We start from the raw sequence: 113304 nt of genomic DNA on the forward strand, positions 1-113304 counted from the left end.
CTCGACGATTATCGCGCGCTCGCCGACAGCGCGAAGAGCTTCCTGGCGGGCAAGTCGAACGCCGTGAAGGACCGCATGCGCGAGGAGATGCAGGACGCCTCGGAGAAGATGGAATTCGAGCGGGCGGCGCGGTTCCGCGACCGCATCGCGGCCCTGTCGGCGATCCAGGGGACGCAAGGGGTGAACACCCAGGGCGTCGAGGAGGCCGACGTCTTCGCCCTAGACGAGCAGGCGGGCCAGTTCTGCATCGAGGTGTTCTTCTTCCGCAACTTCCAGAACTGGGGCAACCGCGCCTACTTCCCCAAGGCCGACCGCACCATGACGCCGGACGAGGTCCTGGCCTCGTTCATCGGGCAGTTCTACGACGACAAGCCGGCGCCGCGCAGCGTCCTGGTCTCGCACGCCATCGAGGATGCGGAGCTCCTGGCCGCCGCCCTGTCGAGCCGCACGGATTACCGGGTCGAGATCCACCAGCCCCAGCGGGGCGAGCGCAAGAACCTCGTCGAATACGCGCAGCGCAATGCCAAGGAGGCCCTGGGCCGGCGCCTCGCCGACACCGCATCCCAGGGCAAGCTGCTCGCCGCCCTCGGGCAGTCGTTCGGGCTTTCCGGCACGCCCCGGCGGATCGAGGTCTACGACAACTCGCACATCATGGGCACGAACGCCGTCGGCGGCATGATCGTGGCCGGGCCGACGGGCTTCGCCAAGCAGCATTACCGCACCTTCAACATCAAGTCGGAGGAACTGACCCCGGGCGACGATTACGGGATGATGCGCGAGGTGCTGCAGCGGCGCTTCAAGCGCCTCGTCAAGGAGAACCCGCGCACCGCCCGGGAGGCCGCGATCGCCGCCAGCGAAGGCGGCGCCGAGGTCCCCGTCCCGGAGGCGCCCCCGGAGAGCGACACCCTGCCGGCCTGGCCCGACCTCGTGCTCATCGACGGCGGCAAGGGGCAGCTGGACGCCGCCCGCACCGCCCTGGAGGAGATCGGCGTCACCGAGGTCGCCCTGGTGGGCATCGCCAAGGGCCGGGACCGCGACGCGGGGCGCGAGACGTTCTTCGTGCCCGGCCGCCCCCCCTTCAAGCTGCCGCCGCGCGACCCGACCCTCTACTTCGTCCAGCGCCTGCGCGACGAGGCGCACCGCTTCGCCATCGGCAGCCACCGGGCCAAGCGCAAGCGCGAGATGGTGAAGAACCCCCTCGACGAGATCGCGGGAATCGGCCCCAGCCGCAAGCGCGCGCTGCTGCACCACTTCGGCACCGTGAAGGCGATCCAGCGCGCGGCGTTCGAGGACCTGGCGAAGACCCCGGGGGTCAACGCCGCTACGGCCCGCGCCGTCTACGACTTCTTTCACACCCATGCGTGACGAGATCGGCGCGTCCGGGCGGTTGACCCCCACCGCCGCACATGGTTTCACGCCTGCGATGAATCCCGTCCTCACCCGCCGCCGGTCGCCAGCCTGGACGCTCGCGAACTGCCTGACCTACGGGCGGCTCGTGGCGGTGCCGGTCGTCGTCGCGCTGCTGTACTGGCCCACCGAGCCGGGCGCGCGCTTCGGCGCCCTGGCGGTCTACATCCTGGCGGCGATCACCGATTATCTTGACGGCTACGTGGCGCGGACCTACGACCAGAGTTCGGCCCTCGGGCGGATGCTCGATCCCATCGCCGACAAGCTCCTGGTGGCCGCCTGCCTCCTCATGCTGGCCGCGGACAACACCATCGTGGGCTGGACCCTCTGGGCCGCCATCGTGATCCTGTGTCGGGAGATTCTGGTCTCGGGCCTGCGCGAGTACCTGGCCGAGCTGAAGGTCGGCGTTCCGGTGAGCAAGGTCGCCAAGTGGAAGACGACCGTACAGCTGATCGCCATCGGCTTCCTCGTCGCCGGCCCGGCCGGGGAAACGATCCTGCCCGGCACGATCCGAGCGGGAACCGTCCTCCTCTGGATCGCTGCCGCGCTGACGCTCTATACCGGCTGGGACTACCTGCGCGCCGGCATCAAGCACGTCATCGACGACCCACGCTGAGGGACACCACGCGATGAAGCTCGTGTATTTCGCCTGGGTGCGCGAGCGCGTCGGCAAGGCCGAGGAGAATGTCGACCTCCCCAAAGGAATCGTCACGGTCGCGGACCTCGTCGACTGGCTGCGTGGCCGGGGCGAGGAATACGCCTACGCCTTCGAGACCACCGGCATCGTCCGCGCGGCGATCGACCGAGTCCACGCAAAGCCGGACGCACCGATCGCCGGCGCCTCCGAGATCGCGTTCTTTCCCCCCATGACAGGGGGCTGAGGCTCGGGCCTCAGCCCTTACGGCCGATGACCGGCGGCTGGGGCGCCCTGCTCAGCGCCTGCCCAGGGCCGCCGTGAAAGCCGTGAGGTTGTGGCGCATCATCGCCACGTAGGTCGGCGCCGGCCCGTCCGGCCCCGACAGGGCGTCGGAGAAGACCTTGCCCCCGATCACGGCGCCGCTCTCGCGGGCGATCTGCTGCATCAGGCGCGGATCGCTGATGTTCTCAAGGAAGACGGCCGGGATCTTCTCCTGGCGGATCTGGCGAATGATCCGGGCGACGTCCCGGGGGCTCGCCTCGCTGTCGGTGGACACGCCCTGCGGGGCGATGAAGGTCAGGCCGTAGGCGGCGGTGAAGTAGCCGAAGGCGTCATGGGTCGTGATGATCCGGCGTTGGGCCTTCGGGATCGCGGCGATCCCCGTCCGGACCTCGGCCTCCAGGGCGTCGAGGCTGGCGAGATACGCCTTGGCGTTGTCGGTATAGGCCGCGGCATGGTCCGGGTCGATCCGCACCAGGGCATCCCGGATGTTGCCGACGTAGATTCGCGCGTTGGCGATGCTCTGCCAGGCATGGGGATCGTCGTGGTGGCCATGCGCCTGCCCAGGTCCGCCATGCCCGTGTCCGTCATCCTCGGCCTCGATCGGCTTGACCCCGGCGGAGGCGACGACGACGGGCGCCTTGGTGCCGGAGGCCTTGATCAGCCGGTCGATCCATCCCTCCAGCCCGAGGCCGTTGACCACGACGAGGTTGGCATCCGCCAGGGTCCGGGCGTCGCTCGGCGCCGGCGCGTAGCCGTGGGCGTCGGCGTTCGGCTGCACCAGGGAGGTCACGGCGACATGGTCCCCGCCGACCTGGGCCACCAGGTCGGCCAGGATCGAGAAGGTCGCGACGGCCCGCAGCTTCGTCTCCGCCGCCGAGACCGGACCGAGCAGGCCGAGCAGGAACACGAGGGCGGCAGGTAGACGGAAGCGCAGGCGCGAGGACAGGAGCCGGAACGGCATCGGGGACGATCCTTTCGGTAAGCTCCCCCGCTCTACTGTAACATTATCACATTTCCTAGCCGGACGGCGGAGCGCGCCCCCAATGGCTTTCGCTTGATCTCGCCGGCGGGCGGACGCAAACACCCCCGCAGTCGCGGCCCGCGTGCCGGCGGACGGGCACGACACGGAAAGAGCGGATCAGATGGCGCGACGGGCGCTTCCCAAGGGCGACATCCTGCCCCTCCTCGGCCGGGTCTGGCGGGAATGGCTGCGTCCGCACCGGGCGACCCTCGCGGTGGTTCTGGTGCTCATCGCCATCGTGGGCGCGGCGACCGGCCTGTACCCGACCCTGATCAAGCTCGCCTTCGACGCCTTCGACCGCAAGGACATGGCCGCTCTCGCCTACGGCCCGGTGATCGTCATCGCCATCACGTCGATCCGCGGCTTCGCGCTGTTCGGCCAGAACGTCTTGACCAACCGGGTCGTCACCCGGGTCGAGGCCGACATGCAGGCCGCCCTCTACGGGCACCTCATCGAATCCGACCTCGCCCAGCTCGGCCGCGAGAGCCCGGCGGCCTTCACGCAGCGCTTCACCACGGATTTCGCCTTCATCAAGGAGGCTCTGACCCGCATCTCCACGGTGCTCCTGCGCGACATCGCCATGCTGATCGCCCTGGTGGCGGCCCTGGTCTGGATGGATCCGGTCCTCACCCTGGTGGCGGGCGTGGTGGTGCCCTTCGTCGCCGGCCCAATCGGCCGGGTCGGCAGGAAGCTGCGCCGCGTCTCCACCGCGACGCAGGAGCGGATGGGCCTCACGGCGAGCCTCATCACCGAGAGCCTGCAGGGCGCCCGCATCGCCAAGACCTACGCGCTCGAAGGCTACCTGAAGGGCCGGGCGAAGGGGGCCTTCGACGAGGTGCGCCGCCTCAAGATGAAGGCCGCCAATGCCCGCGGGCGCCTCGACCCGCTCCTCGAGATCGGCGGCGGCTTCGCGGTGGCGGCGGTGCTGGCCCTGGTCGGCCAGCGCGTGACCTCGGGCGACCGCACGGTCGGCGACTTCACCGGCTACGTCACTGCGCTGCTCCTGGCCTCGCAGCCGATCCGCACGCTGGGCACCCTCAACGCGATCCTTCAGGAAGCCGGGGCCGCGCTCCAGCGCTACTTCGCCCTCATGGACGAGGCGCCGCAGATCCGCGACGTGCCGGGGGCGCGCCCGCTCCAGGTGGCGGGGGGCGGGATTCGCTTCAGCGACGTGCAGTTCCGTTACCGCGCCGACGCGCCGGCCCTGGAGGGGATCGACCTCACCGTTCCGGCCGGGGCGACGGTGGCCCTGGTCGGGCGTTCGGGCTCGGGCAAGTCCTCCCTGCTCAACCTCGTGCCGCGCCTCTACGACGTGACCGAGGGCGCGGTGTGCATCGACGGGCAGGACATCCGCACCGTCTCCCTCGCCTCCCTGCGCGCGGCGGTGGCCGTGGTCTCGCAGGACGTGGTCCTGTTCGACGACACCATCGCGGTCAATATCGGCTTCGGCCGGCCGGGGGCGACCCGCGCCGAGATCGAGGCGGCGGCCGAGGCGGCGGCGGCGCACGGCTTTATCAGCCGCCTGCCGGAGGGCTACGATTTCCCCGTCGGTCCCGCGGGCGGACGGCTCTCGGGGGGCGAGCGCCAGCGCATCTCGCTCGCCCGCGCCTTCCTCAAGGACGCCCCGATCCTGCTCCTCGACGAGGCGACGAGCGCCCTCGATTCCGAGTCCGAGCGCCTCGTCCAGGACGCGCTCCTGCGCCTGATGCGGGGCCGCACCACCCTGGTCATCGCGCACCGGCTCTCCACCGTGCGCGATGCCGACTGCATCGTCGTCATGGAGGCCGGGCGGATCGTCGAGACCGGGCGCCACGAGGCGCTGGTGGCGGCGGGCGATGCCTATGCCCGGCTCCATCGGATGCAGCTCTCCGGCGACGTCGAGGACGCGGCCGTGCCGGCCTGACGGGACCGATCCGCCCGCCGCGCGTTGAGCCGGCCGGAGCGGGACTCGGACGTCGATGCGGACAGAGCCATTCGGAACCACGGCGGACGGCGCGGCCGTGATGCGCCACAGCCTCGCGCGGGGCGACCTGCGGGTGCAGGTGCTCGATTACGGCGGCATCGTCAGCCGGATCGACGTGCCGGACCGAAGGGGCCGCGTGGCGAACGTCGTCCTCGGGGCCGCCGACCTCGCGGGCTACGCGGCGAGCGACGCGCATTTCGGCGCGATCATCGGACGCTACGCCAACCGCATCGCCGGCGGCCGCTTCCGCCTCGACGGAGCGGCGTACCAGCTGCCCCGGAACGCGGGCCGCAACACCATGCATGGCGGGCCGGAGGGTTTCGACCGGCGGATCTGGCGGGTCGAAGCCGCCGACGCGGCCAGCCTGACCCTGGCCTACCGATCCCCCGATGGCGAGCAGGGCTTCCCGGGCAATCTCGACGTCGTCGTGACCTACCGCCTGGACGACGACGGCACGCTGGCGATCGACTACGTCGCCGTCACCGACCGGCCGACGATCCTCAACCTGACCAACCACAGCTACGTCAACCTTGCCGGCGAGGGCGCGGGCAGCGCCCTCGGGCACGTCGTCACCCTCGCGGCGGACGCGGTGCTGGAGACCGATGCCGAGCAGATTCCCACGGGCGCGATCCTGCCCGTGGCCGGGACGCCCTTCGACTTCCGGACACCGACGGCCCTCGGAGCCCGCATCCGGACGGCGCACCCGCAGCTCGCCCTGGCCCACGGCTACGACCACACCTACGTGCTCGGCGGCGAAGGGACTCTTCGCGTGGTGGCGCAGGCGGTCGATCCGGAGAGCGGACGCTGCCTCACCGTGGCGACGACGCGGCCGGGGCTGCAGCTCTACACCGCCAACATGCTCGACGGGACGGTGACGGGTTCGGGCGGCGGCCTCTACCGCGCGGGCGACGCCGTCTGCTTCGAGGCGCAAGGGTTTCCCGACGCGCCGAACCACCCGGCCTTTCCCAGCACCGTCCTGCGGCCGGACGCGCCCTTCCGGGCGACCACGACCTACCGGTTCGGGAGCGTGCCGTAGGTCGGGCGCCGCCGAGCGCCTCAGCCGTGGTGGGAATCCGCCTCGATCAGGATCTCGCGCTTGCCGGCATGGTTGGCCGGACCGACGATGCCCTCGATCTCCATCTTCTCCATCAGGGAGGCGGCGCGGTTGTAGCCGATCTGCAGCCGACGCTGGATGTAGGAGGTCGAGGCCTTCTTGTCCCGCAGCACCACCTGCACGGCCTGGTCATACAGGTCGCCGCCGGCCTCGCCGAAGCTGCCCTGGTCGAAGACCGCGCCGTCCACCTCGATCTCGTCCGCGCCGCCCTTTCCGCCCGACGCTCCGTCCTCCTCCGCCGTGACGGCCTCGAGGTAGGAGGGTCGGCCCTGGCGCTTGAGGTGGGCGACCACGCTCTCGACCTCCGCATCCGAGCAGAACGGCCCGTGCACGCGNGGCAACCTGACCGGCGGTCCCGCGCCGCGGGCGGCTCCCCGCATCCCTTTCCGCCCGACGCTCCGTCCTCCTCCGCCGTGACGGCCTCGAGGTAGGAGGGTCGGCCCTGGCGCTTGAGGTGGGCGACCACGCTCTCGACCTCCGCATCCGAGCAGAACGGCCCGTGCACGCGCGTCGTGCGCCCGCCGCCGGCCATGAAGAGCATGTCGCCCTGGCCCAGCAGCTGCTCGGCGCCCATCTCGCCCAGGATCGTGCGGCTGTCGATCTTGCTCGTCACCTGGAAGGAGATCCGGGTCGGGAAGTTGGCCTTGATCGTGCCCGTGATCACGTCGACCGAGGGACGCTGGGTCGCCATGATCAGGTGGATGCCCGCCGCCCGCGCCATCTGCGCCAGGCGCTGGATCGCCCCCTCGATGTCCTTGCCCGCCACCATCATCAGGTCGGCCATCTCGTCGACCACGATCACGATGTAGGGCAGCGCCGACAGGTCCATCTCCTCCGTCTCGTAGACGGCCTNCCTTGCCCGCCACCATCATCAGGTCGGCCATCTCGTCGACCACGATCACGATGTAGGGCAGCGCCGACAGGTCCATCTCCTCCGTCTCGTAGACGGCCTCTCCGGTCTGCCGGTCGAAGCCCGTCTGCACGGTCCGGGTCAGGATCTCGCCGCGCCCGCGCGCCTCGGCGAGGCGTGCGTTGAAGCCGTCGATGTTGCGCACACCGACCTTCGACATCTTCTTGTAGCGCTCCTCCATCTCGCGCACGGCCCATTTGAGGGCGATCACCGCCTTCTTCGGGTCCGTGACGACGGGGGAGAGCAGGTGCGGGATGCCGTCGTAGACGGAGAGCTCCAGCATCTTCGGGTCGACCATGATCAGGCGGCACTCCTCCGGCTTCATCCGGTAGAGGAGCGACAGGATCATGGTGTTGATGGCCACGGACTTGCCCGAGCCCGTGGTGCCGGCCACCAGCAGGTGGGGCATCTTGGCCAGATCCGCGATGATCGGCTCCCCNCATGAAGAGCGGACCGTCGAGCGTCATGATCAGGCGGCACTCCTCCGGCTTCATCCGGTAGAGGAGCGACAGGATCATGGTGTTGATGGCCACGGACTTGCCCGAGCCCGTGGTGCCGGCCACCAGCAGGTGGGGCATCTTGGCCAGATCCGCGATGATCGGCTCGCCGCCGATGTTCTTGCCCAGGCACAGGGCAAGGCTCTGCTTGGTCTCGGCGAAATCGGCGGAGGCCAGCAATTCGCGCAAGTACACCGTCTCGCGCCGGGCGTTCGGCAGCTCGATGCCGATGGCGTTGCGGCCGGGGACCACGGCGACGCGGGCGGAGACCGCCGACATCGAGCGGGCGATGTCGTCGGCGAGCGAGATCACGCGGCTCGACTTGGTGCCGGGCGCCGGCTCCAGCTCGTAGAGGGTGACGACGGGTCCGGGACGCACGGCTAGGATGTCGCCGCGCACGCCGAAGTCGCTGAGGGTCGCCTCCAGCAGGGTGGCGTTCTGCTCCAGGGCCTCCGACGAGATCTGGCTCGAGGCGGGCAGGCGCGGCGCGTCGGCGAGGAGCTCCAGGGCGGGATGCCGGTAGTTCTCGGCATTCAGGGGTTGGGGCGGAGCCGCGCGACGGGCGGCGGCCGGGACGGGCGGCGGGGCCGCGGGCGCCACCCGGGAGCGCGCCGGCGCGGCGGCCTCGACGGGCGCGGCCTCGACCTCGTCCGTGTTGTCGGCCTCCTCGTCGCCGTGATGCACGGGCACCGGAGGGCGCCGCGACGCGGACGGCGCCTGCGGCGGCGCGTCGAAGACCGGCTCGCGCCGGCCGTCCGACGAGGCCACCCGGGCATCGGGGGCGTGGGTCGCCCAGGGGGCGTCCTCAGGGGCCGCGAAGGCGCGCTGCGCGGCGAGGGCCGGCGAGGCGCCCGCATAGGCGAGCGCTGTGGCGGCGGCCGCGCGCTCGGCGCGCCAATCGGCGATGCGCGCCGCCAGGGCCGTGCGCCCGCCCATCAGGGCCTGCGCCATCGCCCCGAGGGAGACGATGCCCAGGCTCGGCTCGTCGTCCTCGTAGCGTCCGTCCTGGCTGGCGTCGGGCCGGCCGCGCGCGGGCTGGCGCACGGGGGCCGGCGGCGCGTCGTAGGCGTCGAGATCCTCCGCATCGAGCTCGCCGACCCGGCAGGCCCCCGTGAGGCACAGGATCGCGACGCCGGCGAAGAGGAAGCCCGCGAAGGCGCGGAACGGGGTCGCCACGATCCCGAGCATCGTGCGGGCGGCATGCATCAGCCCGTCGCCGGCGACGCCGCCGAGGCCGGTGGGCAGGGGCCAGCGCGCCGTCGAGGGCAGCGCGCTCGCCACCGCGCTCGCGGCGAAGAATCCGATGATCCACAGGGTCAGGCGCAGGCCGCCCCGGGGCAGCGCCCGCGTGCGCATCAACTGGATGCCCCAGAGCGCCGGGGGCAGCACGAAGGCCAGGGAGCCGAGCCCCAGGAGCTGCATCGCCAGGTCCGAGACCACGGCGCCGCCGGTGCCCAGGACGTTGTGGGCCGGGTGGTCGGTGGCGTGGTTGAGGCTCGGATCGTCGATCGACCACGTCGCCAGGGCGACCGTCAGCGCGGTGGCACCGGCAAACAGCACGAGACCGCCCAACTCCGTCATTCGCTTGGCCAGGAACGGGCGAAAGCTGTCGACGAAAGTATCGTAGGGCGATGCGGAACGGCGAAGCGAGCGCATGCGGTACCAGACACGATGGGGAACTGTCCGGCGACGGTAGCGTCGCCGGAGTTAACGGCTGGCTAAGGTTGAGACTTCCCTGCGCGCACCGTTGCAATGCCGTCCTTCCCTGGGTCGCTCCGGCATCGAGTCATTCCGGTGCGGTGGGCGCTTCGCGGGCAGGTGGCGCGCGACCGGGCAGGTCCCGTCTCACGGCCCCGTGAGGCCGCGGGACGCCTGCGCAGAGCGCGCTCGACCGGGGGGGGGCCGGAACGAGAAAGGCCCCGGTCGCGGGGACCGGGGCCTTTCCGTCCGACGCCCGGGGGCGTCGTATGGCTCAGTAGTTGTAGGCGCGCTCGCCGTGATCGGCGATGTCGAGGCCCTCGCGCTCCTCGTCCTGGGTGACGCGCAGGCCGATGGTGAGATCGACGAGCTTGTACAGGATGGCGGAGCCGACACCCGACCAGACGATGGTGAAGCCGACGGCCTTGATCTGGCTCATCAGGGCGGCGCTGGTCTCGTAGGCGCCGACCGCGAGTTCACCGGGCTTGGAGGTGTAGTCGGGCAGGCCGACGCCGCCGAAGTCCGGGTTCACGAGCAGGCCCGTGGCGATGGCGCCTAGGATGCCGCCGATGCAGTGGACGCCGAACACGTCGAGGGAGTCGTCGTAGCCGAGGGCGTTCTTCACCGTGGAGCACATGATGAAGCAGACCGCGCCGGCGACGAGGCCGAGGATGATCGAGCCCATCGGGCCGGCGAAGCCGGCGGCCGGGGTGACGGCCACGAGGCCGGCGATGGCGCCCGACAGCATGCCGAGGAGGGACGGCTTGCCCTTCAGCATCCACTCCACGAACAGCCAGGAGAGGGCTGCGGCGGCGGTGGCCACGAAGGTGTTGAGCATGGCCATGGCGGCGGTGCCGTTGGACTCGAGGTTCGAGCCGGCGTTGAAGCCGAACCAACCCACCCAGAGGAGCGACGCGCCGATCGCCGTCATGGTCAGGGAGTGCGGGGCGAGCAGGTCACGGCCGTAGCCGATGCGCTTGCCGAGCATGAGGCAGCCGACGAATCCCGCGATCCCGGCGTTGATGTGCACCACGGTGCCGCCGGCGAAGTCGAGGGCGCCCCACTTGAAGAGCAGGCCGGCATCGGCGTTCACCGCGTCGAGGGCCGCCTGGGCGGTCGCCTTCGAGGCGTCGTCGGTGGCGGCGGCCAGCGCCTTGGCGGCGTTGCCGACCGCGTCCGGGCCACCCCAGTACCAGACCATGTGCGCCATCGGGAAGTAGATCAGCGTGGTCCAGAGGATCATGAACACGACCAGGGCCGAGAACTTCATCCGCTCGGCGAAGGCGCCGACGATGAGGGCCGGGGTGATCATCGCGAACGTCATCTGGAAGCAGATGTAGACGTATTCGGGGATCACGACGCCGTTCGAGAAGGTGGCGACGGTGGAGTTCGCGTCGATACCCTTCAGGAAGGCCTTGGACAGGCCGCCGACGAAGTCGTTGAGGCCGCCGCCGTTGGTGAAGGCGAGGCTGTAGCCGAAGATCACGAACAGCAGGCAGGAGATGCAGGCGATGGCGAAGACCTGCGTCAGGACGGAGAGCATGTTCTTGGTGCGAACGAGGCCGCCGTAGAACAGGGCGAGGCCGGGCACAACCATCAGCAGCACCAGGGCGCTGGAGATGAGCATCCAGGCGGTGTCGCCCTTGTTCGGGACGGGCGCGGCGCTCGCGGCGGCCGTCACGGCCTCCGCCGTGGGCGTCTGCGCAAGGGATGGCTCGATGAACAGGAGTGCCAGCGCGGCACCCCCCAGCCCGAGCGCCAGGGCATTGCGAAGCTTCATGGAAACGAGACTCCCGATCGCGGTGCGATGTTGATGTGAAGGGGACGTGTCAGGGGCGCCCGGACGCGATCGTCCGGACAGGCGGTCGCCTCAGAGGGCGTCGACGTCGGTCTCGCCGGTGCGGATGCGGACGGCCTTCTCGAGGGGCACGACGAAGATCTTGCCGTCGCCGATCTGGCCCGTGCGGGCGGCGGCCGCGATCGCGTCGATCACGCTCGCGACCAGATCGGAGGCCACGGCCACCTCGATCTTGAGCTTGGGCAGGAAGCTCACGGCGTACTCGGCGCCCCGGTAGATCTCGGTGTGGCCCTTTTGGCGTCCGTAGCCTTTCACCTCGGTCACGGTCAGGCCGTGGACGCCGATGCCGGTCAGAGCGTCGCGGACCTCCTCCAGCTTGAACGGCTTGATGATGGCCATCACGATTTTCATGGGCGACGCCCCCTTAAGCTACGAGTTGAGTTCGACGAGGTGAACCGAGTGGACAGACACATGCGCGCGTGGAGGCCACCGGCCGGCGCACGCAAGCGTCGCGACACGATCGGACCGGCCGGTGCGCCCGGGCCGCTTCCGACCCGTTCACCCGCACCCATATTCAAGGACTATGCCAACGGAACTTTTTTGCCGAACCCACATCTGCCCAAGAAGTATCCGGTCACTGACTCATGACGCGGCGTTTCGACGGCCAAGTTTGCCCGCAGATTAGGCACAGAGCCGATCAGGCAGGCAATTCGTGCACGGCGCAGGCGTTTTTCGCCGGTTGCGCCGAGCCTGTCAGGCCTCGGCGCGGCGCGGCCGGATCATGCCTTCCTGGGCCACGGACGCCACGAGGGTGCCGTCGCGCGTGAAGATCTGACCGCGTGCGAAGCCCCGGGCCCCGTCGGCGCTCGGGCTGTCCTGGGCGTAGAGCAGCCAGTCGTCGGCCCGGAACGGCCGGTGGAACCAGAGGGCGTGGTCGAGGCTCGCCGACTGGATCTCCGGGTCGAACACGGTCTGGCCGTGCGGGATCAGGGTGGCGTCGAGGAGCGTCATGTCAGAGGCGTAGGCGAGGACGGCGCGGTGGATCGCCGGATCGTCGGGCAGGCGGTCGACGGCGCGCATCCAGACGTGGAAGCGCGGCTCCCGCGGAGCCCGGCGCAGGTAGCGCTCGATCTCGACGGGCCGCAGCTCGATGGGCCGGCGCCGGCCGAAATAGGAGAGGATCGGCGCCGGGATCGCGAGCCCGCGCCGGGCGGCGTCGGCGGTGGCGGCAGGCGCCTCCGGCACCTCCTCCGGGGGAGCCACGTCCGGCATGGTCGCCTGATGGGTCGCGCCCGCCTCCGCGTCATGGAAGGAGACCGACATCGCGAAGATCGCCCGGCCGTGCTGGTGCGCGACGACGCGGCGGGTGGTGAAGCTGCGGCCGTCGCGGATGCGCTCCACCGCGTAGTCGATGGGGGCCTTCGGATCGCCGCCGAGGAGGAAGTAGGCGTGGAGCGAGTGCGGCGGCCGGGTCTCCGGCACCGTACGGGTCGCCGCCACCAGCGCCTGCGCCACGACCTGCCCGCCGAATACCCGGAACCAGCCCGTCTGCAGGCTCTCGCCCCGGTAGAGATCCGGCTCCAGGCTCTTCAGGTCGAGGATGTCGAGGAGTTCGGTGACGATGCCGGTCATGCCGCTTCCCTGGTCGCCCGGCGATCTCCGGGCTGGGTGGGCGCCGCGGCGCCACGGGCGATCCTTCACATGTGAACCATTCCGATGGCAAGGATCGGATCGCGAGGATCGGATGGCACGGCTTCGGGCCAATTTCGGCGACCGGCCCCAGCGACGATGGCGCGGGCCCGATCCCTGACGCCGCGCGTTGCCCCCGGCGCCGGGGAATGGCACTCCCTCCCTGGCAGCGAGGGCGGCGGGGATCGGCATGGACGGATCGGAGAAGCGCGGAAACCGGCGCAGCGTGGTCATCGCCGGCGCCGGCATTCCCGGCCTGACGCTCGCCCTTGCGCTGGCCCAGGCCAACGGCCCGGCCTTGACGGTCACGGTCTGCGATCCCGCTCTGAGCGCCGGGGCGGCGCGCCATGCCGGGCGAGCCTACGCGGTGGCGGCCGGCGGCCGGCGCATGTTCGCGCGCCTCGGCATCTGGGATGCGGTGCAGGGGGCGGCGCAGCCGATCCACGACATGGTGGTGAGCGACAGCCGCCTGTCGGACCCGGTGCGCCCGGTCTTCCTCACCTTCGCGCAGGAGGCGGAGGCCGGCGCGCCCTTCGCCCATATGGTCGAGGCCGAGCCCCTCGTGGCCGCGTTGCTCGCGGCGGCCGAGGCGGCCGGGGTGCTCTTCGAACCCACCGGCCTTCTCGAGGCCACGCCCGCCGGCGGCACCACCCGCATCGCGCTTGCCGACGGACGCGTGCTGGAGGCTGCGCTCCTGGTCGCCGCGGACGGGGCGCGCTCGCGCCTGCGCGAGGCCGCGAAGATCGGCTGGGTCGGCTGGTCCTATCCGCAGATGGGGCTCGTCGCCACGATCGGGCACGAGCGCGACCATGCGGGCCGGGCCTACGAGCACTTCCTGCCCAGCGGCCCCTTCGCCATCCTGCCCCTGGTGGACGGGGGCGCCCTCGGGCACCGCTCGTCCATCGTGTGGACGGAGCGATCGGCCGACGTGCCGGCCCTGACCGGAGGCGGCCCCGACGAGACCCTGGCGGAGATCGAGCGCCGATTCGGCCTCAACCTCGGGCGCCTGGCACTGGAGCGGGGCCCGAGCGCGCATCCCCTCGCCTTCGGCATGGCCCGCAGCTTCCGGGGCGAGCGCCTGGCGCTCCTGGGCGATGCCGCGCACGTCATCCACCCGATCGCCGGCCAGGGCCTGAACCTGGGCCTCGCCGGCGCGGCGGTGCTGGCGGAGGCGGTGACCGACGCCCTCCGCCTCGGTCTCGATCCGGGAAGCCCGGACGTGCTCAAGCGCTACGAGCGGGCGCGCCGCTTCGACACCGTGGCGATGGGGGCGGTGACGGACGGGCTCAACCGCCTCTTCTCCAACGACGTGACGCCGCTGCGCCTCGCCCGCGATGTCGGCCTCGGCCTGGTCGATCGGCTTCCCGGCTTGAAGCGGCTGTTCATCGGCGAGGCGGCCGCTGCGCGCGGACCGCAGCCCCGGCTGATGCGCGGCGAGGCGCTCTGAGACGCGAAACGGCGGCCCCTTCCGCCAGGAAGGGACCGCCGTGCTGCGAATTGCCGGTCTCCGAGGATCGACGTGCCGGGGGCCGTTACTTGCCCTTGGCGGCCTTGCTGGCCTTCTCGCGCTCGATGCCCTCGAGGATCAGGCGGTGCGCCTCGTCCTTGCCGCCCCAGCGCTTGATCTTGACCCACTTGCCGGGCTCGAGATCCTTGTAGTGCTCGAAGAAGTGCTGGATCTGGTGGATCGTGATGTCGGGAAGGTCGGTGTAGTTCTCGATCCGATCGTAGCGCATGGTCAGGTGGCGCGACGGCACGGCGATGATCTTCTCGTCCTCGCCGGAATTATCCTCCATCACGAGGACGCCGATCGGACGGGCGCTGATGATGGCGCCGGGGGCGATGGCGCGGGTGTTGGCCACCAGCACGTCGCAGGGATCGCCGTCGCCCGACAGGGTGTGCGGAATGAAGCCGTAATTGCCCGGGTAGTGCATCGCCGTATAGAGGAAGCGGTCGACCACCAGGGCGCCGGCCTCCTTGTCCATCTCGTACTTGATCGGGTCGCCACCGATCGGTACCTCGATGATGACGTTCACGTCGTCAGGCGGATTCTTGCCGATCGAGACCGCGTCGATGATCATATGTGTGCTCCCGCAAGCAGGGGCATTCCGGCCCCGTTGCCGGGTGTCTTAAGGCCCTTCCGCCGCGAAGGAAATCGTACCGTGCGGCGGGCGGCGACGTTTGCACGAAATTGTCGGGCGCGTTTCAGGGCCGGTCCGAGGGACCGAAGCGCCGGCGCCAGGCCGCGGCGAGGCGCTGGACCATGCGCTCGATCCAGCGGGCCGCGTGCTCCAGGGGAACCTTCAGGGCGGGCACGTCCTGACTCAAGAGGGCGAGACCCAGAGGCAGCATCCACAGGCCGAGGATCGGCAGGATCGAGAAGATGCCGCCGAGGATGAAGAGGATCGCCGCCAGGAGACGGACCCAGATCCGCGACGGCTCGCGCAGCCAGTCCACGGCGCGGCGCATGCGGTCCGGCAGCTTCGCGCTGAGGTCCGTGACCCGCCTGTCCCAATCCGCCGCCGTCACGCTCATCCGTCGTCCCGCTCGCTCGCCCGAGGATCCGACTTGCCGAGCCGGACCGCAGGAGCGGCGCAGGCTTCGGTGAAGTCAGCTGAATCGGAAACCGACCTTGGGCAGAACCGTTCCGGCCATCCGGTCGACGGCCTGGCCGATCGCGATGCCGCCGAGCCCGGCATAGAAGGCGCAGGCCCGCTCGTTCCCTTCGAGCGCCCAGACCCCGACCCGGGTCAGGCCGTGGTCGGCCAGGTCGTTGGAAACCGCCCGGAACAGGCGGCGGCCGAGCCCGAGACCCTGGTAGGCCGGGCGGATGTAGAGCTCATCGATCTCGCCGGGTGCCTGCAGGATGCGGCCCCGCGCCGGTCCGTAGACCGCGTAGCCGACGATGGTGCTCGCCTGCTCGACCACCACGAGGGGTCGACTGCGCTGGGTGGCCCCGAGCCACCACTGCGAACTGCGCTGCGCGATCATCCGCTCCAGGGCGACCCCGGGGATGATCCCCCGGTAGGCCTCGCGCCAGGTCTCGTCGAACAGGTCCGCCAGGGGGTCGGCGTCGGCCGGACGGGCGCGGCGGATGCTGGTGGTGCTCGTTCGCATGACGGATCCCCGCGCTCGATGAAGACGATGGACGGTTCGCAATCGGTGTCGACTACCGCATCGGAGGCGACGATCCGGGCGAAGACAAGGCGACGGGGACCAACGCAAGGTCGATGCCGGTTGCTCCCCGCTCTCCACAGCGCGTTTGCCGCGGCCGCCGCGCACTGGTAGATCAGCCCCTCCCCGTCCCCGACAGAGCGGTCCCACCGTCCCCGTGTTCAACCGTTTCCTCTCGTACGAGACCCGCTACGCCCGGCGCATGGCGCGGATCGCGCGCTTCGAGCGCCCGATCGCCGGCCCGGTCTCGCGGGCCAAGGCCTGGGCGAACATGCTGCTGGTGGATCACGGGGTGTTCCGCCTCGCCTACCTGAATCGCCACCGGATCGGCGCGGGCAAGCTGTGGCGCTCCGCCCAACCGACGCCGCACCAGTTGGCCTGGTTCAAGCGCCAGGGGGTCCGCACCGTGATCTCCCTGCGCGGCGGGCGCGAGCACGGCTCCTGGCCGCTCCAGCGCGAGGCCTGCGAGCGGCAGGGCCTGACCCTGGTGGAGTTCGTGCTGCGCTCGCGGGAGGCGCCCTCGCGGGAGACCATCCTGGCCGCCAAGGCGTTCTTCGACGGGGTCGCGTACCCGGCGATGATGCACTGCAAGTCGGGCGCGGACCGCGCCGGCCTCGCGGCGGCGCTCTACCTCATCCTGCACGAGGGCCTGCCGGTATCGGAGGCCATGGGCCAGCTCTCGGCCCGCTACGGCCATTTCCGGTTCGCCAAGACCGGGATCCTCGACGCGTTCTTCGCGCTCTACCGCCGGGAGGGCGAGCCCAAGGGCCTGGATTTCCTGACCTGGGTCGAGACCGAATACGATCCCGAGGCGCTGAAGCGCTCGTTCCGCCCCGGCTTCTGGTCCGACCTCGTGGTGGACCGGATCATCAAACGCGAATAGCCGGGCACGAAAAACCCGCCGCGGCCGGGCCGGGCGGGCTTTTCATGGACCGTTCCCCAGGGCGTGGACGCCCGGCGGGATCGCCTCAGGCGGCGAGGCGGATCGTCGACGGGGCGTTCTCGTTGCTGGCGATGAAGCGGCCGGAATTGGAAAGCGGGCCGTTGTTCGGCGTCAGGAGGTTCGCGGCCACGAAGACCAGCGAGACGTTGAGAGCGACGGCGGCGAGGACGAGAAGAGCGATCATCGGTGGTGTTCCAGGGCGATTGCGTTGCACCTGATATGGCACCGCACCATTTCCGTTGGTATACTGAATTCTACACACCACTTATGCCGTCGACGCAGGGCTGGGACCGCCCCTCCGTCTCAAGGACCGTCGCCCCGCGACGTCCGCATCGCTCAATCGTCCATCCTACAGGGCTGACCGGATTCCCGTGCGAAGACGCTTGTCTCGGTCGCGATGGATTTCGCGACGCAGCAATCAGTTGACGGACAGGCTTTCGAGATCCGTGGCGAAGGACGAGACGTCGCTCGGACTTTCGCCGGTGAGGATGATCAGCGTCAGGATCAGGCCCACCGCACCGAGATACACGACTGCAAAGAGATATTGGTCGTCGCGACCGGCCAGGACGATGCCGGCGAACGGGAGCGTCTGGAGGGTGAGTGCCGCCGCAATGTTCATGGACAACCTCGGTTCCAGGACGGCCTCGACCTCGATCCGACCGTCGGTTCGATCCATCGCCCGATCGGCACGCATTCGGCCGATCGGACGTCGACGCCCGCGGGACGCGGGACGGCCCGCGCGTCAGGCGGCCTGGGCAGGCCGGGCCGCGACGGGAATCGGGACGGTCTCGTCGTTCAGGTAGCGCAGGCGCAGGGGCTTGAGCACGAACATCGCCAGGATCGCCGCCACGACGTTGAGGCCGATGATGATCGAAAACACCGCCGACCAGCCGTACTTGGCCGAGATGACGCTGGCGATCGGCACCAGGAACGCGGCGGAGCCCTTCGCGGTGTAGAGCAGGCCGGCATTCGTCGTGGCGAACTTCGAACCGAAGGTGTCGCCGCAGGTCGCCGGGAACAGCGAGTAGATCTCGCCGAAGACGCCGAAATACACCGCCGTGGCGAACACGAAGACCAGCGGATACGTGCCATAGGTCAGGAGGGTGATGATCGCCAGGGCGGCGATCGAGAAGGCGATGAACATGGTGTTCTCGCGCCCGAGATTGTCGGAGACGAAGCCGAAGAACGGGCGTCCGAAGCCGTCAAAGATGCGGTCGAGGGAGATCGCGAAGGTGAGCGCTGCCATCTGCAGTCCGAACAGGCTGACGGGGACGTCCGCGACCTTGAAGTCGTGGGCGATCGGCGCGATCTGCGCGGCCGCCATCAGCCCGCCGGAGGCGACCATCACGAAGATCACGTACATCAGCCAGAAGACGGGGGTGCGCACCACCTCGCGCGGCGTGCGATCGACCTTGGCCTGCGGCAGGCGCAGGGTCTTGCGCTGGACCGGCACGGCCTGGGACGGCTTGCGCAGGAAGAACGAGAGGAGGACCACGATGGCCCCCTGACCCAGTCCGAAGAACAGGAACGCATCTTGGTAGCCGTTGGTGGCGATCATCTTGGCGATCGGGACCACCGTGACGGCCGCGCCCGCACCGAAGCCGGCCGCGGTGGCGCCGGCGGCGAGGCCGCGGCGATGAGGGAACCACTTCAGGGCGTTGCCGACGCAGGTGCCGTAGACGGACCCCGCGCCGATGCCGCCGATGACGGCCGCCGCATAGAGCAGAAAGAGGGAATCGGCGTGGGCGTTCAGGAACCACGCCAGGGCGATCATGATGCCGCCGAAGCAGACCACGATGCGGGGGCCGTAGCGGTCGACGAACCAGGCTTCGACCGGCACCAGCCAGGTTTCGGTGGCCACGAAGATGGTGAATGCGAATTGGATCGCCGCCCGGCCCCAGTGAAACTTGGTGTCGATGGGGTCGACGAACAGAGTCCACCCGTACTGGAGGTTGGCGATCATCGCCATGCAGAGCACGCCGAAGGCGAGTTGCCACCACTTGGCGGACGGTGAGTCCTGACGTTCCATCCCGAATTCCTTCTCGATCGGATTGTTCGCCCCGATCCTGCCAGGATGCATCAAATTTCTTTGTATGCAATATACCAGGGAATAAAATGTCGGTTCGGACGTGCGACGGTGACCGGACCTCGCGCGGCGGCTGGCGCCGTGTATCATCGTGCCGGTTGTGGGAGGATGCCCATGGGTTGGCTGCCGCACACCGAACGCGCGGCCCCGGCCCGCGGAACGGCCACGAGGGTCATCCGCCGCGGCATAGCGGCGGCCGGCCCCGGTGCGATCCTGCCCTTGCCAAGGGAGCGACGGGGCGGAGCCCCTATTCCGCGGCGATGCGGCTCGCCTCACGGTAGGGATGCGCCGGGTAGGTCCCGATGATCCGCAATTCGCGCGAGAAGTATCCGAGTTCGGCCAGCGCCCGCGACAGGCCCGGCTCCTCCGGATGGCCATCCACCTCGGCGTAGAACTGGGTCGCGACGAACTGGCCGTCGACCATGTAGCTCTCGAGTTTCGACATGTTCACGCCGTTCGTCGCGAAGCCGCCCAGCGCCTTGTAGAGGGCCGCCGGAATGTTGCGGACCCGGAACACGAAGCTCGTGACCATCGGGCCGGCCTCGGGCGAGACCGGCTCGGGCTCGGGCGAGAACACGACGAAGCGGGTGGTGTTGTGGCTCTCGTCCTCGACGTCGTGCTCCAGGATGTCGAGGCCGTAGACCTCGGCCGCCAGCGCGGGGGCGAGAGCGCCGCGCGTGGGATCGCCCGCCTCCGCCACCTCGCGGGCGGCGCCCGCCGTGTCCCCGGCCACGATGGGGCGGACGCCGAGACGCCGGATGATCTTGCGGCACTGCCCGAGGGCGTGGACGTGGCTGTGCACCGTCCGAATCTGCGCCACGGACGTGCCGGGCAAGACCATCAGCTGGAAATGGATCGGCAGGAAGTGCTCGGCGACGATATGCAGGCCCGAGGTCGGGATCAGGTGGTGGATGTCCGCCACCCGGCCGGCGATCGAGTTCTCGATGGGTATCATCGCCCGCGTCGCGCGGCCCTCCTTCACGGCCGCGAAGGCGTCCTCGAAGGTCGGGCACGGCAGCGGGGTCCAGTCCGGATAGGCCTGGGCGCAGATGATGTGGGAGTTCGCGCCGGGCTCGCCCTGGTAGGAGACGATGTGCTGGGGCATGCGGGCTGGTCTTTCCGGGGCGCTTCAGTTCAGGCGGCGGGCCGACAGGATGGCGCGGGCGCGCGCAAGGTCGGCGGGGGTGTCGACACCCAGAGGCAGGTCGTCGACGACGATGGCGTCGATGCGCATCCCGGCCTCGAGGGCGCGGAGCTGCTCCAGCCTCTCGCGGGTCTCGAGCTCGCCGGGCGGCAGGGCCATGAAGCGGGCGAGCGCCTTCCGGCGATATGCGTAGAGTCCGATGTGATGGTAGAGCGGCCCCTCCCCCCAGGGCGCCTCGGCGCGGGTGAAGTAGAGCGCGCGCAGGCGGCGGGTGCCCACCGTGTGGCCGACGAGCTTGACCACGTTGGGATCACGCCGCTCGGAATCCTCGGTGATGATGGCGCAGAGCGTGGCGATGTCGACGGAGCGGTCGGCCAGCGGCAGGATCGCCGCGCCGATGATGCCCGGGTCGATGGTCGGTAAGTCGCCCTGGACATTGACCACCACGTCGTGGTTGCCCTGCGGATCGATGATTTCCAGGGCCTCGGCCAGACGATCCGATCCGGAGGGATGGTCGGCCCGAGTCAGGACCGCAAGGCCGCCCACGGCCTCGATGGTCTCGACGATGGCGGGCGTGTCGGTGGCCACCACCACGGGGCCGATGCCGGCCTCCACGGCGCGGCGCCAGACATGCACGATCATCGGCTCTCCGGCGAGATCGGCCATCGGCTTGTTGGGCAGGCGGGTCGCGGCCATGCGCGCGGGAATGAGGACGATGGGATCGGACATCGGTCTGGGCCCTGCTCCGGCTGGGGCCGGTGCTTACCAGCGGCGCCTCGGGTTGTCATGCTGGCGATGTGGCGCCGGGCCGGGAAAGCCCCGTCGGGCGAGGCGGGAACCGGATGCGCCCGCCCGCGTCTGAAGAAGTGAGGGATGGCGGCGACACCTGCCCGTCTGCGACTACGCGAAGCGTGACTCGGCCATTGTCAAGGTCGGGCTTCAGCGGCTAAGCACCCTCGACCGTTTCCAAAGTCCGGCACAGGTACGCGCTGGACTTCGCCCTGAATTCTCCCCCTCAGGCCGGCCGCACCGGAGTTGTCGAGAATGGACTCTTTCGAGCTGAACAAGGTCGCGGGTGCCGCGCTCGGCGCGCTGCTGTTCGCCGTGGGGTCGGGCTTCGTCGCCGAGCTGATCTATCATCCCAAGCCCGCGGGCAATGCGGGCTATGCCCTGCCCGAGCCGCAGCCGAAGGCTGCCGGTGGCGCCGCGCCCGAGGCGAAGGCCGAGCCCCTGCCGATCCGTTTGGCCAGCGCCACCGTCGAGAAGGGCCAGGCCGCGGCCAAGAAGTGCGCCTCCTGCCACAGCTTCGAGAAGGGCGGCCCGAACAAGGTCGGCCCCCATCTCTGGGGCGTCGTCGACCGCCAGCGCGCCCACGAGCCCGGCTTCGAGTACTCGGCCGCGCTCAAGGAAAAGGGCGGCACCTGGACCTACGACGAGCTCGACCACTTCCTGACCAACCCGAAGGGCTACGTCCCCGGGACCAAGATGGCCTTCGCGGGCATCACCTCGCCGACCGAGCGCGCCGACGTGATCCTTTACCTGCACAGCCTTGCCGATACCCCGGCGCCGCTGCCGGCCGTGGAGAAGAAGGCCGAGGGCGACAAGCCGGCCGAGGCCAAACCGGCCGCCGCAAAGACCGGGGATGCCAAGCCGGCCGAGGCCAAGCCCGATCCCGAGTCGAAGCCCGCGGCGGAAGTGCGGCGCGAGCAGGCGCCGAAACCTGCGGACGCCTCCAAGTCGACCGAGGACCAGAAGCCGGAGGTCGCCAACCCGGCGACGGCCGCCAAGCCCACCGTCGCGGGCGAAGAGGCGAACAAGCCGGCATCCGTGAAGCCCGCCGACGATACGCCGGTCGGGGCAGCCCCCGCCGCGCCTCCCGCTCCGGCCGCAACCGTGCCGGCTGAGAAGCCGGCCGGGCAGTAAGACGCCTGTCTTCGCCGCGGACCGAGATGCTCTGAGCGAGATATCTGGAGAGTGACCAAGGTCGGGCCAGAGCCCGGCCTCTTCGTTCGAGGTAACCCTGCGTCAGCGGTCGAGGTCGAGGAATTCTTGCACGGCTTCTTCGAGGCGGCGCATCTAGGCGTCCTCCAGACGCCCGACGATGCTCCCGACCTTCACGCGCGGGACCGTGACGATCTTGTCGACCTGGATCTGGGAGGATTCGCGAAGTCCGTTGGCTGGGCTCGGCTCAACGTCGATCCGGAGCATCGGCCCCCCAGCACACGCGCGCTCGTCATCAGGTACAGCGTGAGGCTGTCCGTGTGGAGAAAGCTGTCCGCCTGGAAGACCACGCACGGTCGCGGTTTGCTCGTATAGCTTCCCTTTGTGGCGAGGATCACGATCGCCTGCCCTCCGGTCACGACCGAGATTCCGCATCCCCGAGATCTTGTACGTCGGCGATCAGAGCCTCCGTCTCATCCGCGTCCGGCGCGGCGGCGACCAGCCGGCTCTGCCGCCGCGCCTCCTTCCGGCGGCTCTCGCGCACGTAGGCTTGAACGAGGGCGCGCAGCGCCCCGGACGGGGTGGTGCTGTCCCGCCACGCCGCATCCGCGAAGGCCTGCTTCAAGCGCTCATCGAGCCGTACCTGCAAAACCGCGCTGTCCTGGGCCATGATGGCTCCTTCATGACGCTTCTGTCGTACATGGGAAGCATACCACCGGGCCTATGGCTTGAGGCGCCGCGCCGCGGTCGCTCGCTCGCAAATCGGAACGGGGCCGTGCGCGCACGCGCCGGCTTGGCGTTCGCGGCCGGTCCGTCCTAGAACACCCGCCTGCCGTCGCCGGTGCGGCGGCGGACCCGCGCACCCGGAATCCGGAGACCGCCTGCCCGTGATGCGAATTGCCCTGATCGGACGCCTCGTCGCCACCCTCGCCTTCCTGGCCTGTGGCCTGCCCGCCCGGGCCGCCCCCGATCCGGATCCCGCCGCGCCGAAGGGCGCCTGGATGCCCGCGATCACGCTGATGGGCGAACCGAAATACGGCCCCGACTTCAAGCATTTCGATTATGCCGACCCGAGCGCGCCGAAGGGCGGCCTCGTGCGGCTGGGGGCTCAGGGGGGCTTCGACAACTTCAACTACGTGGTCTCGGGTCTGAAGGGCGATCTCGAGGGCGGGATCGTCCAGATCTACGATACCCTGATGACGGAATCGGCCGACGAACCGTTCACGTCCTACGGCCTCCTGGCGGACGGCGTGCGCCTCGCCGACGACCTGTCCGCCGTTTCCTACCGCCTGCGCGAAGGGGGCCGCTGGCATGACGGCCAGCCGATCACACCGGAGGACGTGGTCTGGTCCTTCGACGTCCTGAAGGCGAACAGCCCCTTCTATTCGGCCTATTACCAGACCGTGACCAAGGCCGTCGTCACCGGCCCGCGCGAGGTGACCTTCACCTTCTCGGAAGCCGGCAACCGCGAGCTGCCGCAGGTACTCGGCCAGCTGCGGGTGCTGCCCAGGCACTGGTGGACCGGTACCGACGCGCAGGGGCGGTCGCGCGACGTCACCCAGACCACCCTCGAGATCCCCCTGGGCTCGGGACCCTACCGGTTGGCGAAGTTCGAGGCTGGGCGCAGCGCCACCTACGAGCGGGTGGCGGATTACTGGGGCAAGGACCTGCCGGTGAATGTCGGTCGCAACAATTTCGGCACGATGCGCAACGAATATTTTCGCGACGCGACGGTGCTGATCGAGGCGCTGAAGGGCGACCTGTTCGACTTCCGGGCCGAGAACGTGGCGCGCAACTGGGCCACCGCCTACGACACTTTCCCCGCCGTGAAGGAGGGCCGCCTGATCAAGGAGGAGTTCCCGGATCGCGGCAACGGCAACATGCAGGCCTTCGTGTTGAACACCCGCCGGGCGAAGTTCGCCGATCCGCGGGTGCGCCGAGCCTTCAATCTCGCGATGAACTTCGAGGAGATGAACCGGTCGCTGTTCTTCGGCCTCTACAAGCGGATCGACTCCTATTATTTCGGCTCGGAGTTGGCTTCGTCCGGCCTGCCCCAGGGCGACGAGCTGGCGATCCTTGACGGCGTGAAGGACAAGGTCCCTCCTTCCGTCTTCACCACGCCCTACACGAACCCCGTCAACGGCACGCCGGACGCGGTGCGCGCCAATCTGCGCGAGGCCGTCGGCCTCCTGAAGCAGGCCGGCTACGAGCTGCGAAACGGCCAGATGACCGACGTCAAGAGCGGCGAGCCGCTCACCGTCGAGTTCCTAGAATTCCAGAGCGTGTTCGAGCGGGTCGTGCTGCCCTACGCGGCGCAGTTGAAGCTCATCGGCATCAACAGCACCCTGCGGGTCATCGACCAGGCCCAGTACCAGAACCGCCTGCGCGCCTTCGATTTCGACATCACCACGAGTTCGTGGCCGGAATCCCTCTCCCCGGGCAACGAGCAGCGCGAGTACTGGGGTTCGGCCTCCGCCGACAAGGCCGGCTCGCGCAACCTCATCGGCATCAAGGACGCAGGCGTCGACGCCCTGGTGGAGAAGGTAATTTTCGCGAAGGATCGCCCGGGCGTGCTGGCGGCGACTCACGCCCTCGACCGGGTGCTGCTGGCCCACAACTTCGTCGTGCCGCAATGGGGCTCGAACGTCTCGCGCACCCTGCGCTGGAACCGCTTCGGGCACCCGGCGGTGCTTCCGAAATACGGCAGCTCAGGCTTCCCCGCGACCTGGTGGTACGACGAAGCCCTGGCGGCCAAGACCGGGGCCCCGCGTTGAGCGCCGGCCCGACCCGGCGTGCGGTCGTCGCAGGCGCCGGTGCCCTCGGGGCGACTCTGGTGCTGCCGCCCCCCGTCCGGGCGGCGGCCCGCACCAGCCACGGCCTGTCGAGCTTCGGCGACCTGAAATACCCGGCCGACTTCCCGAACTTCGACTACGTCAACCCGGACGCGCCGCGGGGGGGGCGCTTCTCGGCGCAGCTCGCCGCCACCCTGGGCAACCAGGCCTCCGACACCTTCAACACCCTGAACATCTACGTCCTGCGCGGCGACGGCGCCGCCGGCATGAACCTGACCTTCGACTCGCTGATGGTCCGCGCCCTCGACGAGCCGGACGCCCTCTACGGGCTCCTCGCCCGCTCGGTGGAGATTTCCGAGGATGGGTTGACCTACCGCTTCAGCTTGCGGCCGCAGGCCCGCTTCCACGATGGCGCGCGCCTCACCGCCCATGACGTGGCGGCGTCGATGCGCCTCCTGAAGGAGAAGGGCCACCCCGAGATCTCGCAGGTGATCCGCGACCTCGCCGAGGCCGTCGCCGAGGACGACGCCACGGTGACCCTGCGCTTCGCGCCCGGCCGCAGCCGCGATCTGCCCCTCTTCGTCGCCACCCTGCCGGTGTTCTCCGCCACCTACTACGCCAAGCGCGATTTCGAGGCCTCCTCCCTGGAGCCACCCCTGGGCTCGGGGCCCTACCAGGTGGGCCGCGTGGAGGCGGGCCGCTTCATCGAGCTGGAGCGGGTGAAGGATTACTGGGGCGCCGAGCTGCCGGTGAATGTGGGCCAGAATAATTTCGACGCCATCCGGTACGAGTATTTCCGCGATCGCCAAGTCGCGTTCGAGGCCTTCAAGGGCGGCGCCTTCACCTTCCGCGAGGAGTTCACCGCCCGGGTCTGGGCCACGGGCTACGACTTCCCCGCCGTGCAGGAGGGCCGCGTCCGCAAGGAGACGGTGCCCGATGCCCGTCCCTCGGGCACGCAGGGCTGGTGGATGAACACCCGCCGCGAGGCCTTTCGCGATCCCCGGGTACGCGAGGCGATCGGCCTGTGCTTCGACTTCAACTGGTCGAACGCCAACCTGATGTACGGCGCCTATCTCCGCACGGCCTCCTACTTCGAGAATTCGGACCTGAAGGCCACCGGCCGCCCGGCGCCGGAGGAGCTGGCCCTCCTCGACCCGATGCGGGGCGACCTGCCGGCGGAGGTCTTCGGCGAGGCCTGGAGCCTGCCGAGTTCAGACGGTTCGGGCCAGGACCGCGCCCTGCTCAGCCGCGCCGTGGCCCTGCTGCGGGAAGCCGGCTGCACCCGCGACGGCGGCGTGATCCGCTTGGCCTCAGGCAAGCCGCTGGAAATTGAGTTCCTCGACAACGACCCGGTGTTCCAGCCGGTGACGCAGCCCTTCATCCGCAACCTCGGCCTGATCGGCATCCGCGCCAGCATCCGGCTGGTCGATCCGTCGCAGTACCAGGCCCGGGTCAAGGATTTCGACTTCGACCTCACCGCCCGCCGCTTCGCCAGCGGGCTCACGCCGGGGCCCGAACTCCGAGAGGCCTACGGGTCGCGCGCCGCCGGCACGCCCGGCTCGAGCAACCTGGCGGGCATCGCGAACCCTGCCATCGACGCCCTGATCGAGCGGGTGACGGAGGCGACCTCTCGCACCGACATGATCCACGCCGCGCGCGCCCTCGACCGGGTGCTGCGGGCCGGCCGCTACTGGGTACCCATGTGGTACAAGGCCGATCACCGGCTGGCCCTCTGGGACGTCTACGGCCGCCCGGCCAAGGGGCCGACCTACGATCTCGGCGCGCCGAGCGTCTGGTGGTACGATGCCGCCAAGGCCCGGCGCATCGGCCGAACCTGAGGGACACCCGTGCTCGGCTACATTCTGCGCCGCATCGCGCTCATGGTCCCGACCATCTTCGGGATCATGCTCATCACCTTCGTCATCGTGCAGTTCGCCCCCGGCGGCCCGGTGGAGCGGGTGCTGGCCCAGCTCCAGGGTCAGAACGAGGGAAGCCTGTCGCGGGTAACCGGCGGGGCCGGCGACCTCGGCGGCGCCGCCCGCAGCGGCGGCGGAGGCGAGGCGAATGCCCGCTACCGCGGCGCGCAGGGGCTCGATCCGGCCTTCATCAAGAAGCTCGAGCAGCAATTCGGCTTCGACAAGCCGGCGCCCGAACGCTTCGCCAAGATGATCTGGGATTACGTCCGGTTCGATTTCGGTAACAGCTATTTCCGCGACGTATCGGTGCTGCAGTTGATCCGCGAGCGCCTGCCGGTGTCGATCTCGCTGGGCCTCTGGATGACCCTGATCTCCTACGCGATCTCGATTCCGCTGGGCATCCGCAAGGCGGTGCACGACGGTTCGCGCTTCGACCTCTGGACCTCGACCGTTGTCATCATCGGCTACGCGATCCCGAGCTTCCTGTTCGGCATCGCGCTGATCATCCTGTTCGCGGGTGGGTCCTTCGTGCAGATCTTCCCGATCCGGGGCCTGACCAGCGAGAACTTCGAATCCCTGAGCCTTTGGGGCAAGGTGGTCGACTACGCCTGGCACATGACGTTGCCCCTGGCGGCCCTGGTGCTCGGCGCCTTCGCGACCTCGACCCTGCTGACCAAGAACTCGTTCCTCGACGAGATCCGCAAGCAGTACGTGCTCACGGCCCGGATGAAGGGCCTGTCCGAGCGGCGGGTGCTGTACGGGCACGTCTTCCGCAACGCCATGCTGATCGTCATCGCGGGCTTTCCGGCGGCCTTCATCTCGGCCTTCTTCACGGGCTCGCTGCTGATCGAGACGATCTTTTCCCTCGACGGGCTCGGGCTCCTGTCCTTCACCTCGATCGTCGGGCGCGACTATCCGGTGGTGTTCGCCACCCTGTACATCTTCTCCCTGCTCGGGCTGGCGGTGAACCTGCTCTCCGACCTGATCTACACCTGGATCGACCCGCGCATCGATTTCTCGGCTCGGGCGACGTGACCACCCTCCCCCTCGTCATCCGGCACGAGCACGCGAGCGACGCCGAGGCGATCGAACGGCTCCATGCCCGCGCGTTCGGTCCGGGCCGCTTCGCCCGCACGGCCTACCGCCTGCGCGAGGGGACCGCACCGGTCGCCGAGCTCTGCTTCACCGCCCTGGTGGCGACCTACCTCGTCGGCTCGGTGCGGGTGGGTCCGGCCGAGGCGGGCGATCCGCTCCTCGTGCTCGGGCCGCTCACCGTCGATCCCAGCTTCGAGGGGCGCGGCATCGGCGCCGCCCTGATGACGGCCTGCCTCGACGCGGCGACCTCCGCCGGCCACGGCCTCGTCATCCTGATCGGCGACGCGCCCTACTACCGGCGCTTCGGCTTCGCGCCGATCCCGTCCGGGCGTCTCATTCCGCCCTCCCCCGTCGACCCGGCCCGCTTCCTCTGGCGCGAACTGCGCGCGGGCGCGGCCACAACGGTCTCGGGGAACGTCACCGCCCTCCGCCGGCGTTGACTCCGCCGAGGGCGCCGACCCGGCGCCGGCAGGGATGGAAACGATGGACGCGACGGCAATCCGGCACGACACGATCACGGCGAACGGCGTCGCCCTCCACGTGGCGCGGCTCGGGCACGGCCGCGCGCTGGTGCTGCTGCACGGCTGGCCGGAATTCTGGCTGACCTGGGAGCCGGTGATGCGGCGCCTCGCTGGCCGCTTCGAGCTCATCGCACCGGATCTGCGCGGCTTCGGCGCCAGCGAGAAGCCGGATGCGCTGCCGTCCGCCAAGGCCGGCGCGGAGGTGCACGCCGACGATGTCGTGGCGCTGCTCGATGCCCTCGGCCTCGACCGCGTCGGCGTCGTCGGCCACGATGTCGGGGCCTACGTGGTGCAGGCCCTCGGCCGGGCGGCCCCGCAACGGCTCACGGGGCTCTTCACCTTCAATTGCCCCTATCCGGGCATTGGCCCACGCCTCGCCGCACCCGAAATGCTCGCCGAAATCTGGTATCAATCCTACCACGTGAAGCCGTTCGCGGCGGCGCAGGTCGGGGCCTCGCGCGAGGGCTGCCGGCTCTATATCGGTCACTTCCTGCACCACTGGGCCGGCGGGAATCCGGCCGCGTTCGACGATGTGCTCGACGCCTTCACCGACAACTTCCTCGCCCCCGGTAACCTTCAGGGCGGATTCAACTGGTACGTCAGTTCACAGGCCGGCCGCTTGGCGATGATTCGTGGCGAGGCGCCCGTGCTGCCCCCGATCGCCGTGCCGACCTGCGTCCGCTGGGGCGTTTCCGACCCGCTCTTCCCATACGCCTGGACGGATCGCCTCGGCGAGACATTCTCGGACCTCGACCTCGCGCCGATGCCCGGCGTGGGCCACTTCCCTCACCGGGAGGACCCCGACCGGGCTGCGGCCGAGATCGCGCGATTCTTCGAGCGGCTGCCGGCGTGACGCGTCACACGGCTTGGCCGCGCCGGCCCTCCACCAGCCACATCGCCAACACGGCACCGGCCAGGGCGACGAGCGCCCAGAGGCCGAGGGCGAGGGGATAGACCTCGACGCCGCGGATGTTGGCACTGTCGCTGGGGCGGAAACCGATCCAGTCGGAGCCGCCGAGACGGCCGCTGCGGACGGACTGCAGGCGTGGCACCACCGTGCCTCCGGCGGCGTCCGCGATGCGGCGGATCGAGCCGCCGGTGCCTTCGGCGAGCGCCTTCAGGCGCTCGGTGTCGCTGAAGACGTCGGCGAGTTCACGCGGGTTCGGCGGACCGACGCTGACGAAGGCGACGAGGCTGCCGGACCGCAGGGTGTGGAGGCCGAGCTCGGTCGCCTCGAAGGTCGTCGAGAACAGGCCCGGCTCACCCTGGGTCAGCGTCAGGGTGCGCTGGCGACCGGTCGGACCCGTTACGTAAACGGGCTCGGCCGTGTCGGCCATGGTCTGGCGCTCCACGCGGACCTCGCGCCCGTGCCCCGTGGTCTGGGCCCGCAGGGCCTCCTCCTCCAGGGCCGGCTCCTTCATCAGCCAGTGACCGAGCCGCCGCAGCAGATCCAGATAGGGCCCGCCCTCCTGGTATCCGCGCGCCCACAGCCAGGCATGGTCCGAGGTGAGCAGGGCGACCCGGCCCTTCTCCTCGCGCGACAGGGCCAGCAGCGGCAGGGCGTTCGGACCCTGCAGGATGGGCTGGATGCCGGGCCTCACCTGCGTCGAGACGATGCGGAGCCAGTCCCCCCAGGCCGGCGGCGAGGCCTCCGAGCCCGGCAGGGCGCGGGTCACCGGATGGCGGTTGCCGATGTTCGTGAGGGCCGCCTTATACGGCTGCTCGAGCACCCGCCCGTTCGGCTCGCCGGGCAGGATCGCGGCCAGCCGCGTACGCGACAGGCTGGAGGGCGAGGCGAATTCGGGTCCGGCCGCGATCAGCAGGGCGCCGCCCTCGCGAACGTAGCGGACGATGTTGTCGAAATACGCCGAGGGCAGCACGCTCTGGTTCGCGTAGCGGTCGAAGATGATGAGGTCGAAATCCTTGATCTTCTGGACGAACAATTCGCGCGTCGGGAAGGCGATCAACGAGAGCTCGGAGATCGGCGTCCCGTCCTGCTTCTCCGGCGGGCGCAGGATGGTGAAGTGGACGAGGTCGACGTTGGCGTCGGACTTCAGGAGGTTGCGCCAGGTGCGCTCGCCCTGATGCGGCTCGCCGGACACGAGGAGCACCCGCAGCTTTTCGCGGATGCCCTCGATCGGCAGGACCGCGCGGTTGTTGATCGTGGTGAGCTCGCCGGGAAGCGGCTCGACCTCGATCTCCACGACGTTCGGACCGCCATGCTCGATCCGCATGGTCAGGGAAAAGGGCTGGCCGGTGGGGAAGGTCCGGCGGCCGACCTCCTCGCCGTCGCGGCGGACGGTCACGGTGGCGCTGCCGGTTCCACCCCGCTCCATCACCTCGGCCCGGATGGTGAGGTCGCGCCCGACGATGCCGAAACGCGGCGCCTCGATCAGTTTGATCTGCCGGTCGCGCTCGTCCGGATGGCCGGTGACGAGGACGTGGAGGGGCCCTTTGAGGCCCAGGGCCGCCGCCGAGGCCGGGATGTCGTGGACCACGCCGTCGGTGAGCATGACGACGCCCGCCAGGCGCTCGGCCGGCACGTCGGCCAGCGCCTGCGACAGGGCGGTGAACAGCCGGGTGCCCTCGTCGCCCTCCTTGGCGTCGGGCACGTCGATGAAGCGCGGCTCGATGGTGGTCAGGGCCCCGAAGCGACGCTGCAACTCGGCGCGGACCGCATCAGTCATCGCCGGCCGGTCGCCGAGGGCCTGCGAGCCCGAGCGATCGACCACGATGGCGGCGATGTCCTTCACCGGTTCGCGATCCTCGCGCACCAGGGACGGGTTGGCGATCGCGAGAAGCACCAGGGCCAGGGCGAGCGCCCGCAGGATCGCGGTGCGACCCCGGGCCAGGAAGGCCAGCACCGCGAAGACCACGACGAGCACGCCGAAGGCGATCAGCACCGGCCAGGGCACCAGGGGGCTGAAGCTGAGGCTCAGCATGGGCGGATGGCCTCCGGTGAAAGGGTCATCACTGGCCCAGGCGCTCCAGCAGCGCCGGGACGTGGACCTGGTCGGCCTTGTAGTTGCCGGTGAGAGTGTAGATCACGAAATTGATGCCGCCGCGGAAGGCCATCTCGCGCTGGCGCTGGTCGCCGCCGACGATGGGGTAGAGCGACTCGCCGCGCTTGCCCACCGCCCAGGCGGCCGCGAGATCGTTGCTCGTGATCACGATCGGCGAGACGCCGTCGCCGGCCCGCGCGGGCCGGCGCTCGGAGCCTTCGCCCGCCGGCGGAAGGGTCTCGACCCAGGTCTGGCCAGTGGCGTAGCGGCCCGGAAAGGTGTCGACGAGGTAGAAGGCCTTGGTCAGGACGTGGTCGGGCGGCACGGGCTCGAGTTCGGGGACCTCCAGGGTCGCCAGCATTGTGCGGAGATAGGCGCCTTCCGGCGTCGGCGGGCCGCCCGGCCGCGCGGTGAGCGCGTCGCGGGTGTCGAAGATCACGGTGCCGCCGTTGCGCATGAAGGCGTCGATGCGCCGGATCGCGGTCTCGCTCGGCTGCGGCCGCCCGGCGACGATGGGCCAGTAGATCAGAGGATAGAAAGCGAGTTCGTCCTTGGCGGGGTCGATCCCGATCGGGTCGCCGGGCTCCAGGGCGGTGCGGCTCGCCAGCATCTGCGTCAGGCCCGTAAGTCCGGCCCGGCTCGCGGTGTCCGCCGCCTCGTCTCCGGTGATCACGTAGGCGAGCCGGGTGGCCAGGGCCGAGTCGAAGGTGCCCGCGCGCACCGGCGGGGCCGGCTGGGCCTGAACCGGCACGGGCGTGCCGATCAGCGTGCCGAGCGCCAGGCCGGCGACGAGGAGCGCGGCCGGGCGCGAGACGAAAGCCCGGCCACGCCGCAGGAAGCCGCCGAGCCAGAGGCCCGCGAGGGTGTCGAGGATGAGGAGCATCAGGGCCAGGGTGAAGAGAGTGGCGCGCAGGTCGAGGGTCTCGGCACCGGCGAGCGAGCCGAGGCGGGCGCCGGAGAGGGCCGCGAAATCGAGAGGCTTCAACCGATCCGCCGCCGCGAGGGCGTTGACCGCGATGCCGCCGTCGGCCGGGCCGTAGAAGCCCGGCGGGTGTTCCAGCGTCGCGCGATCGGTATCGTCGGCGGAGACCGCGGTGGCGCCGGCCGGCGGCGCCCCGAGTGCGCCGAACCCGTCGAGGGTGAGGCGCGGCGCCAGCACGGCGGTCGCCCGGGCGGCGGCATCGCCCTCCGGCAGGGCCTTGGCCCCCGCGAGATTCACTACCCGGCGCAGCATGTCGATGAACAGGCCCGACAGGGGCAGGTTCGACCAGGTGGTATCGGCGGTGACGTGGAAGAGCACGACGAGGCCCTGGCCACGCTTCTGCGCCGTGACGATGGGCGTGCCGTCCTGGAGCGAGGCCCAGGTCCGACCCGGCAGGTCGCCGTCGGGCTCGGCCAGGATCTGCCGGCGCACGCCGATATCGGCGGGTGGGCTCAGACCGGCGAAGGGACTCTCGGGCGCGAAGGGCGCCAGGGTCTTGGGGCTGTCCCACGAGAGGGTGCCGCCGAGGGTGCGGCCGCCGCGGCGCAGGCGCACCGGCACCAGGGGGTCGTTGCCGGCGGCGAGGCGCGGTCCGGCGAAGCGCAGGAGGAGGCCGCCCGCGTCGACGAACTGCTCGACACGGGCCAGGGTCGGACCGTCGAGGGCGCCGACATCGGCGAGGACGAGGACCGAGACCTGGTTGTCGAGGAGCTGCCCGATGGATTCCGCGATGCCCTTCGCACCCCGGGGCTCCTGCACGTCGGCGTAGGGACCGAGCGCGCGCGACAGGTAGTAGGTCGGCGCCAGCAGCGGCTGGGCCTGGTCGCTGGTTCCGCCGAAGACGAGGCCGACGCGGCGGCGCTTGCCGCGCTCGTCCACCAGGGTGACGGCGCCGGCCGAGCGCTCGGCCGCGACCTCGATCCGGCTGATGCTGTTGCGCAGCTCCACCGGCAGGTCGAACCCGACCTCGGCCTCGGTGGTGTTCGCCCCGAAGGTGAAGGCGTGCTCGGCCAGGGGCAGGCCCTTCTGGTCGACGGCGCGCACGAGGCCGGTGTCGCGGCCGTTCGGGGCCGCTCGCAGGACATGCGCGGTGAGCTGCCCGCTGGCTTCTGCGGCCGATAGCGCGAGCGCCGGCGGCTGATCGGCCTTCAGGATGGTGAGCGCGGCCCCGGTCCGGCCGACGAGGTCGGCGAAACGCTTGCCGAACGTCTCCTCGCCTGGGCCCGCGACGCCGTCGCTGATCCAGAGGATCGCCGTGCTCGGGCTGCGCTCGAGGAAAACAGTGAGCGATGCCAGGTGCGCGCCGCGATCGGCCAGATGCGGACGCGGTGCAATGGCACGCAGGCGCTCCAGGGCCGCGGACGGGACCTTGGCTTCCAGGGCCGCCGCCGGCTCGGCCAGGGCCGTCACCGACACCGAGCGGCCGTCGCGGGCCGCGCTCTCGATCGCGTCCGTGGCCACCCGCAGGCGGTCGCGCCAATCGTGGGCGGCGGTGAAGCCGTTGTCGAGGACGACGAGGAGCGGCGTGCGCCCAGAGGCGGCGCCCGTGCCGGAGGGGTTCCAGACAGGGCCGGACACCGCCAGGATCAGGCAGGCGGCGGCGAGGATACGCAGGATCAGCAGCCAGGGCGGCGTCCGGGCCGGCGTCTCGCGCTTGCCCAGCAGGTCGGCCATGATCCGCAGGGGCGGGAAATCGATGCGGCGCGGGCGTGGCGGGGTCACCCGCAACAGGAACCAGAGGGCCGGCAGGGCGACGAGGGCAGCAAGCGCCAGGGGCGCGGCGAAGGTAAGGGGCAGTCCGAGCATGCGGCGATCCTCAACCGGTCCCGCGCGCGGCGGCGACGATGGTGAGGAGGCGCAGGGCCGCCTCGCTCGCCGGACGGTCGGTGCGATGGATCGTCAGGGTCCAGCCCTGGGTCCGGGCGATCTCCGCGAGGCGATCGCGATGGGCGGCGATCCGCACCCGATAAGCCTCGCCCCAGGCGCCGGCATCGCCGACATTGAGGCTGAGCTTCGACTCGAGGTCGTGCAAAACCGCCTGACCCGTGAACGGAAAGGTTTCCTCGACGGGATCGACGATCATCACGAGGTGACCCCGGGTGCCTCGGCCGGCAAGCCGGTCCACCGACGCCCTGACGGCATCGGGCGGCGACAGGAAATCGCTGATCAGCACGGCCTCGTCGAACCGGCCCGGCGTGGCGGGCGGCGGAGTATCGTCGTCCTGACCCTTGGCATCGGCGGCGAGGGCCTGCGCCATGGTCTCGACGATGCGACGGGAGGCGGTGGCGCGGGTGAGGCCGAGCAGGCCGGTGCGCTCGCCACCCTCCACCAGGGCGTCGGCCAGGGCGAAGCCGAGCACCAGCGCGCGCTCCACTTTGGGTGCCTGTGCCAGGTGCGAGGCGAAGCCCATCGAGGCCGAGCGGTCGATCCAGAACCAGATGTTATGGGTGGCCTCCCACTCGCGCTCGCGTACGTAGAGCCGATCGTCGCGAGCCGAGCGGCGCCAGTCGATGCGCGCGGCGGCCTCGCCGGCGACGAAGGGCCGGAACTGCCAGAAGCTCTCGCCCGGCCCGGCCCGGCGGCGGCCGTGGATGCCATGAGCCAGGGTCGAGGACACCCGGCGGGATTCGAGGATCAGCCGCGGCATGCGCTCGGCCAGGGCGAGCGCATGCTCGGTCTCGCGGCGTCCGGGATTGCGGGCGCTCCGGTCGAGGACCTGGGGGGCGCCGCCGCCGGGCCGGGGAATCGCCATGCCCTAGAGCTTGCCGGCGAGCTGGGCGATGAGGCCCGAGATCGTCTCGCCATCGGCGCGCGCCGCGAAGCTCAGTGCCATGCGGTGCTTGAGCACGGGCTCGGCCAGGGCCTTCACGTCGGCGATGGACGGGGCGACGCGGCCCTCGATCAGGGCGCGGGCGCGCACCGCCAGGGTCAGGGCCTGGCTGGCGCGGGGGCCCGGCCCCCAGAGGAGCTTGCCCTTGAGAGACGGATCGCCGCCCTCGGGGCGGGCGGCGCGCACGAGGTCGAGGATGGCATCGACCACCGCATCCCCGACGGGCAGCCGGCGCACGAGGCGCTGGGCCGTCAGCAGGGACTCGGTGGACATCACCGCCACCGGCTTGTGCTCGTCGACGCCGGTGGTCTCGATCAGGATGCGGCGCTCGGCGGCGCGGTCGGGATAGCCGACGTCGATCTCCAGGAGGAAGCGGTCGAGCTGCGCCTCGGGCAGTGGATAGGTGCCCTCCTGCTCGATCGGGTTCTGGGTCGCCAGCACGTGGAACGGGCGCGGCAGGTCGTGGCGCTCGCCAGCCACCGAGACGAAGTTCTCCTGCATGGCCTGCAGCAGCGCGGACTGGGTCCGCGGGCTGGCGCGGTTGATCTCGTCCGCCATGAGGAGCTGGGTGAAGACCGGCCCCCTGACGAAGCGGAACGACCGGTGGCGATCGGCGTCCTCGTCCAAGATCTCGGTGCCGAGGATGTCGGACGGCATCAGGTCGGGCGTGAACTGCACCCGGCGGGCATCGAGGCCGAGGACGGTGCCGAGGGTCTCGACCAGCTTGGTCTTGGCGAGCCCCGGCAGGCCGACCAGCAGGCCGTGGCCGCCGGCCAGGATCGTGATCAGGGCGAGGTCTACGACCTGCTCCTGGCCGAAGATGACCTTGTGGATCGCCTCGCGGGCCTGCCCCACCGAGCCGAGGCAGGCTTCCGCCGTGGCGACGATGCCGTCATCGAGGGTGGTGGCCGACTGGGAGCCCTGAATCATGCGTCTCGGTCCTGACTTCTCCGCATCGGCCGGCGAGGGCCGCGCGCGGCGGGAATGCGCCATCGAGGGGCGGGCCTGGCGTCGGCCGTCTGTCCGGGAGTGTGGCGCCCTTTGCGGCACGCTGGCAAGGTCGGCGCGACGACGCAGGGTTCGGACCTGCGCGCGCTGGCCTTCGTCGGCGCGGAGAGGACGTCGCGCCGCCGTTCCCCCGCCGTCCGGATGCGCTATCTTGTGACCGCATGACCGAACCGACCCCTCCCGTCGCCGATCCGACGATCGACCGCCTCAGCGCCGCCCTGGGCGATGTGGCGCGCCGCGGCCCGCCGCCGGTGGAGCGCTGGAATCCGCCCTTCTGCGGGGCGATCGACATGCGGATCGCCGCCGACGGGATTTGGCACCACGACGGCACGCCGATCCGCCGTCCGGCCCTGGTCAAGCTCTTCGCCTCGATCCTGCGGCGCGAGCCCGGTGGCGGCTACGTGCTGGTCACCCCGGTGGAGAGCGTCGGCATCACGGTGGAGGATGCGCCCTTCGTAGCCGTGGAGATGGCGGTCGAGGGCGACGGTCCGGGGCGGCGCATCGCCTTCCGCACCAATGTCGACGACCTCGTGCCCGTGGAAGCCGGCCATGCCTTGCGCTTCGAGCAGGATGCGGGGGGCGGCCTGCGCCCCTACGTCCATGTCCGCCGCGACCTCTGGGCGCTGCTGACCCGGGCGCTAACCTACGACCTCCTCGCCTTGGCGGAGGAGCAGGACGGCTGGCTCGGCGTCATGGCCGGCGGCATCTTCCACCGCATCGCGCCCGCCGAGAGCGCATGAGGCAGGACGCTGCGCTGGCGGACCTCGTCGCCCGGGCCTCCGCGTACCTGTCGGCGGAGCCGCCGGGCGATGGCGCTCCGACGGCGAACCCGCGGGGCGACCACGACCTCGACGGAACCGATGGGGCGGTGGTGCCGGAGCGCCCCCACCGGCGCGCGGCGGTTCTCGTGCCCGTGATGCCCCGGGCCGAGGGCCCCCATGTGCTGTTCACCGTCCGCGCAGCGCATCTACGCGATCATTCGGGGCAGATCGCCTTCCCCGGGGGTAAGATCGACGCCGGCGATCCGAGCCCGGCCGATGCTGCCCTGCGCGAGGCTCGCGAGGAAGTCGGACTTCCCGCCGAGGCGATCCGTGTGCTCGGCTACCTGGATCCCTATCTCTCGGCCACGGGATTCCTGGTCCTGCCCGTGCTCGGTCTCGTCGACCCGGAGGCAGACCTGTCGCTGAACCCCGACGAGGTCGCCGCCACGTTCGAGGTTCCGCTGAGCCACCTCCTCGATCCGGCCCAGCGCCGCATCGAAAGCGCGATCTGGCGCGGTCGTCAGCGGCGCTACTACGCCATCACCTACGGCGCGTTCCGGATCTGGGGCGTCACCGCTGGGATCGTCAACAACTTGCAGGAGCGCCTCTTCCCGTGACGCGGCGCCCATCCCATCGCGATTCGAGACGTTCATGATCCGCCGCGTCCTCGAAGAACTCCTGATCTTCCTCTCGCCGTTCCTGCTCTACGCCCTCTACCTGGCGGTCCGCGGACGCCGGCCCGACCACGGCGTGCATTGGGACGGGCAGGCCTTCCGCCTGACCCTGGCGGGCATCGTCCTCGTCGTCCTCTCCCTGGTGGCGACGGGGCTCTTCAGCGAACGGCATCGTGGCGGCTACGTACCGCCCCACCTGGAGAACGGCCAGGTCGTGCCCGGGCGGTTCCAGTGAGCGGACACGTCCTCGATGGAGCGGGCCTCGGCCACCTTCTCGACCGACCGGGGGTCCGTCGCGTGCTCGGCGCCTTGTCCGCCGAGGGCGAGGCGACCCGGCTCGTCGGCGGTTGCATCCGCGACGCTCTGCTCGGGCGCGCCGGCGACGACATCGACCTCGCCACCACGCTGCTGCCCCCGGCGGTGATCGCCCGGGCCGAGGCGGCCGGCCTGCGCGCCATTCCCACCGGGATCGAGCACGGGACCATCACGCTGCTCGCGGGCGAAGCCTCCTTCGAGGTCACGACCCTGCGGGAGGATGTCGAAACCGACGGGCGCCGCGCCGTGGTGCGGTTTGGGCGCGACTTTGCCCTCGATGCGCAGCGCCGGGACTTCACCATCAACGCGCTCTCCCTCACGCCCGACGGCACCCTCCACGACACGACCGGCGGGGTCGACGATCTGCGGGCGGGACGCGTCCGCTTCATCGGCGAGGCCCGGACCCGCATTCGCGAGGATGCCCTGCGCATCCTGCGGTTCTTCCGGTTCCATGCCCGCTACGGCGCCGGACCTCCCGACCCGGAGGGCCTGTCGGCCTGCATCTCCGCCCGCGATGCTTTGGATGGGCTCTCGCGCGAGCGCATCCGAGCGGAATTCCTCAAGCTGCTCCTCGCGCACGGCACGGCTGCGGCCGTCGCGATTTTGAGTGAGACCGGACTGCTGTTGCGGCTGATCGGCGGATTCGGGGATCTCGGGCGCTTCGCCCGTGCCCAAGCGGATGGCTCGAGGACGTCCGCGATCGACCGACTGGCGGCGCTGGCGGTGTGGTCCGCTGCGGATGCCGCACGGCTGGAGGCCAGATTACGGCTCTCGAAGACCGACCTTGACGTCCTCGCGGCCTATGGGCGGGCCCTCGATGCTCTGCATGGACGGGCCATGATCGACGGCACGGAGATCCGACGCCTGGCCGCCGATCACGACCGTCGGGGCCTCTCCCTGGCGCGGACGACCACCCGGAGCGAACCGATGCCGGACCTCTCGCCGGGGGCGGAACGCTATCTCGACGATCTGGCGAGCGGCCGCGTCGGGGCGCCGAAATTTCCCCTCGGTGGGGCCGATCTGGTGGCGCGGGGCGTTCGGCCCGGTCCCGAGATCGGTCGTCGACTCGCCCGGGCCCGGGCCCTGTGGCTGGATCTGGGCTGCCCGGACGATGCGTCCGCGCGCGAGGCCTTGCTCGCGCACGCGGCCGGGTAGGACCTCGTAGGCGATGGGCCTTTAAAGCTTGAGCGCGACCTTGGCGTCGCGGAGTTGGACGATCTGGCCGGTGAGCTCGTCCTTCTTGGCGAAATCCTCGGTGGCGTCGCGCAGGAGTTCGACCGCCTCGATGTCGCGGTCGAGGGACTCCGGCGAGATCTCCTCGAAGGGGTTCGCACGCTCGGCGATGACGGTGACGGAGGTCGGGCCGATATCGGCGAAGCCGCCGCGGACCAGGACGCGCTTGCCGGTATGGCCGGCCTCGTTGATCACAATGACGCCGACTTTGAGGGCGGTGAGCACGGGAGCGTGGCCGGGGAGCACGGTCATTTCGCCCTCGATGCCGGGCAGCTGCACGGCCTCGATCTGGCCGGAATACAGCGTCCGCTCGGGACCGACGAAATCGAACTGGAAGGTGGCCATGAGGTCGAGGATCCCGGCTCGGGGTGTCTGTGCGGAGTGACGACGCGCCGGACCCGGAGGGCGCACGCCGTCGTGTTCGTGGTCAGGCCCTGCGGTGATCGGCGACGAAGCCGATCCCGAGGCCCAGCACCGCGCCGATGACGGCGAAGATGCCGATATGCTGCATCTGACCCGTGGTCAGGGAGCCGCCGCGGGTTCCCGCCGGCGAATCCCCCTGAACCTCGAGGCTGAACGACCCGATCTTGATCTCGGCGGCCTCGGGCCGGGTGAGATACCCGGTGAGACCGCCGACCACGAGACCGACGAGAAGGAGAACGGCTTTGAGGTTCAAGACCTCAGGCCGCCGCGGCGATCTTCTTCGCCTTCTCCTTGGCGTCCTCGATCGTGCCGACCATGTAGAACGCCGCCTCCGGCAGGTCGTCGTACTCGCCGTTCACGAGACCCTTGAAGCCCTTGATCGTGTCGGCCAGCGGGACCTGAATGCCCGGCGAGCCGGTGAAGATCTCGGCCACCGAGAAGGGCTGCGAGAAGAAGCGCTCGATCTTACGGGCGCGGGCGACGGTGAGCTTGTCCTCTTCCGAGAGCTCGTCCATGCCCAGGATCGCGATGATGTCCTGCAGGGCCTTGTAGCGCTGCAGGGTCTGCTGGACTTTGCGGGCGACGTCGTAGTGCTCCTCGCCGAGGACGGCGGGGTTGAGCATGCGCGAGGTGGAGTCCAGCGGATCCACGGCCGGGTAGATGCCCTTCTCTGCAATCGAGCGGGACAGCACGGTCGTGGCGTCGAGGTGGGCGAACGAGGCGGCCGGGGCCGGGTCGGTCAGATCGTCGGCGGGCACGTAGATGGCCTGCACCGAGGTGATCGAGCCCTTGGTGGTGGTGGTGATGCGCTCCTGGAGGGCGCCCATATCGGTGGCGAGCGTCGGCTGATAGCCCACCGCCGACGGGATGCGGCCGAGGAGCGCCGACACTTCCGAGCCGGCCTGGGTGAAGCGGAAGATGTTGTCCACGAAGAACAGCACGTCTTGGCCCTGGTCGCGGAAGTCCTCGGCGATGGTGAGGCCGGTGAGGGCGACACGCGAGCGGGCGCCGGGGGACTCGTTCATCTGACCGTAGACGAGGGCGCACTTGGAGCCCTCGGCGGAGCCGTTGTGCTCCTTCGGGTCCATGTTCACCTTGGACTCGATCATCTCGTGGTAGAGATCGTTGCCCTCGCGGGTCCGCTCACCGACGCCGGCGAACACCGAGTAGCCGGAGTGCACCTTGGCGATGTTGTTGATGAGCTCCATGATCAGCACGGTCTTGCCGACGCCGGCGCCGCCGAACAGGCCGATCTTGCCGCCCTTGGCATAGGGGGCGAGGAGGTCGACGACCTTGATGCCGGTGACGAGGATCTGCGACTCGGTGGACTGCTCAGAATAAGCGGGCGCCGGCTGGTGGATGGCGCGGAGCGTGTCCGACTGGATCGGGCCGGCCTCGTCGATCGGCTCGCCGATGACGTTCATGATGCGGCCGAGGGTGTTGAAGCCGACCGGGACCTTGATGGCCTCGCCGGTGTCGGTCACTTCCTGGCCGCGGACCAGGCCTTCCGAGGTGTCCATGGCGATGCAGCGCACGGTGCTCTCGCCGAGCTGCATGGCGACTTCGAGAACGAGGCGGCTGCCGTTGTTCTTGGTCTCCAGGGCGTTCAGGATCTCGGGCAGGTGGCCGTCGAAGTGAACGTCGACCACGGGGCCGATGACCTGGGTGATCTTGCCGACCTTGTTCGAGCCGGCGCCGGGGATCGCGGTGTTCGCCATGTTACGGGTCCTTTGGATATGTTGCGGTCAGGGCGTCGTCTGCGCTTAGAGCGCTTCGGCGCCCGAGATGATCTCGATGAGTTCCTTGGTGATCATGGCCTGACGCGTCCGGTTGTAGATCTGCGTCTGCTTCTTGATCATTTCGCCCGCGTTGCGCGTGGCGGAGTCCATGGCGCCGGTGCGAGCGCCCTGCTCGGAAGCGGCGTTCTCCAGGAGTGCCCGGAACACCTGGACGGTGAGGTTGCGCGGGAGCAGCGTGTCGAGGATGGCCTCCTCGCTCGGCTCGAACTGAAGGGCGGCGTCCGGCGCCGTGGCGCCGGTCTCCGGCAGCTCGGCCGGGATGAGCTTCTGCGCCGTCGGGATCTGCGAGATCACGGAGCGGAATCGCGAGTAGAACAGCGTGGCGACGTCGAACTCGCCGGCGTCGAAGCGGGCGATAATGCTGTCGGCGATCTCGGCGGCGAACTCGTAGTCGACCGCCTTGTTGCCGCGCAGGTCGCGGTTCTCGATGATCTCGTCGCGGAACTGGCGGCGGAGGAGATCGTAGCCCTTCTTGCCGACGGTGATCATCTTCACCGTCTTGCCCTCGGCCATCAGCCGCCGGGCATGGTCACGGGCGAGGCGGGCGATCGAGGAGTTGAAGCCGCCGCATAAGCCGCGATCGGCCGTGCAGACGATGAGCAGGTGGGTCTTCTCCGCGCCGGTGCCGGAGAGGAGTCGGGGCCCCTGCACGCCGCCGACGAGGTTCGCCGCGAGGTTTCCCAGAACCTGGGACATCTTCTCGGCATAGGGACGCGCGCTCTCGGCGGCCATCTGGGCGCGCCGCAGCTTGGCGGCGGCGACCATCTGCATCGCCTTGGTGATCTTCTGCGTGCCCTTCACCGAGGTGATGCGGTTCCGCAGATCCTTCAAACTCGCCATGGGGTGACTTCCAGATCCATCCGCTGCCGCTCAAGGCGAGGCGCCCGGACGATCCGGGCGCCTGCGCTCGCTCAAGATCCGGCCGCCCGCAGGCGACCGGGTTCGCTGTCGATGCCGCGACTTACGCGAGCGACTTGGCGACGCTCTCGACGACGCCCTTCAGCGTCTTGGCGCTGTCGTCCGACAGGTCCTTCGAGTCGCGGATCTTGGTGAGCAGGTCGGCGTGCTTGGTGCGCAGGGCCGAGAGCAGGGCGTCCTCGAAGGGACGGACCTTGTTCAGCGGCAAGGTGTCGAGGTAGCCGTTCACGCCGGCGTAGATCACCGCCACCTGCTCTTCCATCTTCAGCGGCGAGAACTGCGGCTGCTTCAGGAGCTCGGTCAGGCGCGAACCGCGGTTCAGGAGCTTCTGGGTCGAGGCGTCGAGGTCCGAGCCGAACTGCGCGAAGGCGGCCATCTCGCGGTACTGCGCGAGCTCGCCCTTGATCTTGCCGGCGACCTTCTTCATCGCCTTCGTCTGGGCCGAAGAGCCCACGCGGGAGACCGAGAGACCGACGTTCACCGCCGGGCGGATACCTTGGTAGAACAGGTCGGTCTCGAGGAAGATCTGGCCGTCGGTGATCGAGATCACGTTGGTGGGGATGTAGGCCGAGACGTCGTTGGCCTGGGTCTCGATGACCGGCAGCGCGGTCAGCGAGCCGTTGCCGGCGGCATCGCCCATCTTGGCGGCGCGCTCGAGCAGGCGCGAGTGCAGGTAGAACACGTCACCCGGGTAAGCCTCGCGGCCCGGCGGACGGCGCAGCAGCAGCGACATCTGGCGGTAGGCGACGGCCTGCTTGGAGAGATCGTCATAGACGATCACGGCGTGCATGCCGTTGTCGCGGAAGTACTCGCCCATGGCGCAACCGGCGAAGGGTGCGATGAACTGCATCGGCGCGGCGTCGGACGCGGTGGCAGCGATGACGATCGAGTACTCGAGCGCGCCGTTGTCTTCCAGCGACTTCACGAACTGGGCGACGGTGGAGCGCTTCTGCCCGATGGCGACGTAGACGCAGTAGAGCTTCGCGTTCTCGTCGGTGCCGGCATGGGCCGGCTTCTGGTTCAGGATCGTGTCGAGGGCGATGGCGGTCTTGCCGGTCTGGCGATCGCCGATGATGAGCTCGCGCTGGCCGCGGCCGACGGGGATCAGGGCGTCGATGGCCTTGAGGCCGGTGGCCATCGGCTCGTGCACCGACTTGCGCGGGATGATGCCCGGCGCCTTCACGTCGACGCGGCGACGCTCGGTGGTGGCGATGGGGCCCTTGCCGTCGATCGGGTTGCCGAGGGCGTCGACGACGCGGCCGAGCAGCGCCTTGCCGACCGGCACGTCCACGATCGCGCCGGTGCGCTTGACGGTCTGACCTTCCTTGATGTCGCGGTCGGATCCGAAGATCACGATGCCCACGTTGTCCTGCTCAAGGTTGAGGGCCATGCCGCGCACGCCCGACTCGAACTCGACCATCTCACCGGCCTGGACGCTGTCGAGGCCGTAGGCGCGGGCAATGCCGTCACCGACGGACAGAACCTGACCGACCTCGGTGACTTCGGCTTCCTGGCCGAAATTCTTGATCTGATCCTTTAGGATCGCGGAGATCTCGGCGGCGCGGATGTCCATCGTCGGGCCTCTTGTCTTGGATTGAATGAATGGGGTTGGGAACGGGAAGCGGTCGGGCCTCGAAGGCCCTTACCGGGCTTCCCGCATCGCGAGGCGAATTCCGTTGAGCTTGGTGCGCAGGGACGCGTCCACCATGCGGCTGCCGATCTTGACCACGAGGCCGCCGATCAGGCTGGGGTCGATCTTGAGGTCGAGGTCGATCTCGGCGCGCGCCACGTCGCGCAGGGAGGCCTTGATCTCCTCCACGACGGCGTCGGAGGGACGCTCGGCGACGGTCACCTCGGCGCGGACGATGCCCTTCGACTCGCGCACCAGGGTGCGGAAGGCGCGGATCATGTCGGGAAGGGCGAACAGTCGACGGTTGGCAGCCGCGAGGCGGATGAAGTTGCCGCCGATGCCGCCGATGCCGGACTTCTCCAGCAGCGAGACGATGGCGGCCTCCTGCTCGGCGCCCGTGAAGATCGGGCTGCGCACGAAGCGTCGCAGGTCGGCGCTCTCCTTGAGCATCGCGTCGAACCGGTCGAGGCTCGCCGCCACGCCATCGACGTCGCGCTCATCGCGCGCCAGCTCGAACAAGGCCGACGCGTAGCGTGCCGCTACGCCTGCAACCGGGGAACCCGCCTCGGAACCGTTCTGCGCCACGCGCCGCTCTCTCTTCAATCCTGCCTGAGGGCTCCGGCCGCGTCGCGCCGTGTTCGGCGCGGGCTCTGAAACCGTCAGGATTGGGAACGTGCCGGTCTGCGCGGGCCATGAAAAGCCCGCCCTTCCGGCGCGGCGAGGGCCTAGCATGCGTGTCCGGGGGGCGCAAGACGATGGAACTTGCGCCGGTGCGTTGTGCAACGCGAGATGCCGAACCCTGTTCCGATGCGGACAAACGGTGGCGAAGGTGAGGCCGCCTCAGCAGGCGATGCGGTCGCAGCGTCGGGTCGCGGCGACCATCCGCGCGAGGGCCTTCGGGCCGGGATGGCCGAGAAGCCCCGTGTTGCCGAGCACGTAGGAGGGGGTCGCGGCGAGGCCGAGATCGGCGGCCATGCGCATCTGCGCCTTGAGGGCGAGACGCACCTCCTCGCTGTCGGCGATGCTTTCGACCTCGGCGGCGGGCACACCGAGCTTGGCGGCGGCCTGGAGGGCGCCGGGCCCGTCGATCTTGCCGGGCTTGGCCAGCAACGTTCGATACAGGCTCCAGGCCGCTGCCGATCCGAGCTTGCGCTGGATCGCAAGGGCGACCTTCGCGGCCTGGGCCGATTGCACCGCGAGAATGGGATTGTTGATCAGGCCGATTCGCAGCGATGGATCGCTTTCGCTGAGGGAGACCATGTCGGCCGCCGCCTTCCGGCAATACGGGCAATTGTAGTCGAAGAACTCGTACAGGGTCGTCTCTGCCTCGGCCGGTCCGACATAGGTGACCCCGCGCAGAGCTGGAATCTCGCCGACGATCTCGCCGGGCAGACGCATGTTCGCGACCGGGCGGCCCTCGTCGTTGTCCACCTTAAACGCCTGGCCGTAGCCCTGTGCCACACTCTCCCCGGCGATCGCGAGGCCAGCGGCAAGGCCGGTGGAGGCGAGGAGGAAGCGCCGGCGGTGGAGGCCCGGTAACGCGAAGCTCATGGGGCGGCCCTGGTAGCGTGGGGATCGGGGAAGCGTGCGGAAAGCCGCCCGGCTTCTAGACCCGCCGGTGCCCGACCGCCAGCGCCGCCGCGCCGCCCCGCCTCAGCGCATCGCGCCGGGCCGGTCCCCCGCCGCCCAGGCGAGGGCCTGTTCCAGGCGGTCGTTGCCCCAGAACAGTTCGCCGTCGCCGGCCAGGAAGGTCGGTGCGCCGAAGATCCCGCGGGACCGCGCCTCCTCGCCGTTGACGCGCAGCCGCCCCTTGTTCGCCTCCGCCGCCGCCTGCTTCAGGATAATCGTGCCGTCGAGGCCGAGGCCGTTGAGGATCGACACCACGGCGGGCGGCTCGGCGATCGACTGCCCGCGGGCGAACTCGGCCTCGTAGACGGCCTTGGAGAAGGGCACGAGCCAATCGTGGTCCATGCCGTAGGTCGCCGCGCGGGTGGCGCTCAGACTGTTCTGCGGGAAGGCATCGGGGCGCTTGACGGGTGGGAGGCCGAGCCGGGCCGCCTCGCGCTCGACGTCGCGCCACATGTGGCGCCCCTTGGCGGCGTAGAGGTTGAACGGCGAAGAATTCCAGCCCTGCGCGGCGAAGATCGGCCCGACCAGGAACGGGCGCCAGCGGATCTCGACCTCGGCCGCCGCTGCCAGGGCCTCGATCCGCATGGCCGAGAGGTAGGAATAGGTCGATGCGAACTCGTACCAGAATTCGAGGGTCGGCCTGCGCGGCATGCGTCGAATCTCCGGGGTCGAGAACGGTCGTGAGTGTCGCCCGCCCGAAGGCTCGCGACAAGGCGGTTCACGCTCACGGCCACGCTGAGCGAACGCGTCCGACGGCACAGCGGTTGCACGGCCCCGCGCTCCGCTGATAAGCCGCGGCAATCACGACGCGGAGGCGCGCGACGCCGACGCACACGACGCCCGAACCGGAAGCGAGCTCATGACCGACGCGAACCCGAAGCCCGTCAACAAGGTCGTGCTCGCCTATTCCGGCGGACTCGACACGTCGATTATCCTGAAGTGGCTGCAGACGACCTATGGCTGCGAGGTCATCACCTTCACGGCCGATCTCGGCCAGGGCGAGGAGCTCGAGCCGGCCCGCAAGAAGGCGGAACTGCTCGGCATCAAGCCCGAGAACATCTTCATCGAGGATCTGCGCGAGGAATTCGTGCGGGACTACGTGTTTCCGATGTTCCGGGCCAACGCCCAGTACGAGGGCGTCTATCTCCTGGGCACCTCCATCGCCCGGCCGCTGATCGCCAAGAAGCAGATCGAGATCGCCGAGAAGCTCGGGGCGGACGCCGTCTGCCACGGCGCCACCGGCAAGGGCAACGACCAGGTCCGGTTCGAGCTCGGCTACTATGCCCTGAAGCCCGACGTCACGGTCATCGCCCCCTGGCGCGAGTGGGACCTGAAGAGCCGGGAGCAGCTGATCGCCTTCGCCGAGCAGCACCAGATCCCGATCTCCAAGGACAAGCGCGGCGAGAGCCCGTTCTCCGTGGACGCCAACCTCCTGCACGCCTCCTCGGAGGGCAAGGTGCTGGAGGACCCCGCCGACGAGGTGCCGGATTACGTCTACTCGCGCACCCGCTCGCCCGAGGAGGCGCCGGATACGCCGACCGTGATCACCATCGGCTTCGAGACGGGAGACGCGGTCTCCATCGATGGCGAGCGGCTGTCGCCCGCGAGCCTGCTCGCCAAGCTCAACCAGCTCGGCCACGACAACGGTATCGGTCGCTTGGACCTCGTCGAGAACCGCTTCGTCGGCATGAAGAGCCGCGGCATGTACGAGACGCCGGGCGGCACCATCCTGCTTCCCGCCCATCGGGCCATCGAGTCGATCACGCTGGACCGGGGTGCCGCACACCTCAAGGACCAGCTGATGCCGCAATACGCGGAGCTGATCTACAACGGCTTCTGGTTCTCGCCCGAGCGCGAGATGCTGCAGGCCCTGATCGACAAGAGCCAGGAGATGGTTACCGGCGAGGTCCGGCTGAAGCTCTACAAGGGCGGCGTCCATGTCATCGGCCGCACCAGCCCGAACTCGCTCTACGACCAGGACCTCGTCACCTTCGAGGAGGGCGCCGTCGCCTACGACCACCGCGACGCGGCCGGCTTCATCAAGCTCAACGCCCTGCGCCTGCGCACCCTCGCCCAGCGCAGGAAGAAGCTCGGCGCCTGAGGCGAAACCCGCCGGGTCCCCTCCCCACGGGGGCCCGGCTAGACGGACGGACTTGCGGAGAAGCCCTGGAGGATCTGGGGCACCTCGCCGGAAATCTGCCGGGCGAGGAATCCCACGGGCCCGACCGATTTCGCGAGCCGGGCGCCGGCGTCACCGTGGAGGTAGACGCCCCACAGAGCGGCGGTCAGCGGATCGACGCCCCGGGCGAGGATGCCGGTGATGACGCCCGCGAGGACGTCGCCCGAGCCGGAGGTGGCGAGGCCGACGCCGCCGCCATCGTAGTGCCAGTGCGCGCCGTCGGGGGCGACGATCCAGCTCTCGGCGCCCTTCATGATGACCACGGCCCGCAGCATTTCGGCAGCGCGCCGGGCCGCCTTCAGGGGTTCGGCCTCTACGGCCCCGCGGTCCCAGTCCAGGAGCTGCGCCATCTCCCCCGCATGCGGTGTCAGCACCGGCGGGGCGCGAAGAGCGCGCACCGTCTGGGCATGGGCAGCAAGGCCACAGATGGCGCCGGCATCGAGGACGTGGGCGGTCTCGTCCTGGTCCGCGAGCAGCGTGCGGACCAGCGTTGTGGTGATCGCGCAGGTGTTCATGCCGGGTCCGAGCAGCACCGCGTCGCAGCGCCGGGCCGCCTCGGCGATGCGAGGGGCCGCGGCCTCCGCCTCGATCTCGCCCCCGCCGGTCTCCGGGAGACCGATCACCATCGCCTCGGGCACGGCCAGGGCCATCGCCACGGCGACGCTTCGCACGGAGGCGATCTTCAGCTTGCCCGCACCGGCCCGCAGGGCCGCGACGCCGGCGAGGAAAACGGCGCCCGGCACCTCGGCGCAGCCGCCGAGGACGAGAACGCTGCCGCGGTCGTCCTTGCTGCCGGCCTCCGGGGTCGGAAGCGGACGCGCCCGCAGGCACGCAGCGTCGAGTTCGCTCCCGGTCATCGCACGTCTTCCGTCAGCGAGGGTTCGGCGGTGACGGGAGCGCCTGCCCGCTGGACCGGGGCGACGAAGTTGTAGCGCGCGAGGTGGAGGCGGCCAGTGGAACCCGCCTGCGCCCGGAAGGCATATTCCGTGACGGAGCAGTTCAGGACGTCTCCCTCGGCATCGATGCCGAGGATCTCGGCCTCGCTGAGGTTCTCGATGAGGTAGCGCAGACAGAGCACCACCACCTGGTGGGCGACGATCAGGACGCGCTTCTCGCCGTGGTGCAGGGAAATCGTGTCCATGGCGCCGCGCAGACGCAGGATGACGTCGCACCAACTCTCGCCGCAGGTGGGGCGATAGTAGAATTTTCCGAGGCGGGCCCGCAATTCGGCCTGTTCCGGATGAAGCGCCTCGACGCCCGTGCGCGTGAGCCGGTCGAGCAGCCCCAGTTCCTTCTCGCGCAGTCGCTCGTCGACGGTGTCGTCGGCCGCGTCCGATGCGAGGCCGCCGGCCCGGCGAATGCCCGCGACGGTCTGCTGTGCCCGGAGGTAGGGCGAGCTCAGCACCACGTTCGGACGCTCCGCGTCCGGCATCTCGGAAAACCAGCGCCCCAACGCCTCGGACTGCCGACGGCCGCGATCGCTCAGGGGAACGTCAACGTCGCGCTCCGGGATGTCGATGCGTTCCAGCCCAGCGTCATGGGCGGCATCGCGCGCGACGTTGCCCGCGCTCTCGCCGTGTCGGACGACCCAGATCCGGCTCGGCCAGCGTTGCAGCATCCGTCACGTTCCTCGGCTTGTTCTCCACCGCCAACGTTCCTGCAGGCCGATCCGTTCGCTTGCTGCGTCGTTCGCACCCCTCAAGCTGGCTGCCAGCCCGAGGTGCCGCGGGAGAAGTCGCCCGGGCCGAGATCGGCGTAGCGCAGGAAGATCTGGAGCACCGGCTGCATCTCGCGGTGCCCGGTTGGCAGGCCGACCCCCGGGCCGTAGGGCGCGTCCGTGTCCACGGCCGGCACGTCGCGGGCGGCGTCCCAGCGGATCGCCAGGGCTTTGACGCGGGCGACCTGCTCGGCCGCGACGTCGAAGGTGACGTGCTCGGGCGTCTCGCCGGTGGCCTCATCGCGAAAGACGTCGCCGACATCGTCGGAGGCAAGCTTCGCCAGGGTGTTGTGATAGGCGTAGCGCCCCGGCTTGAGGACGGCATTGGCGGTGAAAACCGCAAGGGCATCGCCCAGAGCGCGGTGCTCCTCGTCGGCCCCGTCGTCGTCGCCGGTGACGTTGAAGATATCGCCGTCGCGGTCGGTGCTGCCGTAGGGCGCGTCGGGGTGGACGATTGGCGCACCGACGCCCTCAGGGTTCCAGGCCACCACCATCCGGCGAATCAGCGCGATGCGCTCGAGGGTGAGTTCGAAGGTCGGCTGGGTCATCGTCGGTCTTTCGCCCATGGGGTCGCGCGGGGGCAGGTCGTGGTCGCGGGGGCTCAGCACCGCGATGAGGATGGGCGGCAGGTAGCCGATCCCGTGGCCTCGGGCTACCGCTTCAGGCAGCCCATCAGCCCCGAGACGCCGTTCATCCGCGCTTGGATCCGAGCGGCCTGGGCCCGGACGCCACGCGAGGGCAGAGCTGGATTGCGCAGGATCGGGTTGGGCAGCACGGCGGCCAGCAGCGCCGCCTCCCCGCGGGTGAGGGCGCGGGCCGGCTTGCCGAACCAGCGCCGGGCGGCGGCTTCGGCCCCGAACACCCCCTCCCCCCACTCGGCGATGTTGAGGTAGATCTCCATGGTGCGCGGCTTGCCCCACAGGGTATCGGCCACGAGGGCCAGGGGGATCTCGAGCGCCTTCCGGATCACCGATCGACCCGGCCACAGGAAGACGTTCTTCACCGTCTGCATCGGGATCGTCGAGGCGCCGCGGCTCGGGCCCTCCTCGTCGTCGACCACGTCCCGCAGGGCGCTCCAATCCACGCCGTTGTGCAGGCAGTAGCGCTGGTCCTCCGACGCGATGACGGCCTGGACGAGGTAGGGTGAGATGGCCTCGAGCCCCACCGCCTGCCGGTCGACGGACTGCAGCGTCAACCTTCGCCCCAGCATCAGGGTTGAGGGCGGGGTCAGCGCACTATAGACGAGCGCGAGCGACAATAAGAGGACGAGGCCGATGACGGGGAGGAGCAGGATGAGGTTGACGATCCGTCGCAAGCCTCTCGCCCGTGTCCTGCCGGATGCCTCGCGCATCGGCAGCGGGCGCGCCGAAACCTGCCGCAACGGCTGCTCCGCCCTCTCCTCCCGATCCTGAATTCGAACCTCCCCCGCCCACGACACGACACCGTCTGACCGAAGGCCCGACCGAACATGACCTCAACGCAAGGATCCCACGCTTCGGTCAAGGCGGATGCCCCGGTCGACGCGTTTTCCCACAGGCTTGCCACGGTTGCGGACAGGGTGGAGGCCTACCTCGCCGAGCGCCTGACCCCGGAGACGCAGGCCGGCGAGATCACCCGTCCGGTGCGCCTGATGGACGCGATGCGCCACGCCGTCCTCGGCGGCGGCAAGCGCCTGCGCCCGTTCCTGGCCATCGAGACCGCCCGGATGCTCGGCGGGACAGAGACCGGCGCCCTCGCAGCCGGCTCGGCCATCGAGCTGGTGCACTGCTACTCCCTCGTCCACGACGACATGCCCGCCATGGACGACGACGACCTGCGCCGCGGCAAGCCCACCGTGCACAAGGCCTATGACGAGGCGACCGCGATCCTGGTGGGCGACGCCCTCCAGACCCTGGCCTTCGAGATCTTGGCCGACGCCGCCTGGCAACCCGATCCTGCCGTGCGCGCGGACCTCGTGCTCGGTCTCGCCAAGGCCTCGGGCCTCGGCGGCATGGTCGGCGGCCAGCTCCTCGACCTCGGCGCCGAGGGTCGCTTCGGTCCCGTCTCCCTCGATGTCGACGATACGCTGCAGCTTCAGGCCATGAAGACCGGCGCGATCCTGGCCTTCTCGGTGGAAGCCGGTGCGATCGTCGGCGGCGCGACCCCGGACCAGCGCAAGGCGCTGCTGCGCTACGGCCACGCCCTGGGCCAGGCTTTCCAGATCGCCGACGACATCCTCGACCGCGAGGCTTCGTCCGAAGCCATGGGCAAGGCCACCGGCAAGGACAAGGATGCCGGCAAGGCGACCCTGGTCGACCGCCTCGGCCTCGACGGCGCCCGTGCCGAGTGCGACCGCCTCGTCGGCGTCTGCGAGGAGGCCGTGGCATCTTGGGGCGACAAGGCCGAGACCCTGCGCCAGGCGGCGCGGTTCACGGTGGCGCGCAAGGTCTGACGCCTGATCCGACGGCGGACCGCCTGCCCCCCGTCCTTCGAACATCCATCGCGAGTTGATCCCATGACCCCCTACAAGCTCCTCCTCCTCCCCGGCGACGGCATCGGCCCCGAGGTGATGGCAGAGGTCGAGAAGGTGATCGGCGCTCTGGATGCGCTGGGTCTCGCCCACTTCGAGATCGAGCGCGACCTCGTCGGCGGGAGCGCCATCGACGCCCACGGCAAGCCGCTGACGGACGAGGCCCTGGCCCGGGCCGATGCCGCCGATGCCATCCTGCTCGGCGCGGTGGGCGGCCCGAAATGGGCGGATGTCGCTTACGAGATCCGGCCCGAGGCAGGGCTCCTGCGCCTGCGCAAGGATCTGGGCCTCTTCGCCAACCTGCGTCCGGCGATCTGCTACCCGGCCCTCGCCGAGGCCTCGGCCCTGAAGCGCGAGCTGGTCGAAGGCCTCGACATCATGATCGTGCGCGAGCTCACGGGCGGCGTCTATTTCGGCGAGCCGAAGGAGATCACCACCCTGCCGGACGGCTCGAAGCGCGCCGTCGACACCCAGGTCTACACCACGGCCGAGATCGAGCGGATCGCCCACGTGGCCTTCGACCTCGCCCGCAAGCGCTCGGGCCGGGTCGCCTCGGCCGAGAAGCACAACGTGATGAAGTCGGGCGTCCTCTGGAAGGAGGTCGTGACCCGGGTCCATGCCGAGTACAGCGACGTGAGCCTGGAGCACGTGCTCGCCGACAACTGTGCCATGCAGCTGGTCCGCCGCCCGAAGCAGTACGACGTCCTCGTCACCGACAACCTGTTCGGGGACGTGCTCTCGGACGTGGCGGCGATGCTCACCGGCTCGCTCGGCATGCTGCCCTCCGCCTCCCTGGGCGCCGTCGATGCCAAGGGCAGCCGCAAGGCCCTCTACGAGCCGGTCCACGGCTCGGCACCCGACATCGCCGGTAAGGGTTACGCGAACCCAATCGCCATGATCGGCTCGCTGGCCATGTGCCTGCGCTACTCCTTCGGCCTGGGTGAAGCCGCCGACCTTCTGGACTCGGCCGTCACCCGCACCCTCGCGTCCGGCGCCCGCACACGGGACATCGCCGCCGAGGGAACGGCTCCGATCAGCACCGCCGAGATGGGCGACGCGATCATCCGCGAACTGAGGCACGCCGCCGCCTGATTCAGGTGCGGATGTCGCAGCGAGCGACGTCCAAACGAAAACGGGCCCCGTGAGGGGCCCGTCGCATGTCCGGCTTTCGTGGCTGGAGTTAGTAAGGGTTGCCGAAGCGCGAGACGTAGGAGGTCGGGTCGATCGCGTCGATGGCCGACAGGTCGACGTTGCGGATCGCGCTCGAACGGGCGCCGACGAACGGGCCGTTGGTGATCGGATCCGACAGGATGCCACCGCCGAAGCGATCGTTGCGGCCATAGGGGGGCGAGTTCAGGTAGCTCGCAGTGATGAACTGCGGGTTGGTTGCCGGGTTGCTGACCGAGCCGTTGTTCGCCTCGACCACGTTGCCGGCATCGAGCCAGCTCCGCGGACGGATGCGGATCGGCAGGGGCTGGCTGACGCGGTAGCCGGCCGGCGCATAACGCCCCTGGGCCTCGGCAGCGGTGTTCGCGCCGACGGCTGCGAGCGTGAGGGCACCCATCAGGGCAATCGAGACAGAGCGCATGACGCACCTTCGTTGAAGCTGTGGGACTGTAGGCCGGGCTTCCTTAAGAAACTGAGGCCTTCGCATGGAGGGAAGACGTGCCAGCCCGGCCGAGGTTCCCGGATTATGGCCGCGCTTCGCGCGATCGCCGCAGTTTAGCCTCATTTTTTCGTGTGGCCCGACTTTCGTGTGGCCCGGCTTGGGATCGATCCGGTCTCGCTTCCGATATCCCGCGGCGACACCGTCGCGACGAGGGCAGGCGGCCCACATCCGGGATCGCGCCGGGCTTCGTAGCTCGCGAAGGCGGTCTCTCGCTCCGGAGGAGCTTGACCGTTCAGCACGACCTTGTCGAGAAGACAGGTGATGGCCCGCGGCTCCGGCGCCTGTCCGAGGGGCGCGCAGAGCCAGCCGTCCAGGCGGAGCGCGCCGGGGTTCAGGCTGGCAAAGCCCGTGCAGGCGCGCTTGCCCTCGCCACCGAGAGTGAACTGGAGGGTCTCCATGGGGCCGAACTTGGTCTCGATGGCACCGCGCTCACCGGTGCGGATCACGGCCAGGGCCTGACCATCCGCGGCCCGTCGGGCCAGGGTGATGAACAGGCTAGGGCCCGGCTCGGTCTCGGATGCTTCGGTCAGGGTCAGGCGCAGGTATGGTGCCTCGATCGTATCGAAGCCGCCCTGGACCAAAAGGTCCTCCCGACGGCCGCTCGACGGATTGAGCCGGGCCGCCTCCGCGCGCGGCGCCTCGATCGCCTCGGGGTCGTTCAGGCGGAAGCGGGGCGCCGACAGGGCGAGGGGCATCGCGGGGCGCACGGCCTGAGCCGAGACCGGCACGAAGCCGGGTTCGGGCGGCGCCTCCATGGCCGGAGCGGCAGGGTCGGGCCCTCCTCCCCGTGCCGCCAGACTCAAGACCGCGACCACGGCCCCCGCTGCCAAGACCTGCATGAGGTGGCGGACCGACGGACAAGGAAGCCGCATCCGCTCCGTAGCCGTCGCGTCCGTTCCCAATCCGTCTCGCTCGAAAACCGTTCGCATCGCGTTCCGGGGTTCTTCGGCGGCCGCGCGCCGCCCGAGCCCATCCTGCTCCCCACTCCGGCAAACCGGGGTTTCCGGATCGGGTGCGGCCTCCGCCTTTCCGACGACAGGGTGAATCGTTGGTATCGACCCATGCGGGCGACACATGCCGGCCCGTGCTTGCAGCGGGCCCTGCCCATCGCGATCTCTCGGTACGGGGCCCACTGCGCGACACACAGAAGGACTTCATGATCCCCCTTTCCGTCCTCGACCTCGCCTTCGTGCCCGAGGGCGCGACGCCTGCCGATGCCCTGCGAAACAGCGTGGATCTCGCCCGCCACGCGGAAGAGCACGGCTATCGTCGCTTTTGGCTCGCCGAGCACCACAACATGATCGGCGTCGCCAGTGCGGCGACGGCTGTCGTGATCGGGCACGTCGCGGCTGGCACACGGACGATCCGCGTCGGCGCGGGCGGCATCATGCTGCCGAACCACGCCCCCCTGGTCATCGCCGAGCAATTCGGTACCCTGGAGACCCTGTTCCCCGGCCGGATCGATCTCGGCCTCGGGCGCGCGCCCGGCACCGATCCGCGCACCACGCGCGCGTTGCGGCGCTCCCCAGATGCCGCCGACACCTTTCCGCAGGACGTGCTGGAACTGCAGGCCCTCTTCGGCGACCCGCAGCCCGGACAGACGGTCCAGGCAGTTCCGGGGACGGGGCTGAAGGTGCCCCTTTGGATCCTCGGCTCGAGCACCTACGGCGCGCAGCTCGCCGCGATGCTGGGACTTCCCTACGCCTTCGCCTCGCATTTCGCGCCCGAGCAGCTCTTGCCGGCCCTCGCCCTCTATCGCGAGCGTTTCAAACCGTCAGCGCAGCTCAGCCACCCGCATGCGATGATCGGCATCAACGTGGTGGCGGCCGAGACCGACGCCGCGGCGCGCCGGCTCTTCACCTCGGCCCAGCAGCAGTTCACCAACCTCGTGCGCGGCACGCGCGGCCTGCTGCGACCGCCGATCGACGATATCGAGACCTATTGGGCCCCGCACGAGAAGGCACAGGCCTCGCGCATGCTGGCCCGCAGCCTGGTCGGCTCGCCCCAGACCGTGCGGGCGGGGCTCGCCGAGCTGATCCGGGAGACGGGCGCCGACGAGATCATGGTGGCGGCGGCGATCCACGACCAGGGCGCGCGACGAACCTCCTACGCCATCCTGGCGGAGGCGCGGGACGCCCTCGAGGCCGCCCCGGCCGCCCTGGTGGCGTGATCGGAGCGTCCAACCCTTGACAGAGGCGGGAGCGAGGCGTCTTGCTCCCGCCCTTGGCGACTCATGCTGCGATGCGGCGGGCGCCAGACGGCGCGGACCGGGATCGGGCCGCGCACCTTCGCGGCCGGCGGGCCGCCGGCCGCCGTGGGCGGCTCGGCGCACGGCAGGGAGGCTTGAGAACGGCGCCGGTACCGGACGATGCGCTTCGCCAGACCGGCGGGCGCCGCACGGGCCCTCGGCGCCCGTGCAGAGCGGAGTGAAGAGCATGGGTTACAAGGTCGCCGTCGTGGGTGCCACGGGCAATGTGGGCCGCGAGATGCTGGACATCCTGTCCGAGCGCGCCTTTCCGGCGGACGAGGTGGTGGCAATTGCCTCGCGCCGCTCGGCCGGCCAGGACGTGTCCTTCGGCGACAAGATCCTGAAGGTGAAGGCCCTCGATTCCTACGACTTCTCCGATACCGACATCTGCCTGATGTCCGCGGGCGGCGAGACCTCGAAGGAGTGGTCGCCCCGCATCGGTCAGTCCGGCTGCGTCGTGATCGATAACTCGTCGGCGTTTCGCTACCATCAGGACGTGCCGCTGATCGTTCCGGAAGTGAACCCGGACGCCATCCACGGCTTCTCCAAGCTAAACATCATCGCCAATCCGAACTGCTCAACGGCGCAGCTCGTGGTCGCGCTGAAGCCCCTCCACGACGCGGCCACGATCAAGCGCGTGGTGGTGGCGACCTACCAGTCGGTCTCCGGCGCCGGCAAGGACGCCATGGACGAGCTCTTCCAGCAGACCCGCTCGGTCTTCACCGCCGGCGAGATCAAGGCCGAGAAGTTCCCCAAGCGCATCGCCTTCAACGTCATCCCGCACATCGATGTGTTCATGGAGGACGGGTACACGAAGGAAGAGTGGAAGATGGTCGCCGAGACCAAGAAGATGCTCGATCCCAAGATCAAGCTCACGGCCACCGCCGTGCGCGTGCCGGTGTTCATCGGCCACGCGGAAGCCGTGAACGTCGAGTTCGAGCGCCCGATCTCAGCCGAGCAGGCCACCGCGATCCTGCGCTCGGCCCCTGGCCTCATGGTCGTCGATAAGCGCGAGCCCGGCGGCTACATGACCCCGCACGAGGCCGCCGGCGAGGACGCCACCTACGTCTCCCGCATCCGTGAGGACGCTACGGTGGAGAACGGCCTCTCGTTCTGGTGCGTCGCCGACAACCTGCGCAAGGGCGCGGCCCTGAACACCGTGCAGATCGCCGAGATGCTGGTGAACCGCAAGCTCCTGAAGCGGGCCCAAGCGGCCTGAGGTTCGATTTGGGTCCGGACCTCGGGACCCAGACGACCGACAGCGATCATCGACGCCGTCCCGCCCTGCGGGGCGGCGTTTTTCTTGGCCCCGACGCAACGCGGGAGGTCCTCCGGGCTCGCTGTTGCGCCGGACAGTCGTACGCGAGGGCAAAGCCTCGGATCGCAACATCCACCGGCGCGGCCCAGCACCATGGGGATTGAGAGGTCTGCGCCGGCGGCGCGCGATCCCGACACCGTGGACTCCGTTCGCGGTACGCACTGCGAGTCCGAAGGGCCGGGCTGCATGGTTCCGATCGGCAACAGGGTTCCATCCGCGTGCCCAGCACGACGCCGGGGTCGTTGCAGTTCCGTCCGTTCGGGGTGGGGCGCGAGCGGGATCGCCGAGCGGCCCAAGACTGGTCTTCAAATTTTTTCTGATTTCTACCTGGTGCGTTGTGGAACCGCCGCGCGGATCATGGGGAATCAAGGCAGCTACGTAGGCGGTGGTTTTCGCCCAGGCCGGCCCAGGGTCCGGGTTCGACGCAGGGCGGAAACTGCTTGAAAATGGGAGCGAACGCGCCTACTCTCTTGCTATCAGTTCTGGTTGCAGTTGTGAGACTGCGGTTCGGGAGTGGGCCCCACCGGGTCCGCTCTTTTTTATTGCCGCAATGACCCTCGCGCCGGATCGCCTCGGACAAGGCCGGACTTCAAGCGCAGCATGGCGGACAACCTCAACAGCGACCCGCTCAACAGCGATCTCAACGAAAAGCGCCTCATCACCGAGACCGGCGTGGCCGCGCGGGTGGTGCAGGTCATCGAGGGCTCGATTCAGGGCCTGGGCTATCGCGTCGTCCGGGTGAAGGTGACGAGCGCCAACGGCTGCACGGTGCAGATCATGGCCGAGCGGCCGGACGGCACCATGACGGTGGATGATTGCGAGGCGGTGAGCCGGGCCATCTCGCCACTGCTCGATCTCGATGATCCGATCGGCAAGCCCTACTACCTCGAGATCTCCTCGCCGGGCATCGACCGGCCGCTTGTGCGGGCCGTCGATTTCGCGCGCTGGGCCGGCTACGAGGCCAAGATCGAGCTCGCCGTGCCGATGGACGGCCGCAAGCGCTTCCGCGGCATCATCGGCGCCCCGAATGCGGACGGGCTCACGGTACCGATCGACCTGCCCGACGTGAAGGAGGGCCTGCCGAGCCGGATCGACCTGCCGCTGCGCGACCTCGGCGACGCCTACCTCGTGCTCACCGACGAGCTGGTACGCGAATCCCTGCGCCGCGGCGGTCCACCCGCCCTCGACGACGAGAGGGACGACGCGGAGGAGGACGAGGCGGAGATCGAAGCTGAATCGGCCCCTGCCCCGCTGAAGAAGAAGATTTCCCGTCCCCTGAAACCGAAGGCCTCGCTGCGGCCCAAGCCTGTGAAGGTCGAGACCGAGGAGAGTCTCGCCATCAAGGCCCGGAACAAGGCGAAGCCCGTCCGCACCAAGGCGGTGCGGGTGAAGGAAGACGGCAAGCTCCACTAACACGCCCGGATCCCTGCCCCGCCGAGCGGCGGGGGGATCGCGACAGAACACGACGAAGAGAAGGACGAAAACCGATGGCCGTCGTCAGCGCCAACAGGCTCGAACTCCTGCAGATCGCCGAAGCAGTCGCCCGTGAGAAGGTGATCGACCGGTCCATCGTGATCGACGCGATGGAGGAAGCCATCGCCAAGGCCGCGCGCTCCCGCTACGGCGCCGAGACCGACGTGCATGCCGAGATCGACCCGAAGACGGGCGCGCTGCGCCTGTCGCGCCACCTCGTGGTGGTCGACCAGGTCGAGAACGACGCCCGCGAGGTCACCCTGGAGCAGGCCCGCCGCTACAACCCCGGCGCCCTCGTGGGCGACGTCATCTCCGACACCCTGCCGCCCTTCGATTTCGGCCGCGTCGCCGCCCAGTCGGCCAAACAGGTCATCGTGCAGAAGGTGCGCGACGCCGAGCGCGACCGGCAGTTCGACGAGTATAAGGACCGCATCGGCGAGGTCGTGAACGGCCTCGTGAAGCGCGTCGAGTACGGCAATGTCATCGTCGACCTCGGCCGCGGCGAGGGCATTGTCCGCCGCGACGAGATGATCCCGCGCGAAACCTTCCGTCCGGGCGACCGCATTCGTTCCTACCTATTCGACGTGCGCCGCGAGGTGCGCGGACCGCAGATCTTCCTCTCGCGCTCGCACCCGCAGTTCATGGCGAAGCTCTTCGGCCAGGAAGTGCCGGAGATCTACGACGGCATCGTCGAGGTGAAGGCCGTGGCCCGCGATCCCGGCTCGCGCGCGAAGATCGCCGTGATCTCGCGGGACGGCTCGATCGACCCTGTTGGCGCCTGCGTCGGCATGCGCGGCTCCCGCGTCCAAGCGGTGGTCGGCGAACTCCAGGGTGAAAAAATCGACATCATCCCATGGTCGGAGGACCAAGCGACCTTCATCGTCAATGCGCTGCAGCCGGCGGAAGTCGTGAAGGTGGTGCTGGACGAGGAGGCCGACCGCATTGAGGTGGTGGTACCCGACGACCAGCTCTCCCTGGCCATCGGCCGCCGCGGCCAGAACGTGCGCCTCGCCTCGCAGCTCACGGGCTGGGACATCGACATCCTGACCGAGGCTGAGGAGTCGGAGCGTCGTCAGAAGGAGTTCGCCGAGCGTACCGCGATCTTCATGGAAGCCCTCGACGTCGACGAGACCGTGGGCCAGCTCCTGGCGGCGGAGGGCTTCCGAAACGTCGAGGAGATCGCCTACGTCGAACCGGGCGAGCTCGCCAACATCCAGGGACTCGACGAGGAGAGCGGAACCGAGATCCAGGCACGCGCCCAGGATCACCTCGCCCGCGTCGAATCGGAGTTCGATGCCAAGCGTCAGGAACTCGGCGTGCAGGACGAGCTGCGCGAGATCGACGGCATCACCACGCCCATGCTGGTGGCGTTGGGCGAGAACGACGTGAAGACGATCGAGGACCTCGCCGGTTGCGCCACCGATGATCTCGTGGGTTACACCGAAGGGCGCGGCCCCGAGGCCAAGCGGCACACAGGCTACCTCGAGGGATTCGAGATTTCGCGGGCGGAAGCGGAGGCCATGGTCATGGCGGCCCGCGTCCATGCCGGCTGGATCGAGGGGCCGACCGAGACTGAGACGAGCGAGTCCACCGATGAGGAGCCCGCCTCCGTCTGAGAAGGCGAATCATGGCTCCCCGCGGCCACGGATCGCGGGGATGTTTTCCAGTTGACGAAAGAATCCCACGCCACATGACGGGCGAAACCGCAGATGTGACCGACGATGCCGTCGAGCCGGATCCGAGCACGCTGCTCGATCCGGGTCTGGGGCGGGGTCGTGCCAATGCTCTGCGCACATGCCTCGTCACGCGGGTGACGCAGGCGCCGTCCGGCTTGATCCGTTTCGTGCTCGGGCCCGACGGCGCCGTGGTGCCGGATCTGCGGGCTCGCCTACCCGGCCGCGGTGCCTGGCTTACCCCCACCCGCGCGGCGGTCAACGAAGCTGTGAAGCGGCGCGCCTTTCAACGCGCCTTCAAAAGCAAGGATGTCATAGCATCCGACCTCGCCGACCGCATCGCCGAGGGTCTGCGCGCCGACCTGCGTCAATCGTTGTCCCTGGCCAACAAGGCCGGCTGCGTGGTCGCGGGCTTCGCCAAGGTCGAGTCGGCCATCGGCGACAAGACCGGTGTGGCGGCGGTGATTCAAGCCTCCGACGGTAGCGCCGACGGACGGCGGAAGATCGTCGCGGCATTGCACCGGCGGCATGGCAGTGCCATATCGTGCATTCCCGTCATCGATGACCTGTCCAACGAAGAATTGGACATGGCCTTGGGTCGGGATCATGTGATACATGCGGCTCTCGTCGCAGGAGTCGGAGCTTCCGGCTGCCTTGCGCGTTGGCGTCGGCTCCGCACCTTCGAAGGTTTGGCGACGACGGCCGAGGAGGCCGGCTCCGCCCGTATTGGGCAGGCCGTTTCCGATCTGCACGACGATTGAAGCGATGGATCTACCCGGCGCACAGCAGTTTGCCGGTTCACGGGACGATGGAAACCCTCAGGGTTTGGACTGAATGAGCGATACGAACAATCCGGGCGACAAGACGCAGGCGAGACCCCCTTCGAAGCCGCTGTCCTTGAAGCGTCCGATCGAGCAGGGAACGGTGCGTCAGAGCTTCTCCCATGGCCGCTCCAAGCAGGTCGTGGTCGAGACGGTGAAGCGCCGTGTCATCGGTGCCGCGCCGGCCGCCCCCGCGCGTGAGACGACGCCCGTCGCCCCTGCGACGCGGGTGGCGCCGCCTCCGCCGCCGGCCGCACCGCGTCAGGCCCAGCGGTCCGCAAATGGGGTGGTGCTTCGCACTCTCAGCGAGCAGGAGAGCAACGCCCGTGCGGCTGCCCTCGCCGACGCCAAGCGCCGCGAGGCCGAGGCGCAGAGGCGTGCCGAGGCAGAAGCCGCGGCTGAGCGCGAGCGCATCGCTGCGGAACAGCGCGAGCGGGAGGCCGCCGAGGCGAAGATGCGCGAGGAGGAGGCCCGCCGCCGCAAGGAGGAAGAGGATCGCCGCGCCGCCGAGGAGGCAGAACGCGCCGCTGTAATTGCGGCTCAAGACGCTGCGAAGGCCGATGCCGCACCAGCCGCCGCCCCGACTGTGTCGAAGACCGCCCCGATGCCGGCGGCCCCGACCATCGTGCGCTCGGCGCCTCCGGCCCCGGCTGCCCCGGCGGCGGAGCGTCCCGCTCAGGCTGCCGCTCCCGCCCGGCCTGCGGCTCCGACAGCGCCGGCCCGTCTGGCTGCGCGTCCGCCGCTCACGGCTCGCCCAGCAACGGCCGAGCCGCGCAAGACCATCACGGCCGACGTGCGCAAGCCGCGCGACCTGAATTTCATGGCCCGCCCGGCTCCGGCGCCGGAGCCCGAGCCCACCGCTCCGACCGCGGCCACGGCCGCCCGTCCGGCCGGTGGAGCCACGCCGGCCCGTACGGCTGGCCGCCCGCAGGCTGCCGAGGAGGAGAGCGAGCAGAAGCGCGTGATCCGCCGCCCCGGCATGCCGCTCAAGATCATCACGCCGCCCAAGACGCCGAAGCAGCCGGGCGGCGATCGCAACCGCGGCCGTCTCACGATCGCCACCGCAACGTCGGGTGAGGACGAGCGCACGCGCTCCGTCGCCTCGTTCCGCCGCCGCCAGCAGCGCATGAGCGGCAACCGGCAGGTGGAGCAGAAGGAGAAGCTCTCCCGCGAGGTGACGATCCCGGAGACGATCACGATCCAGGAGCTCGCCAACCGCATGTCGGAGCGGGCGGTGGACGTCATTCGCCTGCTGATGAAGCAGGGTGAGATCCATAAGATCACCGACGTCATCGACTCGGATTCGGCGCAGCTGATCGCCGAGGAACTCGGCCACACCGTCCGCCGCGTTGCGGAGTCGGACGTGGAGGAAGGCCTGTTCAGCGACGAGCCGGAGCTGGAGGAGGATCTCGATCCGCGTCCCCCCGTCGTTACCATCATGGGCCACGTCGACCACGGCAAGACCTCGCTGCTCGACGCGATCCGCAAGACCACCGTTGTCTCCGGCGAGGCCGGCGGCATCACACAGCATATCGGTGCCTACCAGGTCGCGTCTCCGAGCGGCGACATGGTCACCTTCATCGACACCCCCGGCCACGCGGCCTTCACCTCCATGCGCGCCCGCGGTGCCAAGGTGACGGACATCGTCGTGCTCGTGGTGGCGGCGGATGACGGTGTCATGCCGCAGACGGTGGAGGCGATCTCCCACGCCAAGGCCGCCGGCGTTCCCTTGATCGTGGCGATCAACAAGATCGACAAGCCCGAGGCGAATCCGCAGCGGGTGCGAACCGAGCTGCTGCAGCACGACATCCAGGTCGAGTCGATGGGTGGCGAAACCCTCGAGTTCGAGGTGTCGGCCAAGACCGGCGACGGTCTGCCGGAGCTTCTCGAGGGCCTGCAGCTCCAGGCCGAGATCATGAACCTGCGCGCCAACGAGACGCGCGACGGCGAGGGTACGGTCATCGAGGCCAAGCTCGATCGCGGTCGCGGCCCGGTGGCGACCGTCCTTGTCCAGCGGGGCACCCTGTTCACTGGCGACATCGTCGTGGCCGGCGCCGAATGGGGCCGCGTGCGCGCCCTCATCGACGACAAGGGCGAGAACGTCCCCTACGCCGGTCCTTCGGTCCCCGTGGAGGTGCTCGGCTTCAACGGCACCCCGGATGCGGGCGACCGCGTCGTGGTCGTGCCGAACGAGGCCCGCGCCCGTGAGGTCACCGAATACCGGGCCCGCCAGAAGCGCGAGCGCCTGGCTGCCCGTACCGGTGGCGCGAACCGCTCGCTGGTCGACATGATGCGCGACCTGAAGGAAGGCGCCGGTCGCAAGGAACTGGCGCTGGTCGTCAAGGGCGACGTGCAGGGCTCGGTCGAGGCCATCAACGGCGCGCTGGAGAAGCTCGGCAACGACGAGGTGTCGGCGCGGATTCTGCTGGCGGGCGTCGGCGGCATCACCGAGTCGGACATCACCCTGGCGGAGGCTTCGAAGGCCGTCGTCATCGGCTTCAACGTGCGGGCCCACAAGGAAGCGCGCGAGTCGGCCGAGAACAAGGGCGTCGAGATCCGCTACTACAACATCATCTACGACCTCGTGGATGACATCAAAGCGACCCTGTCGGGCATGCTGCCGCCGACGCTGCGCGAGGAGCGTCTCGGCGAGGCCCAGATCCTGCAGATCTTCGACGTGTCGAAGGTCGGCAAGATCGCCGGCTGCCGCATCACCGACGGTGTGGTCCAGCGCGGTGCCCATGTGCGCCTGATTCGCGACAGCGTGGTCATCCACGAGGGCAAGCTCGCCCAGCTGAAGCGCCTGAAGGACGATGCGAAGGAAGTGACCGCCGGCTACGAATGCGGCATGTCCTTCGAGAACTTCCAGGACATGCGGGCCGGCGACACCATCGAGTGCTACCGGGTCGAGGAGATCCGTCGCACGCTCTAAGCGGCGGATTCGCTTCGGAATACCGACGGGGTCGCGACGAGGTCGCGGCCCCGTTGCGCGTTTCGGAGCCGGCGCCGGCCGTCTTCGCGGAAAGACGACGCGGAAACTGGCGCGACGGGCCTATATCCCGGACGCCGATCTGCGCTAAGAGGGTCGCCTTCGACGTCCGCTTCGTTTCAGCCGGCTCGGCGTTTCCGTGCGGCGGCACCTCGATGTTCCGTTTCAGCGACGCATCGTCCGCGGCTCCCGGCGCGCCGGTGTCGAACCGTTTCGACGACAAGACGATCAGAATCCGACATGGCCCAGAAGCAGACCCCCACCGGACCCTCGCAGCGCCAGCAGCGCGTCGCTGAGCTGATCCGCCACGCCATCGCTGAGGTTCTCCAGCGCGGGGACATCCAGGACCCGGTGCTGAGCGCGCACGTCATCACGGTGCCGGAGGTGCGGATGTCGCCGGACCTGAAGCTCGCCACGGCCTACATCATGCCGCTCGGCGGCCTGGACGAGGCCCCGGTCCTGGCGGCGCTGGCGCGCAACAAGAAGGCGCTGCGCCAGGAGGTCGCCCGCCGGGTGAACCTGAAATACGCGCCCGATCTGCGCTTCCTGCGCGACGAGACCTTCGACGAGGCCGACCGGATCGACGCCCTGCTGCGGACTGATAAGGTGCGCCGTGACCTCGAATCGCCGGCCGCGAAGAAGGACGACGGCGCCTCGGACCCCGACGCCGCCTGACGCGCACCGGCCTTGAGCGGCCCCCCGTCTCCGGCCCGAGGCGGCGGAGACACCGAACAGCGAACCCCGACCGGGACGGATGACGGCGCAGGACGTGCCGCCCGCCCCCTGTGAGCATTGACCGAGGACCCCCATGATCAACGAACCGACCGTCGAGCGCACCGAGGGTTCAGCGCCGCCGAACCCGGCGGACCGGCCCGTGGCCGCCGAGGGCCGGCGTCCGCCGCGGGGCGCGCCGCGCCCCGACCGGCCGAAGCGCCGCGACGTCAACGGCTGGGTGATCCTCGACAAGGGCGTGGGCATGACCTCGACCCACGCGGTCGCGGTGGTGAAGCGCGCCTTCAACGCCAAGAAGGCGGGCCATGCCGGCACCCTCGACCCCCTGGCCTCCGGCATCCTGCCGATCGCGCTCGGCGAGGCGACCAAGACGGTCCCGTTCGTGATGGACGGGCGCAAGGCCTACGTCTTCACCGTGACCTGGGGCATCGAGACCGACACCGACGACGCCGAGGGCCGGCCGGTGGCCACCAGCGAGGCGCGCCCCACCCGCGAAGCCGTGGAGGCGGCGCTGCCGACCTTCATCGGCGCCATCGAGCAGGTGCCGCCGCGGTACTCGGCCATCAAGATCGCCGGAGAGCGTGCCTACGACCTCGCCCGGGACGGCGAGGAGGTCGTGCTGGTGGCCCGCCCGGTCCAGATCGACCATCTCGCGGTGGTCGAGCACAGCCCCGAGCGCACGGTGATCGAGGCCGCCTGCGGCAAGGGCACCTATGTCCGGGCCATCGCCCGCGACCTCGGCCGCCTGCTGGGCTGCTACGGCCACGTCTCGGCCCTGCGCCGCACCCGCGTCGGCCCCTTCACCGAGGCGGATTCCTGCCAGGTCGCCGCCCTCGAGGAAGCCGGGCCGGACGGCAATGCCGGGCATCTCCACGCCGTCGAGACCGCCCTCGACGCGGTGCCCTCGGTGCCGGTGTCGCGGGACATGGCCCTGCGCCTGATGCGCGGCCAGCCGGTGATCCTGCGCGGGCGCGACGCCCCGGTGGAGGGCAAGGCCTTCGCCACCTGCGGCGGCATCCTCGTGGCGGTGGGCGACGTCGAGCGCGGCGAACTGGTGCCACACCGGGTGTTCCACCTCGGCGGGACCGCCAACCGCCCGGTCTGAGCGGGGCTTCCGGGGGCCTTCCCCCACGGGGAGGGTGACCCGCAGGCGCATGCAGAACGGGCTCCGCGCGGGCCCCCTCGCCGTCGGGCGGTGGCACCCGTACCCGTCGATCCGGGGGCGCCGCGGTCGAGCCCGCCCCGAAGGAGAGGCGCGCCGTCCGGAGCCGCCGACCGTGTCAGGTCCGACACGCTCGGCGTCCCCGGGTCCCGGGCTCCGCTGCGCGGCCCGGGGATGGGGGGCCGGGCCCCGACTTTCGGTTCGAGCATCGGCCCTTGCGATCGCCCTTTCCTGGACAGGAGTCGGCGTCGCGTCTGCCAACTCGTCCTCGATGGACCTGCGTCACGCGCTTCCCCGAAGCGGTCGGCATCTCCACGGCCCTTCCTGCTCCGGCGAAACGGTCGCCCACGCGCAGGCGGCGGTGAGGCTCTCGGAACGCGATGCGATCTGTCGGGCGACCTCGACCGCCTGATCCGGATGGTGGGGAACGAGGACCGCGAGCCCTCCCGTCATGGGCGTGAGGAGGCGCCCCGATTGCGAGACAGGGAGGCCGTCGAGCCGGACTGTCAGGCGACCGCCGACAGGCGCGGCCGTGAATGTCGCGAACGCCGCCGCACCGCCATCATCGAAGCGGACCACGATGTCGGGTTGGTTCGGCCCCTGACCATTTCCCCGCACCGATGTCGATGCGACCGTCAGGCTGACCGCATCGCCGGCGAAGGCCGTCGAAGGGATGCAGAGAAGCAGCGGAAGCAGGAAACGATCGATCTGTCTGCGCATCGCATGAACTCTCCGTCCTCGGGCTGAAACTCGGTCCGCTCGTCTGTGTGAAGGGCCGCTGAGAGTGAGAAGCGGAGCTTGGCCTTTTGCCCTGGAGCGGACGATCTCGCGATGACCCAGCTCGGTCGTCGGCGGGCCGACGGCGCTCGTCCCTCAGGCGTCCTTCCGGCATCTGTCGTGAAGGGAGTCCAAGCGGCCTCCGATCCCGTTGGATGGAACTCCCCATGGGTCGATATTCCACCAAACGGAGCGGCATTCGGAACCCGAGGTGCGTTCGATGTCGCGACATTCCACGGACCAACCAAAACCGGGTGCGCCCTTGATCGTACAAGCGTCAGGGCGTGCCGCGATCGTCTCCGAAAGAGCTTTGTCTCGGATCGCCTGATGTGACAGCCGGACGGCGTCTGCGGTCGTTGGTACGGTCGCGACGGCCCAGACGATGCGGCCCACGATGATGAGCATGACCAGTGCACTGACGCAGCCGAGAAGCAGCGCTGCGGAGCTTCTCTGCCTGGCTTCATAGGACCTTCGCATTCGAGGAGCTTACGAAGTGAAATATTCGCGATCCACTCGATCCGGTGGTCGAGCGGAAGGGCAAAAACCGACCCCCGTCAGGCAGAACGACCGGTATTGCGGCATCTCGAAGGCGGCCACTCGTCAGCGATTTGATCGGGTCAATGAGGAGTCACTTCAGGACGAGACCCTCCAGCCCTGAGCGGGCGTTCAGTGATCGACCCGACTTCATCGCCGCAATCAGTCATTTCATTCGATCAAGCCAGTGGCTTAAGGCTGATGGAATCGGCCATGAAGGAAAGCGATGATAGAGCGATGTAAAATCTCATTAACCAACGCTATAGGGTTACAGATTAGAACAACTTCAGATTTGAAGTGCTCTAATTGTGTGATAAATATCACGTTTCCAACTTGCCATGCAGATCGTATCTGGCAATGAGTACGATACTGCGCCGCTTAAGGCGCTTATCAGCGTGCCATATGCCCCATCGCGCCCCCTCCCTTGCTTTACTTCTCGCCACAACAGCTCTCTCCTGGCCCGTGGCCGCACAGCAAACGAGCGTGCAGCTCGACCAGCTCTCCGTCGAAGGCGTCGCACCGGGACCCCGGATTGGTAGTGAGGCCAATCTCAGTGGTGGGGATGGCGGCACGGCGGCGACCAGCGGCGGCGGCGGAGGCCCTTCCGGAATCACCGGCTACACCGCTCGGATCAGCCCCACGGCGACAAAGACCAACACACCGCTGCTTGAGACCCCACAGTCGGTCACGGTGCTCACCCGTGAGGCGCTCAACGACCGCAACGTCCAGACGCTCAACGAGGCCCTCGGCTACGTGGCCGGCGTGTCCTCGAACGTCTTCGGCTTCGATCCGCGCTTTGATTCGTTCTTCGTGCGCGGCTTCAGCCTGACCTATGACGGCATCTTCCGGGATGGCCTGCGCCAGGTCGCATCGGGCCTGACGGTACCGCGCATCGAACCCTACGGCATCGAGGCGGCTACGATCCTGCGAGGTCCGGCTTCCGGTCTCTACGGGCTCGGCTCGCCCGGCGGCATTCTCGACGTCACCACGAAACGACCGGTCTTCGTGCCCTTCGGCGAGGTGCAGCTACAGGTCGGCAACTTCGACCGCTACCAGGGCAATTTCGACATCGGCGGCCCGGTGGAGGGCACGGGCGGCACCCTCGCGTACCGCGTCACCGGCATCAAGCGGCAGTCGGACACCTTCATCCCCGGGGGCTCGGACGACCGGAGCTACATCGCGCCGTCCTTCACGTGGAAGCCATCCGCCGACACCACCTTCACGTTCCTGAGCGAGTATCAGGAGACCAAGCTTCCGGGCAGCACGACGTTCTTCAACCAGAACCTGCGCCCGAGCCGGATCTACTCAGGCGACCCGGCCTTCAACGACTTCAGGCAGCAGCAGGGGCGCGTCGGCTACGCGTTCGAGCACCGCTTCGACGGGGATCTGGTCTTCCGGCAGAACTTCCGTTTCTACGACATCAGCAACGACTATCGCTACGCGTCGATCGCCGCGCTCAGCCCCGACGGCCTGAGCGCCAGCCGATCGACAGGATATTCGCGCCAGTTCCTGAGCCAGATCACGCTCGACAACCAGATCGAGGCGCATGTCACCACGGGGCCGGTCGCGCATACGCTGGTGGCGGGGCTCGACTACGCGCATTCCGACTTCAACTATCGCTTCGGTTTCGGCGCGGCCCCCGATCTCAACCTCGTCACGCGCAATTACGGCCAGCAACCGATCCTCGCGCCGCTGCTGGGCCCGCGCACCGCGCAGAGCCAGGATCAGGTCGGGCTGTACCTGCAGGAGCAGGCCAAGTTCGACCGCTTCGTGCTGACCCTGACCGGGCGCTACGACTGGGTGTCCCAGACCACGACCGCGGCCCCCGCTGCCGCGACCCAGCAGAACGACCAGGCCTTCACGGGCCGCGTCGGTCTCAACTATCTCCTGGCCCCCGGGCTGGTCCCCTATGCCAGCTACGCCACCACCTTCGCGCCGCAGCCGGGCGTCGATGCCGCCGGACGCGCCTTCAGACCGGCGACGGGGGACCAGATCGAGGCCGGCGTCAAATACCTGATCCCCGGCACGAACATCCAGGCAGGGTTCGCCGGCTTCGATATCGTCCAGAGCAGCGTCCTGCGCACGGATCCGAACAACGTCGCCTTCCAGGTGGCCACCGGCGCCGTCGAGTCCCGCGGCTTCGAGATGGAGGCCATCGCCAACTTCGCGCCGGGCACCAACCTCACCCTCGCCTACACCCACCTCAATCTGCGCTATCTCAGCCAGACCTCGTTCGCGGGCCAATCCCTGGACGGCAACGCCCTCTCGGGCATTCCCGGGGACACGTTCACCGGCTTCCTGAGCTACCTGTTCCCGTCGAGTTCGGCCCTGCGCGGACTGACGCTCGGTGGCGGCATCCGCTTCAACGCCAACAGCTTCGCCAACGACGAGAACACCGTCCGCAACCCGACCGTCACGCTGTTCGATGCGCTGGTGGCCTACGACTTTGCGGCCATCGATCCGGCGTACAAAGGCTTTCGCGCCCAGATCAACGCCAACAACGTCTTCGACCGCGACTACTTCACCTGTCAGGCGGGCTTCTGCTACCGCGGCGCGCCGGCGACCGTCATCGGCAGCCTGATCTACCGATGGTAGACGGCAGAGCTGACACCGCAGCGCCCCTCTCCGCATCCGTTGCCCCCCCCGCGAGCCGAGACCGATGAAGGCACTTCCCTCGCGGCGCCGCCTGGCGGCTCTTCCCGCCGCCGCCTGGCTGCTGCTAAAGCCGAGCCTGGCCCATGCGACTGCCGACGAGCCGGCCCGGCTCACCGGCGCGGTCGCCTTCGATCTGGGCGGCAACGGCCAGCAGGTGCCGTGGCGGATCACGCTCTACGTTCCGCCCGGCGAGGTGCCTGCGGACGGCTGGCCCGTGCTGTACCTGCTGGACGGCAACGCGGTGACGGCCACGGCGATCGATATCGAACGCGTACAGGCGCCCTACCCCGACGCCACGGGTATCGCCACGCGCTTCGTCGTCGTCGGCATCGGCTATCCCGGGGACGATCCTTACGATGGCCTGCGTCGGTCCTGGGACTACACGCCACCGCCCGGACGGTCCTACCCACCGGCCCAGCTCGGCGGTCCTCCGATCCGGACGGGCGGCGCCGACGCGTTCCTGCGCTTCGTCTTGGACAATCTCCGGCCTGCGATCGCACGACGCTGCAGGGTCGATCCTTCGCGGCAAGCGGTGTTCGGTCACTCGTTCGGGGGACTGTTCGTCCTCCACGCCCTCGCTCGGGCGCCCGCGGCCTTCTCGCACTGGATCGCCGCCAGCCCGTCCATCTACTGGGAAGACGCCGTGGTGCTCGAAAGCATCGCGGAGTTGGAGAAGGCCTCTCCAAACGGCGCGCGCGTGCTTCTCCTGGCCGGTGCCTACGAGGAAGCCCTCGCCCCGTTCCAACGGGTCGCCCCGGACCATGAGGCGCGCCGCGCCCGCCTCGCATCGACCCGCACCGTGGAACTGACCCGTGCGATGACGGAGCGGTTGAGCCGGATCTCGGGCGTGACAAGCACCTTCAGCCTTATCCCTGGACGAACTCACATGACCGTCCTGCCCGAAGCACTCAACGAGGCGGTCGCCTTCTTCATGCAACGTTCGGGATAGCCTCGCCAAGAAGGTCGACGGCTTCGGCAATGCTCGGATCGTTCGTTCGGGCATACGACAGATCCGCTGCCGGCCCCTGCTCCAGCGAACGTCCGACGTCACGACTTTTCGGACTGTCGGCAATCCGTCACCGACCCAACCGATCCGGCCGTAGAGCGTCGTCCGGCAAGCTTCCGAGAAGCGGACCTCCAGAGGTCCAACACGGGGTCGCAAGTCGCTCCTTGCAGGGTCGGGACGTTCGGCTGTTGCCCCCAGGGCCGGGCCCTGTCAGGGCCGTCGATCGGCCTGCGCGGCCCGGCCGCCCGGAACCCGCCGTTTCAGCAGGGCGCCCGGCTCGGCCGGAGCCTGCCTCGCGTGACGATCCGCGTCACGCGCCCCGGATCGGCAACCCCGTCTCGATCACCCGCGCCCAGAGCGAGGCGCCGTAGGGTGCGGCGGCGTCGTTGAAGTCGTAGTCCGGGTGGTGCAGGCCGGCGCTGTCGCCGTTGCCGAGGAAGATGTAGGCGCCGGGGCGGTGGGCGAGCATGTAGGAAAAGTCCTCGGCGGCCATCATGGGGGCCACCGCCCGGTCGATGCCGGCCTCGCCGACGAGCCCGGCCGCCACGTCGGCGATGAAGTCCGTCTCCGCCGGATGGTTCTCGGTGACGGGGTAGCCGCTGTTGAAGTCGATGGCGCCGGTGGCGCCGAAGCCCCGGGGCACGTGGGTGACGATCTCGGTGATCCGGTCCTGGATCAGGGTCCGCATCGGCTTCGAGAGGGCCCGCATGGTGCCCCGCAGGACCACGTATTGCGGCAGCACGTTGAAGGCCTCCCCCGCCTCCAGGGCGCAGACCGAAACCACCGCGCTCTCCAGGGGATCGACGGTGCGCGACACCACGGATTGGAGCGCCGTGATGACGTGGCTCGCCACCAGCACGCTGTCGATGGCGTTGTGCGGCTGGGCGGCGTGGCCGCCCCGACCCGTGATGGTGATGGTGAAGCGGTCCGTGGAGGCCATGATCGGGCCCGGCCGGATGGCGAAGGTGCCCAGCGCCTGGCCCGGGATGTTGTGCATGCCGTAGACGGTCTCGACGCCGAAGCGCTCCATCAGCCCGTCGCGGACCATGGCCTCGCCGCCGCCGCCGCCCTCCTCCGCCGGCTGGAAGATCAGCACCGCCGTGCCGTCGAAGGCGCGGGTCTCGGCGAGGTACTTCGCCGCCCCGAGCAGCATCGCCGTGTGCCCGTCATGCCCGCAGGCATGCATCTTTCCCGGCACCGTGGAGCGGTAGGGCAGGTCGCGCGCCTCCTGGATCGGCAGGGCGTCCATGTCGGCGCGCAGGCCGATGGCGCGGTTCGAGCCGTGGGCCCGGCCGCGGATCACCCCGACGACGCCCGTTCGGCCGATGCCGGTGGCGACCGTGTCGCAGCCGAAGCCCCGCAGCTTGTCGGCGACGAAGCCGGCGGTGCGGTGGACGTCGTATTGCAGCTCGGGATGCGCGTGGAGATCCTGGCGCCAGGCGGCGATCTCGTCCGCGAAGGCGGCGATCCGGTCGAGGACGGGCATGGACAGCGACTTTCGAGAGGCGACGGCTCTCAGGGGGGGACGCGCCGGGGTTGCGACGCCGGTCCCAGCAAACAAGAGGCCAGGGATGCGGTCAACGCGTCCCGCGCCGCGAAGGCGACGCTCCGGGGTCGCGCTCCCCCTGCCGCGGTGTCGCGCCGGGCCGGCCGTGGGGACCGCTGGCGAGGTCGTCGAGGATCGGGCAGTCGGGCCGGGCGTCGCCGCCGCAATGGGCGGCGAGATCCTCCAGGGTGCGGGCCATGCCGTCCAGGGCGTCGATCCGGCGCCGCAGGTCCGCCACATGGTCGAGGGCGAGGCGGCGCACCTGGGCGCTCGCCCGCGCCCGGTCGTGCCAGAGGGCGAGCAGCGCCCGGATATCCTCCATGGTGAAGCCGAGGTCGCGGGCCCGGCGCACGAAGCGCAGGGCATGGAGGTCGGCCTCCGTGTAGAGGCGGTAGCCCGCGGCCGTCCGGCCGGCCGGCGCCAGCAGGCCGGTCTCCTCGTAGTAGCGGATCATCTTGGCCGAGACGCCACTGGCGCGGGCGGCCTCCCCGATGGTCACCGCGCTCACGCCACCGCTCCCGTCGTCGTCGCCGTACCGCCGGCCCGGCGCAGCCGCAGGGCGTTGGCGAGGACGAAGACGCTCGACAGCGCCATGGCGCCCGCCGCCAGGACCGGCGAGAGCAGCGGTCCGCCGACCGCGTGGAGCAGCCCCGCCGCCACCGGAATCAGCGCGACGTTGTAGGCGAAGGCCCAGAACAGGTTCTGGCGGATGTTGCGCATCACCGCGGCCGAGAGCCGGAAAGCGCCGACGAGGCCCGAGAGGGCGCCCGACATCAGCACCACGTCGGCGGCCTCCACCGCGATGTCGGTGCCGGTGCCGAGGGCGATGCCCACATCGGCCTCGGCCAGGGCCGGCGCGTCGTTGATGCCGTCGCCCACGAAGGCCACCGCGCCGTGGCGGGCACGCAGGGCCTGCACCGCCGCGACCTTGCCGCCGGGGAGGATCTCGGCCGAGACCGACGTGATGCCGAGGGTGCGGGCCACGGCCTCGGCCACCGCGCGGCCGTCGCCGGTCACCATCGCCACCGCAAGGTCGCGGGCGCGCAACGCCGCCACGGCCTCGGCCGCGCCGGGCTTGATCGGGTCCGCCACCGCGACCAGGGCGGCGAGGCGCCCGTCGAGGGCGATGAAGAGCGGGCTGCGGCCCTCCCGGGCGAGGCGGTCGGCCGCGTCGTCGAGGTCTCCGGCCGGGATCGCAAGGCGGTCGAGGAAGCGCCGCGCGCCGACGACGACGGCCCGGCCGTCCACCGTGCCGGCGATGCCGTAGCCGGGCTCCGCCGCGAAGGCCGTGACCGTTCCGAGGGCCAGGCCCCTGTCCGCGGCCGCCGCCACGAGGCTGCGGGCGACGGGGTGCTCGGAGCGGGATTCGAGGCTCGCGGCGAGGCGCAGGGCCTCGTCCGCCGCGACGCCCGGCCCGGCGACGAGGTCCGTCAGGGTCGGGCGGCCCAGGGTGAGCGTTCCGGTCTTGTCCAGGGCGACGACCCGGACCGCGCGCAGGCGCTGGAGCGCGCCGCCATCGCGGAAGAGCACGCCAAGCTCGGCCGCGCGGCCGGTGCCCACCATGATCGAGGTCGGGGTCGCGAGGCCCATGGCGCAGGGGCACGCGATGATGAGCACCGCGATGGCGTTGACGAGGGCGAGGCCGAAGGCGGGGCTCGGCCCGAAGGCCAGCCAGCCCGCGAAGGTCGCCGCCGCGGCGGCGATGACCGCCGGCACGAACCAGCCCGTCACCCGGTCGACCACGGCCTGGATCGGCAGCTTGGCGCCCTGCGCCGCCTCGACCATGCGGACGATCCGGGCGAGCACGGAGTCGGCCCCGACGGAGTCCACCCGCAGGTCGAAGCTGCCATGGGTGTTGAGGGTGCCGCCCACCACGCCGTCGCCGGGCGCCTTGGCCACCGGCACCGGCTCGCCGGTGATCATGCTCTCGTCGACGTAGCTCGCCCCGGAGACCAGGACGCCGTCGGCGGCCACCCGCTCGCCCGGGCGGACCCGGACCACGTCCCCGCGCCGGAGGCTCGCCTGGGCCACCTCCGTCTCGACGCCGTCGCGGATCACCCGCGCGGTGGCGGGGCTGAGGCCGACGAGGCGGGCGATGGCCGCGCCCGTCCGCCCCCTGGCCCGCGCCTCCAGGGTCCGGCCGAGGAGGATCAGCGTGACGATCAGGGTTGCGGCCTCGAAGTAGAGGTGGGCCGTCCCCGCCGGGAGAAGCGCCGGCGCCAGGACCGCGACCAGGGAATACAGGTAGGCGGCGCCGGCCCCGAGGGCCACGAGGGCGTTCATGTCCGGGTGGCCGCGGACCAGGGCGGGCAGGCCCTGGCGGAAGAAGCGGGCCCCGGGTCCGGCGAGCACCAGGGTGGCGAGGCCGGCCTCGAGCCCGCCGGCCCAGGCGCCGAGGGCGCCGTGAACCGCGTGGCCGAAGGCCGGGACGAGGTGGCCGCCCATGTCGAGGACCACGATCGGCGCCGACAGGAGCGCCGCCGCGACGAGGTCCCGGCGCAGGGTCGCGCCCTCCTGCACCAGACGGGTCTCCCGGGCCGCGACCGGCGCTTCGGCCGGAGCCTGCGGCTGGTAGCCCGCCTTCGCGACCGCCGCCTCCAGGTCCGCGCGCGCCACCAGCCCCTCGGGGTGGCGCACCGTGGCGCGGCCGGTGGCGAGGTTGACCGTGACCGCGGCGACGTCCGGGACGGCGGCCAGCACGCGCTCGACCCGCCCGACGCAGGCGGCGCAGGACAGTCCGGCGATCTCCAGGGTGGTGACGGCCTCCGGCACGGCGTAGCCGGCCCGCGCGACGGCCTCCACCGCCGCGGCACCGGGACCCAGCAGACGCAGTTCGGCCCGTCCGGTGGCGAGGTTGACCGAGACCTCCGAGGCTCCCGGCAGGGCGCGCAACGCCCGCTCCACCCGCCCGACGCAGGAGGCGCAGGTCAGCCCCTCCACCGGGAAGCCGAGCCGCCGGCCGGGCGTGGGAATCGTGGCATCGAGGGTCGGGCGCTTGTCCATGTCCCCCCATGTGGGGGTTCCCATGGTGGGAAGGTCAAGGGCCGGGCGGGGGTACTGACCGGACCGCGTCCGCCCGGTCGGCGCGCCGCATCCGCGGGAGGGGGGCCAACGCATCGCGGGACGGTGCGGAACGCGATGTTCCGCTCGGCCCAGGATCCCGGCCCCTACCGCCGCCGGCCCCAGATGCCGGCGCGCTCGGAGCGGGCCTGCTCCTCGGCGGCGAGGAGGTCGGCCGGCGCGTCCTCGGCGGCGCGGGCGCCGCCGGCCGTTAGGATCAGGGCGGCGAGGTCGTCGCCATCGATCTGGCAGCGGAGCTGCTCGCCAGCCGCCTCGGCCCCGGAGGCGGGGGCGCAGGTCACCTCGCGGCGGCGCAGGTAGCGGGCGAGCTGCCGGGCGAGCGCCCCGCCCTCCCCTTCCACCCCGAGGAGGCGGACGGTGCGGCCGCGGAAGGCCAGGGTGCCGGTGTCGACCACCTCCGGCACGCCGTGGATGCCGGGCGCGGCGGCGCTGGCGGCGACCTCGCGGGCGGGCGCCGGCTCGGCCCGGGCCGGCTCGCCCCGCGCCGCCGAGGGGCGCTTGCGGCCCTTGGCCAGCTGCGCCGTCGCCCGCTGGACGAAATCGTGGAAGATGCTCGCCGGGAGATCGCCGCCGCCGACGCGGTTCATGGAGGCATTGTCGTCGTTGCCGACCCAGACGCCCACGACGAGGTCCGGCGTCATGCCGATGAACCAGGCATCGCGATAGTCCTGGGTCGTCCCGGTCTTGCCGCCCACCGGCAGGCCGGCGATCCGGGCGGCCTTGCCGGTGCCGCCGTCGACCACGGCCTGGAGGGAGTCGAGCATCATCGCCCGGGCCTCGGTGGGGATCGCGGTGCCGCCCTTGGCGTCGGCGCGCAGGTAGAGCGGCTGCGGCTGGGCGCCCCGGATGGCGTGGACGCTGTGGGTGTCCACCGGCGCGGCCCCGGCCAGCACGCCCGCATAGGCGCGGGTCATCTCCAGCAGCGTCACCTCGGCCGAGCCGAGGGCGAGGCTCGGCACGTTGGGCAGCTCCGCGGTCACGCCCATCCGGTGGGCGGTGGCGATGACCGCCGGGATACCGACCTCGTCGGCCAGCTGCGCCGCCACCGTGTTGATCGACTGCGCGAAGGCGCTGCGCAGGGGCATCGCGCCCTTGAACCGGCCCGTGGAATTCTGCGGTTCCCAGTCGCCGATCTGGATCGGCCGGTCGACCAGCACCGTGTCGGGGTTGAAGCCGTTCTCGTAGGCCGTGAGGTAGACGAACAGCTTGAACAGCGAGCCGGGCTGGCGCTTGGCCTGGGTGGCGCGGTTGAACTGGCTGTCCTCGTAGTCGCGCCCGCCCACCAGGGCGAGGATCGCGCCCTCCTTGTTGAGCACCACCATGGCGCCCTGGCCGGCCTTCTTCTTGGGCCCCTCGGCGTCGAGGCGGCGGGCGACGACGCCCTCCGCGAGGCTCTGCAGGTCGAGGTTGAGGGTGGTGCGCACGGTGACGTCGCCCGGCGCGTCGGCGAGCTTCTTCGACTCCGCCGAGACCATGTCCAGGAAGTAGTTGGTGCCCGGCGGCGTCTCGGGGGGCGTGCGCAGGGTGATGGTCTGGGCGCGGGCCTTGTCGGCCTCGGCGGCCGTGATCGCGCCGGTCTCCACCATGGTCTGCAGCACCACGTCGGCGCGCTCCTTGGCGCCGCCGAAGTTCCGGGTCGGGGCCAGCTGCGAGGGCGCGCGCACGAGGCCCGCCAGCATCGCGGCCTCCGGCAGGGTCAGGGCCTCGGCCCCCTTGCCGAAGTAGCGCCGGGCGGCGGCATCGACGCCGTAGGCGCCGGCCCCGAAATAGGCGGTGTTGAGGTAGCCGAGCAGGATCTCGTCCTTCGACATCGTCGCCTCGACGCGCAGGGCCAGGAACGCCTCCTGAATCTTGCGGCGCAGCGACTTCTCCTGGTTCAGGGAGACGAGCCGGGCATATTGCTGGGTGATCGTCGAGCCGCCCTCACGCACGCCGCCGCCGACGGCGTTGCGGTACAGGGCGCGCAGGAAGCCGCGCGGGTCGAGGCCCCAGTGGGAGCGGAAGCGCCGGTCCTCGATCGCGATGATCGCCTGGCCGAGATGGGCCGGCATCTCCGCCGCCGTCAGCTTCTGGCCCTGGAACGCCCCGCGGGTGGCGAAGGCCCGGCCGTCATCGGCCTCGACGGTGAGCGCCCGCTGGCCCGCTTCCGGCACCACGCCGCCCAGGGGCGGCAGAGTGGCGAAGCTGTAGAGGACGAGCCCGGCCAGGGCCAGCAGCGGCAGCAGGACGACCGCCAAGGCCGCGGCGCGCCAGGGATGTCGGCGGAGCCGGGCCGGCCAGCCGGCGGCGCGGGGCGCCGGCGCGCGTGCGGGCGCGGGCGTCGGCCCCGCCGCAGGGGCGGCGGTGGACGGGGGCGGAGGTCCGGCCGGCGCGCGGGGGCGCATGCGGTCAGCCCATCCCCGCCAAGCTGGCCCCGCCGCCCGCGCCGCGCCGGCGGCCCGGCGTCCGGCACCCCGTGCCGCACCGACGGCGAGCACGCGGAGCTGGCGGCCGAGGGTCCGCGCCGCCGCCGCGGCTTCCCGCGCCGCGGCGCGGGTGTCCGCATTGTCCGGCCCGGCGGCTCTCCGAGGCTCGGGCTCAGGGGCGGGCCGGGGCGGGTCGACCCGCGCGGGGCGCGGGCGTTCCGGGTCGGGGGAGGTCATCGCGGGCCATGGTCACGGGGGGCGGGGCTCGGGCGGCGAAGCGCCCCGCGGTGTCCCGCCGGTTCTAGACCATCTCGCGCGGCCAAAGCTACGCCGTTCCGGGGCGCCCCAGGGGGCCGGGCCGGCCCGCCTCTGCGTGGCGGCCGCGCAGGCGGAAGGCCAGGAGCACCAGCAGGATTCCGAACACCATCGTGTAGCTGCCGATCCACCAGGTCAGGACCAGGGCCGACATGCCGGGATCGACCAGGAGCGCGATGCCGAACAGGATCGAGACGACGCCGCCGAGCACCAGCCACCAGCGCCCGTAATGGGCATGCAGGCGGAAGCCCGCCGCCACCATGAGGCCGCCGGTGACGAGGGCCCAGAACGCCACGAGGTAGACGAAGGCCCAGACGGCTGCCGCCGGGACGAGCACGGCGGCGACGCCGACGACGAGGTCGAGGAGCCCTTCGAGGAGGAGGAAGCCCCAGCGCTCGTGGCGCTGGGCGGCCCGCACCGAGGCGATCACGCCGACGATGCCGTCCACCAGCATGTAGGCGGCGAAGAACAGCACGAGGGAAAGGACGAAGGCGCCGGGCGCCACGAAGGCGATCAGCCCGAACAGGATCGCGACGACCCCGCGCAGGGCCATCAACCACCAATTGCGGGCCAGCACCGTGCTCATCGCGTCGAGACGGTCGAGGCCGCCCGGACCGGCGGCACCCGGTGGCGACAGGGAAGAACCGGCGGTCATACGCGCCTCCTGCAGGTTGCGGACGAACCGGGATCCGGCCCGTCAAACCCGAAAACGCGCGCCGGATTTCGGACGTTCCGTCGGGCCGCGGACGGGGCCCGCAAACGTCATGCGCACCGGGAACAATCGCCGGCGCTACTTCTTGTTGTCGCCGAGGCGGGAGTTTCGGGCGGCGCGGTTTCGATCGCGCGGCCCCTGGATGCGTTCGGACGGTTCGTCGATGCTTCAGGATCAGCAGGCCGTGGGGCGCCAGCCCGCACGGGGCGACGCGGTGCGGCCCTCCGACCCGGAAGGGGCCGATCCGCAGGAGACGGCGTCCGCGACGAGGTCCCCCGGAGAGGCGCCCCCCGGCGAGACCGAGCCGGGCGCGGAGTCCGGCGCGCCCGAGAAGTCCGGCTCGTCCGAGAAGTCCGGCTCGGGCGAGGAGTCCGCTGCGGCCGAGGAGTCCGACGCGGACAGCAAGCCGAACATCCTGCGCCGGCATCCGTTCTGGGCCCTTGGCATCACCGTGGCGGTCGTCGCCGTGGCGGCCGGCGCCTACGTCTACTGGCTGACCCGCCTGCACCCGTTCGAATCCACCGACGACGCCTTCGTCGATGCGCGGCAATTCTCCATCGCGCCCAAGGTCGCCGGTTACATCGTAGATGTGCCGGTCACCGACAACCAGCATGTCGAGACCGGGGCCGTTCTCTTCCAGATCGACCGGCGCGACTACGCGGTGGCCCTGGCGCAGGCGAAGGCGCAGGTCGCCTCGGCCGAGGCCTCGATCCACAACTTCGAGGCGCAGATCGAGGGCCAGAAGGCGCAGGTCGCCGCCTCCCAGGCGGAGGTGACGCAGGCCGAGGCCTCGCTGAAATTCGCGCGGGAGGATGCGGCCCGCTACCGGGACCTCGCCGAGAAGGGGGCGGGCACGATCCAGCGCTCGCAATCCTCATCCTCGACCCTCGACCAGCAGCAGGCCGCCTACGATCGCGCGCGGGCGAACGTCGTCGCGGCGCGCACCCAGGTCGGCGCGCTCAATGCGCAGAAGGCGGGGGCCGAGGCCAGCCTCGCCACCGGCAAGGCCCAGGTGGCCCAGGCCGAACTGAACCTCGGCTACACCACCGTCACGGCGGCCCAGCCGGGCCGGCTGGTGCAGCTGTCGGGCGCCAAGGGCCAGTTCGCCCAGGCCGGGCAGACGCTGTCGACCTTCGTGCCCGACGACATCTGGGTGATCGCGAACTACAAGGAGACGCAGATCACCGACATGCGGCCGGGCCAGCACGCCGACATCGAGATCGATGCCTATCCCGAGCGCAAGATCACCGGCCACGTGGAGTCCGTGCAGCCCGGCTCCGGCACCGCCTTCAGCCTGCTCCCGGCCCAGAACGCCACCGGCAACTACGTGAAGGTGGTCCAGCGCATCCCGGTGAAGATCGTCGTCGACCAGTGGCCCACCGACGTCGCCATCGGCCCCGGCATGTCGATCGTGCCGCGGGTCCACGTCCGGTGAGCGCTGCGGCTTCGCAGGCGGGGGGCAAGGCGGGGGGCAAGGCGAGCGGCGCGTCGGGGGCCTCCGCCAAGGCGCCGGGTGGGCACAACCCCTGGGCCATCGCCCTCGTCGTCTCGCTGGCGACCTTCATGGAGGTGCTCGACACCACCATCGCCAACGTGGCCCTGCGCTACATCTCCGGGGGCCTGGCGGTGGGCCCCGACGAGGCCGCCTGGGTGGTGACGAGCTACCTCGTGGCCAACGCCATCGTGCTCACGGCCTCGAGCTTCCTCGCCAAGCGGTTCGGCCGCAAGGCGTTCTTCATGTGGAGCATCGCGCTCTTCACCGTGGCCTCGGTGCTGTGCGGCTTTGCCTGGAACCTCGAATCGCTCCTCGTCTTCCGCGTGCTCCAGGGCTTGGGCGGGGGCGGCATGGCGCCACTGGCCCAGTCGATCCTCGCCGATTCGTTCCCGCCGGCGAAGCGCGGCCAGGCCTTCGCCCTCTACGGCCTCGCCGTGGTGGTGGCACCCGTGATCGGCCCGACGCTGGGCGGCTGGCTCTCCGACAACGTCTCCTGGCACTGGTGCTTCCTCATCAACGGCCCCATCGGCCTGATCGCCCTCGGGCTGATGCACGTGCTGCTGGAGGACCCGCCGGGGGCGGCGGCGGAACGGAGTCGCCTGCGCCGCGCCGGCGTGCGCTTCGACCTCGTGGGATTCCTCCTCGTCGCCACCTTCCTGGGGTCGCTCGAGGTCGTCCTCGACGAGGGCCAGCGCAAGGACTAGTTCGGCTCGACCTTCATCATCGTGTTCGCGGCGATCTGCGTCGTCGCCTTCGTGGCGATGATCCCCTGGGAGCTGACCCGGAAGAACCCGGTCGTGGACCTCCGGCTCCTCGGCAGCCGCCAGTTCGGCGCGTGCTTCCTGGTGATGATGGCCACCGGCGCGATCCTGATCGCCACGACGCAGTTCGTGCCGCAGCTGGTGCAGGAATATTACGGCTACACCGCCACCCTCGCGGGCCTCGTCCTCGCGCCCGGCGGCCTCGTCACGGTGTTCATGATGCTGGTGATCGGCCGGATCTCGGGCAAGGTGCAGCCGAAATACCTCATCGCCCTGGGCGCCGCGATCGTCTCCGCGGCGATGTACGACCTCACGCGCCTCTACGGCGACACCAGCTTCTGGTTCTTCGCCTGGTCGCGCATCTATATCGGCATCGGCCTGCCGATGATCTTCATCTCGATCACCGCCGCCTCCTACGAGGGGATCGACAAGGGGCAGACCGACCAGGCTTCGGCGCTGATCAACGTCGCCCGCAACGTCGGCGGCTCGATGGGCGTGAGCCTCGCCCAGAACGTGCTCGCCTACCGGCAGCAATTCCACCAGAGCCGGCTCGGGGAGAGCATCTCCGGCGCCAACCCGAACTACCAGGAGACTCTGCGGGCGGCGACGCAGTACTTCCAGGCCCATGGGGCGTCCGGCGTCGAGGCCCAGAACCAAGCCATCGCCTGGATCGGCCAGCAGCTCCAGACCCAGGTGGCGTACTGGGGCTACATCGACGTGTTCTGGTCGCTCTGCCTCGTTTCGGGGGCGGCGGTGCCGCTCGCGATGATCCTCAGCGAGGTCAAGCTCGGCGGGGGCGCGCCGGCCGGGCATTGAGTCAGTCGGCCGGCGTGGTCGCCTCGGTGACGTGGACGCGCGCGGCCGGCGCCGGGGTGGGAGCCGCGTCGGTCTCGATCTCCATGAGGGTGACCTCGGATTTCAGCTCGGGTCCCGCCAGGGCGGCCACGCCCTCGTAGCGGTCGAGGCGACGGTCGATCATGCCGCCGATCTTCTCGCGCACCTCGGCGACCGTGAGGCTGCGGCGGCCCTTGCCGGCCTTCTCGGTGAACAGGCTCCGGTTCGCCTTCGCCGCGGCCTTGAAGACCTGCTTGGCGACCTGGCCCGGCTTCTCGGCGGTGAGTTCGAGGAAGCGGCCGGCGCTGGCGGTGCCGAGGAAATGCGCGAAGTAGAGCTCGGCGGTGGAGAGGTCGCGGCCGATGCGCTGCTCGATCCGGCCCTTGTCGCGATTGATGAGCTCGCCCGCCATCAGGGCGGCGACGTAGGGGTCCTGGCGCAGGCGCAGCACGCGGGTTCGCACCGCCTCGTCGGCGATCGTGATGGCACTGCCGCGCCCCTTCACCGCCGCCGCCTCGTCGGCGAGGCCGTGGCGGGCGCCGTAGGTGCGGATGAGCTCGAGCCAGGTGCCCGACAGGAACTGGAACAGGCCTTCGGCGGAGGAGGTCGAGGCCTTCACCGTGGTTGAGAAGCTCGATTCCTTGTCGGCCAGCGCCATCATGTAGGCGGGATCGACCCCGGTTTCGGTGGCGGCCCGCAGGATGGTGTCGACGATCTCGCGCGGCACGGCCATGTCCCCGAAGCGCAGGCGCTCGGCGCCGGCGGCGTCGCGGCTCGGGGCGAGGGCCGCGAGGTCGCTCTCGATCAGCGACAGCGTCGCGGGTTCCTGCTCGACCACGGGAACCCCGGCCCAGTCGGCCGCGTTGGGGGCTTCAGGTGCGGGCGCGGACTGCTCCCGGACGAGGGTCTGCGCCGTCAGGGCGCGCTCGTCGATCCGATCATGGGCCGCCGCGGCGGGGGCCAGGGCGTTCTGCGGCAGGGCGCCGCCCAGCAGCACGCCGGTGAAGAGCGTCGCAAGGGTCCGGCGGCGAAGAGTGGCGAAGGTCCGGCGCGTCCTGCGCTCGGTCCGCGGCAGCCACGCCACGGTCAGATCTGCGTTGAAGGTCTCGTTGGGCACGAGACGGCTCACGTCGTCGGCGCAGAGCGCCGGCTCCGGGAAAACCCCCATCATTGGTCCTTGTTCGTACCGCTGCCTTCGTCGGGCGCGGCTTCGTTGTCGTTCAGCGAGGGGACGTCTCGCCGGCTGCTGTGACCAGAATGGGACAGCTCCGTGATTCAACGATGGCAGGCTTAACGTTGGGTTAAGCCCTTGTATTTACGAATTTTTAACGCTTCGTTCGGAGGCCGTTCAGGCGCACCGCGTCAAAAAGGCGTCCTGGCCAGGGTTGGAACGCAACCCCGGAAGCCCAGTTAGTGAGGGCTGAGCGGAACGGCCCCCAGGTTGGGACAGGCTCCCGTTCGCCTGAAGAAGGAAGCCGTTTCCCAATGAGCATGCAGACCGGTCGCCGCGTCGGCGTTGCGTTCGTTGGCATGGGTGGCGCTGTCGCCACCACCGCCATCGCAGGCATCGAGATGATTAAATCCGGATCGAACCGCCTTGATGGCCTGCCCCTCGCGGGCGTCCCCGTCGCCGGGATGGCCGACTACAAGGACCTCGTGTTCGGCGGATGGGACCTGAACGACGATGACCTCGCCTCCGCCGCTACCGGCCACGGCGTCCTCAACGCCCAGGATATCGAGAATGGCGCCCAGGTTCTGAAGGGCATTAAGCCCTGGCCGGCCGTCGGCAGCGCCAAGTTCTGCAAGAACATCGAGGGTGCCAACCGCATCGTTGCCAAGGACCACCGCGAGGCGGTCTCCGTCATCGCCAACGACCTGCGCCGCTTCAAGGCCGAGAGCAATCTCGACGAGGTCGTGGTGATCAACCTCGCCTCCACCGAGCGCTGGCCCGACCTCTCCGACCCGACCCTGAACTCGACGGCCGCCTTCGAGAAGGGCCTCGACAGCAGCGACGAGTCGATTAGCCCGGCGATGCTCTACGCCTACGCGGCGATCAAGAGCGGCGTCCCCTACGCCAACTTCACCCCCAGCGTCGCCGCCGACGTGCCGGCCCTGCTCGAACTCGCCAAGGACCTGAACGTCCCCGTGGCGGGCAAGGACGGCAAGACCGGCCAGACCATGATGAAGACGGTGCTGGCCCCCGCCCTGAAGGCGCGCGCCCTGCACGTCGATGGCTGGTTCTCCACCAACATCCTCGGCAACCGTGACGGCCTCGCGCTGAACGACAAGGACTCGCTCCAGTCGAAGCTTAACACCAAGGGCACGGTGCTCGACTCGATCCTCGGCTACCCGGTCGAGGACCACCTCGTGCACATCCACTATTACCGTCCCCGCGGTGACGACAAGGAAGCCTGGGACAACATCGACGTCACCGGGTTCCTGGGTCAGCGCATGCAGATCAAGGTCAACTTCCTTTGCAAGGACTCGATCCTGGCCGCCCCCCTCGTCATCGAGATCGCCCGTGTTCTCGACCTCGCCAAGAAGCGCGGCGACGGCGGCCCCCAGGAGCAGCTCTCGAGCTTCTTCAAGGCGCCCATGGTGAAGAACGGCCACGGCCCCGAGCATGATTTCGGCAAGCAGCAGACCATGCTGCTCGATTGGCTCGGCGCCCACTGATGATCGCCCAGACGGAGGGCGCCGGTCCCGCGGCCCCGCGGGCGCTTCGCGCCCTCCTCGTCGAGGTCAACGACCTCAAGCGCGTGCACTCCGCCGGGCGCACCGGCTCCATCGCCGAGCGCCTCTTCGCGCAGGGCTGGAGCGCCCTCACGGGGGGCGCCGCGCCGGAGGCCGTGGCCCTCGACATCACCGCCAAGGCGCTCGCCGCCGCCCGCCTCTGTGATCTCGACGCGGCCTTCCTGGCCTCCGCCGGGCTCGAGGCGGGCGAAACGGCCGACGTCCTAGTGGCGGGCTTCGATGCCGTCACCGACAGCGTCGAATCCGGCCTGCGGGACCGCCTCCGGGCGGCCCTGCGCGCGCCATCGGGCTTCGGGCAGGGGCCCCTCCCGGGCTTCGTCGCCGCCCTGGCGCATCAGCCCCGCGCCGGCGTCACCTGCCCCGGCAAGCCCCGCATCCTGCTGGAGCCGCCGGAGAACCACGCCGAGCACTGCCTGATGGTGGCGGTCTACGGCGTCGTGCTGAGTCCGTTCTACCGGGCCGACCCGACCCAGGTCTTCCTGGCCGCCATGGCCCACCACTTCCACAACGCCGCGATGCCGGATGCCGGCTTCACCGGCGAGATGCTCCTCGGCGACCACCTCCTGCCGATCATGGCCCGCACCACGCGATGGGCCCTGGACGAACTCGATCCCGGGCTGCGGGAGACCGTGGAGCGGGCGCGTACCGTCCTGCCCGACGACGCCACGGCGGAGGGCCGCGCCTTCCACGCCGCCGACTGCATCGACCGCGTCCTGCAGATCGCCCAGCATCTGCGGGCCGCGACCCTGACCATGGGCACGGTCCTCGACGAGATGGAGCTCGTCCACGCGGGTCCGGTGAAGGGCTTCCACGACCGCGTGCTCAAGGACATGCAGATCCCGTGATGTTTCCTCGCGACCGCGCGGGCGCCCCGTCATGATCCCCTTCGATCTTCGCTCGCCGGAGACCGGCGAGCCCCTCAAGGCCGACACCCCACACTCGCTCCGCGACGGGGCGAGCGGGGCGCGCTGGCCCGTGATCGACGGCATTCCCTACCTGCGGACCAACCGCGCCGACCTCGTGGCCCAAACCCTGGCGCTGCTCGATTCCGGCGAGGCGAACCTCGCCCTCGAAGGTCTCCTCGCCGACCAGGACGACTGGTGGACGGGCCCGCCGGCCGATCCCCTGGACCTCCACGAACTCGTGCGCGAGCGGGACAAACGCTCGCTGCGCGACGCGGTGCGGCTCCTCGGCTGGGGCCGGGTCGGCGACTACTTCCTGAATCGCTGGACCGACCCGACCTTCCTGGCCGGGCTGACGCTCCTCGAGGCTCACTGGAACGACCCGGTCTGCGTGTTCGAGTTCGCCTGCGGCATCGGCCACTACCTGCGCGAATTCCAGACCCGCGGCATCAAGGTCGCGGGCGCCGACGTCGTCTTCGCCAAGCTGTGGGTCGCCCGGCACTGGGTCGTCGGCAAGTCGGCCCAGCTCGTCTGCTTCGATGCGAATTCGCCCCATTGGCCGATCCCGGGCGCGCCGGTCGACCTCGTCGTCTGCAACGATGCCTTCTACTTCCTCGACCGCAAGACCGAGGTGCTGGAATGCCTGCGCCAGAATGCCGGTGATGACGGCTGGCTCGCCGTCAGCCACATTCACAACAGCGACCGCCCGGGATTCTCGGCGGGGCGCGCCGTCTCGGCCGCGGAGATCGACGAGCTCTTCCCCGACGGCCTCGTCTACGACGACGACGACCTGACCCGGGCCATGGTGGAGCGGCGTGCCCCCTCCCCCCGCAAGCCCCAGGACCTCACCGCCTGCGAGGCCTTCTCGGTGGTGGCGGGTCCCGGCATGCGCCCGGCCCCCCGCCGCGTGATCGATGGCATCACCGTGCCGCGCCCCGGCCGGAGCCTTCGGCTCAACCCGCTCTTTCTCTCCGAAGGCGGGGCGCGGCACGCGATCCGCTGGCCGTCCGAGCGCTACGAAGCCGAGTACGCCGCCCGCGCCACCTATCCGTCGACCTACACCGGGCCGGACACCCTGGATTGGCAGGGCGACCTCGACGCGCCCGAGGCCGACCGGGTCCGTGACCGGACCTATGTCGACCTGCCGGAGCGCTGGTGATGGGAGGTTCGGAACGGAGCCCCGTCGCCTGGGGCATCGTCGGCTACGGTTGGGTCGCCCGCGACTACATGGCACCGGGTATCCGCGCGGCCGGGCACCGGCTCGTCGCCGTCGCCGATCCGGGCGAGGCCTCGCGCGCGGCGGCCGAGGCCGAGGGCGCACGGGCCTACGCGCGGCTCGAAGACCTCGTGAACGACCCGGAGGTCGAGGCGGTCTACGTCGCCACCCCGAACCACCTGCACCGGGAGGCGATCGCGGCGCTGGCCGGCTCCGGCAAGGCTATCCTGTGCGAGAAGCCGATGGCGGCCTCCCTCGACGATGCCGAGGCGATGGTCGCGGCCTTGGCGCGCGGCGACACCTTCTACGGCACCGCCTTCGACCAGCGCCACCACCCGGCCCACCGGGCCATGCGGGATGCCATCCGCGCGGGCCGCCTCGGCACCGTCACGGCGATCCGCATCGTCTATGCCTGCTGGCTGCCGCGCGCCTGGACCTCCTTCGCGGGCCAGGACAACTGGCGCATCGACCCGGCCAAGGCCGGCGGCGGCGCCCTGATGGATCTCGCCCCCCACGGCCTCGACCTCGTCGACTTTCTCCTCGACGAATCGATCCACGATCTGGCCGCCCTGACCCAGGCGCGGGCGCAGGACTACGCCGTCGACGACGGTGCACTCCTGATCGGGCGCACGCCCTCGGGCGTCCTCGCCAACCTGCACGTCGCCTACAATTGCCCGGACGCCCTGCCGCGCCGGCGCCTCGAAGTCACCGGCACCCAGGGCCTGCTCACCGCCGTCGACACGATGGGACAGGTGGCAGGCGGAACCTTGTCGTTCACCGACGGGTCAACCGGCATCTCCGAAACTCTGCCCTTCGATGGGGAGGCCTCGCCCTTCCTCGAACAGGTGAAGGCCTTCGGCTCGGCCCTGCGCCGACCGGAGGAGCGCGAGGCCTACAGCGCAACGCGCGACCTTCACACCATGCGCTTGCTGGCCCGCGCCTACGAAGCGTCGGCCTGAACAACGGAAACGCACGACCGTGAACGAGCAGGACCAGGACGACCGCGCCCGCCACAGCCGGATCAAGGCACCGCGCGCCTACACCCACGGCGCTCCCCGCCGGATCGAGGGCCTGCCGGCCGCCCTGCCCGAGCCGGTGCGCGCCTATCTCGACATCCTGCCGGAGGGCCGCATCGTCGGCTTCCCCCTGGCGCCGCTGGACCGCACCGGCATCCCGGTCTGGTTCGTGTCGCTGTTCCTCGATGATCCGTTCTTCGTCGGCGCCATGCCGAGCGGCATCGGTTACGGCGCCACCGACGACGAGGCGATCATCGGCGCTGTGGCGGAGATCGCCGAGAACCTGATGCCCTCGCTCGCCGTGATGCCGCGCAAGAAGGAGCGCGCCAGTTACGACGACCTCGTGCGGGTCTACGGCACCGGCGCGGTGGCCGATCCCCTCACCCTGTGCCTGCCCGCCGGCAGCCCGGTGGGGCGCGCCACCACCCTCGAATGGACGCCCGCCCTCCGCGCCCGCACCGGCGAGACGGTACTGATGCCGCTCGACATCGCCGCCACCGATTATTTCGAGCTGTCGGAGGGCTACAAGCCCTTCACCAACCTCATCACCAACGGTCTCGGCGCCGGGCCGGACGTCGACTTCGCGCTGGGCCACGGCCTGCTCGAACTCCTGCAGCGCGACGGCAACGGCCTCCTGTTCCGCGCCCTCGACCAGGGGGTGGTGCTCGACCTGTCGGAGGGCCTCGGCCCGGAGACGCGCGGCATGCTCGATCGGCTGGATTCCCTCGGGATCAAGGCCCTGCCGAAATTCGCCACCGATCAGTTCGGCCTGACCAACCTCTACGTCGTCGGCTACGACCGGAACCTCGCCGACACGCCGGTGCCGATCGCGCTCTCGGCCTGCGGCGAGGCCTGCGACCCGGACCGCGAGCGGGCCCTGCGCAAGGCGCTGCTCGAGTTCCAGGCCGCCCGCGTGCGCAAGGCCTTCGGCCACGGGCCGCTCGCCTTCGCCGAGCGGGTCACGCCCCCGGGCTACGTCAAGGCCTTCATCGACAAGGCCCTGCCGAGCCTCGATCTGGAGGAGAGCCGCGCCCTCAAAGCGATGCTCGAATGGATCGTGCAGCCCCCCGAGGGCATCGCCGCGACCTTGCGCGACACCGTCTATTCCGAGCGCGCCACCAAGCGCTTTTCGGAGTTGCCCACGACGCAGGCCCCGGACGGGCACGCACGGGGCCGCATCGCCCGCGAACGGCTGGAGGACGCCGGGTTCGACGTGCTCTACGTCGACTGCTCGCCGCCCGGCGGCCGGGTCGGCGTGGTCAAGGCCATCGTGCCGGGGCTCGAGGTCGAGACCATGAGCTATCACCGCATCGGCGCACGCAACACGCAGAAGCTCATCGAGCGCGACCACCCGCTGATCCGCTTCGGCGAGGCCACCGACACCCTGAAGCCCGTGCGCCTGACCCCGGAGGCGATCGAGCACTTCGGCGGGCAGCCGCTGTTCGACACCGCGCTGGCCGACCGGATCGTGGGCGCCCACTACCCGCTCTACCGCGAGCCGGAATCGCACCACGCGCCATTCCGCCTGAGCCAGCAGGGCCGCGCCGCATGAGCCTGCGCTTCGCCTACAACACCAACGGCACCGCCCATCACCGCCTGGACGATGCGATCGACCTCATCGCCGAGGCCGGATACCAGGGCGTGGCGCTGACCCTCGACATCCACCACCTCGACCCCTTCGCCGAGACCTGGGTGCAGGAGGCGCAGCGGGTGTCGAGCCGCCTGCAGCGCCTCGGCCTCGGCTCGGTGATCGAGACCGGTGCCCGCTTCCTCCTCGATCCGAAGGCCAAGCACGAGCCGACCCTGGTCAGCGGCGACGCGTCCGGCCGGGCGCGGCGCATCGGCTTCCTCAAGCGCGCCGTCGACATCGCGGCGATCCTGCAGTCCGAGGCGGTCTCGTTCTGGGCCGGCGTGCCGAAGCCCGGCATCGATCCCGACGCGGCGAGGCTCTGGCTGCGCGAGGGCCTGACCGAGGTCGTCGCCTACGCCGCCGAGCAGAACGTCGTCGCCTGCCTGGAGCCCGAGCCCGGCATGCTGATCGAGACCCTGGACGACTACGCCGCCCTGGACCTGCCGGGCCTGAAGCTCGCCCTCGACACCGGCCACTGCCTCGTCACCGGCGAGCGCGACCCGGCCGTCGCCGTCGGCGAGTTCGCCGACCGCATCGGCACCGTGGCCCTCGAGGACATGGCGCGGGGCATCCACGTCCACCTGCCCTTCGGCGAGGGCGACATGGACGTGCCCGGCGTGCTGGACGCCCTCGAGGCGATCCGGTTCGACCGGCTGATCTGCGTCGAGCTCTCCCGCGAGAGCCACCGCGCCGACCTGATGGTGCCGGCCTCGCTGAAATACCTCCGCGATTGCCGCAATCCGAACCCGGGAGCCTCCGCGTGAGGATCTGCTTCGTCTCGCGCCGCTACTTCCCGGCGATCTCCGGCATGAGCGTCTACGCGCAGAACCTGCTGCGCGAGCTGGTCGAGGCCGGCCACGACGTCACGATGATCTCCCAGTATCGCGGCGACGCCTTCGGCACCCGCGTCTATGGCGGCGGCCCGCCGCCCGACGTCCCCGGCGTCACCGTGATCGGCCTGGAACAGCTCGGCGAGCAGGAGAGCGGCGACTTCGAGCGCGACATCGACACGATGGTGGCGGCGATTCGCACCGAGCACGCGAAGAAGCCCTTCGACATCCTGCACGCGCAGTACGGCTACCCCACCGGTTGGGCCACGCTCCTGGCCTCGCGCGCCCTCGGCGTGCCGAACGTGGTCTCGATCCAGGGCGGCGACGGCCACTGGGTCGGCTCGTGCTGCGAGACCCACCGGGTCGCCATGTGCGAAGTCCTGGCCCATGCCAACGCCCTGCTGATCGGCGGCGCCTCCTTCGTCGGCGAGGTCTGCGACCGGCTCGGCTCGGACCCCGCCCGCTTCACCATCGTGCCGGGTGCGGTCGACACCGCGCGCTTCACGCCCGGACCCGATAACCATCCCGGCCCGGTGCGGCTGTTCTATCACGGCCGAGTCGACCGCCGGAAAGGCGTCCTCGACTTCATCGACGCCCTCGCGCTGGTGCGCGCCCGCGCCATCCCGTTCGAAGCGACCATCTCCGGCATCGGGCCGGACGTGGACTCGTCGAAGGCTCGCGCAGCGGACCTGAAGTTCTCGGAAGCCGAGATCCGCTTCACCGGCTACGCCGACTACGACACCGTGCCGGATCTCTACCGGGCGGCGGACGTCTTCGTCTCGCCGACCTATGCGGAAGGATTCTCCAACACGATCCTGGAGGCGATGGCCGCCGGGCTCGCGGTGGTCTCGACCCATGCGGTCGGCGTCTCGGACTGCCTGCGCGACGGCGAGAACGGACTCCTGGTCCAGCCCGGCGACGTGCCGGCCCTGGCCGAGGCCCTGGCCCGCGTCATCGAGGACGAGCCCCTGCGCCGGCGCCTGGCCGAGGATGGGCTCGCCGAGTGCCGGCAGGTCTATTCCTGGCGGGCGGTGGGCCGGCAGATCATGGACGTGTACGCGCGCGTGGCGAACGAGCGCCCGGCGACCGATTTCGCCGCGACCCTGCCGCACGACCCGTCCTGCCGCTTCCGCGCCGAACCGCACCTGCTCTGAGCCGATGCCCACCGCCCTCGCCCTGTCGCCGCATCTCGACGATGCCGCCTTCTCCTGCGGCGGGCTGCTCCACGCCCTCGGCCGGGCGGGTTGGCAGGTCGAGACCGTGACGGTGTTCACCGCCTCGGTGGCGAACCCGACCGGCTTCGCCCTCGCCTGCCAGACCGACAAGGGGCTCGGGCACGAGATCGACTACATGGACCTGCGCCGGGCCGAGGATGCGACAGCCGTGGCCGCCCTTTTGCTCGCACCCCCGCGCCATTGGCCCTTCCGCGAGGCGCCGCATCGCGGCTACGGCTCGGCGCCGGAGCTGTTCGGCGAGGTGCGGGCCGAGGACACCATCGTGCCCGACCTGACCCGCGCGATCCAAGCGCTCCTCGCCGAGACGGCACCCGACCTCGTCCTGGCCCCCCAGGGCATCGGCGGGCATGTGGATCACGTCCAGGTGGTCCGCGCCCTGGACGCGGCCGAGCCGACCGCGCCGATCCTGTGGTGGCGCGACTTTCCCTACACGGTGCGCGACCAGACCCCGAAGGAGCCCCTGCGCCCGCGCTTCGCCGATCTGCCGGAGACGGAATGCCTGTTCGGCCCCGAGGGCCGGGTGGCCAAGGGCGCGGCCTGCGCGGCCTACGCGACGCAGCTCGGCTTCCAGTTCGGCGGTCCCGAGGGCCTCGCCCGGCGCCTGGCGCAGGAGGACGGGCGCGAGCGCTTCCGCCGGCAGGGCACCCTGCCGGAAAGCCTGGGGCGCCTCGTCGCCGATGTCGGCTGAGGCGCCGCCCGCCGAACCGAAGAGCCTGCGCGACCCCGTCACCCTGGCCGCGCGCAAGTCCCGGCTCGACAGCCCCCACCTCGCCCCGATCCGCGCCCTCGGCCGGGCGATCGCCGCGGCGCAGGGCGCCGAAGTCCCCGAGCCCGACCCCCTCGACGGCGGCGTCGCGGCCCGCCTGCTGCTGCTCTTGGAGACGCCGGGTCCGCGCATCCGCGGCACCGGCCTCGTCTCGCGGGACAACCCGACGGGCACCGCCGCCAACCTCTTCCGCTTCCTCGCCGAGGCCGGGATCGCCCGCCGCGACACCCTGATCTGGAACACGATTCCGTGGGTCATCCACGCCCCCGGCGCCCGCAACCGGCCCCCGCGCCGGTCCGAGGTGCGGCAGGCTCTGCCCTGGCTGGCGCCCCTCCTCGCCTGCCTGCCGCACCTGCGCGTCGTCGTGCTCTCCGGACGGATCGCAGTCTTCACGCAGTCGGACCTCGAAGCGTCGCGTCCGGATTTGAGGCTGATCCCGATCCCGCATCCGAGCCCGACCTTTGTCTGCACGGCGCCGAGCGTCGCCGCGCGCATCCGGGCGGGGCTGGCGGAGGCGCAAGCCTGCATCGCCGGTGGGCATTGCGCCTCCCTCGCTGGCAATTGCCGGCCGATGCTCCTAAATGCGGGCGACGGGCCGTGGTCCGGCACAAGCTCGGGTTGACCCCATGCCGCCGATGCGGCCGTGCGCGGGGAGCCCAGCGGAGGCGGACGCCGACAAGATGAACTTTGCGAGACAGCAGAAGCAGATCGAGACGGCCGAGGCGCTCGCGCCCGAGGCGTCGCCGATCGACGCGGCGGAGACCGAGGCGCCGAAGGGCGGCCTGCGCGGTCGCTACGCCTGGCTCGGCACCATCGCCAGCCTCGCCATCCTGGCGGGCTCGCTGTTCGTCCTGTGGAAGCTCGTCGAGACGGTCACCTGGGCCGAGATGCACGCGGCCTTCACGGGCGCCTCGGCCGAACAGCTCGGCTTCGCCTTCCTGTTCGTCGGCCTGAGCTACCTCTTCCTCACCTGCTACGATGCCCTGGCCCTCCGGCAGCTCAAGCTGAAGGTTCCGTACCGAACGACGGCCCTGGCCTCGTTCACGAGTTACGCCGTCAGCTTCACCCTCGGCTTCCCGCTCCTGACGGCCGGGACGATCCGCTACTGGATCTACTCGAGCAAGGGGCTGGGAGCGGCCAAGATCGCCGCCCTGACGGTGATCGCGGGCTTCACCTTCTGGCTCGGGATGGGCGTCGTCCTGGGCCTCAGCCTCATCGTCGAGGCCGGCCAGCTCGCCGCCCTCACCTTCACCAGCATCGCGCTGAACCAGGGGGTCGGCTTCGGCGCCCTCCTCGCCGTGGTGGCCTACCTGCTCTGGGTCTCTCTCAAGCGCCGCCACGTCCGGGTGAAGAGCTGGCGGCTCGAACTGCCGGGCGCCTCGGTCTCCCTGAGCCAGATGGTGGTGGGCATCGGCGACGTCTGCGCGGCGGCCGCGACGCTCTACGTGCTTCTCCCGGCGGGCACCTCCATCGGCTTCACCACCTTCGTGGCGATCTACGTCCTGGCGGCCATGCTGGGCATCGCCTCGAACGCGCCGGGTGGCATCGGGGTGTTCGAGGCGACGATCCTCCTCGCGCTGTCGAGCCTGCCCCGGGACCAGGTGCTCGGATCGCTGCTGCTGTTCCGGGTCTGCTATTATCTCGTGCCCTTCGTCATCGCGCTGGCCATGTTGACCGTCTACGAGATCGTCAAGCGCACCCGGGACGCCCGGGCCTGAGGCGCGGGGCTGAGCCGGGAGGGTCCGCATGGCACGGGGCGCACGCCGATCATCCTGGACCGCCGCCACCGTCGCGACGGTGGGACTCGGGGTGTTCGCGGCCGGACGGGGAACCCTCGACGGACCGATGATCGCGGCTTCCCTGGTCGTCCTCTGCCTCGGCGGCGTCATCGGCAGCCTCGGGCGGGCCCGCATCGTGCGGGTGACCGAGAGCCCCGGGGCCAGCCGGCATTCGGTGGCGGAAGCGCTCCTCGCCAACATTCCCGATCCCGTCATCCTCGTGGATCGCCGTGCGGTGGTGATCGAGGTCAATCCCGCCGCCCGGGCCCTGCTGCCGGCCCTGAAGCTGCGCCACCCGCTCTCCTTCGCCCTGCGGGCCCCCGACGTCCTCGACGGGATCGAGGAGGTGCTGCGCACCGGCGCCCCGCTCAAGACGCTCTACGCCACGCGCGTCCCCACCGAGCGCGCCTTCGAGGTGCAGATCGGCGCCCTGCCGATGCCGGACGGCGTGGTGGGCGGGCAGCCCAACGTGGTGCTGTTCCTGCGCGACCTCACCTCGGCCCGGCGCCTCGAGGCGACGCGGGTCGATTTCGTCGCCAATGCCAGCCACGAGCTGCGCACGCCGCTGGCCTCGCTGCTGGGCTTCATCGAGACGCTGCAGGGCCCGGCCCGCAACGACCCGCCGGCGCGCGAACGCTTCCTCGGCATCATGAAGACCCAGGCGCAGCGGATGGCGCGCCTCGTCGACGATCTCCTGTCGCTGTCGCGGATCGAGCTGCGCGAGCACGTTCCGCCGACGCGCCCCGTCGACCTGACCCGGATCGCCCGGCAGATGGTGGACACGCAGGGGCCGCTGGCCCGCGACCGCGGCGTGGTGCTGAGCGTCGCCGCCGAGGGCGCCTTCCCCATCCTGGGCGAGCGCGACGAGCTGCTGCGGGTGGTCGAGAACCTGATCGAGAACGCGGTGAAGTACGGCGGCAGCGGAGGGCGCGTCGAGGTCGCGCTTCGGCGCCAGACCGAGGCGGCCAGCGGGCGGACGAGCATCGAGCTCGCCGTGCGCGACCACGGGCCGGGGATCGCGGCCGAGCACATCCCGCGCCTGACCGAACGGTTCTACCGGGTCGACGTCGCCTCCAGCCGCGACCAGGGCGGGACCGGCCTCGGCCTCGCCATCGTCAAGCACATCGTCAACCGGCACCGGGGCCGCCTGCTAATCGAGAGCGTGCCCGACGCGGGCACCACCGTGCGGGCGATTTTTCCGGAATTCGAGGCCGTCGAGCCCCCGGACGTCCTCGCCGAGCCGGCCTAGAGCGTTTTCAAGAAAGGGGGATGCCGGCTCGCGTGAAGACAACGCGACCACACAATCAGAAAGGGCATTTTCGATGATTCGGAGATCACCGAAAATGCTCTAGCGGAAGGGCGGCTCGTCGAAGCTGCGCAGCTTGCGCGAATGCAGGCCGTGGCGCTCGGCCCGCAGGTTGTCGAGGGCGGCGAGGCCGATGAGCAGGTGCTCGGCCACCGCGCGCTCGTAGAAGGCGTTGGCGGCGCCCGGCAGCTTGATCTCGCCGTGGAGCGGCTTGTCGGAGACGCAGAGCAGCGTGCCGTAGGGAACTCGCAGGCGATAGCCCTGGGCCGCGATGGTGCCACTCTCCATGTCGACGCCGATGGCGCGGGACAGGTTGATGCGCCGCCGCTCCTGGCTGAAGCGGAGCTCCCAGTTGCGGTCGTCGTAGGTGACCACCGTGCCCGTCCGGAGCCGGCGCTTCAGGGCCTCGCTCTTCTCGCCGGTGACGTGGGCGGCCGCCGCCTGGAGGGCGAGCTGCACTTCGGCCAGGGCCGGCACCGGCACGTCCGGCGGCACCAGCTCGTCGAGGATGCGGTCGCGGCGGAAATAGCCGTGGGCGAGGACATAGTCGCCGATGGTCTGCGACTGGCGCAGGCCGCCGCAATGGCCGACCATGAGCCAGCAATGCGGACGCAGGACCGCGAGGTGGTCGGTGATCGTCTTCGCGTTGGACGGGCCGACGCCGATGTTCACCAGGGTCGTCCCCTGCTGGCTGCCGTCGGGGCCCCGGGCCACGAGGTGGTAGGCCGGCATCTGGTACTTGTGCCAGGGCGAGGCGGCGATCAGCGCGGCCGGATCGACGGTAGCGGCCTCCGCCCGCGAGACGGTGACGCCGCCCGGCAGGATCATCCGCTCGAACCCCTCGTCGCCGCGCGCCAGGCGCTCCAGGCCGTGGCGGATGAATCCGTCGACGTAGCGGTGGTAGTTGGTCAGCAGGATCCAGGGCTGCACGTCGCCCCAGTCGCTGCCGGTGTAGTGCACCAGGCGCCGGAGCGAGTAGTCGGTCCGGATCGCGTCGAAGAGGGCGAGCGGGCGCGGCGCATCGGGCAGGTCCTGCCAGAGCCCGTCCGCGATCTCGTCGCCCACCACCGAGAGCAGCGGCACCGGGAAGTAGGTGGCGAGGTCCCGCGGGGTGACGCCGCTGCGCCCGAGATCGGCGCCCGGCTCGATCACGTAGGGATACGGGATCTCCTGGGCGCTGAGGCCGACCTCCAGGGTGACGGCGTAGTCCCGCACCAGGGGCCGCAACTGCTCCAGCAGGTAGCCGCGAAAATGGTCCGGCTGGGTCACGGTGGTGGCGTAGGTGCCCGGCGCCTGGAGCTTGGCCGTGGCCCGGGAGACCTGCGGCATCGGCCCGGCCGGCTGGTAGGTGAGGCGCAGTTCCGGATAGCGGAACTGCAGCCGCTCCGTCGCGTCCGGCGGCGGGCCGCCATCGAGATAGCGCGCGAGGGCCGAACGCAACGCCGCGATCGCCCCCGCATGGAGTGCCGCCAGGCGGTCCACCGCGGTCTCGGCATCGGAGACGGATTCCATCGGTCGCAACTCGTTGCGGATCACGGTGACTCCTGCCCAGGCGCTCGGTCCCCAGGGTCTTACACCCGCCGCACCCAGGAGGCGAACGCGGGCAGGATCGGCGACTTTTCCCGCCGCCGTCGCGGCCTGAGGGATTCCCAATGGCCGCTTGGTTCCAATACAACCATTTCGTTTCGCCTCCGATTCCCTTAACATATGCAAGGTATCCGTTTCGTCCTGAAGAGACGAAGACTGGGTCCTCGGACTGGCATAAGCGGCTACGACAGGGGGAACAGGGCGTCGATGCTCACAGTCTTCGGGTGCTTCATTACCGAACATGACCCGTGGCTGCTGACGCTCGCGGCGATCATTTGCGCCCTGGCCGCGACGTCTACGGTCGCGCTTCTGCACCACGCGAAGCAGACCCGGATCGGCTGGCGCAGCGGATGGGTCGGGGTCGCGGCCGTCGCCGGCGGCTCGGGGATCTGGGCGACACATTTCCTCACCATGCTGGCCTCCGATCCGGGCCTGGTCGCGGCCTATGCGGTCGGCCTGACGGTGCTGTCGCTGGTGTTCGGCATCGGGGTGAGCGGGATCGGCCTCGCGACCGCGGCGTTCTGGAGCGCCCGCAGCGCCCCCCTGGTCGGGGGGGCCATCGTGGGCCTCGGCATCGCCGCGATGCACTACACCGGTATGGCGGCCTATCAGGTCGCCGGGCGCATGGTCTGGAATCCAGCGCTGGTGGCTCTGTCCGTCGCCGTGGGCGTCGGGCTCGCCATGGCGGCCCTGGGGATCGGGCTGACCAGCGCACGCGCACGGGGTCGGGTCGTCGGGGCCGCGCTCCTTGCGGGCGCGATCTGCGGCCACCACATCCTCGGCATGCTGGCCCTGACGGTGATGCCGGATCCCTCGGTCGTCGTGCCCGAAGAGACGGTCCCCTCGCTCTGGCTCGCCCTCCCGGTGGGGCTCGCGAGCCTGACGATCCTCCTGATGGCCTGCACGACCCTGGTGCTTGACCTGCGCGACCGCCAGCGCGAGGTCTATCGCGGACGCCTGCACAGCCTCGCCAACGCCGCCGTCGAGGGCCTGGTGATCTGCCAGGACGGCGTCATCGTCAGCGCCAACGACAGCTTCGCGGCCCTGGCCGGCGGCGAGGCGAAGGCCCTGGCCGGATTGCCCCTGGCGCAGTTCGTTCCCGACAGCGCGACCCGCGGCAGCCTCGCCGACCACCCCGACGACGGGGTCGAGGGGACCCTGTACCGGCTCGACGGGTCCGACCTCCCGGTCCAGCTCATCATGCGCCCGGTCGCCTATGGGCGGACGCCGCATGTCGCCCTGGCGGTGCGGGACCTCACGACGCGGCGGCGGGCCGAGCGCCAGATCCGGTTCCTCGTCGGGCACGACTTCCTGACCGGATTGCCGAATCGCCAGCATTTCCAGGACTGCCTGGACCGGAACATCCGGCAGGCGGGCAGCGGGCGCCTGGCGCTCCTCCACATCAACCTCGATGGGTTCAAGGAGATCAACGATCTCTTCGGAAACCCGATCGGGGACGCCACCCTCGTGCGGGTCGCCCGCCTCGTCGGCGGCCTCCTGGACGACACCCAGACGATGGCGCGGATCGGCGGCGACGAGTTCGCCGTGCTGACGCCCTGCACCCACGCGGTGACGGCCGGCCGCCTCGCCGAGACCATCCGGGCGACCCTCCAGGCCGCGGCCGAGAGCGCGCTCCAGGGTGAGCCCGTGCCGGCCGCCACCATCGGCATCGCGGTGTTCCCGGACGACGCGCGCGACCGCAACGACCTCGTGAATGCGGCCGATACGGCGCTCCTCCTGGCGAAGGCCGAGGGGCGGGACACCTACCGCTTCTTCGAGGCGTCCATGGGACAGGATGTGCGCGAGCGCCGCCTCCTGGAGAAGCAGCTGCGCCGCGCCCTGGCGGAGGACCAGCTGCGCCTGGTCTACCAGCCGCAGATCGAGACCCGCTCCGGGACGGTGATCGGCTTCGAGGTCCTGCTGCGCTGGCACCAGCCCGGGCGCGGGCTGGTCTCGCCGGCGGTCTTCATCCCCATCGCCGAGGAGAGCGGTCTGATCCGGGAGATCGGCGCCTGGGTGCTGCGGGAGGCCTGCCGGGAGGCCGCACGCTGGGAGGTACCCCTGGCGGTCGCGGTCAACGTCTCGGGGGTCCAGGTCCATGATTCCGGCTTCGCGCCGGCCGTCCAGGCGATCCTGGCCGAGACCGGCCTCGATCCGGCGCGCCTCGAACTCGAGATCACCGAGACCGCCCTGATCCGCGATCCCGAGCGGGCCCTGACCAACCTGCGTCGGCTGAAGGCGCTGGGGCTGCGCCTCGCCATGGACGATTTCGGCACCGGCTACTCGTCCCTCTCGAACCTGCGGCTCTTCCCCTTCGACACCATCAAGATCGACGGCTCCTTCATCGCGGCCGTCGACTCGAACCCGCAGGCGGCCGCCATCGTGCGCTCCGTGCTCGGGCTCGGCGCCGGCCTCGGGCTGCCGGTCATCGCCGAAGGGGTGGAGACCGCCGAGGAGCTCGGCTTCCTCGTCACCGAGAAGTGCCACGCCGCGCAGGGCTACTTCATCGGCCGGCCCGGCCCCATCAGCGAGTTCGCGCAGCAGACCCGCGGCGCCCGGCAACGGTCGCCGGTCGCCGCCTGACCGGCGGCGACCGGCCCGCTCCCGGTCTCGGCTTGCTCCCGGTCTCGGCTTGCCCCCGGTCTCGGCTTGCCCCCGGTCTCGGCTTGCCCCCGGTCTCGGCTTGCCCGAAACGAGAGGCCCGGCGCTTCGACCCGCGCCGGAGGAGAGGCGCCGCGCATGCACGACGAGACCGACGATCGTCCCGGTGAGGTGGCGATCCCGCTGCCCGACGCCTTCGACGCCGGGCTCTACTTCATCGGCCGCGTCCGCACGCCCTGGGCCACGCGCGGCGAGTGCCCGAAGAACGGCCTGAAGACCGACGCGGTCTGCACGCTCGCCGTCGATGCGCCCTTCGCCGAGGCCCTCCAGAACGTTGAGGGCGCGAGCCACCTCATCGTCCTCTACTGGATGGACGAGGCCGCCCGGGACCTCGCGCTGCAGCGCCCCCGCCATGCGGAGGGCAGCCGGGGCACCTTCTCCCTGCGCTCGCCGGCGCGCCCGAACCCCATCGCCCTCTCGGTGGTCGAGCTTCTGGCGCGGGACGGGGCGAGCCTGCGGGTGCGCGGTCTCGATTGCCGCGACGGCACCCCGCTCCTCGACATCAAGCCCTATTTCGCGTCGACGGATTCGCGCCCCGGCGCCACGGTGGACCGGGCCGGGACGAGCCCGCGCTGACGCGGTGCCCGCCCGCGGATCCGCGGATCCGTGGGTCAGCCTGCGGGCGCCTCGGCACCGTGGACCTGCCCGTCCGCGCCGTGGACCTTGCGCGGAGTGCCCTTCGGCGGCGCCTTGATCCGGTACCAGCCGACATAGAGGGCGGGCAGGAAGAACAGCGTCAGGAAGGTGGCCGCCAGGATGCCGCCGATCATCGCGTAGGCCATCGGTCCCCAGAACACCTCGCGGGCGATGGGGACGAGGCCGAGGCTGGCCGCCGCCGCGGTCAGCAGGATCGGGCGCATGCGGTGGCAGGTGGCATCCACCACCGCGTCCCACGGCGCCAGCCCGTCGCGCTCGTACTCGTCGATCTGGGTCACCAGGATCACCGAGTTGCGCACGATGATGCCGATCAGCGCCAGCACACCCAGGATCGCCACGAAGCCCATGGGCTTGTTGAAGGTGAGGAGCGCGATGGCGACGCCGATGAGCCCGAGCGGCGCCACGCTGGCCACCAGGAAGAGCTTCTGGAAACTCTGGAGCTGGATCATCAGGAACATCGCCATGGTGAGGAGCATCACCGGCGCCACCGCGGCGATGGGCCCCTGGCCCTTGGCGCTCTCCTCCACCGCCCCGCCCACCGCCAGGACATAGCCGTCGGGCAGGGACTTGCCGAACGCGGTGATCGTCTCGTCGAGCTGGGCGACCACCGTGGCGGGCTGGGTGTCGTCCGCGATCGAGGCCCGCACCGTGATGGTCGGCAGGCGGTCGCGGCGCCAGACGATGGGCTGCTCCAGTTCGTACCCGATGGTGGCGAAGGCCAGGAGCGGCACCACGCTGCCATTGGCCAGCGGCACCTGCAGGCTCTGCAGGGTGTCGAGGGAGTTGCGCTCCACGGCCTGCGCGCGGGCGACCACGTTGACGAGGTAGATCGAGTCGCGGACCTGGGTGATCGACCGGCCGCCGACGATGCCGTTGAGCAGTCCGGCGATGTCCTCCGAGGTCACGCCGAGCTGGCGCGCCTTGTCCTGGATGATGTCGACCTTGAGCACCTTGCCGGGCTCGTTCCAGTCGAAGGTCGGCACGTCGAGATGCGGGTTGGCGCCGACGATGTTGCCGAGGGTGAGCGCCTGGGCCCGCAGGGTCTGCAGGTCGGGGCCGCTGAGGCGGTACTGCACCGGACGCCCGACGGGGGGGCCGAGGTCGAGGGAGTGGATGAGGAAGTCGGTGCCGACGAACTGCTCGCGGGCGAGCTTGTCGAGCTTCAGCTTCATGCGCTCGCGCGCCTCGATCGACTTCGTCTCGATCACGATCTGGCCGAAGAAGGCGTTCCCGAGCTGCTGGTCGAGGGGCAGGTAGAAGCGCACCGCGCCCTGGCCGACATAGGACGACCAGCGTACGATCTCGGGGTCGCCCACCAGGGTCGCCTCGAAGCGGTCCATCTGGCCCTTGGTCTCGGCGATGCTGGCGTTCTGCGGCAGCGTCATGTCGACGAGGAGTTCGGGCCGGTCGGAGGCCGGGAAGAACTGCTGCTGGACGAAGCCCATGCCGACGATCGCCGCGCCGAGCATGCCGACGCAGGCCGCGACGGTGGTCCAGCGCCAGCGCATGGCGCCCAGCAATAGGCCGGTGAAGATCCGCATGGACCGGCTCGGGGCGCCGTGGTCCTTGTGCTTCATCTGCTTCGGCAGGAGCTTCACCCCGATCAGGGGCGCGAACAGCACCGCCACCACCCAGGAGACCAGGAGCGAGGCGGCGATGACGACGAAGAGCGAGTAGGTGTACTCGCCCGCCGACGAGCCGTTGAAGCCGATGGGCAGGAAGCCCGCCACCGTCACCAGGGTGCCGGTGAGCATCGGGAAGGCGGTGGAGGTGTAGGCGAAGGTAGCGGCCTTCTTCAGGCTGTCGCCGACCTCCAGCCGCGCGACCATCATCTCGACGGTGATCATGGCGTCGTCCACGAGGAGGCCCAGCGCGATGATGAGCGCGCCGAGCGAGATGCGCTGGAGCGTGACGCCCATCACCTGCATGACCACGAACACGATGGCGAGCACCAGCGGGATCGACAGCGAGACCACGAGGCCGGCGCGCCAGCCGAGCGAGATGAAGCTGACCGCGAGCACGATCACCACGGCCTCGACGAGCGCCTTGGTGAATCCGCCCACCGCCTCCTCGACGATCTTGGGCTGGTCCGAGACGAGGTGGATGCCGACGCCCACCGGCAATTCGCCCTCGAGCTTGCGCATCCGCTCCTTCAGGTCGTGCCCGAAGGTGAGCAGGTTGCCCGAGGGCTGCATCGCGATGGCGAGGCCGATGGCCGGCTGGCCGTTGAAACGGAACAGGTCGGTCGGCGGGTCGGTGAAGCCGCGGGAGATCTCGGCGACGTCGGAGAGGCGGAAGAAGCGATCGTTCACCCGCAGGTTCACGGCGCGCAGGCTCTCCTCGTTGACGAACTGGCCGCCCACCCGGACGGAGACCCGTTCGGGGCCCGCCTGGATCACGCCCGAGGGCGCGATGGCATTCTGCGACTGCAGGGTGCGGATGACCGAGTTGGTGTCGAGGCCGAGGCCGGCGAGCTTGCGGGTGGAGAAGTCGAGGTAGATCACCTCGTCCTGGGCGCCGAGAAGCTGCATCTTGCCCGCAGACGGCACCTTCTTCACCTCGGCGCGGACGCGCTCGACGTAGTCGCGCAGCTGCCGCGGGGTCACGCCGTCGGCCGTGAAGGCGTAGACGTTGCCGAACACGTCACCGAACTCGTCGTTGAAGAACGGACCCTGGATGCCCTGCGGGAACGTGCCCTGGATGTCGCCGATGCGCTTGCGGACCTGGTAGAAGATCGCCGGGATGGTCTTGGGTGGCGTCGTCTCGCGCAGCTGCACGAACACCGTGGCCTGGCCCGGCGTGGTGTAGCTGCGGCTGAAATCGACGGCATCGATCTGCTGCACTTCCTTCTCGATCCGCTCGGTGACCTGATCGAGGGTGTCGCTGATGGTGGCGCCCGGCCAGCGCGCCTGCACGATCATGGTCTTGATTGCGAAGGGCGGGTCCTCCTCGCGGCCGAGGCGCTCGTAGGCCAGGAAGCCGGCCACCACGGAGATCAGCATCAGGAACCAGACGAAGGAGCGATGCTCCAAGGCCCATTCGGAGAGATTGAAGGACTTCACGGGTTTGCTCTCGCCTCACCGGGATGGCGGCTGATCATGGATGGCGGCGGTGCCCGGGCTCAGGGCGTCGGGTCGGGCAAGCGCACGGCCTGCCCCTCCTGGAGCGAGTGGACCCCGGCCAGGACCACCCGCTCTCCGGCGTTCAGGCCCGTGCCGATGCTCACGCGCTCCGGGTCGCGGCGGGTGACGGTGACCGGCCGCTTGCGCACGCTCTTCCCGTCCGGTGCGACGACCCAGACCGCGTCGCGGCCGTCCTCCGTCAGCACCGCGGCGGCGGGCAGGTCGACGTGAGGCGCCTCGGCCCGCGCCAGGGTGACGGTGAGGGTCGAGCCCAGCCGGAAGGCCTCGGAGGGCTTGAGCAGGGTCATGCGGATGCGCCGGGTGCGCGTGGTCTGGTCGGCGAAGGGGGCGATCTCGCGCACCCGTGCCGTCGCCGTGACGTCCGGGGCGCTCTGGAGCGCCACCGTGAACTGGGCATCCGTGGGCATCGTCCCGACGAGCTCCTCGGGGATGTCCACCACGGCCTCGCGCTCCTCGGGGCGGGCCAGGGTCGCCACGGCCTGGCCCGCGCTGAGCACCTGCCCGACCTCGGCGCTGCGTACCGTGACGACGCCGTCGAAATCCGCGTGCAGCTCGGTGTAGCCCATCTGGTCCCGGGCCCGCTGCAGGTTCGCCTCCGCCTGGGAGACGCGGGCCTGGGCGGTGTCGCGGCTCGCCACGGCGGTATCGAGCTGGGCCTGGGTGACGTTGCCGCCGGCCAGCAGGCGCCGGCGCCGCGATTCCGTGGCGCTCGCGTTCTCGGCCTGCGCCTTCGCGTCGGCGAGGTCCGCCTCGGCGCGGGTCAGGGCGAAGCGCGTCACCACCGGATCGAGGGCGGCGATGCGCTGGCCCTTGTGGACGATGTCGCCCACGGTGACGTCGCGGGCGATCATCCGGCCGGCGATCTGGAAGCCGATCTCCGACTGGTAGCGGGGGGCCACGACCCCCGCGAAGGGGCCGAAGACCTGGGCCGCCACCGGCTTCACGACCCGGTACAGGACCGGCCGTACGGGTGGCGGCGGGGCCGTCTCCTCGGCGGCGTGGCAGGCGCCGAGGGGCGAGACCAGCGCCAGGGCGCCCAGGGTCGACCGGAGCAGGGTCGGGCGGATCATCGCGCCGCCTCCAGGGTCTGCGAGACGGCAACGGTCTGGCCCGGGCGCAGGAGCTGGATGCCCGCGATGACGACCTCCTCGCCGGGCTCGACGCCGCCCTTGAGCGCGATGGTGTTGGGCCCGTAGCGCTCGATCACGACCGGACGGGGCGCGACGGTGCTGTGGGTGGGATCGCGGACCCAGACGGCCGGGGCGTTCTCCCAGCGGTAGAGGGCCGACCAGGGCAGCACGATCGCCTGGCGCGGCCGGAACTTGCCGGTGCCGACCACGATGGCGCCGAGGCTCATGGCCTGGGGCGTCGCGTCGAGCCCGACCTTGACCCGGACCGTGCCGGAGGCGGCATCGACGCTGGGCGAGATCTCGCGCACCCGGCCGGTCGCCTTGACCCGCGGGTCGGCCTGCAGCGTCACCTCCACGGTCTTGCTCTCGGGGGGGGCGGCCAGCACCGCCTCGAAGATGTTGAACACCGCGTCGCGGGGGCCGTCCTGGGCCATCGCCAGCACCGTCTGGCCGGTCTGCACGACCTGGCCGACTTCGAAGGTCCGGCTGAGGACGATGCCGTCCACGCCCGCCTTCAGGTCCGTGTAGGAGTACTGCTCCTCGGCGCTGCCGAGGGCGGCCTTGGCGGAATCCACCGAGGCCTGCGTGGTGCGCAGCTGCTGTTCGGCATCGTCGTAGCTCGGGCGGGTGGTGTAGCCACTGGCGAGGAGCTGCTCCTGACGCTTGAAGTTCAGCTTGGCCTGGGTCAGCAGCGCCTCAGCCGAGGTGAGCGCGGCCTGGGCGTTGTTGAGGTTGGCGCGCTGCTCCTGGGGATCGAGCTTGGCCAGCACCCGATCGGCGGTGACGTGGTCGCCGACCTCCACGAGGCGCTGCGCGATCTTGCCGTTGGTCCGGAAGGCCACGTTGACCTGGGACTGGGCCTGGATATCCCCGGTGAAGATCAGGTCGGAGGCGATCGTGGTGGCGCGCGCCACGGCCGTGCGCACGACGGCGACGGCGGGGCTCGCCGGTTTCCCCGTCTCCCTGGCCGTTTCCCCGGCCACCGCCTCGCCGCCCCGGGCCGGCGCCAGCGCGACGGCACAGACCGCGAGCACGAAGGCCACGCCCGCGCACCTGCGCGGCCACACCCTCAGCCTACCCACCATCGCGTCCTCGAACTCGAAAAGGCCCTCTCTGGCGTCACCCATATCGGCTCCACTACCGACCGTCCAGACGGTTTCTTTTTTCGGCGAACCGTCTTCCCGCCGCCGTCGTTCCCCGATATCCCATTGTCGTTTCCCGATCTTCGCGCCGGCTCTGGCAACAGATCTCCCGCCCTCGAAACCGCCGGTGAACCGGCTGGATCGTCGATGATGAAGGCGCGTACCCGCCGCGAAGACCGACCGGTGGTCATCCTGGATGCCGCCGAACGCCTGATCCGGCGCATGGGCACCCGGACGCTCACCATCGACGCGGTGGCGGCCGAGGCCTCGCTCAGCAAGGGGGGCGTGCTGCATCACTACGCCTCGAAGGACGCACTGATCTCCGCGCTGGCCGAGCGCAAGCTGCGGGAGATCCGCGAGAGCGTGGCCGCGCACGAGGTCGAGCAGGGTCCGGGTCCGGCCGCACTCCCCCTCGCCCTGATCGCGCATGCCCGTCAGGTCTACGCCGACGAGGACGGGTTTCCCCGCGCGCTCCTGCTGGCCTCGGCGGAAAACCCCGAGGCCTTCGCGGGCTTCAACGCCTTCCTGAAGCAGCGCCTCGCCCAGATGGAGGACGTGGCCTGCTGCCCGGGGGCCGGCGCGATGCTGACCTTCGCCACCCTGGGCTTGCTGCTCAGCCGCACCCTGGGCTTCCACTGCCTCGAGGGCGCGGAACTGGAGAAGCTGTTCGACGCCATGGAGAGCGCCGCCCGGAGCCTGCCGAAGCCGATCCCGGCCTGAAGCCGCACGCGCGCCGCGCGTGCGTTTCTTGAACCTTGAGGAGCGAACGGCGACACAGGCCTCTGCCGCGTAGCGATGCCGACGCGTTTCGGTCGCCGGCCGACCGGGCCTCCCGACGCCGGGAGCGCGCCGGCGGAAGGCACGCGGGACGCCCCCCCTTCGACATCGCGGTCTCGGGTCCTGCCCGGCATGGGCGGCGTCGCCCCGGCGCGGGACCTGAAGCGGCGGCGTCCGACGCTGCCGGTGCCGCCCGCCTCCGGCGACAGCCACATCCTGGCGCAGGAGGATGCCCACGGCTTCGAACTCCTGCGCACGCTGTATTGCGGCGGGCAGCCGGGTCGGACGATCGACCGGATCGTCGCCCGCCACGCGGCGCTGTCGAAAGCCGAGGTCGAGGTCACCGCCGCGACGGCCGAACGGGTGCCCGGTCAGGCCGCCCGTTCGGCCATGGCTGCGAAGACCAGGGCGTGACGGGCCGCGAGGGCGACGATGTCGGTGGAGTAGCCGCCGCCGATCACCCCGACGAAGGGAATGCCCCGCCGATGCGCCTCGCCGACGACGAAGCGGTCGCGCGCCAGCAGGCCCGCATCTGTGAGATCGAGGCGGCCGAGCCGGTCGTCGCGATGGGGGTCGACGCCGGCATTGTAGAAGACGATGTCGGGGCGGATCGCATCGAGCAGCGGCCCGACATGGGCCGCCAGCACCGCGAGATAGCCGGCATCGTCGACGCCGTCGGGCAGGCCGACATCGCGGTCGCCGGCGATCTTGCGCGTCGGGTAGTTCTTCTCGGCGTGGATCGAGAGGGTGAAGAGATCGGGCGTGCCGCCGAGGCAATCGGCGGTGCCGTCGCCCTGGTGGACGTCGCAATCCACCACCAGGGCACGGGCGATGGTGCCTTCGGCGTGCAGCGTGCGCGCGGCCACTGCCACGTCGTTGAAGATGCAGAAGCCAGCGCCGGTCTCGCGGCGGGCATGGTGGCTGCCGCCGGCGGTGCTGCCCGCGAGGCCGTGCGCCAGGGCGAGGCGGGCCGCCAGCAGCGTCCCCCCCACCGAGGCGCAGGAACGGGCGACCACCGAGGCGCCCACGGGCAGGCCGATGGTGCGCTCGATCTCGCGGGAGACGTCGAGGGCGAGCACGGCCTCCACGTAGGCGCGGTCGTGGGCCGCGGCGAGGAGATCGGCCCCGGCGGGCTCCGGCCGCGCGAAGCCGCCCGGCACCAGTCCCTGCTCCACCAGCAGCGCGGCCAGGCGCCCATACTTGCGCATCGGAAAGCGATGGCCTTCGGGCAGGGTCGCCTCGTAGGCCGGGTGGAAGACGATGGGCAGGCTCATCGTGACCGGCTCATGCGAGATCCGCGATCAGCCGGTCCGCGAGGGCGAGCCCGCTGTCGAAGGCGGCCTCGATGCGCGGCCCGAGGCAGCCGTCGCCGGCATAGCCGAGACGCCGGCCCGGATCGTAGAGACAGGGGGCGCCGCAGGTCTCCTCCACGAGGGCGTAGCGCCAGCGATGGGCGCGGGCCCGCAGGGGGGTGACGGGGCCGCCGAACAGGTCGCCCAGGGCGGCGAGCAGCGCGGCCCGCACCGCCTCCGGGGCCTCTTCGAGATGCGTCTTCGACCAGTCCGGCGTGGCATGGACGGTGTAGGCGACGGGCGCGGTCGGGCGCCCGGGCTTCGCGCCCTCGCGGAACATCGCGGCGACCGGCCCGTCCGCGGGGCGCAGGACGTCGCCCGGGAGGGGCAGGTCGTGCTCGCAGGCCAGCATCAGCGACCAGCAGGGCGCGTAGGTCGCCCGCTCCACCCCGGGCAGGGCGAGACCGCTCGCGGCGAGGAGGCGCAGGGCCTGCGGGCCCGGCAGCGTCAGGGCGACCGCGTCGAAGAGCCGGTCCTCGCCGGCCTCCGCCAGGGTGAGTCGCCAGCCGCCGTCGGTGCGCGCCAGGGCGGTGACGGTGCGCCCGACCTGTACGTCGAGGCCGGCGAGGAGGTCGCGCACGGGCGCGGTCATGTCGGGCACGGCGGTGACGCTGCCGGGCGCATCGTAGGGCGCGACGCGGCCGCTGGCCGCCCAGTCGGCGAGGCGGGCGCGGAAGGCGGGTCCGTGCGCCCGCATCACCTGCGCGCCGTGGTCGAAGCTGAGGCCGGTCTCGTCGTCGCGGCGGTTCGCCATGCGGCCCCCCGGCTGCTGGCCCTTGTCGAACAGGGCGACGGAGAACCCGGCCGCGTGGAGCGCGCGTGCCGCGCTCGCCCCTGCCATCCCGGCCCCCACGATCGCCACGCGCGCCGGTCTCGCCCCTTGCACCGGTTCCGCCACCCGCACTCCCCCTCGTGATCCGGGGCTGTCATACGACTGAAGCATCACGGCTGTTAGGGGCGCTGTGCAGCCGGGGACGCGACGCGGTGTCCAACCCGCGCCGGGCTGCGATGGTGGGGTTTCGCGAACGGGGGACGTCGCGGATGTGGGACCAGGCGCTGCAGGAGCTGTCGGAGCCGGGCGCTACGGCCGCCCTCTGGCTATGCGTCGCCCTGACCTGCATCAACCTCGTGGGCATCGCGGTGGCGGCCCTGCGGATCGGGCGGCGCAACGGCGCGTCGGTGTTTCCGAGCGCCGCCCCGATCTCCCTGGTGCGACCGGTCTGCGGCGTCGAGGCCTTCAGCGAGGAATTACTGACGCGCGGCTTCCATCTCGCCCATCCCGACTACGAGCTGATCTTCTGCGTCGCCCACGGGGCCGACCCCATCGTGCCGTTGCTGGAACGCCTGATGGCGGCGCATCCCCGCGTGCCCGCCTGCCTGATCGTCGGCGACGAGCGGATCAGCGACAACCCGAAGCTGAACAATTGCGTGCGCGGCTGGGAGGCGGCCCGCCACGACTGGGTGGTGCTGGCCGACTCGAACGTCGCGATGCCGCCGGACTACCTGCAGCAGCTGCAGGCGGCCTGGCGCCCGAACACCGGCCTCGTCTGCTCGACGCCGATCGGGGCCCGCCCCGCGGGCCTGTTCGCCGCGGTGGAATGCGCCTTCCTCAACACCCTGCAGGCGCGCTGGCAATATACCGGCGAGGCCCTCGGCCTCGGCTTCGCCCAGGGCAAGAGCATGCTCTGGCACAAGCCCTTCCTGGAGGCCCGCGGCGGCATCCGGGCGCTCGCGTCCGAGATCGCCGAGGATGCGGCGGCGACGAAGCTCGTGCGCGCGGCGGGGGCGCAGGTGCATCTCGTGGCCGTCCCCTTCGACCAGCCCCTCGGGCAGCGCACCCTCGCCGAGGTCTGGTCCCGGCAGCTGCGCTGGGCGCGCCTGCGCCGGGTCACCTTCCCGCTCTTCTTCGCCCCCGAGATCGGCTGCGGCCCGCTCCTGCCCTTCGCGGCCGCCCTCGCGGCCGCGCCGTCCATCCCCTTGGCCGGCCTCCTCCTCGGGCTCACAGGCCTGTGGTACGGGGCCGAGATCGCCCTGGCCGTCCGGGCGCGCTGGTACCGGCACCCCCGGCTGCTCCTGGCCTTCCTGATCCGCGACGCCCTGGTTCCCGCCCTGTGGGTGAGCGCTTGGCTGCGGGGCGCCATCGTCTGGCGCGGCAATCCCATGGACATCCGGACGAAGGCGTCCGAGCCCTCCCGGCGCAACCCCTGGCGCCGCCCGCGGCCCCGCGCCAGCGCCGCCTGAACGCGCCGGTGCCAGTCCTCCGTCCGACGCGAGGGCACGGCAGCGCTCTTGCTTCAAGCTCCCCCGCCCGCGGCGGGCGGACGGAGCCAGGGCGATGCAGACCGAGACGAGCGGCCTCCACAGGGGCCTGAACGCCTTCCACCTCTGGGGCATCGCAGTCGGGCTCGTCGTTTCGGGCGAGTATTTCGGCTGGAGCTACGGCTGGGCCTCCGCCGGGACCCTGGGCTTCCTCATCACCACCACGGCCGTGGCGGCGATGTACGTCGCCTTCATCTTCAGCTTCACCGAACTCACCACGGCGATCCCGCAGGCCGGCGGCCCCTTCGCCTACAGCCGGCGCGCCTTCGGGCCGGTGGGCGGCTGCATCGCCGGCTACGCCACGCTGATCGAGTTCGTGTTCGCCCCGCCCGCCATTGCCCTGGCGATCGGCGCTTATCTCAACGTGCAGTTCCCGGGCCTCGATCCGAAGCACGCGGCTTTGGGCGCCTACCTCGTCTTCATGTCCCTCAACATCGTCGGCGTGCAGATCGCCGCGACCTTCGAGCTGTTCGTGACGATCCTGGCGGTGGCCGAACTCCTGGTCTTCATGGGCGTCGTCGCCCCGGCCTTCGCCTGGTCGCACTTCGCCGCCCACGGCTGGGCCGGCGCGGACCGGTTCGGCCTGCAGGCGATCGGCGGCATGTTCGCCGCGATCCCGTTCGCCATCTGGTTCTTCCTCGCCATCGAGGGCGTGGCGATGGCCGCCGAGGAGGCCAAGGACCCCAAACGCACCATCCCCGTCGCCTACATCACGGGCGTGCTGACCCTGACGGCCCTGGCCTTCGGCGTGATGCTCTTCGCCGGCGGCTCGGGCGACTGGCGGACCCTGAGCAATCTCAACGATCCCCTCCCCCAGGCGATGAAGGGCGTGGTGGGGGAATCCAGCGGCTGGCTGCATATGCTGGTCTGGCTCGGCCTGTTCGGCCTCGTCGCCTCGTTCCACGGCATCATCATGGGCTACTCGCGCCAGATCTACGCCCTGGCCCGGGCCGGCTTCCTGCCCCGCGGACTCGCCCGATTGCACCCGCGCTTCCGCACGCCGCACGTCGCCACCCTCGCCGGGGGCGTCGTCGGGATCGCGGCGATCTACAGCGACAACCTGGTGACCATCGCGGGGCAGTCGCTCACCGCCAGCATCGTCACCATGGCGGTGTTCGGCGCGCTGGTGATGTACGGGATGAGCCTGGCGAGCCTGTTCCGGCTGCGCCGGATCGCGCCGGATCTCGCCCGCCCCTATCGCGCTCCCCTCTACCCGGCGGCGCCCGCCTTCGCCCTCACCCTGGCGGCGGTCTGCTTCGTCGCCCTGGTCGTCTACAACCCGGTGATCTTCGCGATCTTCCTCGTCCTGATGGGTCTGGCCGTGCTCGCGGCGAAAGGGTTTGCGACGCCGGCCTCGGGCAAGCCGCTCTGCGACCCGGCGCTCTGAACCCGAATGCCGCCGGAGGCCGATCGCGGCGCCTTTCGCAATGCCGCGCGGTGGTGGCCGGGGGCAAGGGGCACGGTGAAAGGCGCCCGGGGGCGTAGCCCAGGCCCAGGCGCTACTGAACCTTCATCCCGTTCTCGTCGATCATCTGCTGCAGATGGCGATTGACGATGCGGGCGCTGAAGGGCTTCTCGATGAAATGGGCGAGCGCGGGCATGTCGCCGACGACGGGACGGGCAATTCCCGACGAGACCAAGATGGCGATGTGCGGGTAGGTCCGCGCGGTCTCCCGCGCCAGGGAGAAGCCGTCTTGCGTGCCGGGCATCCGGACATCGGTGAACAGGACGGTCACGTCCCGATGGCAGCGGCGCAGCAGGTCCAGGGCCTGATCCGCGGTCTGAGCCTCGAGGGTGGCGTAGCCCGCCCGCTCGAGAATATCGACGGCATCCATGCGGATCAGACCGTCATCCTCCACCACGAGAGCGTGCGAGCCTTTGGAGGAGGTCGGGTAGGGCATGAACCTCAACGCTTCGCGGTCGAGAAAAGGTCCGGCATAGCGGCCCTGTCGCCGCCACCGGCATCGAGCGATCCTCGCGTCCCGCACTCCGAGCCGGCGGACCCTATGGGCCTTACTCCTCCGCTTCTATCCCGCGCAGGGGCGCAGCCAGGGTACAGACCAGGCCTGTGGACGCGTAGGTGGTGCTCACCGCCCCGCCCACCGCGCCGGCGAGGCCGCGCTCGATCAGGCGGCTTCCGAAACCCCGGCGCGTCGGGGTGACCACCGCGGGGCCGCCACGCTCGGTCCAGCACAGGGACAGCATCGCTTCGGGCCCCTCGGTCTCGATGGTCCAGATCACGGCGACCGAGCCCTCGGATCGGGACAGCGCCCCGTACTTGGCCGCGTTCGTCGCCAGTTCGTGGACCATCAACGCAAGGGAGAGGGCGGCCCTGGAGCCGACCTGGACGAAGGGACCGGCCAGGTGCAGCCGCTCCGACCGGGCATCGTCGTGAATCTCGAGAGCCCCGCGAATGACCGCCTCGATGCTGGCGCTCTCGCGGGTTCCGCTGAGAAGCAGGTCGTGGGCCTTGCTCATCGCGATCAGGCGGTCGGCCAGCACGTCCCTGGCGGTCTCGAGGTCGGGTGCGCTGCGCAGGGTCTGGGTCGCGATCGCCTGGACCATGGCCAGCATGTTCTTCATGCGATGGCTGAGCTCACGGTTGAGCACCGCCTGATGTTCCTCGGCCCGCAGGCGCGCGATGCCCACCTGGACGCGAT

The 113304-nt window shown here is 70.4% G+C and carries 96 protein-coding genes and 4 pseudogenes (2 of these 100 cut by a window edge); 49 read left to right on the forward strand and 51 right to left on the reverse strand.

The features are described 5' to 3' along the window. The 3 genes in view from uvrC to moaD are tightly spaced (at most 58 nt apart) and all read left to right on the forward strand, a layout consistent with a single transcriptional unit that may run on beyond the window. Positions 1 to 1365, forward strand: partial view of an excinuclease ABC subunit UvrC gene (gene uvrC, locus ASF41_RS15905; RefSeq protein WP_056494859.1) — the 3' portion only. 729 nt of this gene lie to the left of the window's left edge; only the last 1365 of its 2094 coding nucleotides appear in the window; its start codon lies beyond the left edge, outside the window; it ends in the stop codon at positions 1363 to 1365. A gap of 58 nt (positions 1366 to 1423) precedes the next feature. Continuing rightward, positions 1424 to 2023 carry a CDP-diacylglycerol--glycerol-3-phosphate 3-phosphatidyltransferase gene (pgsA, locus tag ASF41_RS15910; protein ID WP_056212502.1) on the forward strand — a complete coding sequence of 200 codons (600 nt, stop codon included), beginning with the start codon at positions 1424 to 1426 and terminating at the stop codon, positions 2021 to 2023. A gap of 13 nt (positions 2024 to 2036) precedes the next feature. Continuing rightward, positions 2037 to 2288, forward strand: coding sequence for a molybdopterin converting factor subunit 1 (gene moaD / locus ASF41_RS15915; protein ID WP_056494862.1), 252 nt, complete (start codon positions 2037 to 2039; stop codon positions 2286 to 2288). A gap of 51 nt (positions 2289 to 2339) precedes the next feature. On the opposite strand, the gene ASF41_RS15920 is transcribed toward moaD, so the two are convergent. Then, positions 2340 to 3287, reverse strand: coding sequence for a metal ABC transporter substrate-binding protein (locus ASF41_RS15920; protein WP_056494865.1), 948 nt, complete (start codon positions 3285 to 3287; stop codon positions 2340 to 2342). A gap of 181 nt (positions 3288 to 3468) precedes the next feature. On the opposite strand from ASF41_RS15920, the gene ASF41_RS15925 reads away from it, so the two are divergent. Further along, entirely contained in the window at positions 3469 to 5250 is a 1782-nt protein-coding gene (locus tag ASF41_RS15925; RefSeq protein ID WP_056494867.1) for an ABC transporter ATP-binding protein, read from the forward strand. Between the two features lie 55 nt (positions 5251 to 5305). Next, the gene (locus ASF41_RS15930; RefSeq protein WP_056494870.1) at positions 5306 to 6346 is read left to right on the forward strand and encodes an aldose epimerase family protein; all 1041 of its coding nucleotides are present in this window, start codon (positions 5306 to 5308) and stop codon (positions 6344 to 6346) included. Between the two features lie 20 nt (positions 6347 to 6366). On the opposite strand, the gene ASF41_RS25050 is transcribed toward ASF41_RS15930, so the two are convergent. The 7 genes and pseudogenes from ASF41_RS25050 to tesB all read right to left on the reverse strand — a co-directional run. Next, positions 6367 to 6759: DNA translocase FtsK (locus ASF41_RS25050; protein WP_277996195.1), on the reverse strand; the 393-nt coding region annotated here is incomplete at its 5' end. A 1-nt stretch (position 6760) separates the two neighbouring features. Beyond that, positions 6761 to 7190, reverse strand: a pseudogene (locus ASF41_RS26190) (FtsK/SpoIIIE domain-containing protein); the annotation flags it as partial. A gap of 87 nt (positions 7191 to 7277) precedes the next feature. Next, a pseudogene (locus ASF41_RS26195) lies at positions 7278 to 7773 on the reverse strand (FtsK/SpoIIIE domain-containing protein); the annotation flags it as partial. A gap of 1 nt (position 7774) precedes the next feature. Continuing rightward, positions 7775 to 9487: pseudogene (locus ASF41_RS15935) on the reverse strand (DNA translocase FtsK 4TM domain-containing protein); the annotation flags it as partial. Between the two features lie 316 nt (positions 9488 to 9803). Next, positions 9804 to 11309 carry an ammonium transporter gene (locus tag ASF41_RS15940; RefSeq protein ID WP_056212514.1) on the reverse strand — a complete coding sequence of 502 codons (1506 nt, stop codon included), beginning with the start codon at positions 11307 to 11309 and terminating at the stop codon, positions 9804 to 9806. 90 nt (positions 11310 to 11399) lie between these two features. Next, complete coding sequence (locus ASF41_RS15945; protein ID WP_055948310.1) at positions 11400 to 11738, reverse strand: P-II family nitrogen regulator; 339 nt, start codon at positions 11736 to 11738, stop codon at positions 11400 to 11402. 342 nt (positions 11739 to 12080) lie between these two features. Continuing rightward, entirely contained in the window at positions 12081 to 12959 is an 879-nt protein-coding gene (gene tesB / locus ASF41_RS15950) for an acyl-CoA thioesterase II (RefSeq protein ID WP_056353003.1), read from the reverse strand. A 247-nt stretch (positions 12960 to 13206) separates the two neighbouring features. Between tesB and ASF41_RS15955 the strand changes: the two genes are divergently transcribed. After that, complete coding sequence (locus tag ASF41_RS15955; RefSeq protein WP_056494873.1) at positions 13207 to 14463, forward strand: FAD-dependent monooxygenase; 1257 nt, start codon at positions 13207 to 13209, stop codon at positions 14461 to 14463. An 85-nt stretch (positions 14464 to 14548) separates the two neighbouring features. On the opposite strand, the gene ppa is transcribed toward ASF41_RS15955, so the two are convergent. The 3 genes from ppa to ASF41_RS15970 all read right to left on the reverse strand — a co-directional run bounded on the left by ppa (position 14549) and on the right by ASF41_RS15970 (position 16133). After that, positions 14549 to 15097 carry an inorganic diphosphatase gene (gene ppa / locus ASF41_RS15960; RefSeq protein ID WP_056212520.1) on the reverse strand — a complete coding sequence of 183 codons (549 nt, stop codon included), beginning with the start codon at positions 15095 to 15097 and terminating at the stop codon, positions 14549 to 14551. Positions 15098 to 15221: 124 nt separating this feature from the next. After that, positions 15222 to 15551, reverse strand: coding sequence for a hypothetical protein (locus ASF41_RS15965; protein ID WP_056352998.1), 330 nt, complete (start codon positions 15549 to 15551; stop codon positions 15222 to 15224). Between the two features lie 75 nt (positions 15552 to 15626). Then, positions 15627 to 16133 carry a GNAT family N-acetyltransferase gene (locus ASF41_RS15970; protein ID WP_056270834.1) on the reverse strand — a complete coding sequence of 169 codons (507 nt, stop codon included), beginning with the start codon at positions 16131 to 16133 and terminating at the stop codon, positions 15627 to 15629. A gap of 214 nt (positions 16134 to 16347) precedes the next feature. On the opposite strand from ASF41_RS15970, the gene ASF41_RS15975 reads away from it, so the two are divergent. Further along, complete coding sequence (locus tag ASF41_RS15975) at positions 16348 to 17073, forward strand: fused DSP-PTPase phosphatase/NAD kinase-like protein (RefSeq protein ID WP_056352996.1); 726 nt, start codon at positions 16348 to 16350, stop codon at positions 17071 to 17073. A gap of 85 nt (positions 17074 to 17158) precedes the next feature. On the opposite strand, the gene ASF41_RS25060 is transcribed toward ASF41_RS15975, so the two are convergent. The 5 genes from ASF41_RS25060 to ASF41_RS15995 all read right to left on the reverse strand — a co-directional run bounded on the left by ASF41_RS25060 (position 17159) and on the right by ASF41_RS15995 (position 21092). Next, positions 17159 to 17317 (reverse strand): hypothetical protein, encoded by a 159-nt coding sequence (locus ASF41_RS25060; RefSeq protein ID WP_156389716.1) that lies wholly within the window; start codon positions 17315 to 17317, stop codon positions 17159 to 17161. 234 nt (positions 17318 to 17551) lie between these two features. After that, positions 17552 to 17809, reverse strand: coding sequence for a hypothetical protein (locus ASF41_RS15980; RefSeq protein WP_244479676.1), 258 nt, complete (start codon positions 17807 to 17809; stop codon positions 17552 to 17554). 66 nt (positions 17810 to 17875) lie between these two features. Further along, positions 17876 to 19162 (reverse strand): oxalate/formate MFS antiporter, encoded by a 1287-nt coding sequence (gene oxlT, locus ASF41_RS15985; RefSeq protein ID WP_056495045.1) that lies wholly within the window; start codon positions 19160 to 19162, stop codon positions 17876 to 17878. A 304-nt stretch (positions 19163 to 19466) separates the two neighbouring features. Next, entirely contained in the window at positions 19467 to 20324 is an 858-nt protein-coding gene (locus tag ASF41_RS15990; RefSeq protein WP_056212528.1) for a prephenate dehydratase, read from the reverse strand. 24 nt (positions 20325 to 20348) lie between these two features. Next, complete coding sequence (locus tag ASF41_RS15995; RefSeq protein ID WP_056381552.1) at positions 20349 to 21092, reverse strand: 3-deoxy-manno-octulosonate cytidylyltransferase; 744 nt, start codon at positions 21090 to 21092, stop codon at positions 20349 to 20351. Positions 21093 to 21407: 315 nt separating this feature from the next. Between ASF41_RS15995 and ASF41_RS24060 the strand changes: the two genes are divergently transcribed. Beyond that, the gene (locus ASF41_RS24060; RefSeq protein ID WP_082504587.1) at positions 21408 to 22286 is read left to right on the forward strand and encodes a cytochrome c family protein; all 879 of its coding nucleotides are present in this window, start codon (positions 21408 to 21410) and stop codon (positions 22284 to 22286) included. Positions 22287 to 22439: 153 nt separating this feature from the next. On the opposite strand, the gene ASF41_RS26470 is transcribed toward ASF41_RS24060, so the two are convergent. Beyond that, positions 22440 to 22571, reverse strand: a complete 132-nt coding sequence (locus ASF41_RS26470) for a hypothetical protein (RefSeq protein ID WP_280138149.1) — start codon at positions 22569 to 22571, stop codon at positions 22440 to 22442. A gap of 148 nt (positions 22572 to 22719) precedes the next feature. After that, positions 22720 to 22974: a hypothetical protein gene (locus ASF41_RS16010; protein WP_056494876.1), complete on the reverse strand. Its 255-nt coding sequence runs from the start codon at positions 22972 to 22974 to the stop codon at positions 22720 to 22722. A 220-nt stretch (positions 22975 to 23194) separates the two neighbouring features. Here ASF41_RS16010 and ASF41_RS16015 point away from each other — a divergent pair, with 220 nt between their 5' ends. Genes ASF41_RS16015 through ASF41_RS16035 form a run of 5 tightly spaced genes read left to right on the forward strand, consistent with a single transcriptional unit; the run spans position 23195 to position 29481 of the window. Then, on the forward strand, positions 23195 to 25078 hold the full coding sequence (locus ASF41_RS16015) for an extracellular solute-binding protein (RefSeq protein ID WP_056494879.1): 1884 nt from the start codon (positions 23195 to 23197) through the stop codon (positions 25076 to 25078). Beyond that, entirely contained in the window at positions 25075 to 26934 is a 1860-nt protein-coding gene (locus tag ASF41_RS16020; RefSeq protein ID WP_056494882.1) for an extracellular solute-binding protein, read from the forward strand. Before ASF41_RS16015 ends, ASF41_RS16020 begins: the two co-directional genes overlap by 4 nt. Before the next feature lie 9 nt (positions 26935 to 26943). Continuing rightward, positions 26944 to 28047: a microcin C ABC transporter permease YejB gene (locus ASF41_RS16025; protein WP_056212538.1), complete on the forward strand. Its 1104-nt coding sequence runs from the start codon at positions 26944 to 26946 to the stop codon at positions 28045 to 28047. Further along, entirely contained in the window at positions 28044 to 28547 is a 504-nt protein-coding gene (locus ASF41_RS16030; RefSeq protein WP_056494885.1) for a GNAT family N-acetyltransferase, read from the forward strand. Before ASF41_RS16025 ends, ASF41_RS16030 begins: the two co-directional genes overlap by 4 nt. Positions 28548 to 28590: 43 nt before the next feature. Further along, entirely contained in the window at positions 28591 to 29481 is an 891-nt protein-coding gene (locus ASF41_RS16035) for an alpha/beta fold hydrolase (protein ID WP_056495047.1), read from the forward strand. Positions 29482 to 29485: 4 nt separating this feature from the next. On the opposite strand, the gene ASF41_RS16040 is transcribed toward ASF41_RS16035, so the two are convergent. Genes ASF41_RS16040 through ASF41_RS16055 form a run of 4 tightly spaced genes read right to left on the reverse strand, consistent with a single transcriptional unit; the run spans position 29486 to position 36372 of the window. After that, positions 29486 to 31570 carry a hypothetical protein gene (locus ASF41_RS16040; RefSeq protein WP_056494888.1) on the reverse strand — a complete coding sequence of 695 codons (2085 nt, stop codon included), beginning with the start codon at positions 31568 to 31570 and terminating at the stop codon, positions 29486 to 29488. 28 nt (positions 31571 to 31598) lie between these two features. Continuing rightward, entirely contained in the window at positions 31599 to 34418 is a 2820-nt protein-coding gene (locus ASF41_RS16045) for a DUF4159 domain-containing protein (protein WP_056494891.1), read from the reverse strand. 10 nt (positions 34419 to 34428) lie between these two features. Next, complete coding sequence (locus tag ASF41_RS16050; protein ID WP_056494893.1) at positions 34429 to 35364, reverse strand: DUF58 domain-containing protein; 936 nt, start codon at positions 35362 to 35364, stop codon at positions 34429 to 34431. 3 nt (positions 35365 to 35367) lie between these two features. Beyond that, on the reverse strand, positions 35368 to 36372 hold the full coding sequence (locus ASF41_RS16055; RefSeq protein WP_056494896.1) for a MoxR family ATPase: 1005 nt from the start codon (positions 36370 to 36372) through the stop codon (positions 35368 to 35370). A gap of 239 nt (positions 36373 to 36611) precedes the next feature. On the opposite strand from ASF41_RS16055, the gene ASF41_RS16060 reads away from it, so the two are divergent. Genes ASF41_RS16060 through ASF41_RS16075 form a run of 4 tightly spaced genes read left to right on the forward strand, consistent with a single transcriptional unit; the run spans position 36612 to position 39355 of the window. Further along, the gene (locus ASF41_RS16060; protein ID WP_056494899.1) at positions 36612 to 37190 is read left to right on the forward strand and encodes a DUF1285 domain-containing protein; all 579 of its coding nucleotides are present in this window, start codon (positions 36612 to 36614) and stop codon (positions 37188 to 37190) included. Then, positions 37187 to 37828 carry a CoA pyrophosphatase gene (locus tag ASF41_RS16065; protein WP_056494902.1) on the forward strand — a complete coding sequence of 214 codons (642 nt, stop codon included), beginning with the start codon at positions 37187 to 37189 and terminating at the stop codon, positions 37826 to 37828. The genes ASF41_RS16060 and ASF41_RS16065 overlap by 4 nt, the downstream gene beginning before the upstream one ends. A 34-nt stretch (positions 37829 to 37862) precedes the next feature. Next, entirely contained in the window at positions 37863 to 38120 is a 258-nt protein-coding gene (locus ASF41_RS16070) for a DUF6111 family protein (protein ID WP_056212558.1), read from the forward strand. Continuing rightward, the gene (locus ASF41_RS16075; RefSeq protein WP_056494905.1) at positions 38117 to 39355 is read left to right on the forward strand and encodes a CCA tRNA nucleotidyltransferase; all 1239 of its coding nucleotides are present in this window, start codon (positions 38117 to 38119) and stop codon (positions 39353 to 39355) included. Before ASF41_RS16070 ends, ASF41_RS16075 begins: the two co-directional genes overlap by 4 nt. 21 nt (positions 39356 to 39376) lie before the next feature. On the opposite strand, the gene atpC is transcribed toward ASF41_RS16075, so the two are convergent. The 8 genes from atpC to ASF41_RS16115 all read right to left on the reverse strand — a co-directional run bounded on the left by atpC (position 39377) and on the right by ASF41_RS16115 (position 46483). Beyond that, the gene (atpC, locus tag ASF41_RS16080; RefSeq protein WP_056212562.1) at positions 39377 to 39778 is read right to left on the reverse strand and encodes an ATP synthase F1 subunit epsilon; all 402 of its coding nucleotides are present in this window, start codon (positions 39776 to 39778) and stop codon (positions 39377 to 39379) included. Positions 39779 to 39860: 82 nt separating this feature from the next. Next, positions 39861 to 40109: a hypothetical protein gene (locus tag ASF41_RS16085; RefSeq protein ID WP_056494909.1), complete on the reverse strand. Its 249-nt coding sequence runs from the start codon at positions 40107 to 40109 to the stop codon at positions 39861 to 39863. 4 nt (positions 40110 to 40113) lie between these two features. Beyond that, on the reverse strand, positions 40114 to 41574 hold the full coding sequence (gene atpD / locus ASF41_RS16090) for a F0F1 ATP synthase subunit beta (RefSeq protein WP_056212566.1): 1461 nt from the start codon (positions 41572 to 41574) through the stop codon (positions 40114 to 40116). A 45-nt stretch (positions 41575 to 41619) separates the two neighbouring features. Continuing rightward, a complete protein-coding gene (locus tag ASF41_RS16095) occupies positions 41620 to 42495 on the reverse strand; it encodes a F0F1 ATP synthase subunit gamma (RefSeq protein WP_056270891.1) in 876 nt (291 codons plus the stop codon). Positions 42496 to 42616: 121 nt separating this feature from the next. Continuing rightward, on the reverse strand, positions 42617 to 44146 hold the full coding sequence (gene atpA / locus ASF41_RS16100; protein ID WP_056179751.1) for a F0F1 ATP synthase subunit alpha: 1530 nt from the start codon (positions 44144 to 44146) through the stop codon (positions 42617 to 42619). Positions 44147 to 44215: 69 nt separating this feature from the next. Then, entirely contained in the window at positions 44216 to 44788 is a 573-nt protein-coding gene (locus tag ASF41_RS16105) for a F0F1 ATP synthase subunit delta (RefSeq protein ID WP_056212570.1), read from the reverse strand. Between the two features lie 255 nt (positions 44789 to 45043). Next, positions 45044 to 45754: a DsbA family protein gene (locus ASF41_RS16110; RefSeq protein WP_056494912.1), complete on the reverse strand. Its 711-nt coding sequence runs from the start codon at positions 45752 to 45754 to the stop codon at positions 45044 to 45046. A 102-nt stretch (positions 45755 to 45856) separates the two neighbouring features. Next, positions 45857 to 46483 carry a 2-hydroxychromene-2-carboxylate isomerase gene (locus tag ASF41_RS16115; protein WP_056494915.1) on the reverse strand — a complete coding sequence of 209 codons (627 nt, stop codon included), beginning with the start codon at positions 46481 to 46483 and terminating at the stop codon, positions 45857 to 45859. 208 nt (positions 46484 to 46691) lie between these two features. Here ASF41_RS16115 and ASF41_RS16120 point away from each other — a divergent pair, with 208 nt between their 5' ends. After that, a complete protein-coding gene (locus tag ASF41_RS16120) occupies positions 46692 to 47933 on the forward strand; it encodes an argininosuccinate synthase (protein ID WP_056212576.1) in 1242 nt (413 codons plus the stop codon). A gap of 38 nt (positions 47934 to 47971) precedes the next feature. Here ASF41_RS16120 and ASF41_RS16125 read toward each other — a convergent pair whose 3' ends face one another. From ASF41_RS16125 to mtgA, 4 genes are all read right to left on the reverse strand, one after another. Continuing rightward, on the reverse strand, positions 47972 to 48868 hold the full coding sequence (locus ASF41_RS16125) for an NAD(P)H-hydrate dehydratase (protein WP_056494918.1): 897 nt from the start codon (positions 48866 to 48868) through the stop codon (positions 47972 to 47974). Beyond that, a complete protein-coding gene (locus tag ASF41_RS16130; RefSeq protein WP_056494921.1) occupies positions 48865 to 49629 on the reverse strand; it encodes a histidine phosphatase family protein in 765 nt (254 codons plus the stop codon). The genes ASF41_RS16125 and ASF41_RS16130 overlap by 4 nt, the downstream gene beginning before the upstream one ends. Before the next feature lie 80 nt (positions 49630 to 49709). After that, positions 49710 to 50276, reverse strand: coding sequence for a hypothetical protein (locus ASF41_RS16135; protein WP_056212582.1), 567 nt, complete (start codon positions 50274 to 50276; stop codon positions 49710 to 49712). A 104-nt stretch (positions 50277 to 50380) separates the two neighbouring features. Continuing rightward, on the reverse strand, positions 50381 to 51079 hold the full coding sequence (mtgA, locus tag ASF41_RS16140) for a monofunctional biosynthetic peptidoglycan transglycosylase (RefSeq protein ID WP_082504621.1): 699 nt from the start codon (positions 51077 to 51079) through the stop codon (positions 50381 to 50383). A gap of 117 nt (positions 51080 to 51196) precedes the next feature. On the opposite strand from mtgA, the gene ASF41_RS16145 reads away from it, so the two are divergent. Together ASF41_RS16145 and leuB are read left to right on the forward strand one after the other, a co-directional pair. Beyond that, positions 51197 to 52159: a polyprenyl synthetase family protein gene (locus tag ASF41_RS16145; protein WP_056494927.1), complete on the forward strand. Its 963-nt coding sequence runs from the start codon at positions 51197 to 51199 to the stop codon at positions 52157 to 52159. A 63-nt stretch (positions 52160 to 52222) separates the two neighbouring features. Beyond that, entirely contained in the window at positions 52223 to 53329 is a 1107-nt protein-coding gene (leuB, locus tag ASF41_RS16150; RefSeq protein ID WP_056212586.1) for a 3-isopropylmalate dehydrogenase, read from the forward strand. An 88-nt stretch (positions 53330 to 53417) separates the two neighbouring features. On the opposite strand, the gene ASF41_RS16155 is transcribed toward leuB, so the two are convergent. Together ASF41_RS16155 and ASF41_RS16160 are read right to left on the reverse strand one after the other, a co-directional pair. Beyond that, complete coding sequence (locus tag ASF41_RS16155) at positions 53418 to 53825, reverse strand: hypothetical protein (protein ID WP_056212588.1); 408 nt, start codon at positions 53823 to 53825, stop codon at positions 53418 to 53420. 140 nt (positions 53826 to 53965) lie between these two features. Then, positions 53966 to 54745 (reverse strand): hypothetical protein, encoded by a 780-nt coding sequence (locus ASF41_RS16160; protein ID WP_156653332.1) that lies wholly within the window; start codon positions 54743 to 54745, stop codon positions 53966 to 53968. A gap of 317 nt (positions 54746 to 55062) precedes the next feature. Between ASF41_RS16160 and ASF41_RS16165 the strand changes: the two genes are divergently transcribed. From ASF41_RS16165 to truB, 8 genes are all read left to right on the forward strand, one after another. Beyond that, entirely contained in the window at positions 55063 to 56076 is a 1014-nt protein-coding gene (locus tag ASF41_RS16165) for an LLM class flavin-dependent oxidoreductase (protein WP_056212592.1), read from the forward strand. A 265-nt stretch (positions 56077 to 56341) separates the two neighbouring features. Further along, positions 56342 to 57373 (forward strand): aspartate-semialdehyde dehydrogenase, encoded by a 1032-nt coding sequence (locus ASF41_RS16170; RefSeq protein ID WP_056212594.1) that lies wholly within the window; start codon positions 56342 to 56344, stop codon positions 57371 to 57373. 699 nt (positions 57374 to 58072) lie between these two features. Next, positions 58073 to 58885: a ribosome maturation factor RimP gene (gene rimP / locus ASF41_RS16175; protein ID WP_056494933.1), complete on the forward strand. Its 813-nt coding sequence runs from the start codon at positions 58073 to 58075 to the stop codon at positions 58883 to 58885. 74 nt (positions 58886 to 58959) lie between these two features. Then, a complete protein-coding gene (nusA, locus tag ASF41_RS16180; RefSeq protein ID WP_056494936.1) occupies positions 58960 to 60561 on the forward strand; it encodes a transcription termination factor NusA in 1602 nt (533 codons plus the stop codon). 74 nt (positions 60562 to 60635) lie between these two features. Further along, positions 60636 to 61379 (forward strand): RNA-binding protein, encoded by a 744-nt coding sequence (locus ASF41_RS16185; protein ID WP_056494939.1) that lies wholly within the window; start codon positions 60636 to 60638, stop codon positions 61377 to 61379. A gap of 73 nt (positions 61380 to 61452) precedes the next feature. Further along, a complete protein-coding gene (gene infB, locus ASF41_RS16190) occupies positions 61453 to 64371 on the forward strand; it encodes a translation initiation factor IF-2 (protein WP_056494942.1) in 2919 nt (972 codons plus the stop codon). A 297-nt stretch (positions 64372 to 64668) separates the two neighbouring features. Next, a complete protein-coding gene (gene rbfA, locus ASF41_RS16195) occupies positions 64669 to 65103 on the forward strand; it encodes a 30S ribosome-binding factor RbfA (protein ID WP_056494944.1) in 435 nt (144 codons plus the stop codon). Positions 65104 to 65236: 133 nt separating this feature from the next. Beyond that, positions 65237 to 66265, forward strand: coding sequence for a tRNA pseudouridine(55) synthase TruB (gene truB / locus ASF41_RS16200; protein WP_056270930.1), 1029 nt, complete (start codon positions 65237 to 65239; stop codon positions 66263 to 66265). Positions 66266 to 66604: 339 nt separating this feature from the next. Here the strand turns inward: truB and ASF41_RS16205 are convergent, their stop codons facing one another. Further along, entirely contained in the window at positions 66605 to 67042 is a 438-nt protein-coding gene (locus ASF41_RS16205) for a hypothetical protein (protein WP_056494947.1), read from the reverse strand. A 993-nt stretch (positions 67043 to 68035) separates the two neighbouring features. Between ASF41_RS16205 and ASF41_RS16210 the strand changes: the two genes are divergently transcribed. Both ASF41_RS16210 and ASF41_RS16215 read left to right on the forward strand, forming a co-directional pair. Further along, positions 68036 to 70228, forward strand: coding sequence for a TonB-dependent siderophore receptor (locus ASF41_RS16210; protein WP_056494950.1), 2193 nt, complete (start codon positions 68036 to 68038; stop codon positions 70226 to 70228). Positions 70229 to 70292: 64 nt separating this feature from the next. Beyond that, positions 70293 to 71237, forward strand: a complete 945-nt coding sequence (locus ASF41_RS16215) for an alpha/beta hydrolase (protein ID WP_082504589.1) — start codon at positions 70293 to 70295, stop codon at positions 71235 to 71237. 367 nt (positions 71238 to 71604) lie between these two features. On the opposite strand, the gene ASF41_RS16220 is transcribed toward ASF41_RS16215, so the two are convergent. The 5 genes from ASF41_RS16220 to ASF41_RS16240 all read right to left on the reverse strand — a co-directional run bounded on the left by ASF41_RS16220 (position 71605) and on the right by ASF41_RS16240 (position 79296). Next, the gene (locus ASF41_RS16220) at positions 71605 to 72780 is read right to left on the reverse strand and encodes a M20 aminoacylase family protein (protein ID WP_056494953.1); all 1176 of its coding nucleotides are present in this window, start codon (positions 72778 to 72780) and stop codon (positions 71605 to 71607) included. Positions 72781 to 72871: 91 nt separating this feature from the next. Continuing rightward, positions 72872 to 73339, reverse strand: coding sequence for a Cu(I)-responsive transcriptional regulator (gene cueR / locus ASF41_RS16225; protein WP_156653333.1), 468 nt, complete (start codon positions 73337 to 73339; stop codon positions 72872 to 72874). A 5-nt stretch (positions 73340 to 73344) separates the two neighbouring features. After that, entirely contained in the window at positions 73345 to 75867 is a 2523-nt protein-coding gene (locus tag ASF41_RS16230) for a heavy metal translocating P-type ATPase (protein WP_407067294.1), read from the reverse strand. A 140-nt stretch (positions 75868 to 76007) separates the two neighbouring features. After that, positions 76008 to 78563, reverse strand: a complete 2556-nt coding sequence (locus ASF41_RS16235; RefSeq protein WP_056494958.1) for a PBP1A family penicillin-binding protein — start codon at positions 78561 to 78563, stop codon at positions 76008 to 76010. 88 nt (positions 78564 to 78651) lie between these two features. Beyond that, a complete protein-coding gene (locus ASF41_RS16240; RefSeq protein WP_056270948.1) occupies positions 78652 to 79296 on the reverse strand; it encodes an HdeD family acid-resistance protein in 645 nt (214 codons plus the stop codon). Positions 79297 to 79516: 220 nt separating this feature from the next. Here ASF41_RS16240 and ASF41_RS16245 point away from each other — a divergent pair, with 220 nt between their 5' ends. Beyond that, the gene (locus ASF41_RS16245; protein ID WP_082487631.1) at positions 79517 to 80788 is read left to right on the forward strand and encodes an HlyD family secretion protein; all 1272 of its coding nucleotides are present in this window, start codon (positions 79517 to 79519) and stop codon (positions 80786 to 80788) included. After that, a pseudogene (locus ASF41_RS16250) lies at positions 80785 to 82425 on the forward strand (DHA2 family efflux MFS transporter permease subunit). The gene ASF41_RS16245 and the pseudogene ASF41_RS16250 overlap by 4 nt, the downstream one beginning before the upstream one ends. A gap of 1 nt (position 82426) precedes the next feature. Here ASF41_RS16250 and ASF41_RS16255 read toward each other — a convergent pair. After that, complete coding sequence (locus ASF41_RS16255) at positions 82427 to 83614, reverse strand: transglycosylase SLT domain-containing protein (RefSeq protein WP_082504591.1); 1188 nt, start codon at positions 83612 to 83614, stop codon at positions 82427 to 82429. 314 nt (positions 83615 to 83928) lie between these two features. Here ASF41_RS16255 and ASF41_RS16260 point away from each other — a divergent pair, with 314 nt between their 5' ends. The 11 genes from ASF41_RS16260 to ASF41_RS16310 are packed head-to-tail and all read left to right on the forward strand — an operon-like array spanning position 83929 to position 95819. Beyond that, positions 83929 to 85119: an inositol-3-phosphate synthase gene (locus ASF41_RS16260; protein WP_056270954.1), complete on the forward strand. Its 1191-nt coding sequence runs from the start codon at positions 83929 to 83931 to the stop codon at positions 85117 to 85119. Continuing rightward, positions 85119 to 86042, forward strand: a complete 924-nt coding sequence (locus ASF41_RS16265; RefSeq protein WP_056494961.1) for a hypothetical protein — start codon at positions 85119 to 85121, stop codon at positions 86040 to 86042. Before ASF41_RS16260 ends, ASF41_RS16265 begins: the two co-directional genes overlap by 1 nt. 31 nt (positions 86043 to 86073) lie before the next feature. Further along, the gene (locus ASF41_RS16270) at positions 86074 to 87258 is read left to right on the forward strand and encodes a bifunctional 2-polyprenyl-6-hydroxyphenol methylase/3-demethylubiquinol 3-O-methyltransferase UbiG (protein WP_056494965.1); all 1185 of its coding nucleotides are present in this window, start codon (positions 86074 to 86076) and stop codon (positions 87256 to 87258) included. Further along, positions 87258 to 88274, forward strand: coding sequence for a Gfo/Idh/MocA family protein (locus ASF41_RS16275; protein WP_056494969.1), 1017 nt, complete (start codon positions 87258 to 87260; stop codon positions 88272 to 88274). The genes ASF41_RS16270 and ASF41_RS16275 overlap by 1 nt, the downstream gene beginning before the upstream one ends. 19 nt (positions 88275 to 88293) lie before the next feature. Beyond that, positions 88294 to 89883: a YcaO-like family protein gene (locus tag ASF41_RS16280; RefSeq protein WP_056494972.1), complete on the forward strand. Its 1590-nt coding sequence runs from the start codon at positions 88294 to 88296 to the stop codon at positions 89881 to 89883. Beyond that, the gene (locus ASF41_RS16285) at positions 89880 to 90725 is read left to right on the forward strand and encodes a sugar phosphate isomerase/epimerase (RefSeq protein ID WP_056494975.1); all 846 of its coding nucleotides are present in this window, start codon (positions 89880 to 89882) and stop codon (positions 90723 to 90725) included. Before ASF41_RS16280 ends, ASF41_RS16285 begins: the two co-directional genes overlap by 4 nt. Then, positions 90722 to 91945, forward strand: a complete 1224-nt coding sequence (locus ASF41_RS16290) for a glycosyltransferase family 4 protein (RefSeq protein WP_056270967.1) — start codon at positions 90722 to 90724, stop codon at positions 91943 to 91945. The genes ASF41_RS16285 and ASF41_RS16290 overlap by 4 nt, the downstream gene beginning before the upstream one ends. 4 nt (positions 91946 to 91949) lie before the next feature. Continuing rightward, a complete protein-coding gene (locus tag ASF41_RS16295; protein WP_056494978.1) occupies positions 91950 to 92714 on the forward strand; it encodes a PIG-L deacetylase family protein in 765 nt (254 codons plus the stop codon). Then, a complete protein-coding gene (locus ASF41_RS16300; protein WP_082504592.1) occupies positions 92704 to 93414 on the forward strand; it encodes a uracil-DNA glycosylase in 711 nt (236 codons plus the stop codon). The genes ASF41_RS16295 and ASF41_RS16300 overlap by 11 nt, the downstream gene beginning before the upstream one ends. Before the next feature lie 58 nt (positions 93415 to 93472). Continuing rightward, on the forward strand, positions 93473 to 94510 hold the full coding sequence (locus ASF41_RS16305; protein WP_056270971.1) for a lysylphosphatidylglycerol synthase domain-containing protein: 1038 nt from the start codon (positions 93473 to 93475) through the stop codon (positions 94508 to 94510). A gap of 28 nt (positions 94511 to 94538) precedes the next feature. Further along, positions 94539 to 95819, forward strand: a complete 1281-nt coding sequence (locus ASF41_RS16310) for an ATP-binding protein (protein ID WP_056212644.1) — start codon at positions 94539 to 94541, stop codon at positions 95817 to 95819. A gap of 99 nt (positions 95820 to 95918) precedes the next feature. Here the strand turns inward: ASF41_RS16310 and ASF41_RS16315 are convergent, their stop codons facing one another. Further along, positions 95919 to 97412, reverse strand: a complete 1494-nt coding sequence (locus ASF41_RS16315) for an AMP nucleosidase (RefSeq protein WP_056494981.1) — start codon at positions 97410 to 97412, stop codon at positions 95919 to 95921. A 258-nt stretch (positions 97413 to 97670) separates the two neighbouring features. Here ASF41_RS16315 and ASF41_RS16320 point away from each other — a divergent pair, with 258 nt between their 5' ends. Beyond that, on the forward strand, positions 97671 to 100046 hold the full coding sequence (locus tag ASF41_RS16320) for an EAL domain-containing protein (RefSeq protein ID WP_056494988.1): 2376 nt from the start codon (positions 97671 to 97673) through the stop codon (positions 100044 to 100046). Between the two features lie 156 nt (positions 100047 to 100202). Continuing rightward, a complete protein-coding gene (tsaA, locus tag ASF41_RS16325; RefSeq protein WP_056494991.1) occupies positions 100203 to 100700 on the forward strand; it encodes a tRNA (N6-threonylcarbamoyladenosine(37)-N6)-methyltransferase TrmO in 498 nt (165 codons plus the stop codon). A 35-nt stretch (positions 100701 to 100735) separates the two neighbouring features. Here tsaA and ASF41_RS16330 read toward each other — a convergent pair whose 3' ends face one another. The 3 genes from ASF41_RS16330 to ASF41_RS16340 are packed head-to-tail and all read right to left on the reverse strand — an operon-like array spanning position 100736 to position 106097. Continuing rightward, entirely contained in the window at positions 100736 to 103843 is a 3108-nt protein-coding gene (locus tag ASF41_RS16330) for an efflux RND transporter permease subunit (protein ID WP_056494994.1), read from the reverse strand. A 59-nt stretch (positions 103844 to 103902) separates the two neighbouring features. Further along, positions 103903 to 104994 carry an efflux RND transporter periplasmic adaptor subunit gene (locus tag ASF41_RS16335; protein ID WP_056494997.1) on the reverse strand — a complete coding sequence of 364 codons (1092 nt, stop codon included), beginning with the start codon at positions 104992 to 104994 and terminating at the stop codon, positions 103903 to 103905. After that, the gene (locus tag ASF41_RS16340; RefSeq protein WP_244472728.1) at positions 104991 to 106097 is read right to left on the reverse strand and encodes an efflux RND transporter periplasmic adaptor subunit; all 1107 of its coding nucleotides are present in this window, start codon (positions 106095 to 106097) and stop codon (positions 104991 to 104993) included. Before ASF41_RS16340 ends, ASF41_RS16335 begins: the two co-directional genes overlap by 4 nt. A gap of 246 nt (positions 106098 to 106343) precedes the next feature. Here ASF41_RS16340 and ASF41_RS16345 point away from each other — a divergent pair, with 246 nt between their 5' ends. Further along, complete coding sequence (locus ASF41_RS16345) at positions 106344 to 106916, forward strand: TetR/AcrR family transcriptional regulator (RefSeq protein ID WP_056212657.1); 573 nt, start codon at positions 106344 to 106346, stop codon at positions 106914 to 106916. Between the two features lie 189 nt (positions 106917 to 107105). Then, positions 107106 to 107387 carry a hypothetical protein gene (locus ASF41_RS16350; protein ID WP_056495000.1) on the forward strand — a complete coding sequence of 94 codons (282 nt, stop codon included), beginning with the start codon at positions 107106 to 107108 and terminating at the stop codon, positions 107385 to 107387. On the opposite strand, the gene ASF41_RS16355 is transcribed toward ASF41_RS16350, so the two are convergent. Then, positions 107345 to 108247, reverse strand: coding sequence for a histone deacetylase (locus ASF41_RS16355; RefSeq protein ID WP_056495003.1), 903 nt, complete (start codon positions 108245 to 108247; stop codon positions 107345 to 107347). The two genes, ASF41_RS16350 and ASF41_RS16355, sit on opposite strands and share 43 nt — an antisense overlap. A gap of 10 nt (positions 108248 to 108257) precedes the next feature. Further along, on the reverse strand, positions 108258 to 109268 hold the full coding sequence (locus ASF41_RS16360; RefSeq protein ID WP_082504593.1) for an NAD(P)/FAD-dependent oxidoreductase: 1011 nt from the start codon (positions 109266 to 109268) through the stop codon (positions 108258 to 108260). Positions 109269 to 109366: 98 nt separating this feature from the next. Here ASF41_RS16360 and ASF41_RS16365 point away from each other — a divergent pair, with 98 nt between their 5' ends. Next, on the forward strand, positions 109367 to 110566 hold the full coding sequence (locus tag ASF41_RS16365) for a ceramide glucosyltransferase (protein WP_056495006.1): 1200 nt from the start codon (positions 109367 to 109369) through the stop codon (positions 110564 to 110566). Positions 110567 to 110660: 94 nt separating this feature from the next. Next, positions 110661 to 112031, forward strand: coding sequence for an ethanolamine permease (gene eat, locus ASF41_RS16370; RefSeq protein ID WP_056495009.1), 1371 nt, complete (start codon positions 110661 to 110663; stop codon positions 112029 to 112031). A 112-nt stretch (positions 112032 to 112143) separates the two neighbouring features. On the opposite strand, the gene ASF41_RS16375 is transcribed toward eat, so the two are convergent. Both ASF41_RS16375 and ASF41_RS16380 read right to left on the reverse strand, forming a co-directional pair. Further along, positions 112144 to 112545 carry a response regulator gene (locus ASF41_RS16375; RefSeq protein WP_200941282.1) on the reverse strand — a complete coding sequence of 134 codons (402 nt, stop codon included), beginning with the start codon at positions 112543 to 112545 and terminating at the stop codon, positions 112144 to 112146. A gap of 112 nt (positions 112546 to 112657) precedes the next feature. After that, a protein-coding gene (locus ASF41_RS16380; RefSeq protein ID WP_056352900.1) for a sensor histidine kinase crosses the window boundary here: on the reverse strand, positions 112658 to 113304 show its end. 1006 nt of this gene lie beyond the right edge of the window; 647 of the gene's 1653 nt are visible here — the last part of the coding sequence; the start codon falls outside the window, past its right edge — the gene reads right to left on this strand; it ends in the stop codon at positions 112658 to 112660.

The organism is Methylobacterium sp. Leaf111, assembly GCF_001423285.1.
Classification (GTDB): Bacteria; Pseudomonadota; Alphaproteobacteria; order Rhizobiales; family Beijerinckiaceae; genus Methylobacterium.

Excerpts from the sequence above, each read along its gene's own strand:
- pgsA (WP_056212502.1), top strand. The coding sequence starts at position 1,424 with ATGAATCCCGTCCTCACCCGCCGCCGGTCGCCAGCCTGGACGCTCGCG.
- moaD (WP_056494862.1), top strand. The coding sequence starts at position 2,037 with ATGAAGCTCGTGTATTTCGCCTGGGTGCGCGAGCGCGTCGGCAAGGCC.
- ASF41_RS15920 (WP_056494865.1), bottom strand. The coding sequence starts at position 3,287 with ATGCCGTTCCGGCTCCTGTCCTCGCGCCTGCGCTTCCGTCTACCTGCC.
- ASF41_RS15925 (WP_056494867.1), top strand. The coding sequence starts at position 3,469 with ATGGCGCGACGGGCGCTTCCCAAGGGCGACATCCTGCCCCTCCTCGGC.
- ASF41_RS15930 (WP_056494870.1), top strand. The coding sequence starts at position 5,306 with ATGCGGACAGAGCCATTCGGAACCACGGCGGACGGCGCGGCCGTGATG.
- ASF41_RS15940 (WP_056212514.1), bottom strand. The coding sequence starts at position 11,309 with ATGAAGCTTCGCAATGCCCTGGCGCTCGGGCTGGGGGGTGCCGCGCTG.
- ASF41_RS15945 (WP_055948310.1), bottom strand. The coding sequence starts at position 11,738 with ATGAAAATCGTGATGGCCATCATCAAGCCGTTCAAGCTGGAGGAGGTC.
- tesB (WP_056353003.1), bottom strand. The coding sequence starts at position 12,959 with ATGACCGGCATCGTCACCGAACTCCTCGACATCCTCGACCTGAAGAGC.
- ASF41_RS15955 (WP_056494873.1), top strand. The coding sequence starts at position 13,207 with ATGGACGGATCGGAGAAGCGCGGAAACCGGCGCAGCGTGGTCATCGCC.
- ppa (WP_056212520.1), bottom strand. The coding sequence starts at position 15,097 with ATGATCATCGACGCGGTCTCGATCGGCAAGAATCCGCCTGACGACGTG.
- ASF41_RS15965 (WP_056352998.1), bottom strand. The coding sequence starts at position 15,551 with ATGAGCGTGACGGCGGCGGATTGGGACAGGCGGGTCACGGACCTCAGC.
- ASF41_RS15970 (WP_056270834.1), bottom strand. The coding sequence starts at position 16,133 with ATGCGAACGAGCACCACCAGCATCCGCCGCGCCCGTCCGGCCGACGCC.
- ASF41_RS25060 (WP_156389716.1), bottom strand. The coding sequence starts at position 17,317 with ATGATCGCTCTTCTCGTCCTCGCCGCCGTCGCTCTCAACGTCTCGCTG.
- ASF41_RS15980 (WP_244479676.1), bottom strand. The coding sequence starts at position 17,809 with ATGGATCGAACCGACGGTCGGATCGAGGTCGAGGCCGTCCTGGAACCG.
- oxlT (WP_056495045.1), bottom strand. The coding sequence starts at position 19,162 with ATGGAACGTCAGGACTCACCGTCCGCCAAGTGGTGGCAACTCGCCTTC.
- ASF41_RS15990 (WP_056212528.1), bottom strand. The coding sequence starts at position 20,324 with ATGCCCCAGCACATCGTCTCCTACCAGGGCGAGCCCGGCGCGAACTCC.
- ASF41_RS15995 (WP_056381552.1), bottom strand. The coding sequence starts at position 21,092 with ATGTCCGATCCCATCGTCCTCATTCCCGCGCGCATGGCCGCGACCCGC.
- ASF41_RS24060 (WP_082504587.1), top strand. The coding sequence starts at position 21,408 with ATGGACTCTTTCGAGCTGAACAAGGTCGCGGGTGCCGCGCTCGGCGCG.
- ASF41_RS26470 (WP_280138149.1), bottom strand. The coding sequence starts at position 22,571 with ATGCTCCGGATCGACGTTGAGCCGAGCCCAGCCAACGGACTTCGCGAA.
- ASF41_RS16010 (WP_056494876.1), bottom strand. The coding sequence starts at position 22,974 with ATGGCCCAGGACAGCGCGGTTTTGCAGGTACGGCTCGATGAGCGCTTG.
- ASF41_RS16015 (WP_056494879.1), top strand. The coding sequence starts at position 23,195 with ATGCGAATTGCCCTGATCGGACGCCTCGTCGCCACCCTCGCCTTCCTG.
- ASF41_RS16035 (WP_056495047.1), top strand. The coding sequence starts at position 28,591 with ATGGACGCGACGGCAATCCGGCACGACACGATCACGGCGAACGGCGTC.
- ASF41_RS16040 (WP_056494888.1), bottom strand. The coding sequence starts at position 31,570 with ATGCTGAGCCTCAGCTTCAGCCCCCTGGTGCCCTGGCCGGTGCTGATC.
- ASF41_RS16045 (WP_056494891.1), bottom strand. The coding sequence starts at position 34,418 with ATGCTCGGACTGCCCCTTACCTTCGCCGCGCCCCTGGCGCTTGCTGCC.
- ASF41_RS16050 (WP_056494893.1), bottom strand. The coding sequence starts at position 35,364 with ATGGCGATTCCCCGGCCCGGCGGCGGCGCCCCCCAGGTCCTCGACCGG.
- ASF41_RS16055 (WP_056494896.1), bottom strand. The coding sequence starts at position 36,372 with ATGATTCAGGGCTCCCAGTCGGCCACCACCCTCGATGACGGCATCGTC.
- ASF41_RS16060 (WP_056494899.1), top strand. The coding sequence starts at position 36,612 with ATGACCGAACCGACCCCTCCCGTCGCCGATCCGACGATCGACCGCCTC.
- ASF41_RS16065 (WP_056494902.1), top strand. The coding sequence starts at position 37,187 with ATGAGGCAGGACGCTGCGCTGGCGGACCTCGTCGCCCGGGCCTCCGCG.
- ASF41_RS16070 (WP_056212558.1), top strand. The coding sequence starts at position 37,863 with ATGATCCGCCGCGTCCTCGAAGAACTCCTGATCTTCCTCTCGCCGTTC.
- atpC (WP_056212562.1), bottom strand. The coding sequence starts at position 39,778 with ATGGCCACCTTCCAGTTCGATTTCGTCGGTCCCGAGCGGACGCTGTAT.
- atpD (WP_056212566.1), bottom strand. The coding sequence starts at position 41,574 with ATGGCGAACACCGCGATCCCCGGCGCCGGCTCGAACAAGGTCGGCAAG.
- ASF41_RS16095 (WP_056270891.1), bottom strand. The coding sequence starts at position 42,495 with ATGGCGAGTTTGAAGGATCTGCGGAACCGCATCACCTCGGTGAAGGGC.
- atpA (WP_056179751.1), bottom strand. The coding sequence starts at position 44,146 with ATGGACATCCGCGCCGCCGAGATCTCCGCGATCCTAAAGGATCAGATC.
- ASF41_RS16110 (WP_056494912.1), bottom strand. The coding sequence starts at position 45,754 with ATGAGCTTCGCGTTACCGGGCCTCCACCGCCGGCGCTTCCTCCTCGCC.
- ASF41_RS16115 (WP_056494915.1), bottom strand. The coding sequence starts at position 46,483 with ATGCCGCGCAGGCCGACCCTCGAATTCTGGTACGAGTTCGCATCGACC.
- ASF41_RS16120 (WP_056212576.1), top strand. The coding sequence starts at position 46,692 with ATGACCGACGCGAACCCGAAGCCCGTCAACAAGGTCGTGCTCGCCTAT.
- ASF41_RS16125 (WP_056494918.1), bottom strand. The coding sequence starts at position 48,868 with ATGACCGGGAGCGAACTCGACGCTGCGTGCCTGCGGGCGCGTCCGCTT.
- ASF41_RS16130 (WP_056494921.1), bottom strand. The coding sequence starts at position 49,629 with ATGCTGCAACGCTGGCCGAGCCGGATCTGGGTCGTCCGACACGGCGAG.
- ASF41_RS16135 (WP_056212582.1), bottom strand. The coding sequence starts at position 50,276 with ATGACCCAGCCGACCTTCGAACTCACCCTCGAGCGCATCGCGCTGATT.
- mtgA (WP_082504621.1), bottom strand. The coding sequence starts at position 51,079 with ATGCGCGAGGCATCCGGCAGGACACGGGCGAGAGGCTTGCGACGGATC.
- ASF41_RS16145 (WP_056494927.1), top strand. The coding sequence starts at position 51,197 with ATGACCTCAACGCAAGGATCCCACGCTTCGGTCAAGGCGGATGCCCCG.
- leuB (WP_056212586.1), top strand. The coding sequence starts at position 52,223 with ATGACCCCCTACAAGCTCCTCCTCCTCCCCGGCGACGGCATCGGCCCC.
- ASF41_RS16155 (WP_056212588.1), bottom strand. The coding sequence starts at position 53,825 with ATGCGCTCTGTCTCGATTGCCCTGATGGGTGCCCTCACGCTCGCAGCC.
- ASF41_RS16160 (WP_156653332.1), bottom strand. The coding sequence starts at position 54,745 with ATGCAGGTCTTGGCAGCGGGGGCCGTGGTCGCGGTCTTGAGTCTGGCG.
- ASF41_RS16165 (WP_056212592.1), top strand. The coding sequence starts at position 55,063 with ATGATCCCCCTTTCCGTCCTCGACCTCGCCTTCGTGCCCGAGGGCGCG.
- ASF41_RS16170 (WP_056212594.1), top strand. The coding sequence starts at position 56,342 with ATGGGTTACAAGGTCGCCGTCGTGGGTGCCACGGGCAATGTGGGCCGC.
- rimP (WP_056494933.1), top strand. The coding sequence starts at position 58,073 with ATGGCGGACAACCTCAACAGCGACCCGCTCAACAGCGATCTCAACGAA.
- nusA (WP_056494936.1), top strand. The coding sequence starts at position 58,960 with ATGGCCGTCGTCAGCGCCAACAGGCTCGAACTCCTGCAGATCGCCGAA.
- ASF41_RS16185 (WP_056494939.1), top strand. The coding sequence starts at position 60,636 with ATGACGGGCGAAACCGCAGATGTGACCGACGATGCCGTCGAGCCGGAT.
- infB (WP_056494942.1), top strand. The coding sequence starts at position 61,453 with ATGAGCGATACGAACAATCCGGGCGACAAGACGCAGGCGAGACCCCCT.
- rbfA (WP_056494944.1), top strand. The coding sequence starts at position 64,669 with ATGGCCCAGAAGCAGACCCCCACCGGACCCTCGCAGCGCCAGCAGCGC.
- truB (WP_056270930.1), top strand. The coding sequence starts at position 65,237 with ATGATCAACGAACCGACCGTCGAGCGCACCGAGGGTTCAGCGCCGCCG.
- ASF41_RS16205 (WP_056494947.1), bottom strand. The coding sequence starts at position 67,042 with ATGCGCAGACAGATCGATCGTTTCCTGCTTCCGCTGCTTCTCTGCATC.
- ASF41_RS16210 (WP_056494950.1), top strand. The coding sequence starts at position 68,036 with ATGCCCCATCGCGCCCCCTCCCTTGCTTTACTTCTCGCCACAACAGCT.
- ASF41_RS16215 (WP_082504589.1), top strand. The coding sequence starts at position 70,293 with ATGAAGGCACTTCCCTCGCGGCGCCGCCTGGCGGCTCTTCCCGCCGCC.
- ASF41_RS16220 (WP_056494953.1), bottom strand. The coding sequence starts at position 72,780 with ATGCCCGTCCTCGACCGGATCGCCGCCTTCGCGGACGAGATCGCCGCC.
- ASF41_RS16230 (WP_407067294.1), bottom strand. The coding sequence starts at position 75,867 with ATGGGAACCCCCACATGGGGGGACATGGACAAGCGCCCGACCCTCGAT.
- ASF41_RS16235 (WP_056494958.1), bottom strand. The coding sequence starts at position 78,563 with ATGACCTCCCCCGACCCGGAACGCCCGCGCCCCGCGCGGGTCGACCCG.
- ASF41_RS16240 (WP_056270948.1), bottom strand. The coding sequence starts at position 79,296 with ATGACCGCCGGTTCTTCCCTGTCGCCACCGGGTGCCGCCGGTCCGGGC.
- ASF41_RS16245 (WP_082487631.1), top strand. The coding sequence starts at position 79,517 with ATGCTTCAGGATCAGCAGGCCGTGGGGCGCCAGCCCGCACGGGGCGAC.
- ASF41_RS16255 (WP_082504591.1), bottom strand. The coding sequence starts at position 83,614 with ATGATGGGGGTTTTCCCGGAGCCGGCGCTCTGCGCCGACGACGTGAGC.
- ASF41_RS16260 (WP_056270954.1), top strand. The coding sequence starts at position 83,929 with ATGAGCATGCAGACCGGTCGCCGCGTCGGCGTTGCGTTCGTTGGCATG.
- ASF41_RS16265 (WP_056494961.1), top strand. The coding sequence starts at position 85,119 with ATGATCGCCCAGACGGAGGGCGCCGGTCCCGCGGCCCCGCGGGCGCTT.
- ASF41_RS16270 (WP_056494965.1), top strand. The coding sequence starts at position 86,074 with ATGATCCCCTTCGATCTTCGCTCGCCGGAGACCGGCGAGCCCCTCAAG.
- ASF41_RS16275 (WP_056494969.1), top strand. The coding sequence starts at position 87,258 with ATGGGAGGTTCGGAACGGAGCCCCGTCGCCTGGGGCATCGTCGGCTAC.
- ASF41_RS16285 (WP_056494975.1), top strand. The coding sequence starts at position 89,880 with ATGAGCCTGCGCTTCGCCTACAACACCAACGGCACCGCCCATCACCGC.
- ASF41_RS16295 (WP_056494978.1), top strand. The coding sequence starts at position 91,950 with ATGCCCACCGCCCTCGCCCTGTCGCCGCATCTCGACGATGCCGCCTTC.
- ASF41_RS16300 (WP_082504592.1), top strand. The coding sequence starts at position 92,704 with ATGTCGGCTGAGGCGCCGCCCGCCGAACCGAAGAGCCTGCGCGACCCC.
- ASF41_RS16305 (WP_056270971.1), top strand. The coding sequence starts at position 93,473 with ATGAACTTTGCGAGACAGCAGAAGCAGATCGAGACGGCCGAGGCGCTC.
- ASF41_RS16310 (WP_056212644.1), top strand. The coding sequence starts at position 94,539 with ATGGCACGGGGCGCACGCCGATCATCCTGGACCGCCGCCACCGTCGCG.
- ASF41_RS16320 (WP_056494988.1), top strand. The coding sequence starts at position 97,671 with ATGCTCACAGTCTTCGGGTGCTTCATTACCGAACATGACCCGTGGCTG.
- tsaA (WP_056494991.1), top strand. The coding sequence starts at position 100,203 with ATGCACGACGAGACCGACGATCGTCCCGGTGAGGTGGCGATCCCGCTG.
- ASF41_RS16335 (WP_056494997.1), bottom strand. The coding sequence starts at position 104,994 with ATGATCCGCCCGACCCTGCTCCGGTCGACCCTGGGCGCCCTGGCGCTG.
- ASF41_RS16345 (WP_056212657.1), top strand. The coding sequence starts at position 106,344 with ATGATGAAGGCGCGTACCCGCCGCGAAGACCGACCGGTGGTCATCCTG.
- ASF41_RS16350 (WP_056495000.1), top strand. The coding sequence starts at position 107,106 with ATGGGCGGCGTCGCCCCGGCGCGGGACCTGAAGCGGCGGCGTCCGACG.
- ASF41_RS16355 (WP_056495003.1), bottom strand. The coding sequence starts at position 108,247 with ATGAGCCTGCCCATCGTCTTCCACCCGGCCTACGAGGCGACCCTGCCC.
- ASF41_RS16360 (WP_082504593.1), bottom strand. The coding sequence starts at position 109,268 with ATGCTTCAGTCGTATGACAGCCCCGGATCACGAGGGGGAGTGCGGGTG.
- ASF41_RS16365 (WP_056495006.1), top strand. The coding sequence starts at position 109,367 with ATGTGGGACCAGGCGCTGCAGGAGCTGTCGGAGCCGGGCGCTACGGCC.
- eat (WP_056495009.1), top strand. The coding sequence starts at position 110,661 with ATGCAGACCGAGACGAGCGGCCTCCACAGGGGCCTGAACGCCTTCCAC.
- ASF41_RS16375 (WP_200941282.1), bottom strand. The coding sequence starts at position 112,545 with ATGCCCTACCCGACCTCCTCCAAAGGCTCGCACGCTCTCGTGGTGGAG.